Annotated in this window: 104 protein-coding genes (1 of these 104 running past the window's edge); 53 read left to right on the forward strand and 51 right to left on the reverse strand. The window is 69.3% G+C overall.

Features of this window, described 5'->3' with window-relative positions; translation table 11 throughout:
* Positions 1-93: 93 nt before the first annotated feature.
* Positions 94-708 carry a DUF1707 SHOCT-like domain-containing protein gene (locus tag ACYVF6_RS26665; protein ID WP_460525284.1) on the reverse strand — a complete coding sequence of 205 codons (615 nt, stop codon included), beginning with the start codon at positions 706-708 and terminating at the stop codon, positions 94-96.
* Positions 709-793: 85 nt separating this feature from the next.
* On the opposite strand from ACYVF6_RS26665, the gene ACYVF6_RS26670 reads away from it, so the two are divergent.
* From ACYVF6_RS26670 to ACYVF6_RS26685, 4 genes are all read left to right on the forward strand, one after another.
* On the forward strand, positions 794-1714 hold the full coding sequence (locus ACYVF6_RS26670; protein ID WP_460525285.1) for a hypothetical protein: 921 nt from the start codon (positions 794-796) through the stop codon (positions 1712-1714).
* On the forward strand, positions 1711-2637 hold the full coding sequence (locus ACYVF6_RS26675; protein ID WP_460525287.1) for a hypothetical protein: 927 nt from the start codon (positions 1711-1713) through the stop codon (positions 2635-2637). Before ACYVF6_RS26670 ends, ACYVF6_RS26675 begins: the two co-directional genes overlap by 4 nt.
* A 15-nt stretch (positions 2638-2652) precedes the next feature.
* A complete protein-coding gene (locus tag ACYVF6_RS26680) occupies positions 2653-3327 on the forward strand; it encodes a spermidine synthase (protein WP_460525289.1) in 675 nt (224 codons plus the stop codon).
* A 122-nt stretch (positions 3328-3449) separates the two neighbouring features.
* The gene (locus ACYVF6_RS26685) at positions 3450-4604 is read left to right on the forward strand and encodes a citrate synthase (RefSeq protein ID WP_460525291.1); all 1155 of its coding nucleotides are present in this window, start codon (positions 3450-3452) and stop codon (positions 4602-4604) included.
* Here the strand turns inward: ACYVF6_RS26685 and ACYVF6_RS26690 are convergent.
* Positions 4562-5398: an ion transporter gene (locus tag ACYVF6_RS26690; protein WP_460525292.1), complete on the reverse strand. Its 837-nt coding sequence runs from the start codon at positions 5396-5398 to the stop codon at positions 4562-4564. The two genes, ACYVF6_RS26685 and ACYVF6_RS26690, sit on opposite strands and share 43 nt — an antisense overlap.
* 12 nt (positions 5399-5410) lie before the next feature.
* Complete coding sequence (locus tag ACYVF6_RS26695; RefSeq protein WP_460525293.1) at positions 5411-6814, reverse strand: citrate synthase; 1404 nt, start codon at positions 6812-6814, stop codon at positions 5411-5413.
* Between the two features lie 17 nt (positions 6815-6831).
* Between ACYVF6_RS26695 and ACYVF6_RS26700 the strand changes: the two genes are divergently transcribed.
* The 10 genes from ACYVF6_RS26700 (at position 6832) to ACYVF6_RS26745 (ending at position 19438) form a co-directional block, all read left to right on the forward strand.
* Positions 6832-8226 (forward strand): class II fumarate hydratase, encoded by a 1395-nt coding sequence (locus tag ACYVF6_RS26700; RefSeq protein ID WP_460525294.1) that lies wholly within the window; start codon positions 6832-6834, stop codon positions 8224-8226.
* Positions 8223-8624, forward strand: a complete 402-nt coding sequence (locus ACYVF6_RS26705; RefSeq protein ID WP_460525295.1) for a pyrophosphohydrolase domain-containing protein — start codon at positions 8223-8225, stop codon at positions 8622-8624. Before ACYVF6_RS26700 ends, ACYVF6_RS26705 begins: the two co-directional genes overlap by 4 nt.
* 111 nt (positions 8625-8735) lie before the next feature.
* Entirely contained in the window at positions 8736-10310 is a 1575-nt protein-coding gene (locus tag ACYVF6_RS26710) for a vWA domain-containing protein (RefSeq protein ID WP_460525296.1), read from the forward strand.
* A 42-nt stretch (positions 10311-10352) separates the two neighbouring features.
* The gene (locus ACYVF6_RS26715) at positions 10353-11033 is read left to right on the forward strand and encodes a DUF402 domain-containing protein (RefSeq protein WP_460525297.1); all 681 of its coding nucleotides are present in this window, start codon (positions 10353-10355) and stop codon (positions 11031-11033) included.
* A gap of 541 nt (positions 11034-11574) precedes the next feature.
* The gene (locus tag ACYVF6_RS26720) at positions 11575-13440 is read left to right on the forward strand and encodes an ABC transporter ATP-binding protein (RefSeq protein ID WP_460525298.1); all 1866 of its coding nucleotides are present in this window, start codon (positions 11575-11577) and stop codon (positions 13438-13440) included.
* 123 nt (positions 13441-13563) lie between these two features.
* A complete protein-coding gene (locus ACYVF6_RS26725) occupies positions 13564-15366 on the forward strand; it encodes an ABC transporter ATP-binding protein (RefSeq protein ID WP_460525299.1) in 1803 nt (600 codons plus the stop codon).
* A gap of 115 nt (positions 15367-15481) precedes the next feature.
* Positions 15482-15943 carry a hypothetical protein gene (locus ACYVF6_RS26730; RefSeq protein WP_460525300.1) on the forward strand — a complete coding sequence of 154 codons (462 nt, stop codon included), beginning with the start codon at positions 15482-15484 and terminating at the stop codon, positions 15941-15943.
* Positions 15940-17427, forward strand: a complete 1488-nt coding sequence (locus ACYVF6_RS26735; RefSeq protein ID WP_460525301.1) for a multicopper oxidase family protein — start codon at positions 15940-15942, stop codon at positions 17425-17427. Before ACYVF6_RS26730 ends, ACYVF6_RS26735 begins: the two co-directional genes overlap by 4 nt.
* A gap of 11 nt (positions 17428-17438) precedes the next feature.
* Entirely contained in the window at positions 17439-18350 is a 912-nt protein-coding gene (locus tag ACYVF6_RS26740; RefSeq protein WP_460525302.1) for a phosphotransferase enzyme family protein, read from the forward strand.
* Between the two features lie 257 nt (positions 18351-18607).
* The gene (locus ACYVF6_RS26745; protein ID WP_460525303.1) at positions 18608-19438 is read left to right on the forward strand and encodes a phosphotransferase enzyme family protein; all 831 of its coding nucleotides are present in this window, start codon (positions 18608-18610) and stop codon (positions 19436-19438) included.
* A 108-nt stretch (positions 19439-19546) separates the two neighbouring features.
* Here ACYVF6_RS26745 and ACYVF6_RS26750 read toward each other — a convergent pair whose 3' ends face one another.
* The 8 genes from ACYVF6_RS26750 to ACYVF6_RS26785 all read right to left on the reverse strand — a co-directional run bounded on the left by ACYVF6_RS26750 (position 19547) and on the right by ACYVF6_RS26785 (position 28891).
* Entirely contained in the window at positions 19547-20302 is a 756-nt protein-coding gene (locus ACYVF6_RS26750) for a class I SAM-dependent methyltransferase (protein ID WP_460525304.1), read from the reverse strand.
* 82 nt (positions 20303-20384) lie between these two features.
* Positions 20385-21584 carry an ABC transporter ATP-binding protein gene (locus ACYVF6_RS26755; protein WP_460525305.1) on the reverse strand — a complete coding sequence of 400 codons (1200 nt, stop codon included), beginning with the start codon at positions 21582-21584 and terminating at the stop codon, positions 20385-20387.
* Positions 21585-21591: 7 nt separating this feature from the next.
* On the reverse strand, positions 21592-22410 hold the full coding sequence (locus ACYVF6_RS26760) for a carbohydrate ABC transporter permease (protein WP_460525306.1): 819 nt from the start codon (positions 22408-22410) through the stop codon (positions 21592-21594).
* Entirely contained in the window at positions 22410-23345 is a 936-nt protein-coding gene (locus ACYVF6_RS26765) for a carbohydrate ABC transporter permease (protein WP_460525307.1), read from the reverse strand. Before ACYVF6_RS26765 ends, ACYVF6_RS26760 begins: the two co-directional genes overlap by 1 nt.
* Positions 23346-23370: 25 nt before the next feature.
* On the reverse strand, positions 23371-24690 hold the full coding sequence (locus ACYVF6_RS26770) for a type 2 periplasmic-binding domain-containing protein (protein WP_460525308.1): 1320 nt from the start codon (positions 24688-24690) through the stop codon (positions 23371-23373).
* A 336-nt stretch (positions 24691-25026) separates the two neighbouring features.
* Entirely contained in the window at positions 25027-25671 is a 645-nt protein-coding gene (locus ACYVF6_RS26775; protein WP_460525309.1) for an aggregation-promoting factor C-terminal-like domain-containing protein, read from the reverse strand.
* A 977-nt stretch (positions 25672-26648) separates the two neighbouring features.
* Complete coding sequence (locus ACYVF6_RS26780; protein ID WP_460525556.1) at positions 26649-27983, reverse strand: PhoH family protein; 1335 nt, start codon at positions 27981-27983, stop codon at positions 26649-26651.
* A 146-nt stretch (positions 27984-28129) separates the two neighbouring features.
* On the reverse strand, positions 28130-28891 hold the full coding sequence (locus ACYVF6_RS26785; protein ID WP_460525310.1) for an undecaprenyl diphosphate synthase family protein: 762 nt from the start codon (positions 28889-28891) through the stop codon (positions 28130-28132).
* Positions 28892-29115: 224 nt separating this feature from the next.
* On the opposite strand from ACYVF6_RS26785, the gene ACYVF6_RS26790 reads away from it, so the two are divergent.
* Together ACYVF6_RS26790 and ACYVF6_RS26795 are read left to right on the forward strand one after the other, a co-directional pair.
* Entirely contained in the window at positions 29116-29748 is a 633-nt protein-coding gene (locus ACYVF6_RS26790; protein WP_460525311.1) for an MBL fold metallo-hydrolase, read from the forward strand.
* Positions 29745-30800 (forward strand): TRM11 family SAM-dependent methyltransferase, encoded by a 1056-nt coding sequence (locus ACYVF6_RS26795; protein ID WP_460525312.1) that lies wholly within the window; start codon positions 29745-29747, stop codon positions 30798-30800. The genes ACYVF6_RS26790 and ACYVF6_RS26795 overlap by 4 nt, the downstream gene beginning before the upstream one ends.
* Here ACYVF6_RS26795 and ACYVF6_RS26800 read toward each other — a convergent pair.
* Both ACYVF6_RS26800 and ACYVF6_RS26805 read right to left on the reverse strand, forming a co-directional pair.
* Entirely contained in the window at positions 30705-31754 is a 1050-nt protein-coding gene (locus ACYVF6_RS26800; protein ID WP_460525313.1) for a hypothetical protein, read from the reverse strand. The two genes, ACYVF6_RS26795 and ACYVF6_RS26800, sit on opposite strands and share 96 nt — an antisense overlap.
* A complete protein-coding gene (locus ACYVF6_RS26805; RefSeq protein ID WP_460525314.1) occupies positions 31751-32239 on the reverse strand; it encodes a hypothetical protein in 489 nt (162 codons plus the stop codon). Before ACYVF6_RS26805 ends, ACYVF6_RS26800 begins: the two co-directional genes overlap by 4 nt.
* A 153-nt stretch (positions 32240-32392) precedes the next feature.
* Here ACYVF6_RS26805 and ACYVF6_RS26810 point away from each other — a divergent pair, with 153 nt between their 5' ends.
* On the forward strand, positions 32393-32593 hold the full coding sequence (locus tag ACYVF6_RS26810) for a hypothetical protein (RefSeq protein ID WP_460525315.1): 201 nt from the start codon (positions 32393-32395) through the stop codon (positions 32591-32593).
* 25 nt (positions 32594-32618) lie between these two features.
* Positions 32619-33962, forward strand: coding sequence for a flotillin family protein (locus tag ACYVF6_RS26815; RefSeq protein ID WP_460525316.1), 1344 nt, complete (start codon positions 32619-32621; stop codon positions 33960-33962).
* 208 nt (positions 33963-34170) lie between these two features.
* Here the strand turns inward: ACYVF6_RS26815 and ACYVF6_RS26820 are convergent, their stop codons facing one another.
* The 4 genes from ACYVF6_RS26820 to ACYVF6_RS26835 form a co-directional block, all read right to left on the reverse strand.
* On the reverse strand, positions 34171-35112 hold the full coding sequence (locus tag ACYVF6_RS26820) for an alpha/beta hydrolase (RefSeq protein WP_460525317.1): 942 nt from the start codon (positions 35110-35112) through the stop codon (positions 34171-34173).
* Entirely contained in the window at positions 35109-35660 is a 552-nt protein-coding gene (locus ACYVF6_RS26825; protein ID WP_460525318.1) for a hypothetical protein, read from the reverse strand. Before ACYVF6_RS26825 ends, ACYVF6_RS26820 begins: the two co-directional genes overlap by 4 nt.
* Positions 35661-35881: 221 nt before the next feature.
* A complete protein-coding gene (locus ACYVF6_RS26830; RefSeq protein ID WP_460525319.1) occupies positions 35882-36184 on the reverse strand; it encodes a hypothetical protein in 303 nt (100 codons plus the stop codon).
* Positions 36185-36233: 49 nt separating this feature from the next.
* Positions 36234-38249, reverse strand: coding sequence for a thioredoxin domain-containing protein (locus tag ACYVF6_RS26835; RefSeq protein ID WP_460525320.1), 2016 nt, complete (start codon positions 38247-38249; stop codon positions 36234-36236).
* A 297-nt stretch (positions 38250-38546) separates the two neighbouring features.
* Between ACYVF6_RS26835 and ACYVF6_RS26840 the strand changes: the two genes are divergently transcribed.
* Positions 38547-39665 (forward strand): uroporphyrinogen decarboxylase/cobalamine-independent methonine synthase family protein, encoded by a 1119-nt coding sequence (locus tag ACYVF6_RS26840; RefSeq protein ID WP_460525321.1) that lies wholly within the window; start codon positions 38547-38549, stop codon positions 39663-39665.
* A 5-nt stretch (positions 39666-39670) separates the two neighbouring features.
* On the opposite strand, the gene ACYVF6_RS26845 is transcribed toward ACYVF6_RS26840, so the two are convergent.
* From ACYVF6_RS26845 to ACYVF6_RS26855, 3 genes are all read right to left on the reverse strand, one after another.
* On the reverse strand, positions 39671-40693 hold the full coding sequence (locus ACYVF6_RS26845) for a hypothetical protein (RefSeq protein ID WP_460525322.1): 1023 nt from the start codon (positions 40691-40693) through the stop codon (positions 39671-39673).
* Positions 40694-40863: 170 nt separating this feature from the next.
* Entirely contained in the window at positions 40864-42189 is a 1326-nt protein-coding gene (locus tag ACYVF6_RS26850) for a carotenoid oxygenase family protein (protein WP_460525323.1), read from the reverse strand.
* Complete coding sequence (locus ACYVF6_RS26855; RefSeq protein WP_460525324.1) at positions 42186-42782, reverse strand: hypothetical protein; 597 nt, start codon at positions 42780-42782, stop codon at positions 42186-42188. The genes ACYVF6_RS26850 and ACYVF6_RS26855 overlap by 4 nt, the downstream gene beginning before the upstream one ends.
* Before the next feature lie 93 nt (positions 42783-42875).
* Here ACYVF6_RS26855 and ACYVF6_RS26860 point away from each other — a divergent pair, with 93 nt between their 5' ends.
* Positions 42876-43394, forward strand: a complete 519-nt coding sequence (locus ACYVF6_RS26860; RefSeq protein WP_460525325.1) for a PadR family transcriptional regulator — start codon at positions 42876-42878, stop codon at positions 43392-43394.
* A gap of 52 nt (positions 43395-43446) precedes the next feature.
* Here ACYVF6_RS26860 and ACYVF6_RS26865 read toward each other — a convergent pair whose 3' ends face one another.
* Entirely contained in the window at positions 43447-44214 is a 768-nt protein-coding gene (locus ACYVF6_RS26865) for a Rossmann-fold NAD(P)-binding domain-containing protein (RefSeq protein ID WP_460525326.1), read from the reverse strand.
* 59 nt (positions 44215-44273) lie between these two features.
* On the opposite strand from ACYVF6_RS26865, the gene ACYVF6_RS26870 reads away from it, so the two are divergent.
* Both ACYVF6_RS26870 and ACYVF6_RS26875 read left to right on the forward strand, forming a co-directional pair.
* On the forward strand, positions 44274-44564 hold the full coding sequence (locus ACYVF6_RS26870; protein ID WP_460525327.1) for a hypothetical protein: 291 nt from the start codon (positions 44274-44276) through the stop codon (positions 44562-44564).
* Entirely contained in the window at positions 44561-45217 is a 657-nt protein-coding gene (locus ACYVF6_RS26875; RefSeq protein ID WP_460525328.1) for an AfsR/SARP family transcriptional regulator, read from the forward strand. The genes ACYVF6_RS26870 and ACYVF6_RS26875 overlap by 4 nt, the downstream gene beginning before the upstream one ends.
* Before the next feature lie 194 nt (positions 45218-45411).
* On the opposite strand, the gene ACYVF6_RS26880 is transcribed toward ACYVF6_RS26875, so the two are convergent.
* Entirely contained in the window at positions 45412-45798 is a 387-nt protein-coding gene (locus ACYVF6_RS26880; RefSeq protein ID WP_460525329.1) for a winged helix-turn-helix transcriptional regulator, read from the reverse strand.
* A gap of 41 nt (positions 45799-45839) precedes the next feature.
* Here ACYVF6_RS26880 and ACYVF6_RS26885 point away from each other — a divergent pair, with 41 nt between their 5' ends.
* Positions 45840-46484, forward strand: coding sequence for an NADPH-dependent F420 reductase (locus tag ACYVF6_RS26885; protein ID WP_460525330.1), 645 nt, complete (start codon positions 45840-45842; stop codon positions 46482-46484).
* 10 nt (positions 46485-46494) lie between these two features.
* Here ACYVF6_RS26885 and ACYVF6_RS26890 read toward each other — a convergent pair whose 3' ends face one another.
* The 3 genes from ACYVF6_RS26890 to ACYVF6_RS26900 all read right to left on the reverse strand — a co-directional run bounded on the left by ACYVF6_RS26890 (position 46495) and on the right by ACYVF6_RS26900 (position 49018).
* Positions 46495-47463: a hypothetical protein gene (locus tag ACYVF6_RS26890; protein ID WP_460525331.1), complete on the reverse strand. Its 969-nt coding sequence runs from the start codon at positions 47461-47463 to the stop codon at positions 46495-46497.
* Positions 47460-48566: a DNA methyltransferase gene (locus tag ACYVF6_RS26895; protein ID WP_460525332.1), complete on the reverse strand. Its 1107-nt coding sequence runs from the start codon at positions 48564-48566 to the stop codon at positions 47460-47462. The genes ACYVF6_RS26890 and ACYVF6_RS26895 overlap by 4 nt, the downstream gene beginning before the upstream one ends.
* A gap of 62 nt (positions 48567-48628) precedes the next feature.
* Entirely contained in the window at positions 48629-49018 is a 390-nt protein-coding gene (locus tag ACYVF6_RS26900) for a cupin domain-containing protein (RefSeq protein ID WP_460525333.1), read from the reverse strand.
* A 50-nt stretch (positions 49019-49068) separates the two neighbouring features.
* On the opposite strand from ACYVF6_RS26900, the gene ACYVF6_RS26905 reads away from it, so the two are divergent.
* From ACYVF6_RS26905 to ACYVF6_RS26930, 6 genes are all read left to right on the forward strand, one after another.
* Positions 49069-49917 carry an AraC family transcriptional regulator gene (locus ACYVF6_RS26905; protein WP_460525334.1) on the forward strand — a complete coding sequence of 283 codons (849 nt, stop codon included), beginning with the start codon at positions 49069-49071 and terminating at the stop codon, positions 49915-49917.
* 137 nt (positions 49918-50054) lie between these two features.
* Positions 50055-50372, forward strand: a complete 318-nt coding sequence (locus ACYVF6_RS26910; RefSeq protein ID WP_460525335.1) for a metal-sensitive transcriptional regulator — start codon at positions 50055-50057, stop codon at positions 50370-50372.
* Between the two features lie 57 nt (positions 50373-50429).
* Positions 50430-50654: a heavy-metal-associated domain-containing protein gene (locus tag ACYVF6_RS26915; RefSeq protein WP_460525336.1), complete on the forward strand. Its 225-nt coding sequence runs from the start codon at positions 50430-50432 to the stop codon at positions 50652-50654.
* The gene (locus tag ACYVF6_RS26920; RefSeq protein ID WP_460525337.1) at positions 50651-52930 is read left to right on the forward strand and encodes a heavy metal translocating P-type ATPase; all 2280 of its coding nucleotides are present in this window, start codon (positions 50651-50653) and stop codon (positions 52928-52930) included. The genes ACYVF6_RS26915 and ACYVF6_RS26920 overlap by 4 nt, the downstream gene beginning before the upstream one ends.
* Positions 52927-53484 carry a hypothetical protein gene (locus ACYVF6_RS26925; protein WP_460525338.1) on the forward strand — a complete coding sequence of 186 codons (558 nt, stop codon included), beginning with the start codon at positions 52927-52929 and terminating at the stop codon, positions 53482-53484. The genes ACYVF6_RS26920 and ACYVF6_RS26925 overlap by 4 nt, the downstream gene beginning before the upstream one ends.
* 60 nt (positions 53485-53544) lie before the next feature.
* A complete protein-coding gene (locus tag ACYVF6_RS26930; RefSeq protein ID WP_460525339.1) occupies positions 53545-54090 on the forward strand; it encodes a DUF305 domain-containing protein in 546 nt (181 codons plus the stop codon).
* Positions 54091-54126: 36 nt separating this feature from the next.
* Here ACYVF6_RS26930 and ACYVF6_RS26935 read toward each other — a convergent pair whose 3' ends face one another.
* Positions 54127-55092: a DUF2157 domain-containing protein gene (locus ACYVF6_RS26935; RefSeq protein ID WP_460525340.1), complete on the reverse strand. Its 966-nt coding sequence runs from the start codon at positions 55090-55092 to the stop codon at positions 54127-54129.
* Positions 55093-55141: 49 nt separating this feature from the next.
* Entirely contained in the window at positions 55142-55750 is a 609-nt protein-coding gene (locus ACYVF6_RS26940; RefSeq protein WP_460525341.1) for a TetR family transcriptional regulator, read from the reverse strand.
* A 49-nt stretch (positions 55751-55799) separates the two neighbouring features.
* Here ACYVF6_RS26940 and ACYVF6_RS26945 point away from each other — a divergent pair, with 49 nt between their 5' ends.
* On the forward strand, positions 55800-56117 hold the full coding sequence (locus ACYVF6_RS26945; RefSeq protein WP_460525342.1) for an antibiotic biosynthesis monooxygenase family protein: 318 nt from the start codon (positions 55800-55802) through the stop codon (positions 56115-56117).
* A 126-nt stretch (positions 56118-56243) separates the two neighbouring features.
* Positions 56244-58868: an MXAN_6230/SCO0854 family RING domain-containing protein gene (locus ACYVF6_RS26950; RefSeq protein ID WP_460525343.1), complete on the forward strand. Its 2625-nt coding sequence runs from the start codon at positions 56244-56246 to the stop codon at positions 58866-58868.
* On the opposite strand, the gene rhmD is transcribed toward ACYVF6_RS26950, so the two are convergent.
* On the reverse strand, positions 58797-59975 hold the full coding sequence (gene rhmD / locus ACYVF6_RS26955) for an L-rhamnonate dehydratase (RefSeq protein ID WP_460525344.1): 1179 nt from the start codon (positions 59973-59975) through the stop codon (positions 58797-58799). The two genes, ACYVF6_RS26950 and rhmD, sit on opposite strands and share 72 nt — an antisense overlap.
* Positions 59976-59988: 13 nt before the next feature.
* Complete coding sequence (locus ACYVF6_RS26960; protein WP_460525345.1) at positions 59989-63957, reverse strand: glycosylhydrolase-like jelly roll fold domain-containing protein; 3969 nt, start codon at positions 63955-63957, stop codon at positions 59989-59991.
* Between the two features lie 186 nt (positions 63958-64143).
* On the opposite strand from ACYVF6_RS26960, the gene ACYVF6_RS26965 reads away from it, so the two are divergent.
* From ACYVF6_RS26965 to ACYVF6_RS26975, 3 genes are read left to right on the forward strand one after another with little or no spacing between them, the layout of a single operon-like run.
* Positions 64144-64971 carry an IclR family transcriptional regulator gene (locus ACYVF6_RS26965; RefSeq protein ID WP_460525346.1) on the forward strand — a complete coding sequence of 276 codons (828 nt, stop codon included), beginning with the start codon at positions 64144-64146 and terminating at the stop codon, positions 64969-64971.
* A complete protein-coding gene (locus ACYVF6_RS26970) occupies positions 64968-65741 on the forward strand; it encodes an MBL fold metallo-hydrolase (RefSeq protein WP_460525348.1) in 774 nt (257 codons plus the stop codon). The genes ACYVF6_RS26965 and ACYVF6_RS26970 overlap by 4 nt, the downstream gene beginning before the upstream one ends.
* Positions 65738-66496: an SDR family NAD(P)-dependent oxidoreductase gene (locus ACYVF6_RS26975; RefSeq protein ID WP_460525349.1), complete on the forward strand. Its 759-nt coding sequence runs from the start codon at positions 65738-65740 to the stop codon at positions 66494-66496. Before ACYVF6_RS26970 ends, ACYVF6_RS26975 begins: the two co-directional genes overlap by 4 nt.
* Before the next feature lie 10 nt (positions 66497-66506).
* Here the strand turns inward: ACYVF6_RS26975 and ACYVF6_RS26980 are convergent, their stop codons facing one another.
* From ACYVF6_RS26980 to ACYVF6_RS26995, 4 genes are all read right to left on the reverse strand, one after another.
* Positions 66507-68009: an ABC transporter substrate-binding protein gene (locus ACYVF6_RS26980; RefSeq protein WP_460525350.1), complete on the reverse strand. Its 1503-nt coding sequence runs from the start codon at positions 68007-68009 to the stop codon at positions 66507-66509.
* Positions 68006-70093, reverse strand: a complete 2088-nt coding sequence (locus ACYVF6_RS26985; RefSeq protein WP_460525351.1) for a hypothetical protein — start codon at positions 70091-70093, stop codon at positions 68006-68008. The genes ACYVF6_RS26980 and ACYVF6_RS26985 overlap by 4 nt, the downstream gene beginning before the upstream one ends.
* Before the next feature lie 67 nt (positions 70094-70160).
* The gene (locus tag ACYVF6_RS26990; RefSeq protein ID WP_460525352.1) at positions 70161-70595 is read right to left on the reverse strand and encodes an ABA4-like family protein; all 435 of its coding nucleotides are present in this window, start codon (positions 70593-70595) and stop codon (positions 70161-70163) included.
* Positions 70596-70606: 11 nt separating this feature from the next.
* The gene (locus ACYVF6_RS26995) at positions 70607-71572 is read right to left on the reverse strand and encodes a hypothetical protein (RefSeq protein WP_460525353.1); all 966 of its coding nucleotides are present in this window, start codon (positions 71570-71572) and stop codon (positions 70607-70609) included.
* Between the two features lie 98 nt (positions 71573-71670).
* On the opposite strand from ACYVF6_RS26995, the gene ACYVF6_RS27000 reads away from it, so the two are divergent.
* Positions 71671-72318, forward strand: a complete 648-nt coding sequence (locus ACYVF6_RS27000) for a MerR family transcriptional regulator (RefSeq protein ID WP_460525354.1) — start codon at positions 71671-71673, stop codon at positions 72316-72318.
* Between the two features lie 19 nt (positions 72319-72337).
* Positions 72338-73285 (forward strand): GNAT family N-acetyltransferase, encoded by a 948-nt coding sequence (locus ACYVF6_RS27005; protein ID WP_460525355.1) that lies wholly within the window; start codon positions 72338-72340, stop codon positions 73283-73285.
* A 663-nt stretch (positions 73286-73948) separates the two neighbouring features.
* On the opposite strand, the gene ACYVF6_RS27010 is transcribed toward ACYVF6_RS27005, so the two are convergent.
* The 5 genes from ACYVF6_RS27010 to ACYVF6_RS27030 all read right to left on the reverse strand — a co-directional run bounded on the left by ACYVF6_RS27010 (position 73949) and on the right by ACYVF6_RS27030 (position 82462).
* Entirely contained in the window at positions 73949-76510 is a 2562-nt protein-coding gene (locus ACYVF6_RS27010) for a polynucleotide kinase-phosphatase (protein ID WP_460525356.1), read from the reverse strand.
* Positions 76507-77958, reverse strand: coding sequence for a 3' terminal RNA ribose 2'-O-methyltransferase Hen1 (locus ACYVF6_RS27015; RefSeq protein WP_460525357.1), 1452 nt, complete (start codon positions 77956-77958; stop codon positions 76507-76509). Before ACYVF6_RS27015 ends, ACYVF6_RS27010 begins: the two co-directional genes overlap by 4 nt.
* A gap of 942 nt (positions 77959-78900) precedes the next feature.
* Complete coding sequence (locus ACYVF6_RS27020) at positions 78901-81189, reverse strand: penicillin acylase family protein (RefSeq protein WP_460525358.1); 2289 nt, start codon at positions 81187-81189, stop codon at positions 78901-78903.
* Entirely contained in the window at positions 81186-81866 is a 681-nt protein-coding gene (locus tag ACYVF6_RS27025; RefSeq protein WP_460525359.1) for a maleylpyruvate isomerase mycothiol-dependent enzyme family protein, read from the reverse strand. The genes ACYVF6_RS27020 and ACYVF6_RS27025 overlap by 4 nt, the downstream gene beginning before the upstream one ends.
* Complete coding sequence (locus ACYVF6_RS27030) at positions 81863-82462, reverse strand: ribonuclease FAU-1 family protein (RefSeq protein ID WP_460525360.1); 600 nt, start codon at positions 82460-82462, stop codon at positions 81863-81865. Before ACYVF6_RS27030 ends, ACYVF6_RS27025 begins: the two co-directional genes overlap by 4 nt.
* A gap of 28 nt (positions 82463-82490) precedes the next feature.
* Here ACYVF6_RS27030 and ACYVF6_RS27035 point away from each other — a divergent pair, with 28 nt between their 5' ends.
* From ACYVF6_RS27035 to ACYVF6_RS27045, 3 genes are all read left to right on the forward strand, one after another.
* Positions 82491-82913, forward strand: a complete 423-nt coding sequence (locus ACYVF6_RS27035; RefSeq protein ID WP_460525361.1) for an archease — start codon at positions 82491-82493, stop codon at positions 82911-82913.
* 23 nt (positions 82914-82936) lie between these two features.
* Positions 82937-83179 (forward strand): hypothetical protein, encoded by a 243-nt coding sequence (locus tag ACYVF6_RS27040; protein WP_460525362.1) that lies wholly within the window; start codon positions 82937-82939, stop codon positions 83177-83179.
* 146 nt (positions 83180-83325) lie between these two features.
* Positions 83326-84240 carry an NADP-dependent oxidoreductase gene (locus ACYVF6_RS27045; RefSeq protein WP_460525557.1) on the forward strand — a complete coding sequence of 305 codons (915 nt, stop codon included), beginning with the start codon at positions 83326-83328 and terminating at the stop codon, positions 84238-84240.
* Positions 84241-84265: 25 nt separating this feature from the next.
* Here ACYVF6_RS27045 and ACYVF6_RS27050 read toward each other — a convergent pair whose 3' ends face one another.
* From ACYVF6_RS27050 to ACYVF6_RS27065, 4 genes are read right to left on the reverse strand one after another with little or no spacing between them, the layout of a single operon-like run.
* Positions 84266-85690 (reverse strand): RtcB family protein, encoded by a 1425-nt coding sequence (locus ACYVF6_RS27050; RefSeq protein WP_460525363.1) that lies wholly within the window; start codon positions 85688-85690, stop codon positions 84266-84268.
* A 2-nt stretch (positions 85691-85692) separates the two neighbouring features.
* Positions 85693-86655, reverse strand: a complete 963-nt coding sequence (locus tag ACYVF6_RS27055; RefSeq protein ID WP_460525364.1) for a CapA family protein — start codon at positions 86653-86655, stop codon at positions 85693-85695.
* Between the two features lie 53 nt (positions 86656-86708).
* Positions 86709-88607 (reverse strand): penicillin-binding transpeptidase domain-containing protein, encoded by a 1899-nt coding sequence (locus ACYVF6_RS27060; RefSeq protein ID WP_460525365.1) that lies wholly within the window; start codon positions 88605-88607, stop codon positions 86709-86711.
* Between the two features lie 60 nt (positions 88608-88667).
* Complete coding sequence (locus tag ACYVF6_RS27065; protein ID WP_460525366.1) at positions 88668-89360, reverse strand: uracil-DNA glycosylase; 693 nt, start codon at positions 89358-89360, stop codon at positions 88668-88670.
* A gap of 44 nt (positions 89361-89404) precedes the next feature.
* Here ACYVF6_RS27065 and ACYVF6_RS27070 point away from each other — a divergent pair, with 44 nt between their 5' ends.
* Positions 89405-90211: a maleylpyruvate isomerase family mycothiol-dependent enzyme gene (locus tag ACYVF6_RS27070; protein WP_460525367.1), complete on the forward strand. Its 807-nt coding sequence runs from the start codon at positions 89405-89407 to the stop codon at positions 90209-90211.
* A 148-nt stretch (positions 90212-90359) separates the two neighbouring features.
* Here ACYVF6_RS27070 and ACYVF6_RS27075 read toward each other — a convergent pair whose 3' ends face one another.
* On the reverse strand, positions 90360-91667 hold the full coding sequence (locus ACYVF6_RS27075) for an MFS transporter (RefSeq protein WP_460525368.1): 1308 nt from the start codon (positions 91665-91667) through the stop codon (positions 90360-90362).
* 85 nt (positions 91668-91752) lie between these two features.
* Here ACYVF6_RS27075 and ACYVF6_RS27080 point away from each other — a divergent pair, with 85 nt between their 5' ends.
* Genes ACYVF6_RS27080 through ACYVF6_RS27090 form a run of 3 tightly spaced genes read left to right on the forward strand, consistent with a single transcriptional unit; the run spans position 91753 to position 94653 of the window.
* Positions 91753-92676 (forward strand): MarR family winged helix-turn-helix transcriptional regulator, encoded by a 924-nt coding sequence (locus ACYVF6_RS27080; protein WP_460525369.1) that lies wholly within the window; start codon positions 91753-91755, stop codon positions 92674-92676.
* On the forward strand, positions 92673-94103 hold the full coding sequence (locus ACYVF6_RS27085; RefSeq protein WP_460525371.1) for an MFS transporter: 1431 nt from the start codon (positions 92673-92675) through the stop codon (positions 94101-94103). Before ACYVF6_RS27080 ends, ACYVF6_RS27085 begins: the two co-directional genes overlap by 4 nt.
* Positions 94084-94653 carry a cysteine hydrolase family protein gene (locus ACYVF6_RS27090; protein ID WP_460525373.1) on the forward strand — a complete coding sequence of 190 codons (570 nt, stop codon included), beginning with the start codon at positions 94084-94086 and terminating at the stop codon, positions 94651-94653. Before ACYVF6_RS27085 ends, ACYVF6_RS27090 begins: the two co-directional genes overlap by 20 nt.
* Here ACYVF6_RS27090 and ACYVF6_RS27095 read toward each other — a convergent pair.
* Positions 94650-94913: a hypothetical protein gene (locus ACYVF6_RS27095; protein ID WP_460525374.1), complete on the reverse strand. Its 264-nt coding sequence runs from the start codon at positions 94911-94913 to the stop codon at positions 94650-94652. The genes ACYVF6_RS27090 and ACYVF6_RS27095 overlap by 4 nt on opposite strands.
* Positions 94914-94925: 12 nt before the next feature.
* Complete coding sequence (mca, locus tag ACYVF6_RS27100; RefSeq protein WP_460525375.1) at positions 94926-95810, reverse strand: mycothiol conjugate amidase Mca; 885 nt, start codon at positions 95808-95810, stop codon at positions 94926-94928.
* 292 nt (positions 95811-96102) lie between these two features.
* On the opposite strand from mca, the gene greA reads away from it, so the two are divergent.
* Complete coding sequence (gene greA, locus ACYVF6_RS27105; RefSeq protein ID WP_460525376.1) at positions 96103-96612, forward strand: transcription elongation factor GreA; 510 nt, start codon at positions 96103-96105, stop codon at positions 96610-96612.
* 77 nt (positions 96613-96689) lie between these two features.
* Here the strand turns inward: greA and ACYVF6_RS27110 are convergent, their stop codons facing one another.
* The 3 genes from ACYVF6_RS27110 to ilvA all read right to left on the reverse strand — a co-directional run bounded on the left by ACYVF6_RS27110 (position 96690) and on the right by ilvA (position 99433).
* A complete protein-coding gene (locus tag ACYVF6_RS27110; protein ID WP_460525377.1) occupies positions 96690-97136 on the reverse strand; it encodes a DUF2089 domain-containing protein in 447 nt (148 codons plus the stop codon).
* Positions 97133-98155, reverse strand: coding sequence for a DUF4097 family beta strand repeat-containing protein (locus tag ACYVF6_RS27115; RefSeq protein ID WP_460525378.1), 1023 nt, complete (start codon positions 98153-98155; stop codon positions 97133-97135). The genes ACYVF6_RS27110 and ACYVF6_RS27115 overlap by 4 nt, the downstream gene beginning before the upstream one ends.
* 66 nt (positions 98156-98221) lie before the next feature.
* The gene (ilvA, locus tag ACYVF6_RS27120) at positions 98222-99433 is read right to left on the reverse strand and encodes a threonine ammonia-lyase (RefSeq protein WP_460525379.1); all 1212 of its coding nucleotides are present in this window, start codon (positions 99431-99433) and stop codon (positions 98222-98224) included.
* A 37-nt stretch (positions 99434-99470) separates the two neighbouring features.
* On the opposite strand from ilvA, the gene ACYVF6_RS27125 reads away from it, so the two are divergent.
* Together ACYVF6_RS27125 and ACYVF6_RS27130 are read left to right on the forward strand one after the other, a co-directional pair.
* Positions 99471-100775, forward strand: coding sequence for a cytochrome P450 family protein (locus ACYVF6_RS27125; RefSeq protein WP_460525380.1), 1305 nt, complete (start codon positions 99471-99473; stop codon positions 100773-100775).
* Positions 100776-100788: 13 nt separating this feature from the next.
* Entirely contained in the window at positions 100789-101244 is a 456-nt protein-coding gene (locus ACYVF6_RS27130) for a cupin domain-containing protein (protein WP_460525381.1), read from the forward strand.
* Positions 101245-101257: 13 nt separating this feature from the next.
* On the opposite strand, the gene ACYVF6_RS27135 is transcribed toward ACYVF6_RS27130, so the two are convergent.
* A complete protein-coding gene (locus tag ACYVF6_RS27135; protein ID WP_460525382.1) occupies positions 101258-101908 on the reverse strand; it encodes a LuxR C-terminal-related transcriptional regulator in 651 nt (216 codons plus the stop codon).
* A 128-nt stretch (positions 101909-102036) separates the two neighbouring features.
* On the opposite strand from ACYVF6_RS27135, the gene ACYVF6_RS27140 reads away from it, so the two are divergent.
* Genes ACYVF6_RS27140 through ACYVF6_RS27170 form a run of 7 tightly spaced genes read left to right on the forward strand, consistent with a single transcriptional unit; the run spans position 102037 to position 111751 of the window.
* Positions 102037-102924: a hypothetical protein gene (locus tag ACYVF6_RS27140; protein ID WP_460525383.1), complete on the forward strand. Its 888-nt coding sequence runs from the start codon at positions 102037-102039 to the stop codon at positions 102922-102924.
* Between the two features lie 4 nt (positions 102925-102928).
* The gene (locus ACYVF6_RS27145) at positions 102929-103441 is read left to right on the forward strand and encodes a hypothetical protein (RefSeq protein ID WP_460525384.1); all 513 of its coding nucleotides are present in this window, start codon (positions 102929-102931) and stop codon (positions 103439-103441) included.
* The gene (locus ACYVF6_RS27150; protein WP_460525385.1) at positions 103438-104025 is read left to right on the forward strand and encodes a hypothetical protein; all 588 of its coding nucleotides are present in this window, start codon (positions 103438-103440) and stop codon (positions 104023-104025) included. Before ACYVF6_RS27145 ends, ACYVF6_RS27150 begins: the two co-directional genes overlap by 4 nt.
* A 12-nt stretch (positions 104026-104037) precedes the next feature.
* The gene (locus tag ACYVF6_RS27155) at positions 104038-104748 is read left to right on the forward strand and encodes a PASTA domain-containing protein (protein WP_460525386.1); all 711 of its coding nucleotides are present in this window, start codon (positions 104038-104040) and stop codon (positions 104746-104748) included.
* Positions 104748-109592: a DUF4056 domain-containing protein gene (locus tag ACYVF6_RS27160; protein ID WP_460525387.1), complete on the forward strand. Its 4845-nt coding sequence runs from the start codon at positions 104748-104750 to the stop codon at positions 109590-109592. The genes ACYVF6_RS27155 and ACYVF6_RS27160 overlap by 1 nt, the downstream gene beginning before the upstream one ends.
* A 57-nt stretch (positions 109593-109649) precedes the next feature.
* The gene (locus ACYVF6_RS27165) at positions 109650-110126 is read left to right on the forward strand and encodes a MarR family winged helix-turn-helix transcriptional regulator (protein WP_460525388.1); all 477 of its coding nucleotides are present in this window, start codon (positions 109650-109652) and stop codon (positions 110124-110126) included.
* Positions 110126-111751, forward strand: coding sequence for an MDR family MFS transporter (locus tag ACYVF6_RS27170; protein WP_460525389.1), 1626 nt, complete (start codon positions 110126-110128; stop codon positions 111749-111751). Before ACYVF6_RS27165 ends, ACYVF6_RS27170 begins: the two co-directional genes overlap by 1 nt.
* Before the next feature lie 96 nt (positions 111752-111847).
* Here the strand turns inward: ACYVF6_RS27170 and ACYVF6_RS27175 are convergent, their stop codons facing one another.
* Together ACYVF6_RS27175 and ACYVF6_RS27180 are read right to left on the reverse strand one after the other, a co-directional pair.
* The gene (locus tag ACYVF6_RS27175; protein WP_460525390.1) at positions 111848-112948 is read right to left on the reverse strand and encodes an NAD(P)/FAD-dependent oxidoreductase; all 1101 of its coding nucleotides are present in this window, start codon (positions 112946-112948) and stop codon (positions 111848-111850) included.
* Between the two features lie 59 nt (positions 112949-113007).
* Positions 113008-113802, reverse strand: partial view of an AI-2E family transporter gene (locus ACYVF6_RS27180; RefSeq protein ID WP_460525391.1) — the 3' portion only. 426 nt of this gene lie beyond the right edge of the window; 795 of the gene's 1221 nt are visible here — the last part of the coding sequence; its start codon lies beyond the right edge, outside the window — the gene reads right to left on this strand; it ends in the stop codon at positions 113008-113010.

Raw genomic sequence — 113802 nt, forward strand, 5'->3', positions numbered from 1 at the left:
CAGCCGCACGCCTCGCCCGACACCGCACTTCAACCACACCCACCGCCACGCCGCCCGGCGAAGGTAGCCGCGGGTCGGTGGGTCGGGCGGTGGCTAGGCCTTACCCCGCCGCAGCCATTTCTTGAAGCTCTTCGGCGGTGGCTTGGCCTGTACCTCGCCGAGAAAGACGGTGCCTCGGATCTTGATCACCGGTGTGCCGGGCGTGCGCGCGGTGTAGACCTTGCTGTTGCGCTCTCCCAGGATCGTCGTGCCGGGCTCGAGTTCGACGGCGACGTCCTCTGGTACGACGATCTGCAGCTCGCCGAGCACGATCTGGCTGTCGATCACGACCTCTTGCGGCATCGACGCTTCGGTGAAGTCGAGTTTCACCGAGCCGAGGATCGCCCGCACCGTCAGGTGGCGCGGCGCCATCCACTGGCCCTTGATCTTCTGCTCCGAGAAGAACGCGCTCACCTCGCGCACGCCGGCCGGCACCACACCGCCGCCCGCGGTGCTCGACGCGTGCCGCGCGATCTCGCCGCCGGGCAGGTCGCGGGTGACGACGGCGAGCTCGGCGTACGTCTTCGCGGAGTACACCTGCTCCAGCCGCTCATCCAGCTCGGTCAGGGTCAGCCGTCCCTCGGACGCGGCCTGCCGGATGATCTCGGCCTGCCGTTCCCGATCGTCGTCGGACGCCCGAAGGTCGCCCGCGCCCGCGTACGCATCCACGACACCGAGCGTAACGCCTGCGAGCGACGTCCTATCATCTGTTCGGCCCTGGGGAGGGCCGGTTTTCGCCTGGGGAGGGTTCACGATGTCCAAGCGCAGGATCGCTGTGCTCGTTGCCGCCGTTGCCGTACTGCTTCCGTTGCTCGCCGTAGCCGGCTACACAGCCACCACCAAGTGGCTCCTCGCCGGCCCACCGAACGAATGCGACCTGATCCCGCGCCAGGACCTCGAGCAGATCCTGAGGTCCGACGCCGAAGTGACCCTTCGCAGCGCCACTCCGACCAGGGCCGGCGGCTGGGAGTACTACTGCTCCTACCAGCAGCTGACCGACGAAGAAGACCCCGGCTTCCTGTCCGTCACGGTGTCGACGGCCGGCATACCCGTGCCCGACGTCGCTCGCGACGACAGCTCCGAGCGCAGACGATTGAGCGGGCTCGGCGACGAGGCTTGGGTGGGCGAGAGGGCCGCCGGGATGCGCGCCGGCGACATCGACGTCCGGCTGGCCGGGTCCATCGATGGCGGATTCACGCCCGGCGGATTCGAGCAGGCACTGCGCGCCATCTCCGGCCGGCTCGAGACCGTGCCCGAGTTCCCGCGATCCGACCCGGCCGGCGTCTGTGCCCGGCTGGACGCCGCGCTCGTCGAGCGCCTCGCCGGAACGGAACTACCTGGCCGGAGGGGCGTGGTCCGCGAGAACGGCGACGTGAAATGTTCGTTCGAGACCTCGAACGCGATGTTCCGCGTCGAGTCGACCACCGACCTGGAGGGCTTCGACTCGCGCTTCGCACCTGCGAACACCCCCATCACCGGTCTGTCAGCCAAGGGAGCCAGGAAGGTCTCGGAGCTCTCGGGAACCGGGATCACATTCGTCGTCGACGGGCGGCGGTACGACGTGACCCTCAGCCTCGACGGTGAGGAACCGTCGATGGAGAGCACGAATCTCCCGAAGATGGTCGTCGACGCGTTCGCCGCCTGCGGAGACGACCTCGCCGGGTGCAGACGATGACCACGCGCGAGCACAGCCTCCTGATCGCGGCCGGCGCGTTGCTGCTCGGCCTGGCGGCGTGCACCACCAGCCCCGAAGCCGAACCGCCGCGGCCGGAGCCCACCGCCGCAGCCACTCGACAGACCGCCGAGCAGACACCCGACGAGTGCGATCTCCTCTCGGCCGCCGACGTACGCGAGTTCGCCGGAGCCAACGCCGAGATCGCCGATCGGGCGGCCGAGCCCCGCCACGGTGGCGGGTGGATGTACCACTGCACCTACCTGACCCGCACGAACGGCACCTACACCGCGCGCCTGCGCGTCTCCGTGCTGGAGAACACCATCAGCCCCTACCTGAAAGAGCCCGACCTGAAGCAGGTGACCGGTCTCCAGGGCGAAGCGCGGGCAAGCGACACGATGGCCGTGCTGCAGTGGGGCGAGACCTCGGCGCAGATCGATCTCGAGACCGAATCCAGCCGGCCCAGCGCAGCCGAACAGGCGCTACGCAGGGTCGCCGCCCGCTTGGAAACCGTGGAGGCGTTTCCTGCCGTGGACCTGTCCGGTGTCTGCGCGCACCTAGACGTACGAGCCGTTGAGCGCGCCGTCGGTTCCGAGCTGCCAGGCCGCCGGTCAGCGATCGCCGCCAGTGGGGAGGTGAGCTGCGTGTTCGGCGGGACCGAGGCCCGGTTCGTCGTCCGCTCGACCACGAACCCGAAGGACGTGTCGGACAGCCGCGGCGACGCGCACGACATCCGTGTGCCCGGTATCCCGGTCAAGGCCACCGGTTACGCCGAAGGGGTCAGCTTCGTGCTCGGCAACCGCTTGTTCGCGATCGAGGCGCGGCGGGCCGAAGGCGTACTGGTCGAGAAGACCGAGCTCCCGAAGATGGTCGTCGAGACGTTCGCCGCCTGCGGAGACGACCTCGCCCGGTGCCGACCACGCTGACATAGGGTTTCGGCTGTGTCAGAGATCGTGGCCTACGACGAGAGCCCGCGCGGGTCGGCCGCGCTGCGGCGGCGTACCGACGGTGACGGCGGCGAGCCGATCTTCGAGCTGATCGTGAACGGCACGTTCGTCATGGACACCGTCGACAGCTCCACCGAACGCCTGCTCGCCGAGGCCGCCCTCGAGCGCACCGATAGCCCGGGCACAGTCGTCGTCGGTGGGCTGGGGCTCGGCTTCACCGTCCAGGCTCTGCTCGACGACGAGCGCGTACGGCACGTCGACGTCATCGAGCTCGAGCCGGCGGTCATCGAGTGGGTACGCGCCGGCCGGATCCCGCACACCGCCGGCCTGCTCGCCGACCCCAGGGTGCGCACCCACGAGAGCGACATCCGCCGCTGGCTGCCCGAGCAGCCGGACGCCAGCGCCGACGTGGTCCTGCTGGACGTCGACAACGGCCCGGGCTTCCTGGTTCACCTGGCCAACGCCGAGATCTACGAACGGCCGTTCCTCGACGAGCTCGCCCGTGTCCTGCGTCCGCAGGGTGTCGTGGTGTTCTGGGCGGCTGCGCCCGCTCGCCGGCTCGCCAAGCTGCTGCAACGACGCTTCGGCGGCTGCGAAGAACTCCACCGCGTCGTTCAGCGCGACGCCCGCGAGCTCGACTACCACCTCTATCTCGCTCGCAGGTCATAGCCGGCGCGCAGCCAAGCCCCAGTGAGGTTGGTCACGGCACCGGCCACGACCAGGCGCTATGCCAATTACATTGATGCGATCAACATTGACAACATGTTGATCGCGGAGCAACAGTCCTGTGCATGACGACGAACGCGACCAACGGCCTGATCGAGGTACCGCCGGGCCTCGCCGGAGTGGCCGTCACCGACACGACGCTCGGCGACGTCCGCGGGCTGGAGGGCTTCTACCACTACCGGCAGTACTCCGCCGTCGACCTGGCCAGAACCCGTTCTCTGGAAGACGTTTGGCACCTCCTCCACGAAGGCGTCCTGCCCGACGCGAGCCGGCGCGCGGCGTTCGCGGCCAGAGTCGCGCCGTTGCGGCACGTCGACCCGTCCGTCCTCGCCCTGCTGCCCGCCGTCGCGCACAGCACCGACGCGCCGATGACCGCCCTCCGCAGCGCGATCTCCCTCGCCGGAGCGGCCGCCGGCCTGCGGCCGCTGTGGGATCTCGACGATGAGACCCGCCGGAACGACGCGTTGCGCATCTCCGCGCAGGTGCCGGCGTTGCTGACGGCCCTGCACCGGCTGCGCCACGGCCAGGAGCCGATCCCGCCCCGCGAGGACCTGCCGTACGCCGCGAACTACCTCTACATGATGACCGGCGAGGAGCCGGATCCCTTGTACGCAAGGGCTGTCGAGCGATACCTCTGCCTCACCGTCGAGCACGGCTTCAACGCCTCGGCGTTCACCGCCCGCGTGATCGCGTCCACCGGCGCCGACCTGGCCGCGTGCGTCGTCGGCGCGATCGGCGCGCTGTCGGGGCCGCTGCACGGTGGCGCGCCGAGCCGGGCACTGGACTCACTCGACGCGATCGGGACACCCGACAACATCGACCCGTGGGTACGCGAGCGCATCCTCGCCGGCGACCGGATCATGGGCTTCGGCCACCCGATCTATCGTACGGAGGACCCGCGGTCGCGCCTGCTGCGCGAGACCGCCGAAGAGCTCGGCGGGCCACTGGTCGACTTCGCGGTGCAGGTCGAGAGCCGTGTACTGGCACTGCTCGCCGAGCTCAAGCCGGAGCGCCAGATCCACACCAACGTGGAGTTCTACGCCGGCGTCGTGATGGAGTTGTGCGGCCTGCCGCGCGACATGTTCACGCCGACGTTCGCCTCCAGCCGCGTGATCGGCTGGTGCGCGCACATCCTCGAGCAGGCCCACGGCCGTAAGATCATCCGGCCGTCGGCGCGTTACGTCGGACCGCCACCGCCCGAGCGCGTACCCTCGGCCTGAGTTTCCTCTCGCAGGGCACGGATCTCCGCGCGCAAGGCGGCCAGCTCGTCGAGGACGACGGCGTCGGTCGCCTTGTCCTGTTGGCGTTCCTGCTGGTGCGCCGCCTCCTCGTCGTGGCGGGTGCCTTCCATCGCGCTGACCATGACGGCCAGGAAGAGGTTCAGGACCACGAACGTCGACACCAGGATGTAGAGGAGGAAGAACAGCCACGCCGTCGGGTGCTCCGCCATCACCTGCTGCGCGATCTCCGGCCACGCCTCGCCCGTCATCACCTGGAACAGCGTCCACAGCGACGTGCCGAGGTCGCCGAAGTACTCCGGCGCCGTTCCGCCGAACAGCTTCGTCGACATCACCGCGGCGACGTACATCACCATCGACAACAGCCCGACGATCGACGCCATCCCCGGAATCGCCGACAGCAGGGCGTTGACGACCCTGCGCATGCTCGGCACCACCGAGATCAGTCGCAGGACGCGAAGCACGCGGAACGCCCGGAGCACCGACAGCCCGCCGGTCGACGGCAGGAGGGAGATGCCGATGATCAGGAAGTCGAACCAGTTCCAGGCGTCCCGGAAGAACGACAGCCGGTACGCGTAGAGCTTGAGCAACAGCTCGACCACGAAGATCGTCAGGGCGACCTTGTCGATGACGTGGAGCGCGCCGCCCGCCCGCGCCATCACCGAGTGGGACGTCTCGGCGCCGAGGGTAACGGCGTTCAGCAAGATCACGACCGTGATGGCGTGCTGAAAGCGCGGTGCCTCTACCAGGCGGCGGGCGCGTTCGCGTGACGTCACGACTACTTCCTTTTACGAATCCTTTGCGGGCGAGGCTCCCGTATACAGGGCTCGCGGCCGAAATCGCAAACGATGTGGGTACTCCTCGGTCGCGTGCGCGATCAGCCCGGCCATCCGTGCCAGCAGGAAGACCACCTCGCCCGAGCCCGGCGTCAAGCCGAATTTGACGACGAGCGCGCCGAGGGCGAGGTCGACGTTCGGAGCGGGCATGCCGCGCTGCTCCATCTGCTGGAGTACGTGTTCGATCACGGCGTCGAGTGGGCTGGGGCCCGCCTGCCGGACGAGGTCGAGCAGGAGGTCGGCACGCGGGTCGCGGTACTCGTACACCTTGTGCCCGAAGCCCGGCACCCGCTCGCCCGCACGTAGCCGCTCGCCGACGACATCATGCCCGTCGGCGGCCGAGCGCAGCATCGTCTCGACGGCGGTGGAGACCGCGGCGTGCAGGGCGCCACCGCCGGCGGCGAGGCCGGTGGAGAGGACGAGGTACGGATCCGCCCACGCCGACGCCGCGACTCGGGCGGCCAGGGTGGAGGCCGCCAGCTCATGGTCGGCGAGGAGGGCGAGGGCGGCGTTCAGGGCGTCGAGCTGAGGTACGGTCGGGGCGGCCGGGCTCAGCCTCGACCACAGGCGGTGCGCGATGGACGTACCGGCGGACGGGCTTCGCTCCGGCAGACAGTCCACGACGGCGGCGACCGCATGGCGCCCGGCCCGAGCCACCGAAGCCGCCCGCCGATCGTCTCGATGCGGGTCGACAGCAGGAATCGCCGCGACGACCACCCGCATCCGGTCGACGGCACGAGCGGAATCGGGCAGTGCGGCAGCCACCCCCCGACCGACCCGCACCATCGCGTCCGGCGCCCGCCACGGCTCTGGGCCAACCGCACCGCCCGCACTGCTACCCGCACCACCGGCACCGCTCGGGCTGCCAGTGCCTTCAGGCTCCCCGGCGGCAGCCGAGCCACTCGCGCCGGCTAAGCCACCAGTCGCCTCGGCACGGCCCGAGTCATCCGAGCTGCTCAGGTTGCCGAGCGCGTCCAAACCGCGTGGGCCGTCCGGGCCCTCGGAGCTACCGGGGTTGTCTGATGTTCCCCACAGGAGCTCGGCCACCTGCTCGAACGACCACGTAAGCGCCAGGCGCGTCGCGTCCTCGCCTCTGTAATACAGCCCGCCGGCCGGGTCGAGCAGGGTCAGCTCGGTGTCGATCACGACCTCCAGCGCACCCGCCCGCCCACCTCGTCGCTGGCGGGCGGCCAGTCGTTCGACCTCCGCCCGCGCGAAGCGCGACGAACGCCGGTCCGGGCCCTGGTGCCGCTGCAGTACGCCGCGGCTCACGTACGCGTACACGGTTTCCGGCTTCACCCCCAGCAGGTCGGCGGTCTGCTGGGTGGAGAGCCAACGCGGTGTGTCGGTCGTCACGGTCATAGAGTCTGCCCATGGCCGAGGAGACTGACTACCGCATCGAGCACGACACGATGGGCGAGGTACGCGTACCCGCCAGCGCGAAGTGGCGGGCGCAGACCCAGCGCGCTGTCGAGAACTTCCCGATCTCGGGTACGCCGCTGGAGTCGCAGCACATCCGGGCGCTCGCGCAGATCAAGCGTGCCGCCGCCCGCGTCAACGCCGAGCTCGGCGTGCTCGACACCGGCCTGGCCAAGGCGATCGAAGAGGCCGCGACGCACGTCGCCGAGGGCCGTTACGACGACCACTTCCCGATCGACGTCTTCCAGACCGGCTCCGGCACCTCCAGCAACATGAACACCAACGAGGTCATCGCGACGCTGGCGACCGAGGCTTCCGGCCAGGCCGTCCACCCGAACGACCACGTCAACGCCTCCCAGTCGTCCAACGACGTCTTCCCCTCCTCCATCCACATCGCCGCGACGAACGCCGTCCTCACCGACCTGCAGCCCGCCCTCGCGCACCTGGCCGAGGCGCTGGAGAGCAAAGCGACGGAGTTCGGCGACATCGTGAAGTCCGGCCGTACCCACCTGATGGACGCGACGCCGGTGACGCTCGGCCAGGAGTTCGGCGGGTACGCCGCCCAGGTGCGCTACGGCATCGAACGCCTGGAGGCCGTACTCCCCCGCGTCGCCGAACTGCCGCTCGGCGGCACCGCGGTCGGCACCGGCATCAACACGCCGCCCGGGTTCGCGCAGAAGGTGATCTCCGAGCTCGTCGCATCGACCGGCCTGCCGCTCAGCGAAGCGCGCAACCATTTCGAGGCGCAGGGCGCCCAGGACGCGCTGGTCGAGCTGTCCGGCCAGCTGCGCACGATCGCCGCCGGGCTCTACAAGATCGCCAACGACATCCGCTGGATGGGCTCCGGCCCGCGGACGGGCCTGGCCGAGCTCGCGCTGCCCGACCTGCAGCCCGGCTCGTCGATCATGCCGGGCAAGGTCAACCCCGTCCTCTGTGAGGCGATGCGCCAGGTCGTCGCGCAGGTCGTCGGCAACGACGCGGCCGTCGCGTTCAGCGGCTCGCAGGGCGACTTCGAGCTGAACGTCATGCTGCCTGTGATGGCGCGCAACCTGCTGGAGTCGATCCGCCTGCTGTCGAACGTCTCGCGCCTGTTCGCCGACCGGCTCGTGGCCGGGCTGGTGGCCAACTCCGAGCGCTGCCTGGAGTACGCCGAGTCGTCGCCGTCGGTGGTGACACCGCTGAACAAGTACATCGGATACGAGAACGCCGCGAAGGTCGCCAAGACGGCATTGGCCGAGCGCAAGACGATCCGGCAGGTCGTACTCGAGCAGGGCTACGTCGCGCGCGGCGACCTGACCGAGGAGCAGCTCGACAAGGCGCTCGACGTCTTGTCGATGACCCATCCGTGACCGAACCCATGAGCGCAGCCGGCAAGGTACGCGAGTTCCACGAGGCGTTCGGGCTCGGTGTCGCCGCCGAGCCCACGCCGCGGCCGGAGACCTGGAAGCTCCGGATCGCCTTGCTGCGTGAGGAGTTCGAGGAGTACGTCGCGGCGGCGGAGGCCGGCGATCTCGTGGAGGTCGCCGACGCGCTGGCCGACATGATGTACGTCATCTACGGAACGGCCGTCGAGTACGGCATTCCGCTGGACGCCGTACTCGACGAGGTGCACCGGTCGAACATGAGCAAGCTCGGCGCGGACGGGCGGCCGGTGTATCGCGAGGACGGCAAGGTGATGAAGGGCCCGGCCTTCCGCCCGCCGGATGTCGCTGGTGTGCTCGAGAAGACAACGAAGCGGTTTCGTTAACCCGCTGAGATCCTCCCCGGCAACCATGCCGCCCATGGTGAGCGTCGTACCAGCTGTACCTCGTTTTCAGCCTGACCGCATTCAGGCAACGACCGAGCTGGGAGGGGACCCATGCGTGCCCTACGTACGTGTGCCATCGCTGCCATCGTCGCCCTGGTGGCGCTGACCGGGTGTTCGGAGCGAGGCACTGCCCGCAACGTTGACACCGCATCGCGTCAGGACGCGGCGCAGAAACCCGCGCCGAAGCAGGCGAATCCGCAACAGGGGAACGGATCTCAGCGCGAGTCCGACGACGCCCTGGCCCAACAGCCCGATGCCAGGGTGAACAAGGGCGAACCACTCGAGAGCAAGGCGCAGAGCACGCCGCTGTCGACGTTCGCGATGGACATCGACACGGCATCCTACGACTACGCACGCCGTACGATCCAGGACGGCCGCCTGCCGTCAGGTGAGACGGTACGGCCGGAGGAGTTCGCCAACGCGTTCCGCCAGGACTACCCCCAGCCGGCCGGCGACGGCTTCTCGGTGACAGCCGACGGCAGCCGGATGCCTGCCTGGGGAGGCGAGGACGCCGCCGAATCCGTACGCCTGTTGAGGATCGGGCTGCAGACGCGCGACGAGACGACTGCCGCCCGGCCCGATGCCGCGCTGACGTTCGTGATCGACCGATCCGGGTCGATGAACGAGCCCGGGCGGCTCGACCTCGTACAGAACTCCCTGCACACGTTGGTCGATGCGCTTCGTCCGACCGACTCGGTGGCGATCGTCGGGTACAACGACGAGGCCAGTGTCGTGCAACGCATGACCCGCGCGGCCGAGCGATCCGAGCTGCACAAGGCGATCGACGCGCTGAGCGCCGACGGCAGCACGAATCTCGAAGCGGGCTTGACCACCGGCTACACCATCGCACGGGAGGGCTTCCGCAAGGGCGCCACCAACCGCGTCATCCTGCTGTCCGACGGGCTCGCCAACACCGGCAACACCGAGGCCGACCCGATTCTCGGACAGGTCCGCGAGCAGGCCGGCAAGGGAATCGCGTTGCTGTGCGTGGGAGTCGGCAGCGAGTACGGCGACGCGCTGATGGAACGCCTTGCCGACAAGGGCGACGGGTTCGCGGTCTACGTCAGTGAGCGGCGGCAGGCGGAGAAGCTCTTCGTCAGCAGACTTCCCGCGACGCTGACTGTGCGGGCGCTCGACGCCAAGGTGCAGGTCTCGTTCGACGAGCAGGCGGTCGACACGTACCGGCTGATCGGATACGACAACCGGGCGTTGGCAGCCGACGACTTCCGTAACGATCAGGTCGACGGCGGCGAGGTCGGTCCCGGACACAGCGTGACGGCGCTGTACGTCGTCCGGCTGCGTTCCGGCGTGAACTTCGAGTCCGATCCGCGGGTCGCCGAAGCGCGCGTTCGCTGGCTGGATCCGACGACCCGTAAGGCAACCGAGATGTCGACGACGGTCACCGCCGGGCAGCTAGGCGGCACCTACACCGCGGCCGACGAGCAGGCGCGGGTGGCCTACACCGCGGCGGCGTTCGCGGAGGTGCTGCGGGCGGGCGCGGGGGCGACCGGCGTGCGGTACGCCGACCTGTCGAGAGAAGCCGATCAACTCGCCGGCCGTTCCGAGGACCGCGACATCTCCGACCTGGCCTCGATGATCCGGCAGGCGTCGAAGCTGTCGAGCTAAGCCGTCCGGTGGGTGTGGCGCCCGCCGGTATGGTCGGAGTTGATGCTCGACACGAACCCCAGCACGCTCCGACCATCCGGCGAGCCGCCGTATTGGGAGCCCGGCACGCAGATCTGGTGGCGCTATCGCCGGCCCGGCTGGCAGCCCGGCCAGGTCGAAGGCATCCGGCCGATGCGCGTCATCCAGGACGACGCGACGGCGCTCGTGGCGTGGCTGCCGTCGGACACACCGATCGTGAAGTCGGTACGCGCGGACGGCTCCGACAACCGGTCGGCCGGCCTGGAAGAGATGTTCGTAGGCGAACGAAGGTCACGCCGGGCTCGGTGGCTGGGCAACGGAACCCTCAAAGTCGCCCCGACGGGAGTGCCGTGGTCGGTCTGGCTCTTCTGGGCGGCGGACGGAACCTTCAGTGACTGGTACGTCAACCTGGAAGACCCGCACCAGCGCGACGACCGCAACCTCGTCACCAGCGACCACGTACTCGACGTCGTGGTCAAACCGGACCGGCGGATCCGCCTGAAGGACGAGGACGAATTGGCGGCGGCAGTGGTCGCAGGCCGCTATACGGCCGAGGAAGCGGCCCGCATCCACGCCGACGCGCAGAGGGTGGAGGCGCTGGCCCGGCAATGGGCCTCCCCCTTCTGCGACGGCTGGGAGCATTGGCGGCCGGAGGCCGGATGGCCGCTGCCGCAACTCCCGGACGGCCTCGCCACCGACTTCTGAACCGGCCGACGTGGCCAGCCGCCGTTGACGCCGCCGGCCGGCGCCGGCCGCTGGGTGACCGCCGCCACTCCCCGACGGCACCGCCACCGCCATCCGAGCCGGCCGACGCGACACCCGGAGCTCACGCCACTTGCCGCGAGCCAGCCGGCCGCCGCCGCAACTCCCCGACGACATCGCCACCGACTTCCGAGCCGGCCGGGTGCGGCCAGCCGGGCTTGACGTCGGCAGTCACGCGCACATGTCGGTGCCGCAGCCTAAGCTCCTGTCCATGGGCTTCCGTTGGCGAACGTAGCCGCCATCCGTCCCCGCCACCCGCGCAGGCACGACACCGCCGCCACAAGTCACTCGCGGATGTCGGTGCCGCAGGCTAGGGTTTCGCTCATGGGTTTCCGTTAGCGAACGTAACCGCCATCCGTACCCCATCGCCCGCTCAGGCATAGCGCCGCCGCCGCGAGGTCCCCCAGTGGTGCCCGCGTTCACCCGACCGGTTCATCACGTCGCGGCGTTGCTTGGCGCCGCCCGTCCCGCGAGGCGATGTCTCTTGACCACAGTCGAATCCGCGCGCCCTGGTGGCGTGTTCGCCGCGATCCGGGCGCGCCGCGCCGCCCGGCGAGCGGCGCTGTCGTTGTTGTTCCGCGCGTTCCCCGGCAGCACCCTCCTCCTGGCCGCGTTAGCCCTGCTGGCCGGCATCGCACCGGCGGCGTTCGCGGCTCTCGTCGGCCGCGTCGTCGACCAGGTGCCGGCGGCCCTCACCGGCGGCCTCGGCAGCGCACCAGGCCGCCTGCTCCTCGGCACCCTCGCCGCGGTCGCTGTCGTGCTGGTCGCCCAAGAGCTGGTCGGCGCCGGCGCCGAGCTGGTCTCCACAGCGCTCTACCGCCGCTACGACGGCTACCTCCTCGGCCGCGTCCTGCACTCCACCACCGCCGGTACCGGGTTGGAGCTCTACGAAGATCCCGCCCTGTCCGCCCAACGCGACCGCGCCGCGCAGATCGCACGCTACGGCCCGGGCGAGCTGGTCGGCGGCATCACCGCGCAGTGGACCGCCCGCGCCCAGGGCCTCGCGGCCACCGTCCTGGTGGCGACGATCGAGCCGTACGCCGCCGTCCTGCTCGCCGTCGTCTGGATCGGCGTCGCTGTCGGGCTGCAGACCAGCTACTACCGCGCCGATCCGTTCTGGACCGACCCGATGCGGCGCGCCGCCTACCTCAAGGACACCGGCCTCCGCTCGGAATGGGCCAAGGAGCTGCGCATCTTCGGCCTCGGCGACTGGATCGTCGGTCGCTTCACCGCCGAGTGGACACGCGTGATGCGCGAGCTGTGGCGGGCCCGGCGCACCGACTACCGTGCGCTGGCGGTCATCGCCGCCGTCCTCGTGACCGCGCACGCGCTGACACTCGCCTGGGTCGCCCACGCCGCGACTGCCCACACCCTGACCCTCGGCACGGCCGCCGTACTCGTCCAGGGCCTGCTCGGCATGGCCGCGATCGCGAGCATGGAGGGCGACGTCTGGATCGAGAACGGCGCGGTGCCCATCCCCGACGTCGTGCGGTTCGAGTCCGGCGTACGCGAGCTCGCGAAGCGGCACCCGGCGGCAACGGCCAACGCGCCCGAGGTGGAGCAGGACATCCGCTTCGAGAACATCGGCTTCGCCTACCCCGGCCGCGAACCGGTCTTCGACGGGCTCGACCTCACCGTGCCCGCCGGCAGCTCGCTGGCCGTCGTCGGGCTGAACGGCGCCGGCAAGACCACGCTGGTGAAGCTGCTCACCGGACTGAGCCACCCCCAGCGCGGCCGGATCCTGATCGACGGCATCGACCTCGCCGAGATCGACCCCGACCGCTGGCGGCAACGCATCGCCGCCATCTTCGCCGACTTCGTTCGCTACGAGCTCCCGGCCAGCGACAACATCGGCCTCGGCGCCGTCGAGCACCTACGCGCCCCCGACCTCGACGAGCGCGTCCACCGTGCGGCCACCAGAGTCGGCGTGGCCGACCTGCTCACCGAGCTCCCCGACGGCCTCGGCACCACGCTGTCCCGCCGCTACGAAGGCGGAGTCGACCTGTCCGGCGGCCAGTGGCAGCGCGTCGCGCTCGCCCGGGCGATGCTCGCCGTCGAGGCCGGTGCCCGGGTGCTCGTGCTCGACGAGCCCACAGCCCACCTCGACGTACGCGCAGAGGCCGATATCTACGACCGGTTCCTCGACCTCACCGCCGGCCTGACGACGCTGGTGATCTCGCACCGCTTCTCGACCGTACGACGGGCCGACCGCATCGTCCTGCTCGACGGCGGCCGGATCACCGAGCAGGGCTCCCACGACGAACTGCTGGCAGCCGACGGTCGCTACGCCCACCTGTTCCGCCTGCAGGCAATGCGCTACCACGCGAACGGAGACTCCGACGATGACTGAAGCCCCGCACCGCGCGGGCCTTGCTCAGCATCGCCCGCCAGACCGACCAGCGCCACATCACCCCCGCCTTCAGCCGCAAGCCCGGCCACACCAAGCCACACCGCGCGGACGGAGGCTCCAACCATGACTAACGCCTCCGCCGCCGGACGACTCCGCACCGCGCGGGTTCTGCTCCGGATCGCCTGGGAGACCGACCGGCGCGGCACCGCGCTCGCGTTCGGGTGCGTGCTCGGCGAGGCGATCGTCACCGGCCTGTTCGCGTACTGGCTGAAGCTGCTGCTCGACGGCGTGCAGCACGACAACCCGACAAGCATCGCCTGGGCCGCAGCCGGAATCGCGGTCTCGATCACCGGCGGGCTCGCGCTCGGCTACGCCGGCGAGCGGGCCCGTGCGTCGCTGAACGAACGCGCTCACCATCAGGTCGAGCAGCGCCTGCTGCGCACGATCGCGCGCGTGCCGACGCTGGAGATCCACGAGACGCCCGGCCACCTCACCGAGCTCGAGCTGCTCGACGGCGAGTCCTGGGAGTTCGGCAACACCATCCCCGCGCTGGTGCGGTTCTGCCACGTGCTGCTCCAGGTCCTGATCACCGCGGTCCTGCTGGCCGCCGTCGACCCGCTCCTGCTCGCGCTGCCGGCGTTCGGGATCCCGCTGCTCCTGTTCAGCCGCTACACCAACGGGCTGTTCCACCGCGGCCAGGTGCTGGCGGCCGACCCGAGCCGTCGCGCCGACGACATCTACCAGCTGTGCACCCAGTCCGGCCCGGCCAAGGAGCTGCGGCTGTTCCGGCTGCGCGACGAGCTGCTGGCCCGGTTCACAGCCGCACACCGCGAGATCGCGAGCATCCATGTGCGGTTGCAGTTACGCGGCCAGGCCGTCCGCCTGCTGACCCGGCTGGTGTTCGTCGCCGGCTACTTCGGCGCGATCGCCTACGTCGTCGTGCGCGCGGTCGACGGCCGGGTCAGCGTCGGTGACGTCGGGCTGACCGCCGTACTCGCCGGGCAGGTCCTCGGCCTGGTCGCCGGTTCGGCCGAGACGGTCCAGTGGGCGCTGCGTTCGCTGACGACCGCCAGCCGCTACGTCCACCTGGTCGACGTGGCCGAACGGATCCGTTCCTCGACCGACGCGTCCGTGGCGGCGCCACCCAGGCTGACCACGGGCATTCAGGTACGCGGGCTGACCTACCGGTACCCCTCGGCGGCGGCACCGACGTTGCGCGACGTCGACCTCGACCTGCCGGCCGGCTCCACGGTCGCGGTGGTCGGAGACAACGGCGCCGGAAAGACCACGCTGGTGAAGCTGCTCGCGGGCCTCTACCGGCCCGACGCCGGTTCGATCACCGTCGACGGCGTCGACCTGGCCCGGCTGGATCCCGACCGCTGGCGCGAACGCGTCTCGGCCGGGTTCCAGGACCACGCGCGCTGGGAGTTCTCGGTACGCGAGGCGGTCGGGCTCGGCGACCTGTCCGCGATCGACGATCCAGCCGCCGCGACCGCCGCGCTGGCCCGTGCCGGCGCCGGTGACCTGCCCGGCCTGCTGCCGCAGGGCGTGGAGACCCAGCTCGGGCCGCGCTGGCCGGCCGGCGTCGACCTGTCCAGCGGGCAGTGGCAGAAGGTCGCCCTCGGCCGCGCGATGATCCGCACGGCACCGCTCCTGCTGCTGTTGGACGAGCCGACCGCGGCGCTCGACGCCGACACCGAGCACCAGCTGTTCGAACGCTGGACGCACGCGGCGGAGGAGCTGCGGCATGCCTCGGGAGCGATCACCGTGCTGGTCTCGCACCGGTTCTCCACCGTACGGATGGCCGACCTGATCGTCGTCGTCGCCGACGGAGGGGTTGCCGAGCTCGGCACGCACGACGAGCTGATGGAGCTGGGCGGGCGATACGCCCGGCTGTTCAGCCTGCAGGCAGCCGCCTATCGATAAGCCCCTACTGCGCCTGACCTCGTAGGTCCCGCCGTCGTCTACTACAGCGGGCGTAGACGCGAAGACGCCCGTCAGGCGATGTGCCAGCACCCGCACCGCCGCGACGCTAGGTGGCATGTCGAATCGTTCAGCTCAAGCCGTAACAAGGCGGGCCGGCAGCAGCGCTCCGGCGGGCCGTGGGTCCGGTCTGTTCAACACGTTCCGGGTGTTCGTGACGCTGCAGGCCGTTGCCATCCTCGGGCAGGCGATCTTCGCCGGGATCCTGCTCGAAGGGGACGGCCGCACGCTGCATGCCGCCAACTCCTTCTCCGTCCATCTGTTCGCGCTGCTCCAGGTGATCTTCGCGATCCTGGTCTGGCGTCCGGGCCGCCAGACCGCGCGGTACATCCTGCCGAGCGTTCTGCTGCTGCTCTTCGGCTTCCTGCAGAGCGCGATGGGCGGCTCCCACAACCGCTACATCCACATCCCGCTCGGCGCGCTGTTGCTGGCCGGCGCCGTCGTCCTCACCGTGCAGGTCTGGTCGGAGCGTCGCTCCAGCGCCAAGGCCAAGGCCGAAGCGGCCAGCGCGGCAGCATGAGCGTCAGCCGACGCGGCGCGCTGAAGCTGTTCGGTGCGGGCATGCTCGCGGCCACCGCCTCCACCGCGGCCGCGAGCTGCTCGTTGCTCGGCAGCAGCACCCCCGAACCACGGCTGCTGCCGAGCACCGCCAAGCTGCCGAAGCCGTACGGCGTTCCGCTGCCCATCCCGCCGGTCGCTCGACCGGTCAGCACGACCGGCCCGTCAGACGTTTACGAGCTCGAGGTCAAGCCGGCGAAGGCCGAGATCATCCCCGGCCTGCGAACCACGATCTGGGGGTACGGCGGCACGTTCCCCGGGCCGACCTTCGAGACCCGCGCCGGCCGGCCGATCGTCGTCGACCAGCGCAACCGCCTGGCCACTCCCATCTCCACCCACCTGCACGGCGGCCGCGTTCCGGCGAGCAGCGACGGCTACCCCACCGACGTCATCAAGACCGGCGAGGAACGCCGCTACGAATACCCGATCGACCAGCGCGCCGCCACGCTCTGGTACCACGACCACCGGATGGACTTCACCGGCGCTCAGGTCTGGCGCGGCCTCGCCGGCATGTTCGTCGTACGCGACGACGAGGACGACAAGCTTCCGCTCCCCAAGGGCGACCGCGAGATCCCGCTGGTGATCTGCGACCGCTCGTTCGACACCGGCGGCAGCCTGCTCTACCCCTCCCTCGACCACACGCTGACCAAGACCCACGGCGTGAAGGAGGCCTACGCCGGCGGCGTACTCGGCGACGTGATCCTCGTGAACGGTGCGCCCTGGCCCCAGCTCGAGGTCGACCGCGCCCGATACCGCTTCCGCATCCTCAACGCGTCGAACGCCCGCACGTACCAACTCCAGCTCGACAAGGGCGACCTCGTCCAGATCGGTACGGACGGTGGCCTGCTGCCCGAGCCGCAGAAGACGCGCACGCTGACGCTGGCGGCCGGCGAGCGGGCCGACGTCGTCATCGACTTCGCGCAGTACCCGGTCGGAGGCGCGGTCACGCTCACGAACGCGGCGGCCGAGGGTACGGCGGGCCGCGTGATGCGCTTCCGCGTCGCTCGTAACGCCAAGGACGACTCCCGGATCCCGGCCAAGCTGTCCACGATCGAACAGCTCGACCCCGCCAAGGCGAAGACCACGCGCGAGTTCGAGCTCGCCAGCGCGGATCTCGACGGCCACACCGGCTGGACGATCAACGGCGAACCGTTCGACCCGAAGCGAGTCGACGCCGACCCCAAGCTCGGCACCACCGAGATCTGGAAGGTCACCAGCGACATCGCTCACCCGATCCACCTGCACCTGGTGCACTTCCAGGTCCTGTCGATCGACGGCGAGAAGCCCGGCAAGGAGCTGGGCTGGAAGGACACTCTCGACGTTCAGGCCGAGCAGACCGTCGAGCTCATCATGCGCTTCGACGGCTACCGAGGCCGCTATGTCTTCCACTGCCACAACCTCGAGCACGAAGATATGGAGATGATGTCGAACTTCGAAGTGGTCTAGCGTCTGATGCCATGACCCTCGACCTGTCGGCATGGGATCTGCCGGTCCCCCTGGACGCACGGCAACCGGACCGCGGCTCCAACAACCTGGTCTGGCTGATCGACGACACCTACGTCCTGCGTATCTACCAGAACCTCGAGGTCTCGCGGATCGAGGCGGAGCTTCGGCTGCTGGAGGCGCTGCGCGCGGTCGACGGTCTGCCGTTCGCCGTACCCGTGCCAATCGCGAGCTCGAGCGGCCGCGCCGTCGTCGGCACGGTACAAGGGCCGGCGGTGCTGTTCCCGCTACTGCCGGGACGGACGGCCGAGCGGACCGATCCGCACGAGATCGAGCTGACCGGCGAGGCACTCGGCCACCTCGACCTGGCGCTGGCCAAGCTGCCGCCCGACCTGGCCCCGATCGACTGGCGCGGCACGCTCGACGCCGTACACCCGGCAGTGCCTTCGGTCGCCGACCTGTGCACGGAGCTGGAACGCCTGCTCCCGGCCGAGGACGGCGTACGGCGGCTGCGCGACCAGGCCGAGGAACTGGACGAGGACTACCTCCGGCTGCTCGACAAGCTGCCGGTGCAGATCATCCACGGCGACCTGGCGACCTCGAACGTCCTCATCAACACCGACGGACAGGTGTCGGCCGTCCTCGACTTCGAGATCGCGGGCCTGGACCTGCGCGTGACGGACCTGGTCGCCGGCCTCTCGATGGCCGTCGACTGGGAGGACCCCGCCCGAGCCGCCGAGCAGGAGTCGGCCTTCCGCGGCGGCTACCAGCGCGTGGTCACCCTCGACGCCGCCGAAGAAGCGGCGATACCGGCGTTGCTACGCCGCCGCCTGCTCGGCAGCGCCATCTGGCGCGCCGGCCGCTGGCGACTCGGTCTCTCCGACCTCGACGACGTACGCGAACGGCTGGCCGCCATTCCCGCCTAGGTCGTGTTTCAGAAATAGGGCCGGTGAAGCTCGCGGCTCCGGCGGCGTAGCCGCCAAATGAGCACAGCCGCGCCGCGCTGCCACAACCCCGCAGCATGTCGGGAGTGTCAGGCTGAGGGCGCCGCGGGCCGAAGATCGTGCCGGGCATACTCCGCTTAGGGTAGGCACAGCGGCGCCGTCAGCGTGGATGCGGGCCACGCGCCGGAGGCGCAAATCCAATAGAGCGCCCGCCTCGAGGTGGTCTAGCGTCTGATGCCATGGCGCTCGACCTGTCGGCCTGGGATCTGCCCACACCGGTGAACGCGCGGCATCCGGACGGCGGCACCAACAACCTGGTCTGGCTGGTCGACGACACGTACGTGCTGCGCGTCTACCAGAACCTCGAGGTCTCAGGGATCGAGGCGGAGCTTCGGCTGCTGGAGGCGCTGCGTGCGGTCGACGGCCCGCCGTTCGCCGTACCCGTGCCGATCGCGAGCTCGAGCGGCCGCACGATCGTCGGCACGGTGCAGGGGCCGGCGGTGCTGTTCCCGCAGCTGCCGGGACGGCCAGCCGATCGCGCGAACCTCCACGAGGTCGAGCTAGCCGGCGAGGCGCTGCATCCGGCGGTGCCTTCGGTCCCTGACCTGTGCGCGGAGCTGGAACGCCTGCTCCCGCACGAGGACGGCGTACGGCGACTGCGCGAACAAGCCGAGCAGGTGAACGAGGACTACCTCCGGCTCCTCGGCGAGCTGCCGGTACAGATCGTGCACCGCGACTTCGCGATGTCGAACGTGCTCGTCAATGCCGACGGACAGGTGTCGGCCGTCCTCGACTTCGAGATCGCGGCCCTGGACCTGCGCCTGATGGACCTGGCCGCCGGCCTCTCGATGGCCGTCGACTGGTCCGCGGACGGCGCGGAGGCGCGGGAGACGGCATTCCGCCGGGGCTACCAGCGCGTGGTCACCCTCGACGCGGCCGAAGAAGCGGCGATCCCGGCGTTGCTACGCCGCCGCCTGCTCGGCAGCGCCATCTGGCGCGCCGGCCGCTGGCGGCTCGGCCTCTCCACCCTCGACGAGGTACGCGACCGGCTGGCCGCGATCCCCGCCTAGCAGACGTCCGCGACCCGGCCAGGCAGGCGCGCATCGGCCGACCCACGACACCTCACCCACGACACCCGACCCACGACACCCGACCCACGACACCCGACCGGTCGGAAGCTAGGCCGGATCGCGCACTGCGCGGACCGAGAAGAACGCCGGCAACGTCGGATCGTCCAACGCCGGCAGCGGGAACCGCTCCGCCTCCGCGCCCGGAAACTCGTGCAGGAACTCCAGCCGCAGGCCGGCCTGTGCCAACGCCGTCACCACATCCCCCAGTGAGTGCGGCCACTCCCGCGACTCCTGATGCGAGAGCCCGGCATCCGACACGGCGTACGAACCGTCGGCGACCACCACCAGCGGCTCCGGCGCCGCGAAGTAGCTGCTGCCGGCAGCCGCGTTGGCCAGCGGATGGCTGTCGAGCAGGTACAACACGCCACCCGGCTCGAGCAACCGTGCGCACACACGCGCCAACGCCGGCAGGTCCCGGATCCACATCAGCACGCCCTTGGACAGGAACACGACGTCGTACCTCGACGCCAGCCGATCCGGCGCCGCCAGCACATCGCTCTCGACGAACTCGGCGGCCAGGCCGGTCCGCTCAGCCAGCTCGCGCCCGATCCGCACCGCCTCGCCGGAGAAGTCGACGCCGGTCACGTGGGCGCCGAGCCGTGCCCACGAAAGCGTGTCGAGCCCGAAGTGACACATCAGGTGGACGAGCCGCTTGCCTTCGACCGGGCCCACCTCGTCGATCTCCAGCCGGCCGAGCGTGTTCGCGCCGGCGAGGAACGAACCGACGTCGTAGTGCGCCGACGCCGCGTGCAAGGGCGCCAGCTCGTCCCACAACTTCCGGTTGACGGCGGTGTGCTCATCCATGCCCGTGACGGTGCCACAAACGCACGAGGCCTGGCGACCGGTTTTGAAACCGGCCGCCAGGCCTCGAGACGTAGAAGAGCCGCTACTCCGCCGACGCCGGCTCGGCCTCGGTCTCGGTCTTCGCGCCGTTCGTCAGGTTCGCGCCCGTCGCGGGGTCGAACAGGTGCATCTTCGAGGTGTTGACCCAGAACGTGTCCTGCTCGTTCTCCTTGACCGAGCTCGCCGGATCCAGCGAGATGATCAGCTGCGGCCGCATCGCCTCCATGTCGAGGTCCTGGACCAGAGCGTCGACCTCCTTGCGAATCTCCTCCGGAGAGTCGTACGGCACGTAGGCGTACTGCTCGTTGCCCAGCCACTCCGTCACGTCGACCGTGGCCTCGAACGTCTGCCCGCTTGCCTTCTTCGTGTCGTCGACGAAGCGCGCGTCGTTGAAGTACTCCGGCCGGATGCCCGCGATCAGCAGCTTGCCCTCCAGCTCGGCCGCCGCGAGCCCGGCGGGCAGCGGCACGTCGCAGAACGGCAACTCCACCCTGCCGTCCTTGACCGACGCGGGCAGGAAGTTCATCGGCGGCGCGCCGATGAAGCCCGCGACGAAGAGGTTGACCGGGTGTTCGTACAGCTCCCGGGGCGTCGCGCACTGCTGGAGTACGCCACGCCGCAGTACGGCCACCCGGTCGCCGAGGGTCATGGCCTCGGTCTGGTCGTGGGTGACGTAGACGGTCGTCGTGCCGAGCCGGCGCTGCAGCCGCGAGATCTCCGTGCGCATCTGCCCACGCAGCTTGGCGTCGAGGTTCGACAACGGCTCGTCGAACAGGAACGCCTGCGCGTCGCGGACGATCGCCCGGCCCATCGCGACCCGCTGGCGCTGGCCACCGGACAGCTGGGACGGCTTGCGCTGCAGGTGTTCGTTCAACTCCAGCAGCTCGGACGCGCGCTCGACCTTCTCCTTCACTTCCGATTCCGGCAGCTTCGCCAGCCGCAACGGGAACGCGATGTTCTCGTAGACGGTGAGGTGGGGGTAGAGCGCGTAGTTCTGGAAGACCATCGCGAGGTTGCGGTCGCGCGGCGCTTTCTCGTTGACGCGGTCCCCGCCGATCATCATGTCGCCGGACGTGATGTCCTCCAGCCCGACGATCATTCGAAGCAGGGTCGACTTCCCGCAACCCGACGGTCCGACCAGGATCATGAACTCGCCGTCAGCGATGTCGAGGCTGACATCGTTGACGGCCTGGAACCCGTCACCGTACTGCTTGACGATGTTTTTCAGCTCGATGGCTGCCATGGGCCAATCAACCCTTCACCGCGCCGGACGTCAGGCCGGCGACAATCTTGCGTTGGAAGAACAGAACGAGCGCGATCACTGGAATCGTTACCACAACCGCCGCCGCCGCGATCGCCGCGATCGGCTGGGTGAAGAACGACTCACCAGTGAAGAACGCCAGCGCTGCCGGCACCGGCCGCGCGCTGTCGGACGCGGTCAGCGAGATGCCGAAGACGAAGTCGTTCCAGGCGAAGAAGAACGTCAGGATCGCGGCGGTGAACACACCAGGCGCCGCGAGCGGGACGATCACCTTACGGAACGCCTGCCACGGTGTGGCTCCGTCGACCTGGGCCGCCTGTTCCATCTCCCACGGAATCTCACGAAAGAACGCCGACAGCGTCCACAGCGACAGCGGCAGCGTGAACGACATGTACGGAATGATCAGGCCGGCCCACGTGTCGTAGAGGCCGATCGAACGCCACATGTCGAACAGCGGCGGCACCAGCGAGATCGTCGGGAACATCGCGATCGCCAGCGCCATCGACAACACGAGCTTCTTGCCCTTGAACTCCAGCCGCGCGATCGCGTACGCCGCGAGCGTCGCCAGCACCACCGACAGCACGGTGGAGATCAGCGAGATGCCGATGGAATTGCGCAGCGCGCTGGTGAACAGACCGCTGTCGAACACCGTCTTGTAGTTGTCCCAGGTGAACTGCTGCGGCCAGAAATGCTTGTCGGTCGCGTCGGCCTTGAACGACAGCGAGAGAATCCACACGACGGGGAACAGCGTGTAGACGAGAATCAGCGCGCCGCCGATCGCCCACCAGACTTTGGCTTTCGTACGCATCAGCGGTCCCCCCTCACCTGCGAGAGATCGGTTCTGAACACCTTGATGAAGACGAACGCGATGACCAGTACGCAGAGGAACAACAGCACCGAGACCGCCGAGCCGAGCCCGACCGCCGTCCGGGTGATCATCTGCCGGTACGCCAGGAACGACACGGTCTCCGTGCCCTGTGCACCGCTGGTCATCACGAACACGTTGTCGAAGATGCGGAAGGCGTCGAGCGTACGGAACAGCAGCGCGACCATGATGGCCGCCTTCATGTTCGGGATCGTGACCTTCCACAGCCGCTGCCAGGGCGTCGCCCCGTCGACCTTCGCGGCCTCCTGCAGCTCCTCCGGAACCTGCGCGAGGCCGGCGAGCAGCAGCAACGACATGAACGGTGTGGTCTTCCAGATCTCCGACATGCAGATCGCCGCGAGCGACGACCAGAACTGCCCGAAGAAGTCGTAGTTCTCCAGGCCGAACCAGGTGTTGATGAAGCCGGAGTCGGGCGCCAGGGCGTACCGCCACGCGAACGCCGAGACGACGGTGATGATGCCGTACGGAATCAGGATCGACGTGCGGACGCCGCCGCGCCCGAAGATGATCCGGTGCATCACCATCGCGAACGCGAACCCGATCACCAGCTCCACCGCGACGGTGATGATCGTGATCAGGACGGTGACGCCGACGTCGTGCCACCACAGCCCGTCGGTCAGGATCGTGGCGTAGTTGTCGAACCAGATGAACCGCCGGCTGTCGGGGTCGGTCAGGCGATAGCTCTGCAGGGAGAGCCAGACCGCCTGCAGCATCGGGTAGGCCGTGACGAGCAGCATGAGGCCGAACGCAGGGGCGCAGAGATACCAGCCGAGCCGTTGTTCGTGCCTGGCTCGTTCGGTGGCGCGCACACGCACCTTCTGGACGGGTGCGGATGTTGGCGCTTCCACGGTTGCCATGGGGTGATCCTCCTCTCTTCCGGTCTCAGATCAGCCGCTTGTCGTGCAGGACGTCGACGATGAGCTGGGCACTGACGCCAGGCGTCTGCTGTGTCACCGCGCCCGGCGGGTGCCAGGTGTTCTGGATCGCGGCGGTCACGTCGGCGTAGTACGGCGTGATCGGCCGCGGCGCCGCGGAGTCGACCGAGTCGCGGAGCAACCCGGCCATCGGGAAAGCATCCCTGATCGCCTGCTGGTTGTAGACGTCCGGCCAGGTGGCGAGCAGGCCCTCACCGAGCATGTACGTCTGCTGGCTCTTCTCCGACGTGATGCACTTGACCGCGTCGACCGCGAGCGCGGGGTTCTTGGTGAACGCACCGATCGCGAGGTTGACACCGCCAAGCGGTGGGGCGCTCTTCGCCCCCTCCTTGACCGTGGGCCACCGGGTGTAGCCGAAGTCGTCGACGACGGCCTGCTGCTTGTCGATCTGGCCTTGCAGGGAGCTCTTCTCCTTGTCGGACTTCGCCGAAGAGAGCTGCTTCTTCAGATCGTCGAGCTTGGTGGTCTCGGCGGTGTAGACGAACGGCCAGTTCGTCATGAAGCCACCGCTCTTGTCGTTGAACCCGGTCTGGGTCGTGCCCTCGTCGGAGTTGCTGAGGTCGGCCGGCGCCGCCTTCGAGTGCGCCAGAGTGCGGATCACTTCCGCGGCCGCCTTGCCGGCGTCGGAGCCGATGCTCGGCGTGACGTCCTTGCCGGCCTCGGGGTTCTTCAGGATCTGACCACCCGCCGACGCGACCAGTCCGTTGATCAGGACGGTGTAGCCCTCGTACTTCTTCGCCTGCACCTGGACTGTCGTACCGGTCTTCGTCGCCGCGTCGATGACCTGCTGCCAGCTGAGCTGCGAGCTCGAGTCGATGGTCAGCCCCGCCTTCTGGGCGACCGACTTGTGGTACCAGAGCAGTTGTGTGTTGGTGTTGAACGGCACGGCGTAGAGCTTGTCGTCCCACTTCGCGCTCTCGAGTGGGCCGGACAGCATGCCGTCAGTCAGATCCTTCGTCTCCTGCCCCGAGAACGGCCGGACGAAGTCGGCGTTCGCGAACTCGGCGAGATACGGCAGGTCGAGGCTCATCAGGTCGATGCCGGAGTCCTTGGCCGCGAGTCGCCGGACGAGTTGCTCGCGCTGGCCGGTGGAGTCCCGCGGCAGCAACGCGGTCTGGATCTTGTAGCGGCCGCCGGCCGCGGTCGTGCATTCCTTCGCAAGCTTGGCCTGCGTACCGTTGTCTGGATTGATGTACCAGGTCAGGACTGGCGTGCCGGATCCCCCACTACACCCGGCCAGTCCAGTGGCCCCGATTAACGCGGCCACGCCGAGCACTGCGGTTCTGGCTCGCCTGGTTTTCAGGTTCGTGCCAAACACCCTTGGTCAGCCTTCCCATTTCGGGTGCCCGCAGGCTCGCGCCCGCGGGGGCTTCACTGTTCGTACAGGTTCCGTACGGAATCATCCTGTCGTTCCTCAGCGATTCCGCAAGACCTATGCCCGTTCAAAGTGGATCAAGAACCCGAAATTTTCGCTGCGCGGGACTGATGACCGGAAGGTGCCAGCCTGTCCGGAATGCGATGCGGGCCTGGCGTGGTAATGCGAAAGGTCCCCACGAGGGGGACCTTTCAGCATGCGAGCCGTAAGGGGCTCGGGTGGCTCAGCTCAGTAGTGGTTGTTGTTCTGCCAGAAGTACCAGGCGCCGCACGGAGTGTCGTAGCGGTCGGCGATGTAGTTGAGGCCCCAGGTGATCTGGGTGCGGGCGTTGGTGCGCCAGTCGTCGCCAGCCGCGGCCATCTTGTCGCCGGGGAGGGACTGGGGGATGCCGTACGCGCCGGACGAGGGGTTTTCCGCGCTGACGCGCCAGCCGCTCTCGTGGTCCCAGAGAGTGTCGAGGCACTGCATCTGGGCCGAGCTCCAGCCGCGCGCCTGCACCATCTCGGCGGCGATCCGCTTGGCGGTGCCGGGGCTGTAGCGCTCGAGGTCACGGGATGCGCGCTCCTCGGCCCGGCGGCGCTCGGCGGCCGTACGGTCGAGGACACCACCGCCGCTGGCATCGACGAGCTGCTCGATCGGCGTCGCCGTGGGCTTGGGGGTGACCGTGCGCTGGGTGTAGCGAGGCGTGCCTCGGCCGGACTTGGCGTCGGACCTGCCTGCTAACTGGTCGGCCTTCTTGGTCGTGAGCGGGCCGGGCAGATTGAGGTCGGCGAGGACGAGCTTGGAGTCGTCCGGGTCGCCGGACCCGAGGCTGAGACCGCTGAAACCGCCGGCCAGGAACGTGCCACCGGCGACAACGCCGGTGACGCTCACACTTGCTGCCGTAACCGCCGCGAACGCTGGGGTAGCGCCGGGAGCAAACCGGCGCCTGGCTTTATGCCGGCCGGGCGCCTTGTGCTTGGGCGAGTACTGCGACTGCGACACGCAGAACCTCCGGACAACGTCTCCCTACTTCAGCCGAACTCCGGGATGGAGTTCAGCCGTAAACAGGGAGTATAGGACCGACTACTCACTGTTTAGGAACTGCCGGCCTCGTCGCGCCCCAACGCTTTGGCCTCGGATACTTTCCCATAACGATCATGACTTCCGCCAGAGGTTCGGCAAAAGACTTGTGATCATCACCGGGCGTTATCGGCCGCATGCGGCTTGACATCATCAGCAGGTCGCTGACCTGCGATTATGTAGTCTATCGCGGGGCAAAACGGACGAATTACGCGTACGCTCCCGTGGCCACTTGAGGGCAGAAACGAGGGTGCCGAAAGCCGCCTGCCAGCTCGGAGCGCGTTCTGCGGTGGTTTAGGGATCTTGTAACCGTGACCTCGCCGAAGATGAACGGGTGTCCACGCCAGAGGGGATCTCCGCGCGCGAGTCCGAAGGGCTCGCTCTCGTCGGTGAGGGGTGCGGCAACGCCGAGATCGCGGGGCGGCTGTTCATCTCCGTACGCACGTCTCGTCGCTCCTGCACAAGTGCGGTGTCCCGGATCGCTGGGGCTGGCCAGGCACGCGGCCCAGGAGGGTGCCCGGCTGGACGGAGTCCCGCTGGCGATCGAGCTCGCCGCCGCACGCAGCCGGTCGCCGGGTACGACCGGCCTGCAGGCCGCGCACGCCGACCAGCTGCGGCTGGTGTCCGGCGGCCGGGGCGTGGACGAGCGGCACCGCTCGCTGCGTGCCGTACTCAGCCGTGGCGCCCGCGGTACGTGCCGTGCTCTGAGGCTGCCGGCGCCCAACGCAAGGGAGGCCGCACCGGGCCAGAGCCCGGCGCGGCCTCCCAACCGGGAAAGCCCGCGCGCCCTAGAGCGACACGTCCTCCAGCATCTCCGTGACCAGCGCCGCGATCGGCGACCGCTCGGAGCGGGTCAGCGTCACGTGCGCGAACAACGGATGCCCCTTGAGCTTCTCCACCACCGCGACCACACCGTCGTGCCGGCCGACCCGGAGGTTGTCGCGCTGCCCGACGTCGTGTGTCAGCACGACCCGGGACCCTGCGCCGATCCGCGAGAGTACGGTCAACAGGACGTTGCGCTCCAGCGACTGCGCCTCGTCGACTACGACGAACGCGTCGTGCAGCGAACGGCCACGGATGTGGGTCAGCGGCAGCACCTCGAGCATGCCGCGATCGACGACCTCCTCGACCACATCGGAGGTGGTCACCGCGCCGAGAGTGTCGAAGACCGCCTGAGCCCACGGCTGCATCTTCTCGGCTTCGGTGCCCGGCAGGTAGCCGAGATCCTGACCACCAACGGCGTACAGCGGCCGGAAGACCACGACCTTCCGGTGCTGCCGGCGTTCCATCACCGCTTCCAGCCCGGCACACAGCGCCAGCGCGGACTTGCCCGTGCCGGCCCGGCCGCCGAGACTCACGATCCCGATCTCCTGGTCGAGCAGGAGATCCAGCGCGACCCGCTGCTCCGCGGAGCGCCCGTGGATCCCGAACGCTTCCCGGTCACCGCGGACGAGCCGGATCCGCTTGCCCGGCGTGACCCGGCCGAGGCCGCTGCCGCGTTCGGACATCAGGACGAGCCCGGTGTGGCAGGGCAGGTCGGCGCCCGCGGGCAGGTCGATCTCGCCCTCGGAGTAGAGCGTGCCCAGCTCGTCGCTGGTCACGTCCAGCTCGACCATGCCGGTCCAGCCGGTCTCGACCGGCAGCTCGGCGCGGTACTCCTCGGCGGTCAGGCCGACGGCCGACGCCTTCACCCGCAGCGGCAGGTCCTTGGAGACCAGCACGACGTCCAGACCGTCCGCGGAGAGGTTACGCGCGACGGCGAGGATGCGGGTGTCGTTGTCGCCCAGCCTGAAGCCAGGTGGGAGCACCTCGGGATCGGTGTGGTTGAGCTCGACCCGGATCGTTCCGCCGGTTTCGCCGATCGGGATCGGTGCGTCCAAGCGCCCGTGCTTGATCCGCAGTTCGTCCATCGATCGCAGAGCCGTGCGAGCGAAGTAGCCGAGTTCGGGGTGATGCCGCTTGCCCTCCAGTTCCGTCACGACGACCACAGGAATGACGACTTCATGTTCGTCAAATCTGTAAATCGCGTGGGGGTCGGCCAGCAGAACGCTGGTGTCGATCACGTACGTGCGGCGCTCTGAGCCTGATGCCCCTCGCCGCCTGCTGTGCGATGCAGCCACTATGCGCCCCTTTCGGGTCGGCACGGGGTCCGAAATCCCCGACCGCATGGATCGACGGTACGTCCGTTACCCACTTTTCAAAAGGGGGACGCGCCTGTCCGAATGATGACGCGCAAGTAAAAAATCCCGCTGTAACCGAAGGCGGGGTTCTAACGACCGTAACGGCGGCTGCGGGCGGCGTAGGCCCGGATCGCACGGAGAAAGTCCACCTTGCGGAAATCCGGCCACAGCGCTTCGCAGAAAAAGAACTCACTGTAAGCGCTCTGCCACAGAAGGAAGTCGGACAGCCGCTGGACGCCGGAAGCTCGGATGATCAGATCCGGGTCGGGCTGGCCCTTGGTGTACAGGTGCTCGGCGATGTGCTCGACGTCGATGACCTCGGCGAGCTCCTCGATCGTCGTGCCCTTGCTGGCGTGCTCGTGAAGTAGTGAACGCACAGCATCGGCCACCTCGCGGCGGCCGCCGTAGCCGACCGCGACATTGACGAGCATTCCCCGAACGTCGGAAGTCTGCTCCTCGGCTTGTTTCAGCGCGTGGGCGACGTTTTCAGGAACGAGATCGAGCGCACCGACCGGATGGATCCGCCAACGTCTGGTTTCGGCCATCCTGCCGACGATTTCGGAGATGATCTCGAGCAGCGGCTCGACCTCGTCGGCGGGACGCGAGAGGTTGTCGGTGGACAACATGTAGATCGTCGCGACGTCGACGCTCAGCTCGTCGCACCAGCCCAGGAACTCGGGGATCTTGTCGGCGCCGGCCTGGTGCCCACGGGACGGATGCTCGCCGAACGCGCGCGCCCACCGCCGGTTGCCGTCGATCATGACGGCGACATGCTTCGGCAGCCGGTCCGACGGCAGGGATGCCATCAACCGGCGCTGGTAAACGCGGTAGACGAGGTTCCGTAGACCCATCCGCCTGGTCGCCTCCTCATACGTACGACTGACGTGCACCTGGCCTGGTTACGCAGCACCAACCGAGTGGGCCGGCCGAGCCAGCCGTGACGCCGATCACCCGAAAAGCCGAACCGAGGTTACTCCGTTTCGATCCAACGGTGGGTGTCGCCGCCATGAAGGGTGACTCCTTACTAGGCTGATTGGTTGCCTGGTACGCCAGTTCGGAGAGAAGGTTTTCCACGATGCGGGTCGTGAAGTACACGCACTCCTGCGTACGCCTGGAGAAGGATGACCACGCGCTGGTCATCGATCCCGGCTCGTTCAGCGAAGAGGAGCCGCTCGACGGCGCCACCGCCGTGCTCATCACCCACGAGCACTTCGACCACCTCGATGTCGAGAAGCTCAAGCGCCACCCCTCACTGGAGGTGTGGACGAACGCCGCCGTCTCCGAGCTGCTGGCCGACGCCGGTCCCGAGCGCGTCCACGTCGTGGCCGACGGTTCGGCGTTCACGGCGGCGGGGTTCGACGTCACGGTGCACGGCGAGCGACACGAGGTGATTCATCCCGATCTGCCCCCGGTGCCCAACATCGGCTTCTTCGTCGACGATCAGGTGTTCCATCCTGGCGACGCGTTCACCCAGCCGGGGCGGCCGGTGACGACGCTGTTCGTACCCGTCGGCGCTCCGTGGGTGCTGGGCGCCAACGCTGTCGACTACGTACGCGCCGTCAAGCCGGCGTTGGCGTTGGGCATGCACGAAGGGTTGCTCAACGACATCGGCATCAGCGTTCACAGCGGCCTGATCGAGCGCATGTCGGAAGCGGTCGGCGTCGACTACCGCCTGCTCACGCCCGGCACGGCAGTCGGTGTCGAGTGACCGACTACGCCTTCCTCGTCCTGCCGGCGGCCAACCGCGTCTACGCCGAATCGGCTGTGGGGTTGACGATCGCGGAGCTGGAGGTGTTCGGCTCGACGGTGCTGAACGCTCCGCTGACCGACCTCGCGGCGACGCGGATCGGCGGCGTGCCGTACGTGACGTTCTCTGCAGACCCTGGGCTGACTCCACGAGACGTCTCCTACCTCGCGAACCTGTCGTCCGGCTATGCGTTGTTCGTGCGTTCCGCGGACGGAACGGGCGAAACGTTGCTGCGGCCGGTCGAGCTCACGCCGCTCGACGTCTTCGACGACGACCTGATCACGATCCAGAAGTACGCCGGGAAGACCAACGAGCACTTCACGAAGCTGCTGCTCAACGTCACCGTGCTGGCCAGCTCGTTCGGCTCGTCGATGCTCGACCGGCGCCTGCACGTGTTCGACCCGCTGTGCGGCCGCGGCACGACGCTCAACCAGGCGCTGATGTACGGCTACGACGCGACCGGCATGGACGTCGACGGCAAGGACTTCGAGGCCTACTCCGGGTTCGTGCGGACCTGGCTGAAGCGCAAGCGCATCAAGCACAAGGCGGAGACCACGCCGGTACGCCGCGAGCGGCGCGTCCTCGGCCGGCGGCTGCACGTCGACATCGGTGCGGACAAGCAGGCTTACAAGTCCGGCGACAAGCTTTCGTTGACGATGGTCAACGCCGACACGTTGCAGGGGCGGGAAGTCTTCAAGGCCTCGTCCTTCGACGTGCTGGTGGCCGACCTGCCGTACGGCGTACAGCACGGAAGCCGTTCGCCGGCGGCCGCCTTGTCGCGGAAGCCGCTGGAGCTGCTGAAGGCCGCCCTGCCGGTATGGGTCGAGCTGCTGCGGCCCGGAGGCGCGGTCGGGCTGGCGTGGAACACGCACGTGGCCGCGCGGGAGGAAGCCGCCGGGCTGCTGACCGCCGCCGGGCTAGAGGTGTGCGATGGGCCGGCCTACCTCGGCTTCCGCCACCGCGTCGACAGCTCCATCGACCGCGACGTGCTGGTCGCGCGTAAGCACAGCTGACACCGCGTCCAACGTACGATCCAGCTGACCGCGGCCATCGGCGAAGCGCGGCACCGGGCTCAGATAGCCCCGCCTGCCGAAGTGCCGCGCCTCGTCCAGCCGATGGACGCTGATCCGCCCCGCGCGGCGCGCGCTGTTCCACCCGCTGCGACGCGCGATCAACCAGTGCGCCGGGAACACCATCCGTCCCAGCCGCTCGACCCAGTCGTGGCGGCTGACGAAGTGGTAGAGGTGCTCGACGCCCGGCAGGTGGCTGCGCGCGTCGACCACGCCGCCGATGCTGACGATCGTGACCGGCGGAGTCTGCAGCGCGACCTGCAGCAGCGGCGCGATGCTGACGGCGGCCTCGGCACCGCCGCTGTAGCCCACGAGGACCAGCGGCGCGCCGGAGCCGCGCACGTAGCCGGACGCGGTCAGGTGCTCGAGCACGGTCTGGGCGACCGCCGAGCGGTACGTGTCGTGGTAGCGCCGGTCGGACGCCACGAGGAACTGCGCGATGTTGCGCAGGAAGATCAGGATCCGGAACCGCTTCGCGGCCAGCCGCCACCACCGGCCGAGGCGAGGGTGGGCGGCCAGCGCGCGGTTGAGCGGGGAGTACGGCGTGACGTGCCCGACGAAGCGGGTGCCCGGCAACACGCGGCCGAGCCGCTTGATCACCTCGCGCGCGACCCGGGTGTCGCGGGGCGCGGACTTGCCCACGCCGTCGAGGTAGACGAGATAGCGCTCAGGAGCGCGCGGCTGGTCGGGAATGCCGGCCTTGCCGGGCATCGCCAGGCCGTCCAGGTCGACGTAGTACGGCAGCGACGCCGGCAGCTTGGCGTCCCGGCGGCTCCAGCCCGCGCGCAGGCCGATCACCTCGCCGGGTGCGAGCACCAGCAGCACGACCACCAGCACGAAGATCGCGCCGACGATCACCGTGCTCGCGGTGTACAGGATCGACCCGAGGAGGCTCAAGACAGTCCCTCCGCGATAGCGGGGGCGCGCACGCCGTGGTGGCGGTGGAGGAACGCCGGCAGCGTACGCACCAGCCAGTAGCCCACGGCCCCGCCGAGCACGGCGAACGTGCTGTCGACCGCGGGCAGGCCGGACACGTCCTGCAGCCGGTTGATCAGCCGGACGATCACCCACGCATGCAGTCCGAGGTAGAGCAACGGCCCGACGTGCGGCGCCAGCTCGATCCCCGACAGCAGCAGCGGCGACAGGCCGGCCACCAGCAACGGGATGAGCCTCTCCAGCCGCAGGTCGTTGCCGGCGCGCAGCTCGGCCAGGACCGCGGTCATCGCGAGCCACGCGGTGACCGCGAGCGCGCGAAAGCAGGTCTGGCCCAGCAGCCGGCCGATCAGCCTGCGAAAACCGACAGGGCCGCCACGTAGCAAGCGCCACAGGTCGCCGACGGCGTCGGACAACGCCACGGTGACGACCATCAGGACGGCGTTCATCTCACCTCACCCGGCCGAGTCTCGGCACTTCGGATCATCTCACCAACCCAGTGTTCCCATAAACAGAAGGCCGAAGGTAAGGATCTTCTTCCCCAGTCTTACGGGCATGTGGTCCGATACGCTCTCAGGCACGGGTGAGAGGGAGGGACGCACGTGGTCGGCAAGTCTGGCCGGGTGACGGGCAGGATCGGCCCAGGGCTGGTCGGCGAGGTGATGCTCGCCGTCCGCGGCGGAGTGGAGGCGTTCTACGCCCACCCGACGATCCCAAGCGACGAGATCGAGGTCGGCTCGATCGTGGTCGTCGTCGAGTACTACCCGCCACGAACCGTTTACGTCGCTCCCGCATCGACCTGAGTAACAGCCGTCAGAGGAGGGGGACATGCCTACATCAGTCGCAATCGTCATCGCCGTGGTGACCGCCATCGTCGTACTGATCGTCTTGTTCAAACTGGTTTGGCGGGTCGCCGAGCCGAACGAGGCGCTCATCATCTCCGGGCTCGGCGCGAGGAGCCACAACCGCGAGACCGCCGACAGCCTCGGCTTCAAGATCGTCACGGGCAAGGGCACCGCCGTGCTGCCCGCGTTCCAGACCGCACGCCGGCTGCGACTCGACAGCAGGGCAGCCCAGCTCGCCGTCCACTGCGTGACGCAGCAGGGCATCCCCGTCCAGGTACGCGGCGTCGCCATCTACAAGGTCGGCGACGACTTCTCCTCGATCGCCAACGCCGCCAGGCGTTTCCTGGAGCAGCAGCAGACGATGGACGGCGCCATCCACGAGCTCTTCACGGGTCATCTGCGCTCCATCATCGGCAACCTCACGGTCGAGGACCTGATCGTCAACCGCGACCGCCTCGCCAGCGAGACCCGCAGCTCGGCAGCCGACGAGATGAGCAAGCTGGGGCTGGTCGTCGACTCGTTGCAGGTCCAGGAGATCGACGACGAGACCGGCTACATCATCAACCTCGGCAAGCCGCACGCGGCCAAGGTCGCCTCCACCGCCCGGATCGCCCAGGCCGAACGCAACCGGGAGGCCACGCTGAAGGAGCAGGAGTCCGAGGCAGCGAACGCCTCGGCGATCCGCGACACCGAGATCAAGAAGGCGGAGTTCAAGGCGCAGGTCCAGCAGGCGGCTGTCATCGCGCAGCAGCAGGTCATCGAGCAGGAGACCAAGAACGCCGAGCTGGAGGCCTACCGCGCGGAGAAGCGCCTGGAGGCCGAGGTCCGCAAGCCGGCCGACGCCAAGGCGTACGAGGAGGTCACGCTCGCCGAGGCGGACCGGCAGGCCCGGATCGCCCGGGCGCGGGCTGACTCCGAGACCACCCGGATGAAGGGCGAAGCCGAAGCCGACGCGACCAAGATGATCGGGCTCGCCGAGGCAGAGGCGATCCAGGCACGGGCCCGCGCCCTGTCGGAGAACCAGGAGGCCGTCATCGCCCAGCAGCTCGCGGAGAACTGGCCGGAGATCGTCGAAGCCAGCTCGAAGGCGCTCAGCAACGCGGACAACCTGATCGTGCTGAACGGCGCCCAGGGTATCGAGGAGCTCCTCGCCAAGACGCTCACGCTGGGTGGCACCGGCCTGGGCCTGGCTCGGCAGCTGCTCGCGAACCTCGGCGAGAACAGTACGGAGAAGCCACAGCTGCCCGCTCCCACCGAAAACGGAGCCACCGATGACGGGGCCGCGCTGAAGGCCGTTCCGACGAGTCCGGAGCAGCAGCCCGGCTGATCGCACCGCCTCGTCGTGCGCCTGTAATGACCACGGGTGCTCGGTCATTTCGCAGCTGCCAGGTGAATTCGCCTGGCAAAGTGCTGGCTGTGCGGCTCCGCCGCGTGGCCAAATGACCGAGCACCCGTGGTCATCGTGGCCGCGGAGGGGCACAGAGGGGCGCAGAGCTCGAGTGTGGCCGCGGCGCTTCGAGGCCGCCAGGTAGGCGTTACGAGCCGGTCAGACCGTGTCCGGCGAGGTGGCGCCCGAAGTGGTCGGCGAGCTCCGCCACCGCCCGATCGACGTACTCCGGCTGGTCGTACAGGTCGATGTGGCAGGTCGTGTCGAGCCAGACCAGGCGCTTCGGCTCGCCGCAGGCGTCGAACGCGGCCTGGGCCACGCCCGGCGGGCAGTACTCATCGACCCGGCCGTGCACCAGCAGTACCGGCCGCGGCGCCACCAGCTCGGCCACGCCCACGGCGTCCAGCGTGAGCAGGGAGTAAGCCGAGAACGCGGTCATCTCGTTGTGCCACCACGCGCTCGCGCCGCGCTCGGTGGCGTAGTAGTCGTGCGGTTCCTGGCCGCCCATCGCCACCTCGCCGGACAAGCCGACGGCCGGGATCATGCGCTCGGGTGCGACGGCATAGCCCGCGAGCAGCTCCTCCAGCGTCTTGGTGTACGCCGCGACGCCCATCTGCGACCGGAACCAGCCCGGAGAGTTGTAGCCGCCCGCCACGCCGGCCATCGCGGCGATCCGCGGGTCCAGGGCGGCCGCCCGCAGCGCGTATCCGCCGCCGAGGCAGACCCCGACCACGCCGACGCTCGAGACGTCGGGGCGGGCCAGCAGGAACGACACCGCGTCGCGCAGGTCGGCGAGCTTGCCCTGGGCATCTTCGTGCTGCCGCGGCAGCCCGTCGCTCTCGCCGAAGTTGCGGTGGTCGAAGGCCAGCGTCACAAAGCCGCAGTCCGCGAGCTTCTCGGCGTACGTGCCGACCACTTGATCCTTCACGCCGGTGTACGGGCCGGTGAACACCAGTCCCGGCACAGCGGCCGGTGAGCCCGAAGGAGTCCGCAGGTCACCGGCCAGTCGCAGGCCTTCGGAAGGGAATGTCACCCGTTCGTGTCGCACGGAGATCACCTGGCCATCGAAGTCGAGGCGCACCGGGTTCACCCCAGATTGTCCTCCGGCGCTTCGGCTTTGTCAGGCCCCTCGCCGCGTACGCGCTCCAGGTGGACCATCGCCTCGCGCAGCTCGTCCAGCCATTCCTCGGCGTGCTTGCCGACCAGCTTGACGCACCACGACAGCGCCTCCGAACGGGTACGTGCCACGCCGGCCTCGACCAGCGTGTCGAGCACCTGCCGCTCGGACTGCCGCAGCCTGGTCATCACCGGCACGGACAGAGTCGTGAACATCTCGTCGGCCTCGCCGCAGCGCGCACCCCAGGCGACCTTGCGCCCGGTGGCGTGCTCCAACTCGCGTGCGATCCGGATCCGCTGGTCGCGTGTGCGCTCGCGGAACTCCTTGATCTTGCCGGACTCCGCGGCCGAACGTTCGACCTCGGACGTGTCTTCCTCGAGAGCGGGCGGGGTGAGCCGTCCGACCACGGTGATCTCCTCACGATCAGTGATCACCTCGATCGGCTCGACGAACCACCCCTCCGGCAGGCGTCCGGCCAGCCAGCCCCGGACCCGCTCGACGTGCTCCTGCTTGGTCGTCATGTAATGATGATTACACCGTTACGTCCATCCGGCAAGAGTCCGCCGTGGCCGACTGCGGCAGCAGCCAGCATGCGACGGCGCCACGCCGGCCGGACCGTGCAGGCCGGCAGCGTGGCGCCGTACAGCGAACGTGGCTGTCTTGTCGGGAACACCTGTCTTCTCGGAACACCTGGGCCCCGGCAGAGCCAGCCACCGGCTCGCCAGGGACAGCAAGCCAGGCTCTAGCTCAGTTGTTCGGCCATCGCGTCCTGGGCCAACCGGGCGACCCTGCCGACGTTGAGGTCCCAGCCCATGCCGAACGCCGCCGGGTGGACGAGCTTGTCGTCCTCCGGCGCCCACCAGGTCGCCTTCAGCCGCTCGACGGTCGGCGGCCGCCAGTCGTAGGGAACGCCCGCGACGTTCCCCTGCCAGGTGCGCTCCTCGGCCGGCCGGCGCAGCTCGCGCGCGATCGAGACGGCGACGAGTGTGGCGCCCGCCCCGATCACCAGCATGTCGAGCGGTCCTAGCTTCCGCTTCTTGCCCATGACTTCCTTCCCTGCCTGCTTCCCTGCATACAGTCGTTGCCACGCGTTGTCAGGTCGACACCGAACGTGGCATGTCGATCCTCGCAGCAAGCTCCGACACCGTGCCCACCGGCCGATCGCACACGAAGCCGCGGCAGACGTACGCCGCCGCCCCACCGTCGACGAGTGGCCGGTCGGCGAGCAGTGGTACGTCAGGTGTACCCACGTCTCCCGCGACAACCACAGCTCCCGGCGACAACGTACGCAACGCCGCGCGGAACAACTCCGCCCGCCGCGGGTCGCCCGCGTCGCCGACGATCGCGATCTCGAGCGGCCCGGCGAGCAGTGCCTCCGCGACCGCGAGGCCGTAGCCACACGCTCGCGGCGCCCGCTCGGCCAGCAGCCCGGCAATACCCACCGCCTGTTCGGCCGCGGCTCGATGCCGACCGGATCCGGTGTAGGCAGCGTAGGTCAGCAGCGCACCGGCGGCTGCGAATTGCCCAGAAGGAGTGGCGTTGTCGGTCGGATCTTGTGGCCGTTGGATCAGATCCTCTGCATCGTCTGAGGTATCGAAGAACTGTCCGTCCGCGCCGGCGAACCGCGTCAGGATCGTGTCCAGCAGCGGCTCGGCCCGCCGCAGCCAGATCGCATCGCCGGTCGCGGCGAGCAGCGCGAGATAGCCGGTGGCGACGCAGGCGTAGTCCTCGAGTACGCCCGCGCTGCGTCCGGCCTGCCCGCCCAGCGACGTGCGCAGCAGGCGGCCGTCGTTGGTCGTGTGCACGCCCACAAGCAGCTCGGCCGCGGTCCGGGCGGCGTCGACGTAACGCGGCTCGGAAAGCAACCCACCGGCCTCGGCGAGCGCGGCGATCGTCAGGCCGTTCCAGGCGGCGACCACCTTGTCGTCGCGACCCGGGCGTACGCGCTCGCCCCGCGCGCGCAGCAACCGCTCGCGGATCGACGCGAGAGCACCTTCGTCGGTTGGGTCCTCGAGCAGCCGCAGCGTCGACGAGCCGTGCTCGAAGGTGCCCTCAGCCGTTACGTCGAACAGTTTCGCGGCCGTCGCGGCATCCTCGTCGCCGAGCACCTCGCGCAGCTGGTCGGGCGTCCAGACGTAGAACTTGCCCTCGACGCCCTCGCTGTCGGCGTCGAGCGCGGCGGCGAAACCGCCTTCTGGCGTGAGCAGCTCGCGCAGCAGGAACTCCGCGGTCTCGCGTACGATCCGCTCGGCCAGCGGCGAGCCGGTCAGCCGCCACCAGTGCAGGTAGACCGGGAGCAGCAGCGCGTTGTCGTACAGCATCTTCTCGAAGTGGGGCACGACCCACTGGTGGTCGACGCTGTAGCGGGCGAAGCCGCCACCGATCTGGTCGTACATGCCGCCGCGCGCCATCGCGTCGCAGGTCTTCTCCACCATCCGCAACGTCGCGGCATCCCCGGTGCGGACGTGGGACCGCAACAGGAACTCGAGCACCATCGACGGCGGGAACTTCGGCGCACCACCGAAACCACCGTGGGCGGAGTCGAACTGCTGGCCCAGCGTGCGAACGGCAGCGTCCAGGGCGTCGGCCGTCGGCGTCGAACCTGCGGGGAAAGCCTGCTGCGCAAGGGACTCGACGACCTTCGCGCCCGCTTCGAGGACGTCGGCCCGGCGCTCGTCCCACGTACGTACGATCGCGGCCAGCACGTCGCCGAACGCCGGCATGCCGTGCCGCGGCTCTGGCGGGAAGTACGTACCGCAGTAGAACGGCTCGCCGTCAGGGGTGAGGAAGCACGTCATCGGCCAGCCGCCCTGGCCGGTCATCGCCTGCGTCGCCGTCATGTAAACCGCGTCGACATCGGGGCGTTCTTCGCGGTCGACCTTGATGTTGACGAAATGCTCGTTCATGTAGGCGGCGGTACGCTCGTCCTCGAACGACTCGTGTGCCATCACATGGCACCAGTGGCACGCGGAGTACCCAACAGACAGCAGAATCGGCACGTCCCGGCGGCGGGCCTCGGCGAAAGCCTCGTCGCTCCAGGGCCACCAGTGCACCGGGTTGTCGGCGTGTTGCAGGAGGTACGGGCTGGTCTCGGCGCCGAGTCGGTTCATTCGACCACCGTAGCCCGGGCTCCGAGATCGACGTTACGACGGAGGGGACGTCGATCGCGGAGCCCGCTTCCCTCATCGAGCAGCCCGGCGCCGCTCCTTGCACCAGCCCGCTCCATCTCTTGTTCGTACGAGCGACGCGGCCGGATCACGTCGGATCTCGCCGGATCTCGTTGTCTTCTCGGCGATTCCTGTTCGCATATCGCACGAAACTCGACTTCCGCGCACAGTCGGACTTGAATGAGCCGTCGAGGGCACCTACGTACCGAAAGAACCGGCGACCTTGTCGAGAGGTGAACGATGGCGCTTCGCGATACTCCTCCGTTCCGTGCCGACCACGTGGGCAGCCTGCTGCGACCCCCGGCGCTGCTGCAGGCCCGGGCGGATCGCGCCAAGCAACGCATCACGGCCGAGCAGCTCCGCGAGATCGAGGACGCGGCGATCCCCGAAGTCGTGCACCTGCAGGAGGACGTCGGCCTGCGGTCGGCGACCGACGGCGAGTTCCGGCGCGCGACCTGGCACATGGACTTCATCTACCAGCTGGGCGGTATCACGCCTGCCGATGAGCAGATCAAGGTCGAGTTCCGGAACGCCGAAGGCACCATCGAGTTCATGACGGCGGCGTTGCACGTCGGCGAGAAGGTGCGGCTCGACGAGACGATCTTCGCCGACCACTTCGCGTTCCTGAAGAACGTCACGACGTCCGCCGTGCCGAAGCTCACGATCCCGTCGCCGAACATGGTGCACTACCGCGGCGGCCCGGCCTCGATCGATCCGTCGGTCTATCCGGACGTCGAGGAGTTCTGGAGCGACCTGTCGGCGGCGTACGCCGAGCAGGTCCGGCGGCTCGGCGAGCTCGGCTGCCGCTACCTGCAGTTCGACGACACCAGCCTGGCCTACCTCAACGACCCCGCCCAGCGCGCCATGCTCACCGAACGCGGCGACGACGCCGAGCACCTGCATCTGCGTTACATCCGGCAGATCAACGACGCGCTGGTGACCAAGCCCGAAGGCATGGCGGTGACCACGCACATGTGCCGCGGCAACTTCCGTTCCTCGTGGACGGCCGAAGGCGGCTACGACTTCGTGGCGGAGGCGTTGTTCTCCGAGCTGAACGTCGACGGGTTCTTCCTGGAGTACGACGACGCCCGCTCCGGAACGTTCGAGCCGCTGCGGTTCGTACCGCCCGGCAAGCAGGTCGTGCTCGGACTGGTCACGACCAAGCGCGGCGAGCTGGAGTCGAAGGACGACCTCAAGCGCCGGATCGACGAGGCGGCGAAGTACGTCTCGCTGGACCAGATCTGCCTGTCGCCGCAGTGCGGCTTTTCGTCAACGATGGAAGGGAACGCGCTGACCTACGAGCAGCAGGTGGCCAAGCTGCGGCTGATCGTCGAGACCGCCGAGGAGGTCTGGGGCTAGACGATCTATGGAGTGAGCGGCTGGGCCGGGCGGCGCGCCAGCCGGCCGTCCAGCCAGGCCAGCAGCCCGACGGTGACCACCGCGATGCCGGCCAGCCCGATCCGGTCGAACGTCGTGTCCGCCGCGGCGAGGATCCCGAACAGCGTGTGGCCGACCAGCGCCCCGCCGGCCAGCGCGAGCGCGTGCCGATCGGTCCAGTGCGCGGACCTCCCCCAGCGGCGCACCAGCACGTTCGCCAGCCCGGCGAGCGCGGCGCCCACGGCCATGGGCAGGAACACCCACAGGCCGTGCGTGAACGCCGGCTGGCGAGCGCCGCCGAACGGGAACAGCAGGCCGAGCACCACGCCGACGCCGAGGCATCCGAACGCGGCCAGCGCACCACGCGAGGGCACCGGCGCCCGGCTGTCCGGGGCGAGAACGCTCCGCGGCAGCACCCGGAGTGCGACCACGGCCAGCACAGCGATCGCCACGACGCAGCCCAGCAGCACCGGTAGAGGCGCGACGTACCCCGGATCCTGCGAAGGCGGCACCGACACGCGCAGCAGCCCAAGCCCGAGCAGCGCGACCACTCCGGTGATCACCAGGCCGCCCCGCTTGAGGTACGGCACGGTCCGGTGCGCCGGGAACAGCAGATCGGTCAGCAGGATCGGGATCACCGCACTGAAGACGACGTGGTAGATCGCGTTGACCTCCCAGTACGCCACGTTCAGCCCGAACAGGCGGGGCGCCCAGCCGGCCGCGCCGTAGAGGTGCGGGCTGGACAGGGCCTGGATGCCGATCCCGTCCTCGGCCAGCTCGTAGGCCAGGCCGAGGAGCACGATGCTCGGCCAGCCCCGGCCGGTGCGGCGGACGGCCTCGCGGACCAGCAGGATCCCCGCGCCGTAGACCGGCAGCCACAGGAGCACCAGCCAGGCCATCCGGAGCGGCGTGCTGCCGAACGCCAGCTCCGCGATCAACGGCGTCAGCACAACGAGGGTCAGCGCGGCCCGCCGGTTCCCCGGGCTCGTTCCGGTCGTTTTCGTGGACATGGCGACAGCCTGGTGCACTGTCGCCGCCACCACCTATGACATGTCGTTCGGACCGCCCATGACAAATGGCCGAACACCCCTCAGGCACCCTCGACGTCGCGTTCGAACGTCGCTTCCATGCTCTGGCCGTACGCCGTCGATGTCGTCCGGGGTCGCTTGGCGAAGCTCGATCACGTCGGATCCTCGTCCGCGATCCAGGAGCCGTGGAAGCCGGCCGGCACCCTGCGCGGCAGGCGGACCGAGGCGACCCTGGCGAGGTCGTGGGCGTCCAGGACCAGGAGCTCCGACTCGTCGGCCGTACGCGAGGTGACGATCGACAGCAGCCAGCCGGTGTCCTCCGCCTGGCTGCCGGCGGCCGGCACGAACACGGCCTCGCCTGGCGCCTGGTCGGCGCGCAGGTCGTACGTGGTGGCGGATCCGACTGTCGTGTCGTACTTGACGACGGCGTTCTCCGAGACGGTGAAGAGGAAACGGCTCGGGAGGCCGGTCAGCCCGTCGTTGATGGTCGGGAACTCCACGTCGCGGTCGTCGAGCTGCTCCTCTTTCACAACACCGGTCGATGGGTCGAAGACCCAGCGGTGCAGGTGCGCACCGCCCAGCTCCGCGGCCGCGGCGGCGGGGTTGGCCGTGCCCCCGATCGAGGCCCAGATCGCGTTGAACGCGCCGGGCGTGTAGCGGGCGGCCTCCAGGACGACCCGGCCCGCGGCGTCGTCGCGGGCGTTGCCGACGTGGAAGACGTAGCAGGGGTCGACGTCGAACCACGCCACTTTTCCGCTCCCGTCGCGCGGCATGACGCCGATCCGCGCGCCGTACGTGTCGTCCCAGCCGACCGGCATGCCCTTGCCCACAAGGGAGACGTCGAACACCAGCGGAAGGTCGAGCCAGACGATGTGGTTCGCGGTGATCGCGAAGTCGTGCATCATCGTCGGACCGGGGACGGCGATCTCGCGGCTCTCGACCAGCTCGCCACTCGCCGACAGCCGGTGGTAGGTGAGGTACGGCGGGCGGAAGCCGTAGCCGAAGAAGTGCAGCTCGCCCGTGGCCGGATCCTGCTTCGGGTGGGCGGTCATCGCCGTCGTCAGCCTGCCGTGGAAGTCGCACGGGCCTACGGTGTCGAGCTCGGGCGTCACTTCGTACGGGAAGCCGTTCTCCACCAGCGCCAGGATCTTGTCGTTGTGGTGGATGACGTGGGTGTTGGCGGTGACCGCCGTACGGTCGACGCCGGCCCCGGTGAAGTGCTCGGCGCCCTCGAGCCTGCGGGTGCGCACCCAGCGGTTGCGGTACCACTCCGCGCGGCCGGCCCGTAGGCGTACACCGTGGAGCATGCCGTGGCCGGCGAACCAGTGGCCGGGATCCTGTCCGGGCAGCGGGTTCGGGCCGTTGCGGAAGTAGCGGCCGTTGAGCTCGTCGGGCAGCACGCCCGTGACGGGGAGGTCGACCGCGTCGATCTCGTCGGCCACGGGGGCCAGATGTCCTTGCAGGTAAGCCGATGTCATCGTGCGGTCCCCAGGTCGATGGAGGCGTCTGCTGCCTGGCGGCGGGCCCGGGCGCGGACGACGTTCGGGTAGTAGACGGTGAACGCGGCGGGCAACACGAAGCCGAGCACCTTCACCGCGATCACGGCGACGGTCGCGTGCGGCGCGAAGTGCAGGAGTGCGACCAGCGCGACGGAGGTCGCGGTGAAGCCGGTTGCCCAGACGGCCGTCAGGACGGCGTTGAGGCGGTAGAACACCGGGCTCTGCCAGACCTCCGGCGGCGCCATCGTGCGGGCGATGCCAAATGTGAACGGCTTACTGATGGCCAGCGAGCCCCAAGCGGTCAGCGCGAGCCAGCCGAGCGACGCGGCCGGGCCGTAGTCGCCGAGCGGTGCCGGCGAGATCGTGAACGACGCGACCGCGAGACACGCGAAGAACAGCGCCGAACTGGTCTCGATCACCACCTGGTCCCAGCCGCGGCCACGGCGGCGCTCAACGATCAGGAGGACGGTCGCCAGGACGAAACCGGCCAGCGCGCCCCATCGCGACTCCCCTCGCGTACTCAAGATCGCGAACACGATCCACGGCGCGAAGCTCTTGAGATACCCCAGCACTGGTGCCCCTCTGCATCGATATTCCAATGTTGACAGGTCGAATCTAGAAGCTCCAGTTGCGACCTGTCAACATTGGAAGGTAAAGTCTTCGCCATGAGCCTTCGACACGCGATGCTCGGGCTGCTCAGCGAGGGTCCGGCCAGCGGATACGACCTGATGGGCCGGTTCGAGGCGTCGCTGTCCTACGTCTGGCCCGCGACGCAGAGCCAGATCTACACCGAGCTCGGCAAGCTCGCCGACGCCGGCCTGATCGAGGTCAACGCGGAAGGTCCGCGGGGGCGCAAGGAGTACGCCCTGACCGACGCCGGGCTCGCCGAGCTCAGGCACTGGATGACCGAGGTCGAGCCGGTCCCCAACCGTCGCACCGACCGGATGCTGCGCGTGTTCTTCCTCGGCGCGGTGTCGGCCGAGGAGGCGCAGGCCTACCTCAGGCGACAGGCGGAAAGTGCCCGGCAGGAGCATCAGGAGCTGAAGCAGGTCCTCGCCCTCGTGGAAGAGCACGCCGACGATCCGCTGTCGACCTATGGCCGGCTGCCTCTGGAGTGGGGGTTGAGAGCGACCGCACTGCTGGAGGAATGGAGCGAGTGGGCGGCGAACGAGCTGAGAAAGTAGCGAGCTGTTGGAGGTTTCTCGGTCTAGACCAAGGAACCTCCAACCAGCCGAGCTAGCGTTCCTGTTCGGTCGGACGGACCAGGATCTCGTTGACCGCGACGTGCCGGCGCCTGGTCACGACGTACGCGATCAGGTCGGCGATGTCGTCGGCCTGCAGCGGCTCGATGCCCTCCTGCCTCGCCCGGACCACCTCGCGTACTTCCGGCCGCAGATGTGTCGTGAGCTCCGTCGCCACCGCGCCCGGCTCGATCAGCGACACCCGGACGTGCCGCCCGGTCACCTCCTGCCGCAGGCCCTCGCTGAACGCGACCACTCCGGCCTTGGTCAGGTTGTAGACCGCCGATCCGTTGCTCGACCGCCGGCCCGCCACGGAGCTGACGTTGACCAGGTCGGCCACCCGCCGCGGCTCCGACTCGGCGGCCCGCAGCAGATGTGGCAAGGCCGCATGCGAGACGTAGAGCAGGCCCTGGACGTTCAGGGCGACCATCCGATCCCACTCCTCGGTCGGCGCGTCGACCGCGGGGCCGAGCAGCATCACCCCCGCGTTGTTGACCACGGTGTCGAGCCGGCCGAACTCCGCCACCGTACTTTCGACGACCTCGGCCGCCTGGCTCTGCTCGGTCACGTCGGCCACCAGGACCAGCGGCTGCGCACCGTCGTCCGTACGCAGCGCGGCCGCCAACTCCTCCAGCCGATCTTTCCGCCGCGCCACCAGCGCGACCGACGCGCCCAGGCCGGACAGTGCCCGCGCCGTCGCCTCACCGATCCCGCTGCTCGCACCCGTGATCAGCGCAACCGTCCCTCGCAACATTTCTGTCATGCCAGCTTCTCTACCCTTTGCAGGACAGCGGCGCCAAGCGCGAGGGGCGGGAGGACGGCGTGGAGTACCGGCTGCTCGGACCCGTCGAGGTCTACGACGGCACTCGTTCCATCCGGCTCGGTGGGCCGCGCCGGCTCACCGTACAAGGCTCGCCACCGGCCACCGCGCGCCAGCAGATCCTGATCGCGATCCCGGCCTTACGCCGTGAACTGGGCGACGCGATCGTCACCGCGATCGCCGGTTATCGGCTGCGCGCCGAACCCGACGCGATCGACCTCTGTCGCTTCGAACAAGCCGCCGGACTCCGGGACGCGCTCCTGCTGTGGCGCGCCCGGCGCTCGGTGGCGTGAGCGGGCTGGAGTCGGAGGCAGCGCGGCTGGAGGAGCAGCGCATCAGCGTGCTCGAAGAGTGCCTGCACATCGAGCTCGACCTCGGCGCCCACGCCGAACGCGTCTCCGAGCTGTCCGGACTGGTCACCGCGCATCCACTGCACGAGCGGCTACGCGGGCTCCAGATGCTCGCGCTGTACCGTTCGGGCCGGCAGGCCGACGCCCTGGAGTGCTACCGGATCGCGCGAACGCCTGGTCGGCGAGCTCGGCATCGAGCCGGCGCAGCCGTTGCGGCAGCTGCACCAGCTCATCCTCAGCGGCGATCCCGCGCTCGACCTGCCCGCCGAGGATCCTGGCCCGGCGCGGGCCGGACACGCCGCCACGCGACTTCACCGACTGGGAGACCTACGTCCGCGCGGTCACCGAGCGCTACCGCGGCCGGATCGAGGCGTACGAGCTGTGGGACAACGCGAACTCGCCGTTCCGCTACAACGGCAGCGTCTCGAGCCTGGCCGAGCTCGTCCGGCGGGCGGCCACCGTTCTCCGCAGCGCCGATCCCGCGGCGAAGGTCGTGGCGCCGTCGTTCTGCGACCTGTGGGAGTCCCGCGCGCGGGATGTGCTGTACGACTTCGCGCTCGTGGGCGGCTACGACGCCTGCGATGTGGTCGCTGTGAAGCTCAGCCCTCGGGAGACTTCGGGTGCACCCGAGGAGGCGGTCGTGCTCGCCGGTCTGATCGACCAGACGCTCCATCGGGCCGGCGTGAGCTTGCCGATCTGGTCGATGGGCGCCTCGCCGTACGTCGTACCAGCGCCACTGTACGGCTGTGGGCGCGGAGCTGCGGATCACCGAGCTGCCTGTGCTGATCCGCTACGGCTGAGGCGTTGCGCGATCCTGGGCGTCGAGTACGTCGTCGGCGTGCTGGTGGGACCAGGCCGCGAGCGGCTCGAACGCGTCGAGCAGGCTCCTGCCGAGCTCGGTCAGGTCGTACTCCACTCGTGGCGGAGCTTCGCGATAGCTCCGGCGGCGGACCAATCCGTTGTCCTGCAGGCGATGCAGGGTCTGCGTGAGCACCTTCTGCCGGATGCCGCCGATCGTGCGCTGCAGCTCGCTGGGGCGGCGCGGGCCCCTGCTCAGTGCCTGCAGGACGACGAGGTTCCACGTGTGGGACAGCAGGTCGACGGCCACGCGCGCTGGGCAGTCGGCGAGGAACCCGTCACGCACCGGATGGTATGCATCGGGCGTTCTAGCGTTCACGACTGATGACGTTAGCGCGATTCCTCTGTGGGAGGCGAACGATGCGGATCGGGATTCTGGGTGCGGGCTCGATGGCCGAGGCGCTCGGTGGGCACTGGCGGCGGGCGGGGCACGAGCTGATGGTGAGCGGCCGGGACAGGGGCAAAGCGGCCCTGGTGGCCGAGCGTCTCGGCGGACTCGCCGGTTCGTTCCACGAGGCGGCCGGCTTCGGCGAGGTGACGCTGCTCGCGGTGCGCGCCGAGGGGGTGTTCGACGTGCTGGCCGCTGCCGGGGCGGGATCGGGCACGCTGGCCGGGCGGGCGCTGATCGACTGCACGAACCCGGTCGTCCCGGGGAGGTTCACGTTGTCGACCGACGGCGGGCCGTCGATGGCGCAGCGTGTGGCTGAGTACGCGACCGGATCCCTTGTGGTGAAGGGCTTCAACCTCGCGCATGACGGCGTCTGGCGGATGCGGCCGCCCGCGTTCGACGGCGTTCCGCTGTCGGTGCCGTTGTGTGGCGACGACGCTGATGCGCTCGAGCTGGCTGCCGGGCTGGTGTCGGACGTCGGCTGTGTACCCGTCGTCACGGGCGGGCTCGAGCGGGCAGCTCTGCTGGAGGCGACGGCGGCGTTCGTGATCGGGTTGCTGTTCGCCGGAGAGGATCCGCGGGCGGCGCTTCCGCCGTTCGAGTTCGCCGTGCGGTGAGCCGCTGAAACTAGCCGCCGAGGGCTCGGCCCAGGCGCTGGACGGCCTGCAGCGCTTCGGTGACGTCGTGCTCGGCACGGCCGCTCAGGTGCAGTCGCAGGGTGCGGTCGAGCTTGTCGGACACCTCGTCGGGGTCGGCCTGGTCGCTGTGCGTACGCAGGAACTTGTACCAGTCGCCGATCCGGATGCCGAGCACCTCGAGCTCGTTGGAGGCCTGCACGAAGTCGTTCATCAGCCCGGGTACGCGGGCGACCCGGCCGAAGTTCTTGCCGCCGTCGTAGGCGGGCTGGTCGGCGATCTGCGCCTCCCGGCCGGGGTAGGGGTGCGCCTTCGGCGGCGCGTTGATCGTGCGGTCCGCCCCGATCGCGGCGTCCCGGGTGTGCTGCCAGTAGTGGTTGCGGTAGGTGGCTGCCCACTTGGCGGACGCGACGTAGGGCTCGGCGGCGACGGGTGCGCCGGACAGCACGTTGTCGAGGTACCACGGCACGACGACCAGCAGGTCGTGGTCGGCGCAGGCGGCGGGGGTCGTGGTGAAGCGGAAGCTCGGCTCGCCCTCCTTGGCCAGCAGGAACCAGCCCTTGAGCTCGATCCCCAGTGCGACGTCGACGCCGTTGGGGCCGCCCTTGCGGACCAGGCGTACGTCGGGGAAGCGCTGCGCCTGGCGTTCGAAGGTGTAGCCGAGCCAGTCGTTGTCGGGATCCCAGAGCGGGCGGGCCTGGTTGAGCGTCTTGACGACCTGGCCCTCGATCGACGTGCCGAGCAGGGTGTTGAGGCTGTGCAGGTCGGTCGCGTTGACGCCGGCGATCTGGTTGTGGAACTCGAAGTGCGCCGGCAGGCCGGCGAGCACCGTGCGCAGTCGCACCTGCAGCTTGGTGAGCGGAGCGTCCGGATCGAGAACAGGTTCGGCCGGTGGCTCGGGTGCGCCGGAAACCGCCGGCAGGACCGGGGCCTCGAACAGGCCGTCAGCGGTGTTGGTCACGGCGTCGCCGCCTTCACATCAGGCGGTACGGCGGCTTCCTCGGCGGCGGGGTTCGCCGCCTCGGCCGCGGCGCGTAAGCGTTCGGCCGCCAGCTTCGCGAAGCCCTTGTCGAGCTCGGCGGCATAGGGCTGCCGGCCCAGCGCGACCGCTGCCACGGAGGCGGAGGCCAGGCCGCCGAACGGCTCCCACACCACGTCGCCAGGGTTGGTGACCGCTTTGACCAGGCGTTCCATGAACTCCAGCGGCTTCTGGTTGAGGTGCGCGGACGACCCCGCCGTCGGCTTGTAGACCCGCGGCGCGGCCCGGCGCAGCGTGCCCTTCAACCGCTCGTCGTCGTGCAGCGGGCCGCGGTGCCAAACGTTGGTGATGCCGTGCTGGTGGTTCCAGCGGTAGCGCAGCGCGTCCCACTCCTTGGCCGTCACGCTCGCGCGGCCGTCGAGGCTGAAGTAGGGCCAGCCGGTCTCGACGCCGTGCTCGTTGGCGTAGGTCGCGAGCTTCTCGAACATCTCGCCGGGCGGCCAGTACCACAACCAGTCCTGGGTGAGGTATTTGCGCGTGGCCGCATTGCGTACGCCACAGGCCTCGTTGGCGCGATAGAGCGGCAGCCCGGAACGCACCCACTCGTGTCGCAGCCACTGCTGAACGGGCAGCGCGCCGCCGGGCGTGTCGATGGCGAAGCGGCGCTGGTAGAGCACGCAGACCTCCGACACCACCGGAAAACGTCGGATCGTCTTGCCGTTGACGTTGCCCGCGACATGCCCGACGCCCTTGTCCCAGGTGATCGTCTGCACATAGTCCCAGCCCTGCTCGACCAGCAGCGGGTGGACGGTGGCCCAGCCGACCTCGGTGTTCCAGAACCAGAGCGTCGTCGCCGGGTGCGCGGCCCTGGACCAGGCCTCGACATGCGGGCGATACCACTCGACCAGCCCGTCGGGGCCGGTCGTGTCGCCGTGGAAGCCGCGCACACCGTAGGCCCCATCGCTGACGATCGTGACCGGCGTGGGCCAGCCGGCGTAAGCCTTGCTGACATCACCCTTGTGCAGCACGAACGGAGGCGCCGGCTCGCCCGCGGCACCTGACTTCGTCCTGACCTGACCACCCACGAGAGCGAGGCTATCCGCCCCCACCGACAGCCGCCCTCCGGCTCGCCGGACGCGCGCTCAGCTCAGCTCAGCGCCTCGCCCGTTGTCGTCGGGATGCCGGCCGGGATGTCGCCGTCGTGGCGGTCGCCGGTGTTGACGGTGCCACTCGGCTCGAACATCAGGATCGCGCCGCCAGGGGAGGACGGCTTGTGCTCGACGCCCTTCGGGACGACGTAGATGTCGCCCTTGGTAAGCGTCACGGTCTGTTCCGCGCCGCTGTCGTCACGGATCGCGATGTCGAAGCGGCCGTCGAGGATGAGGAAGAACTCGTCGGTGGTTTCGTGGACGTGCCAGACGTGCTCACCCTCGGTGTGCGCGATCTTCACGTCGTAGTCGTTCATCCGCGCCACGATCCGCGGGCTGTAGATCTCGTCGAACGAGGCCAGCGCGTCGGTCAGGTTGACAGGTTCCATGCCGTCAAGACTGCGCCGCCGGCCCGGCGGCCGTCTTGTACGTTGTTGATATGCGCGAGGAGTTGCCGGCCTCCTGCCGGATCCGCGCCTGGCGACCACCGGTGGCCGGGATCGCCGAGGTCTTCCACGCGCACATGGTCGACTTCCGCTACCCCCTGCACAGCCACGACACGTGGGCAGTCCTGATCGTCGATGACGGGGCGATCCAGTACGACCTCGACACCCGCCGGCACGGCGCTCACGGAACGCGATCGGTGACGGTGTTACCGCCCGGAGTCGTTCACAACGGCTATCCCGCCGAGTATCACGGACAGTTCCGGAAGCGCGAGCTCTACCTCGACAGTGACTTTCTGCCATCGACGCTGGTCGGCCCGGCCGTCGACTCCTCGACGTTCTCCGACCCGGCGTTGCGGGACACGCTCAGCCGGCTGCACGAGCGCCTCGCCGCACACGCGGATCCCATGGAAGTCGAGACCGGGCTGGCCCTGGTCGCCGAGCGGATCAGGACCAACCTGCGACCTGGACAGGCCCGGCCTGCCCAGGCCCTCGAGCCGGGCCTCGCCGAACGCCTGCACGACTTCCTCGACGGCCACCTCGCCACGAAGATCACCCTCGCCGACGCCGCCCGTCGCTTCGACCGGACCGTCCCGCACCTCGTACGCAGCTTCAAGCGGCGTTACGGCGTCTCGCCGCACGCGTACGTGATCGGCGCGCGGATCGACCTGGCGCGGAGACGGCTGCTCGAGGGCATGCCGCCCGCGCAGGTCGCCGTGGAGGTGGGCTTCCACGACCAGGCGCACCTCACGCGCCACTTCAAGCGCTACCTGTCGGTCCCGCCCGCCCGCTACGCCATGCGATCGATGCAGCCCGGCCAGAACGGCATGGGCGCCGCCGGGTAGGCGACGGCGTCCCGCTCCTCAGCGGGTGTGCGGACCTGCCCGGCGAGCTCGCTGGCGTGGGTAGCCCCAGGGGGTATGCTGAATCACATTCCCACGGGTACCCCCAGGGGGTAGCATGAACGCAGGAGGTCGACCCCATGCAAACCGAAGAGCACCACGAGCACCAGACCGTTCCGGGCTACCTCGACAGCAAGCAGGCCCACCTGAAGAGGCTACGCCGGGTCGAAGGCCAGATTCGAGGCCTGCAGCGCCTCGTCGAGAACGACACCTACTGCATCGACGTACTGACCCAGGTTTCCGCGGCCACCCGCGCGCTCGAGTCGTTCGCGCTGGGACTGCTGGACGAGCACCTGTCGCACTGCGTCAAGGAGGCGTTGGCGAACGGCGGCCCGGAGGAGGCCGACGCCAAGGTGAAGGAAGCCTCGGCCGCGATCGCCCGCCTGGTTCGGTCCTGAGCCGGCCCCGAGCGGGGCCTTGAGCCGCAAACCCACAAGCACACAAGGAGTTTCCACGTGTCCGTCACCACGACCTACATCGTCAGCGGTATGACCTGCGACCACTGCGCCCACGCCGTGAGCTCGGAGCTCAAGGGCGTCGCCGGCGTCAGCGATGTCACGGTCGACCTCACGTCCGGCGGCGAGTCCAAGGTCACCGTCGTCAGCGCCGACCCGATCGCCGACGACCAGGTGAGCACCGCACTCGAGGAGGCGGGCGACTACCGCCTCGTACGACCATGAGCAACACAGCGACCAAGGCAGCGACGGCAGCGGAGCCCGACCGTCAGTTCATCGAGCTGACGATCGGCGGGATGACCTGCGCCTCCTGCGCCGTACGCGTCGAGAAGAAGCTCAACAAGCTCGACGGCGTGGAGGCCACGGTCAACTTCGCGACCGAGAAGGCCACGGTGCGTTACCCCGCCGAGGTCGCGCCGGAGAAGCTGGTCGCGACCGTCGAGGCCACCGGCTACACCGCGCAACTGCCCCAGCCGCCGGCCGCCGACGACACCGAGGGTGACGGCGAGACCGGCGAGGATGCCGAGTCTCGAACGCTGCGTCATCGGCTGATCGGCGCAGCTGTGCTGAGCCTCCCCGTCGTCCTGCTGTCGATGATCCCGGCTCTGCAGTTCGACTACTGGCAGTGGCTCGCGTTCGCGCTGATCTCGCCGGTCGTCACCTGGGCGGCGTGGCCTTTCCACCGCGCCACCGCCATCAACCTGCGCCACGGCACCGCCACGATGGACACGCTGATCTCGCTGGGCGTGATCGCGGCGTACGTCTGGTCGGTCTACGCCCTGTTCGTCGGCGACGCCGGTACGCCCGGCATGCGCATGGAGTTCACGCTGCTGCCCGCGCAGGGCGCCGGCGAGGAGATCTACCTCGAGGTCGCGTCCGGCGTCACGGTGCTGATCCTCGCGGGCCGGTACGCCGAGACCAGGGCCAAACGCCGTTCCGGCGCCGCGCTGCGGGCGTTGCTCAAGCTCGGCGCGAAGGACGTCGCGGTCCTGCGTAACGGTGTGGAGACCCGCATCCCGATCGACCAGCTGAAGACAGGCGACGAGTTCGTCGTACGGCCGGGTGAGAAGCTCGCCACCGACGGCGAAGTGCTCGAGGGCAGGTCCGCGATCGACGCCTCGCTGCTCACCGGCGAGCCGGTGCCCGTCGAGGTCGGCCCCGGCGACGCGGTCGTCGGCGCCACGGTCAACACGTCCGGCCGGCTGGTCGTACGCGCGACGCGGGTCGGATCCGACACCCAGCTCGCGCAGCTCTCCCGGCTGGTGGAAGCGGCCCAGGCGGGCAAGGCGCCCGTGCAGCGGCTGGCCGACCGCATCTCGGCGGTGTTCGTACCGATCGTGATCGCGCTCGCGGTGCTGACGTTCGGCATCTGGTACGGCATCGACGGCTCGGCGGCGGGCGCGTTCACGGCGGCTGTCGCGGTGCTGATCATCGCGTGCCCGTGTGCGCTCGGACTCGCGACGCCGACCGCGGTGATGGTCGGTACGGGACGTGGCGCGCAGCTCGGCATCGTCATCAAGGGACCGGAGATTCTCGAGTCCACCAGGGCGGTCGACACGATCGTGCTCGACAAGACCGGCACGGTGACGGCAGGCAAGATGAGCCTGCGCAAGACCGTCGCGGCAGCGGGCGTGGCCGAGGCCGACGTGCTCCGCTACGCCGGCGCGGTCGAGGACGCCTCCGAACACCCGATCGCGAAGGCCATCGCCGAGGCGGCGCGAGCGGCTTCGGAGCCGCTGCCGCGGGTCGAGGAGTTCGTGAACGCCGAAGGGCAAGGCGTCCGGGGCGTCGTCGAGGGACGTACGATCAGCGTCGGCCGGTCCGGCTGGACCGCCTCGGAACTGCCGGACGAGCTGGCGTCAGCGGCCGAGAAGGCCGAATCCGACGGCCACACAGTGGTTTGGGTCGCGTGGGAGGATCGGCCGCAGGGCCTGCTCGTGGTGTCCGACACCGTGAAACCCACGTCGGCTTCGGCGATCGAGGCATTTCGGTCGCTCGGCCTCACGCCCCGGCTGCTGACCGGTGACAACCGGCGGGCCGCGCGTACGGTCGCGGCGCAGGTCGGCATCGCCTCCGAAGACGTGATCGCCGAGGTGCTGCCACAGGACAAGGTCGACGCTGTGAAGGCCCTGCAGGACAAGGGGCTCTCGGTCGCGATGGTGGGCGACGGTGTCAACGACGCGGCCGCGCTCGCCCAGGCCGACCTGGGAATCGCGATGGGCACCGGCACCGACGTGGCGATCGAGGCCTCCGACCTCACGCTGGTGCGCGGCGACCTCCGCGCCGCCGCCGACGCGATCCGGCTGTCTCGGGCGACGTTGCGTACGATCAAGGGCAACCTGTTCTGGGCGTTCGCCTACAATGTGGCGGCGATTCCGCTGGCCGCGTTCGGCCTGCTGAACCCGCTGATCGCAGGCGCGGCGATGGCGTTCAGCTCGGTTTTCGTGGTGACCAACAGCCTGCGACTACGGCGCTTCCGGGCGCTGGCGGGAGGCGCGTGAGCAGAAGATTCGCCGTCGCGGTGGCATTGATCGCGGGGTTGCTGGGGATGCACGGCTTCACCAGCAACCACGGATCAATGCCGCCCCCGGCGAACGGCATGGGCTCCCACAGCGCCGCCCCTGATGCCACGATGGCAATGCCGGGCAGCGCCCACGCCCCGCCCGGCGGCGCAGCGGCAGCCGAACCGGCGGCCGACGCCGCGGCCAGCAGCGGCGGCTCGATGGCGAAGCCGGTCAACAGCCACGACCTCGCCGGTGCCGCGGCTGCCGAACCAGCGGCCGGCGAGCCCGCGGGCGGGAGCGGTGGCCCGATGGCGAATCCGGGCAGCGCAGCCACCGCCACTTCCGTCGCTTCGGTCACGGACGGGGCGGGGCATGCCATGGGCGCGCTCTGCCTTGCGATCCTCACCGGGCTCGGCTGGCTCCTGCTCACCCTGCTCCTCGGCCGCCGGGAGCGAGCGACCACGGGCGCAGCCGGCCGGCTTCACCCGCACGCCCGCGCGGCCGAGCCCGCGCCACCGTCACTGTCGGAACTCTGCGTGCTGCGGACCTGAGCGCTGTCGAACGCCCTCACTTCGCACGCAATCCGACTTTGACGAAAGGAACCACATCCCATGAAGCGCGCGCTGGCGCTTTGTGCTGCCCTGCTCGCGATCACCTTCGCGGCAGCCTGCGGAGGCAGCTCAGGCAGCGACCACAACCAGGCCGACGTCGACTTCGCGACCGGCATGATTCCGCACCATGCGCAGGCGGTCGAGATGGCCGATCTCGCGCTCGAGAAGGCCACCAACGCCCAGGTCAAGCAACTCGCGACCGGCATCAAGCAGGCGCAGCAGCCGGAGATCGACCAGATGTCCGGCTGGCTCGAGGACTGGGGCGAGGAGGTTCCGGCCACCGGCGGCGAGCACCAAGGCGGCCACACCATGGCCGACGGCATGATGAGCGCGGACGACATGGCCACGCTCGAGAACGCCACCGGCAAGACGTTCGACCAGCAGTGGACGAAGCTGATGATCGAGCATCACCAAGGCGCGATCACCATGGCGAAAGCCGAGCTGAGCAAGGGCGGCAGCGACGACGCCAAGCAGCTCGCCCAGGCCGTCATCGACGGTCAGAGCAAGGAGATCGCCACGATGCAGGCCCTGCAGCCCAAGCTGTAGCCGGACCGGCCAGGGAGACGCCGGCGAGCCAGAAACTCAGTCGTTCGCCGGCGTTCTCCCTTGCCTGACAGCGAAAATCGACCCGATCACCAGGCACACACCGACGATCAGCAGCACCACGCCGCCCACCAGGGCGTTCTCCCAGATCCGCCCGAGCGCCGTGGACGGCACGATCAGCGCCGCCAGTACGCCGAGCGCGGCGTACGTCCAGTCGCGGCCGTACCAGAACAGTCCGAACAGCGACAGGATCACCACCGCACCCACCGCGAGCCCGATCGCCGGGTAGCGCTCGTCGAACGCCCCGACCTCCGCGCCCAGCACGGCCAGCGCCCCGCCGAGCACGCCCGCCATCGGACTGGAGCCGGCCAGCCCACCCCGGCGGATCCGGTCGAGCACGATCCACAGCGCGCCGTAGAGCACGAAGCCGATGCCGTGCGTCCTGAGCTCACCCCACGACTCCGGCACGTTGTCGAGTATGTCGAGCAGGATGAGCAGCCCACCGGCGAAAACCGCTACAACCAAAGGCGATCCGCGCCACAACGCGTACGCCGCCGCGCTCACCAGCAGCAACACAAGCCCAGGCGGCCACGACCGGTCGACCTCGAGCGCGACCCACGTGGTGATCGCCGCTGCCACGGCGCCCAGGGCGGCCACCGTCGAGATCGCGGCCGGCCGGCGGGTCGCACCCGACCGCGCGGCCAGCCCGAACGCCGCCCCCAGCAACAGCACCGTCGCGGTCGCGCAGATCGCGATCCGGCCGGGCTTGCTGAGCTCGTCCCAGGTCAGCGACACCAGCAGGAGGAGCGCACCGATCACCAGCGCGCCGCCGACGTACGACAGGACTTCCCCGGCCCGTTCGCGCCGGGTCGTCGTGGGCTCGGATCGCATGTGAGGCGCGACTCCCCGCTCGCGCAGCACGTGCTCGACACGTTCGGCCTGCTCGGCGGAGAGCGTGCCGTCCTCGACGAGACCGGACAGGGACTCCCGCAGCGGATCGGCCATCGCTGCCTCCCTCCTACGTCACGAAACCTACCCACCCCAAAGCCGATTGTCAGCTCACGAACCGGCCGGTCGCGGCACCGTTGAGCACGAGGTCGGCCACCTCGGCGCCCAGCTCCTCCCCCGGCGAGCCGGTGCTACGCGAGAACCGCGACGCGAGCCGCAACGTGCCGACCACCGCCTGCGCCAGCAATTCCGGACGTACGCCGGCCCGCAGCGAGCCCTCCGCCTGCCCCCGCCGGATCAGCTCCACGAACGCCCGCCGCATCGCCCGGCTCGACGGCGGTACCGGCGGCCGGCGGACCTCGCCGGGCAACGGCTGCAGGTCGGTGCCGACCGACAGCAGCGGATAGCGCCGTACGATCCCGGCCATCGCGACGATCAGCTCCCGCAACGCCGCGAGCGCGTCGAGCTCCCGTGCGGAAGCAGCCTGGATCGCCTGCGAAGCCTCCTCCGCGGCCGCCTCGTAGATGGCCCGGCGCAGCGCGTCGCGGTTGGCGTAACGCCGGTAGACCGTGAGCCGCACCACCCCCGCCTCGTCCGCGATCCGCTGGATGGTCGCGCGCGGGTCGTCGGCGAGGACCCGCGCCGCCGCCTCGAGGATCCGCTGGTCGTTGCGCAGCGCGTCGCTGCGCGGGCCGCGTCGCCGGGAAGCCACCATGAGCCTAAGTGTTACAGATCCGCCACACTTTCTTATCTACGCTGGCTCCATGAACCTCCTCACCACAGCCGGGCAAGGCCTGGTTGCCGTCAACGTCTTCACCGTTCCTCCGGAAAGCCAGCAGGAGGTGATCGACTGCATCAGGGACGCCGGCGATCCGGCCACGATTCCTGGCCTCCTGTCGATGCACCTGCTGCGCAGCCTGGACGGCACACAGGTCATCAACCACATGCTCTGGGAGAGCCGGGAGGCGTTCGACGCCGCCACAAAGGACAATCCCGTCATAGCAGCCACCAGAGACCAGGTGCGCCGCCTGCGACACGGGACGAAACCCAACCGCTACGAGGTTATCGACGTGCTGACCTGATCCCGATGGCGTACGGTTGCCTCGGCAGGGGCGGCTCCTGGGCGTGCTTCCTTCTTCTCAGCAGTTAACTGATCAGCGCGTCCGCTCTCCGCCCCTGCCGCGCGACGACACCTGCGGGAGGGAACGATGGACGAACTGGCGGACGTGCTGCTGCGCCGCCGAACGGTCGTTCCCGAGCTGGCCGTGCACGCCACGAAGCGCTGGCTGGCCGACCGGATGCTGCGCGTCGCCGTCGACGTCGAAACCGGTGTGCGAGCACTCGAAGCCGAAGCCCTGCAACGCGGCTTCCTGTTCTCCGCCGGGCTGCGGCATGCCCTCCGAGCGCTTCCCGCCGAGGATCTCATGCGCCTCGGCCATGGACTCCTCAACGGGCTCGACCAGATCGTCGGCACCAACGTCAAGCACGTACCGCTGTTCCGGCGTTTCCCCCACAGCGTCCCGGCCGACACCGGCGAGCTCTACGTCCGCCGGATGTTCGCCTACCTCGTGCAGGAGCCCAACCAGCCCTGCGTGTTGTGCGGAACGGTCGGCTCCGTGCGACCCGTCTCGCCGTGTGCGCACCTGGTCTGCCGCTATTGCTGGGATGGCTCCGACCTCAGCGGCTGCCCGATCTGCCATCGGCGCATCCCGCAGGACGATCCGTTCCTGCAGCCGTCAGAGCCCTCCGGCCGGGATGCCGGCGGCGTCCGGCGGGAGGGCAGCCTCGTCCTGCTGTCGTACGAAGCCGACGCGAACGCGATGGCCCGCGACCTCACGACGAAGCTGCTCGCCCGCGAGACACCGCTGTCTCCGCAGGACCGCCTCGACCTGGCGGTGTTCGCCAAGGCACTGCCCGGCCACGAGTGGCTGCCCGACCGGATCCCCGTACGCGAGGCCCGCGCCATCGCGCTGGCCGGCGTTCTCCCAAGCCTGCAAGCCGATCCGGCGATACAGCAGGCGCTGGTCGACCAGCACGTCGACACCGCCACCGACGTCCTGCGTCTCCTCTACGCCTTGATGGACGGCGATCCCGGCCTGCGCCGGCCACCGGCCACGCGCACATCGGTACGCCGGAGCCTGCGCCGTGCGCTGCTGGCCAGGATGGAACGGATGCCGGTCGACCGGCTGGCCGAAGACCTGTTCCGCCACGCCGAGCCCTGGAAGCACCTCACCGAGGTCCTCCACCCGTTCGAGTACCACCGGCGTTTCCCTCGCGTGGCACTGGCTTTCGCGGCCGTCCGCGGTACGAAGCTCGACGGCGATACGGCGTTCGCGCACGCGCTGGCCGCCACGGCCGGGCAGCACACCGAGACGTTCGAGATCCGGCGCGGACAGCCGAGGCTGAAGACGTTCAACGGCCTGGTCGAGAACGCCCTGCGCGCGGGCGACGGCCGGCAGGCCGTCGAGCTGCTCCGCCGGCGTCCCGGTGAGCTCGTCCGCCGGCTCTGCCAACTGCTCCGTGCCGCACCACTGCAGCCGGTCCTCGACGCGCTCCGTGACGTCGCACCCGACGTGGCGCCGGGTGTCCTCATCGCCACGCTCGGGCAGCTTCGCACGCCGCCGGGCGTGACCCGGCTGTTCTTCCCTTCCGGAGGATCGGCGAAGGCCTGGACGCAGCCCGGCACGCAGCCACCGCTGCCCGCCGAGGCAGTCCGCAAGACCTCCGAGCTGCTCACCGGTGAGCTGCTCCGGCGAGCGGAATCCCTGCCACCGCTCGGCAGAGTGCTGCTCGACGACGGTCTCGCCAGCCTGCTGGCGCCCACTGCGGAACGATCCGCCTCGTCGGCCAAGGTACGGCTGCCGCGCGGCAGCACCCAGCAGCTCCCGTTCGGCGAGCGCCTCCGCTTCTTCCTGCACTGGGCGGAGCCACGCACCATCGAGGTGGATCTCGACCTCTCGGTCGCGCTGTTCGACGAGAGCTGGACGTTCATCGGACTGTGCTCCTACACCAACCTGCGGTACGCCGGCACGGCCGCGGTGCACTCCGGCGACCTCACCTCGGCCCCACAGCCGTTGGGCGCTTCGGAGTTCATCGACCTCGACCTGCCGGCGCTGCGAAAGCTCAACGCCCGTTACGTTCTGCCGACCGTCTTCAGCTTCAACGACGTACCGTTCGAGAAGCTGGAGCGTGGCTTCGCCGGCTTCATGACCAACCCCGACGGGCTGTTCGATCCGCTGGCCGTCGAGCAACGCTTCGAGCTGTCCGGCCCGGCGAAGATCCTGCTCCTGCTCGTCGCCGACCTGTGGACGCGGACGTTCCGCTGGGTCGACCTCAACCTCGGCGGCCGCGCACCGGCCCACAGCGTGGAGGTCCACGAGTCCAGGCTGGGCGGTCTCGGCGCCGCCGTCGAGGACGTCTTCGGACTCGGCGACCGCGTGACGCTGTGGGAGCTGGCCTGCTGGAACGCCGCCGCGCGCGGCCAGGAGGTCATCGTCCGGCGTACGAACGGCGACCTCGGCATGTACATCCGCCGGCCGGACGAGAGCACCGCCGGCTTCGCCACCCGGCTGATCGCGCTCACGCCACCCGACGCCGAACTGTCCGGCGACGCCCTGCCCGCCGGAATCGACTACGCCGCACTGGTCCACGGCAACGCCGACCTACCCGACGGCGTGTCGGTCTACGCCCTGTATCCCTGGCGGCTCGATCCCACCAGACTGCGCATCCTCGACGCCGCCGACCTCGCCGCGGAGTTCGCCTCAGTGCGTGTACGGCCGGTGCAGGTCGACCTCGGTGTTGAGCCGGACACCGAATCCCGGAGTCTCGGGTAGCTTCAACCGCCCGTTCTCGGGCACCGGCTCGTCAAGCAGCAAAGGCGAAAACATCGGCACGACCTCGCTCGCCTCCGGATGCATCATCAGGAACTCCGAGAACGGGCTGTTGTGCCGGGTCACGACGAAGTGGTAGGAGTAGACGCTCGACCCGTGCGGAATCACCAGCACACCACGCGCGTCGGCCAGCGCCGTGATCTTGAGCAACTCGGTGATTCCCCCACACCAGTTGACATCCGGCTGGATGACGTCGGCACACTCCATCTCCAACAGCAGCCGGAAACCCCACCTCGTCCACTCGTGCTCGCCGGTGTTCTGCCACATTCCCGTCGGCAGCCGGCGGCGCAGCTCGGCGTAGCCCCAGTAGTCGTCGGGCGGCAGCGCCTCCTCGATCCACCGCAGGCCGTACTCATTCGACGCGTGCGCCAGCCGGGTGGCGTAGTCGAGGTCGAGCGACATCCAGCAATCCCAGGCCAGGAAGAAGTCGTCGCTCACCCGCGACCGCATGGTCGCCAGCTTCTCGAGGTTGGCGCGCAGGCCTTCCGGCCCTTCGGCCGGCCCGTGCTGCAAGGGCAGCTTGCCACCGATGAAGCCCATGCCCTCGGCCAGATCCGGTCGCGCGCCGGTGGCATAGAAGATCAGCTCGTCGCGGACCGCGCCACCCAGCAGCGCGTAGACGGGCAGTCCGCGCAGCTTGCCGAGCAGGTCGTACAGCGCGAGGTCGATCGCGCTGATCACGTTGACCACCAGGCCTTTCCGCCCGTAGAACAGGCTGGAGGAGTACATCTGGTCCCAGATCTTCTCCAGCTCGTGTGCGGGCGCGCCCTCGACGAACCGGGCCAGGTGCTTCTCGACGAGGTACGCGCCAGGCTCGCCGGCCGTCGTGGTCGCGAAGCCGACCGTGCCGTCGTCGGCCTCGATCTCGACGACCAGCGTGCCGAGCACGTTGATGCCGAACGACTGCCGGCTGTCGCGGTAGTCGGGATAGCGCGCCATCGGACTGGAGATGTGGTCGTCGATCCAGTGCTTGACCTGCTGGTCGTGGTAGTCGGCGCCACCGCCGCGGACGACGTAGGCCCGGACCTCGCGAACCCTCGGGAAAGCCATGCGCCTTTGTCTCCTAGGTGTCCTGGGCGAGTAGGCGAACCGGTCCCAGCATGCCCGAGAGCTGCTGTCCGGCGAAGACGTATCGCGTCGGCGAGGCGTCGTTGAGGTAGGGCCCGAGTGTGTTGAAGACCGTCACCTCGATGGTGTTCGCCCCCGGCTGGGCCGCGGAGGTGATGTCGAAGCGGTACGGCGACCAGATCCGCACGCCGATCGGCCGGCCGTTGACGCTCACCTCGGCCGTGCCGCGTACCGTGCCGAGGTCCAGGGCCACCTGGCCGACGGACCCTGCCGAATCTGGGAGCAGGACCTCCTTGCGGTAGGTCACGCCGCCGGAGTACGACGCGAGCCCGGCCTGGTCCCACGGCCCGGGCGACAGCCGGCCCTCGCCGCACTCGAACGTCGCCGGGCCGTCCCACAGCGCACCCTCCGTACGCCCGTCGGACGGCTGCACGCGTACGGTCAGCACGCGGCCCTCGCCGTGAGGGTCGGCCAGCTCGACCGTGCGTTCACCTTCTGGCACCGCGATCTCGGCGTCACCGAGCCAGGCCTGGAACGAGTCGACCGCGACCGGCAACGTCGCCGACACCGCACCCGGCGGCACCGCGACCTGGAACCACTCGGCTGCCTTCTCGGCGCCCGGCCGGGCTTCCGGCACCAGCTCGACGACACCGCCCTCCACCGCCTCGGGATCGATCCACCGGCTGGCCGGCAGCGCGTGCGGCCGCGCGACCAGTTGCGACCAGCGCGCGTCGTACTGCTGCGACCGCCTCACGACGGTAGGGATTGGAACGCCGTTGCGCTCGAACGTCCATGACGCGTCGGTCACCACCGAGGTCGACGTGCCGTCGGCGTTGGTGAACCGCGCGTCGACGAACGCCGCCAGCGCACGGCCGACATCGGTGAGCCGCACCTCGATCGTGTTCGTGCCCTGCCGCAGAACTCCGGTGATGTCGTACGGCAGCACGCGGTTCTGGCTGCCGTACGGCTCGAACGCGCCCTGCGTGCCGATCTCCTCGCCGTTGACCAGCAGCGTGGCCGGGCCGTCGGTGCCGAGCTGCAGAACGCCCTGCTGTGGAAGCGCTTCGAGCTCGAAGCTGCTGCCGATGCTCAGCGCCGACCCGACCGACGATTTGTCGCCCGGCTCCAGCCAGACCGGCCGGGCGAACGCCTCCGGGTCGGTCGTCAGCGCCCAGTAACCACGCAGGATGCCGTTCTTCTCCGCGGTCACCTCGAGCTCGAGCTGGTTCGGCCCGGACGGGTCCGGGGTGACGTCGTAGAGCCGGAGGTAGCCGCCCGGATCGGCCGGGAGGTCGCTGCCGTTCCAGCGGCCGGTCAGCCCGCCGTTGGTGGCGATCGCCAGCGTCACAGGACTTTCGCCGTCGTACGGAAGTGCCGTGCGCAGTGAGACGGTCTGCCCCTTCTTGACCGACTGCACGTGCCAGAACTCGTCCGGAACGCGACCCTTCGGCCCGAGCCAGCTCGCCTGGAACGGGTCGTCCTGGATGCCGCGCGAGAGGGAGTAGCGCAACGGCTGCCAGTCGGCGTCGCCGGGCTCGCGGATCCAGCCGAACGTGCCGTAGCCCGCCACCACCTCCGACCAGTCGTCCGTGCCGTCGATCCGGTGTCGCATCCGCCACTGCTGAACGGGAAGCGGCCCTTCGTGTGCGGGCAGCGCGAGGTCGCCGTAGCGGTTGTCCGTGGTCGGCACGATCCCGCTCGACCAGCCGGCGTCCAGCGGAATCTCCTTCCAGGTAACGGCCTTGCGACGCTCCACGCCCGCGGGCGCCGCCTCCGCCGAGCCGTCGCCGCCGGCCTCGCCGTCCGTCCAGACCAGCACGGCTGCGGGCACCGAGTCGAAGTCGACCTCGACCTCGGTGCCGCCGTCGACCGGACGGGTGACGGCCGGTTTCGTCAAGCCGGTCAGGGGATCCCACTGCTCGACGTCGGCCGCCACACCGGTCAGCCGGATCGTCGTCTTCGGGCGGTAGCGAGCTGGATCGAAGTCGTAACCGTTCTGGTAGACGTCGTAGTGCCAGTGCCCGGTGTCGGAGATGATGGGGTTCTTGGTCGCCGTCCCGAGCGGCGACGCCGGCACCAGCGCGACCTGCCGGTCGCCGACCCTGCGGTGGAGCAGCGGCCCCTCGAGCTGGGCCGGCCGGCCGAGCCGTTCCAGCGCTGCCGGCACCGCCTCCGGATCGGTCACGTGCACCGCCGATCCGCTGTCCAGCAGGGCCTTCAGGCGCTGGATCGCCTGCACGCCGGCTTCGTCGGTCGGGTCGGTGACCTGCTCCGGCAGGTCGCCGACGACCACCAGCAGCCCGCCGGCCTCGCCGAACTCCGCGAGCTTCCGCGCGGTCTCCGGCTCCAGGTAGCTTGCCGACGGCAGCACGACCGCGCGATAGGTCTCGCCCGCGGTCCGCAGCGCCGAGCCGGCCACGGTGGCACCGGCCGTCGTGTCGTCGTCGAGGATGTCGAAGTCGAGGTCGGCCCGGTTGAACACGCCCGGCTTGGCGTTGTACCAGACCATCCGCCCGACCAGCGCGTTGTAGGCGTCGTTGGCCCGTTTGGCCGCGGGCAAGTGTCCCTTGACGAACGTGCACGCCTGGATCGTGGCCGACGGGAAGAGGATGCCGACGTCGCACACGTGGTCGCCCCTGGTGAGCAGCCAGGAGAGGCGGCTCACGGTGTCGGCGAAGTGCTTGTAGTGCCGCCAGTACGGCTGCCGCCAGCAGGTGCTCGGCGGCGCCCACTCCCACCAGCCGCCGTGCGTGGAGTAGTAGACGGCGTGCGGGTCGTACAGCGTGGCGCCGGCCAGCAGCCACGGCACGAGCCAGTCGAACGTCTCCTCCAGCGTGCCACCCCAGCCGCTGCTGTGGAACGACTCGATCCAGGTCCGCGGCCGGCCGTAGTGGTGGGCCAGCGAGCTGTGGATCTTCGCCTCGCCGTGGTGGTCGCTGCCGGGTGCGCTGAACCAGCGGTGCGTACGCATGTAGTCGGCGTACTGCCAGGTGCCGGCCAGCGGTTCGCCTGTCCTGGAAGGGCTCTGCTGGTCGACACCGAACGTCAGGCCGTGCTTCTCGTGCCACTCGTACAGCGGCTGGAAGAACGCCTCCTCGGCCAGCGATCCGCGCACCCGCTGGAAGTCGGCGCGTACCCGAACCGACTCCGGACCCCAGTCCTCCCACAGCGCGGCGATCGCCGGCTCGATGCGGTAGCCGCGGCGCTGTTCGAACTCCTCCGGGAACGCCGGGCTCCACATCGGCAGCGACGGCAGCTCGTCCTGGAACGAGCCGACGATGACGTCGCCGAAGTAGCTCGCGAGGTGCCGCTCGAAGGCGACGTGAACGATGTCGAACAGCTGTGCGCAGGCGTCCCGCGACATGTAGTCGAAGCCCTGCCGGAGGCTGTAGGCCAGCATGATGCGGTGCCTGCCGCTCTCGGCGCCACCCGTCCACTCGGCCTTGCCGTCGTTGACCGGAATCGGCACCGGCGGGCCGGTCACGGCGCCGGACTCGTCGATCGGCAGCGCGCAGGCGCCGATCGGTGTGCCCGCGACCGGACAGGTCAGCTCGGCCGGGCCGTCGACGTCGGCCGTCACGCGTTCCAGCGAGGCACCGGCGAACTCCGGCTCGGCCAGCACGATCCGGCCCTGCAGGCTGGCGCCGGAGAACCCGATCTGGTCGTAGAACCACAGCCGGAACCCGCGCGTGCGAGCGTGCGCGCACAGGCCCTCCCACAGCTGCCACCAGGCGTCGCTGAACAGCGGCGGGTCGTCGGCGAGCGCGCCGTAGAGCGGGCCGGTCGGGGCGAGGTTGAGCACCACGGCGTTGTAGACGCCCTGCTCCGCAAGGCGATCCAGCTGCCAGCACAGCCGCTCCAGCTCGACCTTGCCGCCGCTCCACCACCAGATGGGCACGGGTGAGAACTCTGGGTTGGGTTGGGCGAAGCCGGCGAAGAGCTCGCCGTGCGCGGACTGGCTCACGCGTCCTCCCTCTGGCACGGGCGGTGATGTAGCGACCCGAAGGGCCGATATCAGGGTGGTTGGGCGGTTGGGCGGGGGCTGTGGGACGGCGTGACCATCTCTTGCCTTTGGTCTGCCCAATGCTCGCAAACTCGTGACAATCGCGGTCTTATCGGCGTACGGTACCGGGTACTTCAGTGTGGTGAAGTGGCGTTCACATATGAGAACTGGAGCTCGACCGTGACCATGCCCGTGAAATCCGCCGACCGCGCGCTGGCGATCCTCGAACTTATGACGAAGTGCGAGAAGCCGTTGACATTTTCCGAAATCGCGCAGGCGTTGCACTACCCCCGTTCCAGCTTGCATGGCCTGTTGCAGACACTGGTCGAGCGCGGCTGGGCGGATTTCGACGAAACCGGCCACACGTTCACCGTGGGCATCCGGGCGCTGGAGGCGGGCAACGTCTACACCCGGTGCCTCGGACTGGTCGATCGGGCGCTGCCGCTGATGGAGGGCGTACGCGACACCGTTGACGAGACCGTTCAGCTCGCGGTGCTCGACGGGCTGTCCAACGTCTACATCGCGAAGGTCGACGGACGGCAGACGCTGACGCTCGCGTCCGAGGTGGGCCGTCGGCTGCCGGCGTACGCCACCGGTGTCGGCAAGGTGCTGCTGGCCGGACTTGGCCAACCAGAGTTGGAGATTCGGCTGGGCGCCGCCAAGCTCTCGGCCGTCACCTCGAACACGATCACGGACAAGCAGCGGCTGCTGTCCCACCTGGCCGAGGTGCGGCGCAGAGGATTCGGCGTGGACAACGAGGAATACACCATCGGCATCCGCTGTATCGCGGTGCCGGTCTTCGACTACGGCCGCCGGACGATCGCGGCCATGAGCGTTTCGGTGCCGGCGATCCGGTTCACGCCCACGCACCGCCAGCAGGCACACGGGTTGCTCGCCGAGGCGGCGGCGCGGCTGTCGGCCGCGCTGGGTTACCGGCCCGCCAACCAGCAGATCCAAACCGCGGAGGTCAGATGAGCATGTACAACGTCCAGATTCTTCCGGTCGGGCGAGGCGACGTCCCTGGTCCCGAGCTGTTCTGGATGGGCGGCTGGGACGAGTGGCACACCCTGCTGTTCCAGTCCGTGCTCATCCGTGGCGACGGCGTGGCCGCGCTGGTCAACACCGGCCCGGCCGCCGACCTCGGGCCGATGAACGCGCACTGGTCGACCGTGCTCGGCGAGCGAGCGGCGATGCGGCGCGAGCCCGGCGAGTTCATCGTCGACCAGCTGGCCGCGCACGGGCTCACGCCCGAGGAGATCACGCACGTCATCCTGACGCCGCTGCAGCTCTACACCGTGAGCAACGTGGCGCTCTTCTCCAACGCTCGGATTTGTCTGTCCAAACGCGGCTGGGTGCACTTCCACACCACGCACACGCATCCGCACGACAACCGCGCGACGTCGCTGCCCGACGACATTCTCGTGCACCTGGTGACCGACGCGTGGCCGCGCGTACGCCTGCTGGAGGACGAGGACGAGCTGGCACCCGGCCTGCGTACCTGGCAGAGCGGCGTGCACCACCGGGCGTCGGTCGTGGTGGAGGTCGACACCGAGCGCGGGATCGCGGCGATCTCCGACAGCTTCTTCGTACTCGACAACGTGGAGAAGAACATCCCGATCGGCATCAACGAGAACATGTACGAAGCGATCGACACGTACCGGCGCGTGCGTGAGACGGCCGACCTGATCGTGCCGCTGTACGACGAGGGCAACCTCACACGCTTCAAGGACGGGAGAGTGGCATGAACGAGCGCACCGTTCTGGTCACGGGGTCGGCGCGCGGCATCGGGCGCGCGACGGCCGCGCGGTTCGGAGCCGAGGGCGCGCGGGTCGTCGTCAACTATCCGCCTGGGGAGCTTTCGTTCGCGGAGGAGACGGCTGCCCTGGTGCGCTCGGGCGGCGGCACGGCCCTGCTCGTCGAAGCCGACGTCGGAGACCCGGCGGCTGTCGCGCGGATGGCCGAGGTCGTACACGCCGAGTGGGGCGCTCTGGATGTGCTGGTCAACAACGCGGGAATCTGCCCGTTCGCGGACTTCTTCGACATCGACCTCGAACTGTGGGATCGAGTCCAGCACGTCAACCTGCGTGGGGTTTTCCTGGTGACACAGGCCTTCACGCGGCGGATGGTCTCGGCCGGCCGCGGCGGGCGGGTGATCTCGGTGTCGTCGATCTCCGCCTGGGTGGGTGGATCGCAGCAGGTCCACTACTGCACGACCAAGGCCGGCATCTCGTCGTTGATGAAGAGCCTCGCGATCGTGCTCGGCCCGCACGGGATCACCTGCAACGCCGTCCTCCCCGGCGCGATCGCGACCGACATCAACCGCGACGACTGGACCAACCAGGAGAAGCTCGACTATCTGAGCAAGCGGATACCAGTCGGGCGAATAGGTGAGCCGAAGGACGTCGGCGAGGTGATCTGGTTGCTGTCCCAACCCGGAAGCGCCTACATGAACGGCTCCGAAGTCCTGGTCGACGGCGGCCTGTTCGTCAACCTGCAATAGGTGTGCGGAGTCAGTCGCAGGCCGAGCGCCCGCCAGTCTGGACGCCCGTCTTCGGCCGGCCCGTCCGTGAGCTCAAACTGATGAAGCCGATCCCGGGCTTCTGCACATCACTGCTCCAAGGAAGGAACTCCAGGATCGGAATCGCCTTGTTCTCCGGATCACCGTCCGGACAAATCGAGATCCAGCCGCTGGCCCCGCCTACGCTCGCGTTGCCGTGCAGGCTGCCGAGATACCCGAACACCGTGTCCGCCCGCACCTCGCGGGTGTCGTCCCTCGCGGCGATCCGTACAGCCGCAGCCGCTGTCATCACGGCGTCGTGGCCCATGATGGCCTGGCCGTCGCTGAGCGGAACCTCGGCGAACTGCGTCTCGTAGAACCCACCCGGCTGGAACCGCCGCACGGTGTCCGGCGAGAACGCTGCGGGATGTCCGTCCCACGCCGACGGATGCGCCTGGCCGGTGAACTGGACGGTGAGGTCGGCGCCGAGCTTCTTGCGGAACTCCTCGTCACCACTGAGCACGTTCGCGTCGTCCCCGGTCAGCACGGTGAGGTGCTTCCCCTGGCAGGTACGCGCCGCCAGCGCGTTCGCGAAGTACTTCAGGTGCGTGCCACGGCCCGCGAAGTAGACGATCTGGGGTTGCTGGTTGCAGATGTTGCCGGCCATCAACGTGAACAGGTTCTCGTACCCGTCCCGGGACGAGTCGTACCGCTCCGGCTGCCCGACCAGCTCGATGCCCGAACCGCGCAACGCGAGCTGGAACTGCTCCGCAAGCGTGTTGGAATAGGGATCGTCAGTGGTGTCCCGGACGAGCATCACCTTCTTCCACGCCGGATGGAGTTCGGCGTGGGCCACCATCGCCCGAGCCTCGTCGCGGTTGGTCGGGGCGACCCGCACCAGCCCTTCCATCCCGGAGAGGTTCTCGCCGGACAGCGTCGACCCGAAGACCGCTATGTCGTCCCGGGTCAGTGCCTGGATCGCCTTGACCGTGCCGGGCAGGGTCTTCGACACACCGGCGACGGCGACCAGGTTGTCCGAGGCTCGCATCTCCTTCAGCTGCTGGACAACCGGCTCCCACTGCGCGCCGTCATCACCGGGATTGGCCAGCAGCAGCCGGATCGGTGGCCGGCCGGTACGGTTCCCCTCGTGCTGGGCGACATAGGCACCGACCAGCTCACGGCGGTTGGTCTCGGTCGTGGCGGCGGCGTCGCGACCACCGATCGTCATCGGCAACAGATAGGCCACGCTGACGTACGGCTTGGACCGGTCGATGCTCTTGTTCTCCATATAGATCTTGTCCGAGACCCCCTTCAGCTCCGTGGCGAACGCGAACCGGCCATCACTGACGCCCACGCACTCGTCCCTGGGTCCGTGCCTCCACACGCCTTCGGAACAACGGTTGCCCCGGTTCACGCCCCAGGCCAGCGCGCCGGAACCCGCGGTCACGAGCACCACGACGAACACGTACAGAAGGACGCGCTTGATCCGTCCGGTCGGACGAGTAGATGTGATCACAGCAAGCTCCAGGCGCTTCCGGGCAGGTCCCAGGGGAGTGGGTTCTCGTGGTAGATCCGTTCCAGCTCGTGCAGCAGATCCTTGGCGTCCTGGCCGTCGGCGAACCTGACGAGCTCCTGGTATCGGTTCCCGACGCATACGTGCAGCTCCTCGGCGCTCGCTCCGAATCGGGCCGGCCCACCGAACCGATCAGCGAGCTGCCACAGCGCGGTGACCAGCCCATGGATCGCGTCGGCTCGTTCAGGGTCGGGCGGCAGGTCGGCCGGCTGCTGGGCGGGCTGGTCGCCCGGCCGCTTGGGCGCCGAGGTGACCAGGGCCACTTCGACCAGCCAGCTCACGAGGTCGGTCTGGCAGAATCGGCTGTCGAGGTACTCGACGGCTGCCGCCACCTCGCCGAGCGCAAGCCGATGGTGGGCCCGTTGCGGCTGTTCTCCGCGACGATCGTGGTACGTCACGAGCCGTTCGTGCTCGTCGTCGTAGCCGCCCTCCCGTACGACCGCCTGCTGCAGAAGGCGGCGCAGGAAGGGGTGCATGAGCGGCGGCCGCCTGTCCGACCCGCCGAATCGTTCGAGCAGACATGCCTCGGCACGGGCTCGCAGCGCCGGCACGGGCAGCACGAGCGCCGACCGCAGCGCGTAGGTCGCGTCGACATCCCACAGTTGTCCGGTCATGGCCCGCCTCAGGTCCTCGACCTGTGGCTCCTCGAGGTCCAGCACGTCGGCGGCGGGTGGCGTCGAAATGTCGAGTGCGGCAGCCCTGCGCAGCGCGTGGCGAAGGTCGGCGCCGGCGTCTGCCAGCCATCGTTCGAGGAGCCGTTCGGCCGCCGATGACCGCTGTTCCCCCTCGGCCGGCGCCGGCCGGGTCAGCAGCACTTCGCGTACGGTCTTGCGAGTGTCCGCGGCGATGATCGTCTGGAGTACGTCGACTGCCGAACCGGAATGCCCCGTGGTCAGCCAGTGCGTGATCTCGGCCAGCTGTCGTGGATCGTCGAAGTCCTCTCGTTCGGCCAGCTGCCGCACGTCGTCAGGGCTGATGTCGCCGAGCCGGACGGGATACGACCAGGAGCGCTCGCCGCGATGGGTCACGTCACGCTCGCTGTCCCAGTCCTCGTAACCGAGTTGCGCCAACGTGCGGGGCGTCCCACCGGGCCGGGCCGGATCGACCGCGGACGACGGCAACGTGCGGCTACTGGCCACCAGCACCAGCGGAGCCGGCGGCTTGTCGTCGCGGTGCCTGCTGTGAGTCGCGCGTACGTAGGCGTCGCAGAACCGCCGGCCACCTTTGGAGTCGGCATCGTCCAGCACCGCGAGATATTTCAGCGGACGGTCGAACGACGTCAGCACACCGTTGAACGAACGGTGGAGGTCTTCGAGGAACGCGTCGAACAGCAGATCGTCGACGGCCCGGACGTCGGCCATGGTGTTCAGCTTCAGCTGCTGGTTGATGTGGATCGCCACGTCGATCCAGTCACCTGCGCGCGCCCAGCGCCGGACCGTGCCGAGCCACTTCCCCCACCCGGTCAGCAATCGTCGTTCGCCGGCCCAGCCGAGCCCGGAGATCAACACGTGGGCGGCGCCTTCGAACCAATCCGGCAGCCCCGCGACCCGCTGGATGATTCTCGCCGCCTGCGCGACGTTCGGCCTGCTGGTGAAGAGCCGGTTGAACCACCTGAGCCTGCGATGGACGTGCGCTCGCATCTGCTGTCTCCTGGCCGCCGGCGCCGCCGCCAGCGCGATCGGGGCGCCCGCGACGATCAGGCACAGCGTCAGCAACGGAAACCGTACGTTGAACGTCTGCTTGCTCCGGCGGCTCAACTCGTAGGAGACCTCGACAAGAACCTTGCGAGCTTCGTTCATCGACGGGGCGCCGAGTCCGATTCCGCTGAACGGAACGACGCCGTTGTACAGCTCCTCCAGATATTGAGCGATATGCGTCTTCCCGCTGGCCCGCGGACCGAACAGCAGGACAACCGGGAGATCACGACTACGGCTTCCTTTGGTGCAGCGAAGCAGTTCGGCGACGAGATCGAAAATCCGCTCGTAGCCCACCGGAGAGTCGAGACCGACCCTTTTCTTGCTGTTCATCTCCCCCACCCAACAGCCGGCCGGATTGCCTCGTTAGATAGCAGAGTGACTATAGCCCTACACGAAGTTACTCGCCAGAATTCTTCGAGGTTTTGGCGAACATGCGAATGAGGAGATAGGCGACCAGGCCGAATGGCGACAACAAGATCGTCAGAACGAGCACGGGTGCCATCAACAGGCCGTGCAGGCCTTTCTCCCTGCTGTCGAAGTACATCCAACGGCCGACGAAGAGGTCGAACGCGATCAGGTGAGCCCAGATTGCGGCTGAGCCGTCGACGCTGCCGAGGATGTCGTGCACGCCGTCCAGTGAGGGACGCAGCATCGCGAGGGCGAACTGGCCCAGAATCGGCGCGATCTGGACGAAGTAGATCGCCAGCGGTGGCAGCACGATCAACGGCGATCCGATGATGCGCCGCGTCCACGACCACCGAGGGGCGAGAATCATCAGGGCCCAGAACGGCGCTGCCACGTAGAACGTCAGGTCGAACAACAGCTGTGTCATCGGGATCCCTTTCAGCTCGCGGTGGCGACGGCGGCGTTCGTCCGGCCACGCAGCAGCGTCACGGCCACGCCGGCTCCCGTTGCCAGCAAGAGGATTCCGGCCGCCAGCAGCGTTGCCGCGTCCGGGTGGATCAGCGACTGGCCGCGAGCTGCCTGCCAGGCCGTGAGCAGGACCAGGCCGAGGTAGGCGAGCGCGACCGTACGTACCAGGTTGACCCGGACCGCGTCCGAGCGCAGCTTGGCGAACCGTCCGGACAGCGTGACCAGCGCCAGCAGGAACAGCGGAATCGCCTGCAGGGCGTGGATTCCGATGAAGTGGGAGACGCGGAGGTCGCCGCCGACCGTGCTCCAGCCGACGACCGGCAGGCCCGGTCCACCGTCGGCCACACCGACGCTGTGGGCGCCGACGATGCCGCTCTCGTCGTCCGGCAACGGCACCACCCCGATGCTCGGCGTGGTCATCAGGAACGCGACCGCCATGCCGATCAGCGCGATCCCGAGCCCCCCGCGCAGAGCCGAGGCCATCGGCCGGTCGCTGATCCGTTCGCGCAGCAGCACCACGGCCAGGATCAGGTTGGACACCCAGGCGACCACGATCATGACCGCCATCGACGTCCAGATCCCACCGTCCAGCGCCGTGGCGTAGTTGAAGTGGCTCGTCGTACCGCGGACGACCTGCGTCGTGATCGCGGCCAGCTCGCCGAGCAGCATGACGGAGAAGATCGTGCCGACCCACCAGGCCAGGCGCCGGCTGCGCTGGACGTACGAGATCAGCCAGGCGAGCGTGGCGGCGTAGATCGCGATCGACACGCCGAACTTGAACGGCTTGAGCCAGATCGGCGCACCGGTGAGCACGCGGTCGTCGAACAGCAACCCCCCGATCGTGAGGAGCGTGACTGTCAGTGAGGCGGTCGTGCCGACCAGCAACGGTCTGTGACCAAAGACCGCGCGGACTACAGCGTTGTTGCGGAGTGTCATCTTCGCTTCCTCCCAATTACAGATAGCGTGCTATCCACTTGACGGATAGTACGCTATCTACTAGTCGAGGTTCTGGCAAGGGAAGAGGAGGCGAACGAGTGCGGATCGCGGAGCTGAGCCGGCTGACAGGCGTACCGGTGCCGAGGATCAAGTACTACATCCGCGAAGGCCTGGTGGATCACGGCGAACGCACGCAGTTCAACCAGGCCACCTACGACGAGAGCCACGTGAAGCGGGTCAAGCTGCTGCGGGCGCTGGTCAGCATCGGTGGGCTCTCGATCGCGCACACGCGGGAGGTGCTCGAGACGCTCGACGAGCCGAACCCGTCGATCGACTACGTACTCGGCCACGCCATGCCTCGTACCGACCTGGAGAAGCCGCCGCGTACCGACGAGAACGGACAGAAGGCAGCGGCGGCGCTCGCGGCGCTGATGGAGCGGCGGGGCTGGCGGCAGCCGGAGCGCGAGTCGGCGGGGGCGCGGTCGTTCGTCGAGGCGGCCGCGTCGTTGTACGACCTGGGACTGGAGCACCTGCTGGACGAGCTCGACGCCTACGCGTCCGCGGCCGAGTCGGTGGCGGCCGCGGATCTGGCGATGGTCGCCCGGATGCGGGAGCCGGCGGCCATCCTGGAGAGCGCGGTCGTCGGCACGGTGCTGTGCGAGATCCTGCTCACCGGGCTGCGGCGGATGGCGCACTCGAACGCGTCGCTGCGGCAGTTCCCCGATCCGGCCGCGGAGCCGGGCTGATCGCTTGCAGAATGTCGGGGTGACGTTGGGGATCGAGCTGCGGCCGGCGGCTGCCTCCGAGGCAGCGGCGTGGCTGGGGCTGTGGGAAGAGCGGCAGCGCTCGGCGTTGACGGCGCGAGGGTTGGGCCCGGCCGACGTGTCCGAACGTCTGGCACAGATGCGCCGGATGCGGGAGGAGGCCGTCGACTTCTCGGTGTCGGTGGTGGTTTCCGGTGGCGCGCCCGGGCCGGTGGGCTTCGCCGCCGGCGGGCTGTTCGGGCCTTCGTCCGGGCGGTATGGCGTGGTGGTCGACCTGTGGATCTCTTCGGCGCTGCGGCGGCGGGGGTACGGGCGGGCGGCGCTGTCGTCGATGCTTTCGTGGCTGCGTTCGGCGGGGGCCGATCGGGCGCTGGTGACTTTGGACCCGGCGGATGCCGCGCAGGCGGCCTTGTTCCGGGGTGGCGAGGTGAACAGCCAGCGGATGGAGCTGCGGCTTGGGTCGTTCGAGGGGCTCGCCGCGTTGCCGGACGGTCTGTCGTGGCGCCCGATGACCGAGGCGGAGTATCCGGGCTGGCTGGCCTCGGAGATCGCGGGCTTCGCGCAGGAGAACGTCGAGAGCGGAACACTGCCGGAGCCGGCGGCGCAGGCGCGGGCCGAGGAGGTCTACGCCTCCCTGCTGCCCGACGGCCTGGCGACCCCGGACAACAGCCTCACCGTCCTCGAAGCCGCCGGCGAGCCCGTCGCCCAGCTGTGGCTTCGGCACCACCACCGGCACGACCGGTCGTTCGTCTACTCCGTCGTCGTCGACGAAGGCCAGCGCGGCAAAGGCTACGGCCGGACCATCATGCGCCTGGGCGAACGCTTGTCCCTGTCCGCAGGCGACCACGTTCTGGGGCTGAACGTCTTCGGCCACAACACGGCCGCGGTCGGCCTCTACACAAGCCTGGGCTACAAGGCCACCGACCAGTCCCGCACCATCCTGCTGTGACGGCTTGTTGCCCGGCGCGCTCGCGAAACCGGTTTCTCGAGCCAGGAACCGGTTTCTGAACGAGCCCAGGTCGGTCGAGCCGCGCGGCCGGGCGGGCGACGGCAAGCTGCGGCAAGCAACAGACCCGGATGCCCGCCCTGCTTCGAGAAACCGGTTCCTCGCCCTCCAGAAACCGGTTTCTGTGGTGGCCATCCCGCGCGACAAGAACTGTGCTCCCCTAGCCGACGGCGCCAGCGCCGAGCCGCACCGACCAGCTGCCGCGAACGGCAAGCCTTGCCACCAGCACCCGCGCAGCCACGCGCCCAGCAGCCCGTCGCCAGCCCCGATCCGCCAGTCGGTGCGCGGGCCAAGGCGCTCATCTCCCGGCCAGAAACCGGTTCCTCGCACTCAGGAACCGGTTTCTACAGCCACCACTCGCGACACGAACTGCTCCCCTTGCTGACGGCGGCAGGGCCGAGCCGCACCGACCGGCTGCCGCGAACGGCAGGCCTTGGCACCAGCCACCGCGCAGCCATCCGCTCAACAACCCGCCGCCACCCCCGATCCGCCAGCCGGCGCGCAGCCACACGCTCAGCACACTCCCCGTCAGAAACCGGTTCCTCGTCCCAGAAACCGGTTTCTCGCAAGGGAGGCCACGTGGGCCGCCTGGCCATCGGGCTTCGGCTACAGGCGCGGGTCCACTGGTTCCGATTCCAGGGCGAGTACGGCGAACACGCATTCGTGGATCCGCCAGAGCGGTTCGCGCTTGGCCACGCGGTCCAGCGCTTCCAGGCCGAGCGCGTACTCCCGCAGCGCCAGCGAGCGCTTCCGGCCGAGACCGCGGTCCCGGAGGCGCTCGAGGTTCGCGGGCTCGGTGTAGTCCGGGCCGTAGATGATGCGGAGGTACTCCCGGCCGCGGCATTTCACGCCCGGCTGCACGAGCCCCTTCGCGCCTCGCGACAGGTTGGCGTACGGCTTGACCACCATGCCCTCGCCACCAGCGGCGGTGAGGTCTTCCCACCAGCGGACCGCCTCCGCCACGGACGACTTGTCGTGAACGTCGACGACGCGGTGGCGGGTCGTCGTCACCAGGTCGGGATCGGCGGCGGCGAGCCGCTGGATCTGGCCGAGATGCCAGCCGTGGTCGCGCGTCGCGTAGGTCGTGCCCTCGGTGGCGAGGATCTGGAACGGCGCCAGCCGGACGCCTTCCAAACCGGCCGTCGGCCAGCAGTAGTGGCGGTAGGCGTCGGTGAAGTTGTCGATGTTCTCCGCCCGCGACACCGTCCGCGCCAGCAGGTCCGACACCTCCACGCCGGACTCCGAAGCCTGGCGCAGCGAAGCCACGGCCGCCGGCAACGCCGCCCGTCCCGCCGCGCCCACCGCGGCGTACTGATGCTTCAACAGGTCGACCGCCTTCACCGACCACGGCATCAGCTCCGCGTCGAGCAGCAGCCAGTCGGTGCCGAGCTCGTCCCACAGACCCGCGGTGCCGATCGCGGATCGCAAGCGGGCAAGGAGTTCTTCGGTACGTTCGTCGTTGAAGAACGAACGGCCCGTACGCGTGTAGACCACGCCGGTACGCCCGTCCTGCCCGCCAAACCTCGCACGAGCCACGCCGGCGTCCCTGCACACCAGCACGACAGCGCGCGAGCCCATGTGCTTCTCTTCGCAGATCACCTGGCCGATGCCATCGCTCGCGTACGCGTTGAACGCCTCGGCCGGGTGCTCCAGCAGGTCCGCCTGCCGCGACGTCGCGCACGGCGCCATCGTCGGCGGCAGGTAGAGCAGCCAGCGCGGGTCCAGCGCGAACCGGCTCATCAGCTCCAGCGCACCCGCGGCATTGTCCTCGCGTACGGAGACCCGCCCGTGCTGCGATGTCTCGATCACCCGGCGCCCGCTGACGTCGGTGATGTCGAGGATGCCCGGTTCCCGCCCCGCCGTCGCGTCCTCGAGCACCGAATCCTCAACCAGGAAAGGCTTCACCGGCTCGTACCACACCTGCTCGGCCGGTACCGAGACCAACTCGCGTTCCGGATAACGGAGAGCCGTGAGCCGCCCACCGAACACGCATCCGGTGTCGAGGCACATGGTGTTGTTGATCCATTCGGGCTCGAGCGTCGGCGTGTGGCCGTACAGCACCATCGCCTTGCCGCGGTACTCGTTCGCCCACGGATAACGCACCGGCAGGCCGTACTCGTCGGTCTCGCCGGTCGTGTCGCCGTACAACGCGAACGAACGCACCCGCCCCGACGACCGGTTGTGGTAAGCCTCCTTCAGCCCGGCGTGCGCGACCACGAGTCGCCCGTCGTCGAGGATCAGGTGCGAGACCAGGCCGTCGCAGAACTCCAGCACAGTCTGGCGAAACTCCGGTGTCTCCCGGTCGAGCTGCTCGAGCGTCTCCGCGAGCCCGTGTGTGACTTGGACGTTGCTGCCCTTCAGCGCGCGGATCAGCTTGTTTTCATGGTTTCCTGGTACGAGCAGCGCGTCGCCGTCGCCGGCCATGCCCATCGCGAGCCGGAGCACGCCAGGGCTGTCCGGGCCCCGGTCGACCAGGTCGCCGAGGAAGACGGCCTTACGTCCTTCGGGATGCCGGGCACCAACCGGCTGGCCGAGCTCGTCCCGCGTCAGCGCATAGCCGAGCTCGGTCAGCAACGACTCCAGCTCGCTGCGGCAGCCGTGCACGTCGCCGATCACGTCGAACGGGCCGGTTTCAGTGCGCCGGTCGGTGAACAACGGCTCGCGTACGATCGTGGCCTCGTCGACCTCCTCGACCGAACGCAGCGTGTGGACGCGCCGGAACCCTTCTTTCGCAAGGCGTTTCGCCGACCGGCGCAGCATTGCGTGCTGCCGGAGTACGACCTGCTTGCCGAAGTCGCGGTCGGGCCGCGACTCGTTGCGGTCGATGCAGACCTGCACGGGTACGTCGAGCACGATGGTCACCGGCAGAACGTCGTGGCTGCGGGCGAGGTCGACGAGCTTCTTGCGGTCGTTCGGCGAAACGCTCGTCGCGTCGACGACGGTGAGGCGGCCGGCGGTCAGCCGTTTGGCGGCGATGTAGTTGAGCACGTCGAACGCGTCACTCGTTGCCGCCTGGTTGTTGTCGTCGTCGGAGACCATGCCGCGGCAGGCGTCGCTGGACAGGATTTCGGTTGCCAGGAAGTGTTTCCGGGCGAACGTCGACTTGCCGGAACCGCTGACGCCGACGAGCACCACGAGGCAGAGGTCGGGGATGTTGAGCGTGGTCATGCCGCCCTCCCTGCTGTCTCGTCGGTACGGGTGAAGACCGCCATCTGCGTGGGCGGGCCGTGCTCGGGGTCCTCGTCGCCGATCGGAACGAACCGTACGGAATAGCCGTAGCGGTCGGCGGTCCTGGTGGCCCACTCGCCGAACTGCGCGCGGCTCCACTCGAACCGGTGGTCGTGGTGGCGGTGCTCGCCGGCTGCCAGGGCGCCGTAGTTGACGTTGTACTCCTCGTTCGGCGTCGTCACGATGACCGTCGTCGGCCTGGCCGTGCCGAAGACGTTGTGCTCCAGCGCGGGCAGGCGTTCGGGATCGAGGTGCTCGATGACCTCCATGAGTACGGCGGCGTCGTAGCCGGTCAGCCGTTCGTCGCGATATGTCAACGACGACTGGAACAGCGTGACGCGCTCGCGCTGCCGGTCGCTCAGCTGGCGCAACTTCAGCCGCCGGGCGGCGATCTCGAGCGCGCGGGCCGAGACGTCGACGGCGGTGATCCGGGTGAACGTCTGGTCGCTCTGCAGCTGGCGCAGGAGAGCGCCTTCGCCGCAGCCGAGGTCGAGTACGCTGCCGGCCATGGCGTTGCGCAACTCCAGCTTGACGGCCGCGTGCCGGCGTTCGACCAACGGCACCTGCGTGATCGTCGCGGAGTCGACGGCGTTGTCGACCTGCTCCGGCTCGGTGTCGTCGATCTCGGCGAGCCGGCCGATCGCGGTCTGCACGAGACGGCGCTTGTTGGAGAGGTAGCGGCGCAGGATCAGCTCGCGTTCGGGATGGTCGGCGAGCCACTCACCGCCGGCGCGGATCAGCTTGTCGACCTCCTCCGGGCCGACCCAGTAGTGCTTGGCCTTGTCGAGGACGGGGAGGAGGACGTAAAGCTGCTTGAGCGCGTCGGCGAGGCGATGCGTGCCTGTCAGCTCGACGGTTGCGTACGGCGCGTGCCCCCAGTCGGCGAACTCCGGATCCGCGAGAATCGGGATCGCGGTGACCTGCCAGCCGAGCGGCTCGAACAGGCGGCCGACGAGCTCGGCGCCGCCGCCGGAGCACGGAAGCGCGGGAATCCCGACCTCGAGCGGGAGCTGGCGGGCCGCCAGCTCGGGGCGGGCGTTGCAGGTGCCACTCATGGCGGTACGGAACACCTTCGCCATCGCGACCGCGAACATCGAGGACGCCGAGTAGGGTCGGTCGTTGACGTACTGGTCGAGGCCGAAGCCGCTGTCCGCGTTCTCGCCGTAACCCTTGCGGCGCCTCACCAAACCCACCGGATCCACCTCGAACAACAGCGCGGCGGTGCATCGTTGCGCGGTGGCCTGCGGGTAGTAGACGAAGGCGGTGCCGCCGGTCGCCTCGAACCCCTGCAGCTTGCCGGGGTGCTTGTGCAGCAGGTACCCGAGATCGGTGGCTGGGGTCTGATCATCTGGTGCGGTCAGGGTCAAGGTGAGAAGCACGTCCAGCATTCTGCCCTGGAACCAGTTGACCCAGCGAACGACTTCCGCGCCGTCCAGCTGACGGCTTTGCGGAGCGGAGGCGTGGCCGTGCGCCAGATGGGAGCACCCAGAATCCGGCTCCCCGCACCCAGTAACCGGTTTCTCGCCCATTACCGCCGAAACCTGGCCCGTGGGAGCTGGAGAAACCGGTTTCTGCAGAGCAGCCCCCGCAGTGAGTGAGCCGGCGCAGGCACCACAGCCGCACGCCCATGGCGCCATGCCGTCGGCCGCCGCCGCTGCCTCCTCGCCTCAGCAGCACGCGCAGGGCCGCATGCGCCGATCGAGAAACCGGTTTCTGCGGAAGGCGCCCTCCCAGCGGTGACGCGAATGCGCAGATGCCAGGTGAGAAACCGGTTCCCGAGGAGCGTATAGACGCCGCGCGAAGCAGCCGCTGGCGACACGAAGGGCAGGCGCACCAACGGAGAAACCAGTTCCCGAATCGCCCACGGAAAACCGGTTTCGCGCGGGCCAGAGCCTCCCGGCGGCGGCCCGAAGACGCAGGCGCTGATGGAGAAACCGGTTCCTGGCCCACCCGAAGAAACCGGTTTCTGTACGGATCAGGACTCTCCGGCGGCGGCTAGAAGGCGCGAATGTCGATCGGGAACCGGTTGCTGGGGGGCGCACGCGCCCGCTTCCGCGCCGAGCAGGCTCCCAGCGGAGCGCGGGGGAGACGGGCAGCGACTGAGAAACCGGTTACTCACCTGCGGGAACCGGTTTCTGCGCGACGACGGCCCTCTAGCGGTCGCACAAAGGCGGAGGCGCACCGATGGAGAGAAACCGGTTCCTGAGCTGCCCACGGGAACCGGTTTCTGCGCGGATCGGAAACCCCTCCAGGCGACGACACGAAGGCGCAGACGCCGATGGAGAAACCGGTTCCTGAGCTGCCCACGGGAACCGGTTTCTCTCCCAGAGTCAGCCTTCGACCGGCGGCTCGAGGAGGATGCGTTGGGTGGCTGCGGCCTCTACGGCTTCCCGCGTGTAGAGCATCGGCACGTATTCGCCCTGGTGCCAGTGATCGTGGAGGTCACGGTAGTGCGGGCTGCGCGGGTCACCGGATTGGCCGGGGGTGTTGATGCAGACCGAGTTGTCCCAACCGCCGACGTCGATGACCATGCGGAACGAGGCGCCGATGGTCTGGCGGAAGTCCTCGGCGAAGGAGTGGGTCGCGTTGACGGTTTGGCCGGAGCCGCCGATCGGAACGGGGCCGACGTTCCAGCTGGGTTCGAGGGAGCCGAGGAGGTGGGGCTGCAGGTTGGTGTGGAGCGAACCCCACGCCCATCCCGACGGATCAGGGCCGAGCAGATCCTCAGCCTCCACATACGCCGACGATAACGTGGCGCGCAACAGCTCGTCCAATACCTCCCCGCCACCCACCCCGAACCAGGCCTCCGGATCGGCCAGGACGGAGCGCATGGCCTCGGGTTCGACGGCGGTGAGAAGTTTCGCCGCCTGGGCAGGCAGCAGCGCCTGCGCAAGCGCCGGCGCGAGGTGGCGGCCGGTCCACAGGTGGTACAAGGCCGCCGCAGCGGAGTCGGCGGTCTCCACGAAGTCCCACGACGTCAGCAGTCGCAGCGCCGACGCCACACCCGCATCGCCGTCCCCGCCGGGCAGATCACGCAAGGCCGGCACGACCTCCCGGGCAGACACCGACAAGACGTCGACCTGCAGACGTTGGGAGTCCTCCAGCGAGAACAGCTTGTCCTTCGACAGCTCCTCCACGATCCGCCGATAGCGCGACGGATCCGCCCACTCGTACGACAACCGCACATCACGCGGAAAATCGGGCGGCAGGTTGTACTCGTTCGCCGTCGCCCAGAAGCCCTCCGGCGGATTCACCACCTCCGGCAGCTCGGAGGCGGCGTAGTAGCCGTCCCAGTCGTAGCGCCCGTCGCCGGGTACGGGGAGCAGTCCGTCATACCCCACCCTGCGCGGCGTGCGCCCCGCGGCCTTCCACGCGATCGTCCCCGCGGTGTCGGCGTACAGGAGGTTCTCGCCCGGCGACCCCCAGTTGTCCAACGCCGCCCGGAACGACTCCCACGACGTCGCGCCCTGGTAGTCGATGCTGCCGAAGTACGCCGACGTGCCCGGCTCGGTCCACATCGTGCGGATGGCGTACGCCTTGCCGGCCTTCGCGTCGACGTAGATCACCGGACCGTGCCGGGTGAACGCCAGCTCGACAACACGGTCACTTTCCCCTTTGACAGCAAGGGATTCGCACTCCATGCGGAATGACTCGAACCCGTCGCCGAAGCGATAACGCCCGGCGTCAGCGGGATCGAGGTCGTAGACGTAGATGTCCTGGCAGTCGATCGGAAAGATCGTGAAGCCGAACGCCGCCGTCCCGTTGTGCCCCAGCGTGACGCCCGGCAGCGCCGGCTCCCCCGCCCCGATCACGTCCAGCCCGGGCGCCGACAGGTGCGCGATATACCGCAACGACGGCGTGGAGTACGCCCGATGCGGATCGCTCGCGAGGATCGGCCGTCCGGTGGTGGTGCGGTGCGCCGCCAGCGCCCAGTTGTTGCTGCCGTCCTGGTCCGCGCCGACGCCCGACCCGATCCCCGGCGTCGACGTCGGTGCGTTGGCGACGATCGCGCCGAGATGGTACGTGCGCAGCAGGTCGTCCGGCAGGTCGAGGTCGACGTCATCGGGTACGAACGGCGCGTGCGAAGGCTTCAGCGGCTGCCGGAGCCGATCGGCATCCACGCCGCCGACCGCGGCGAGCTTGGCGCGGACGAACTCCGTCAGTACGTTGAGCTGCGGCCCGTGACTACGTATCCGCACGACATCGGCGGGCGCCCACCTGGCAGGCAGATAACCGAGCCTCGTGAACTCCGGCGGCAGCTCATCCGGATGCTCCGAAAGCCAGTCGACGTAGGCGTTGATTCCTGCCGTGAAACAGGAAGCGACCCGCTCGGCGTCGAAGCTGTACGACGCCCATTCCTCGGCTAGCGACCCACGGTACAAGAACAATCGCGCGGCGCGGTCCGCCTCGGCGCAGGAAGGCCCGAGTACCGAAGCCAGCTCCCCGAGGCCTCGCCGCCGCCACATGTCGATCTGGAACAGCCGGTCGCGGGCAGCGTTGAATCCCTGCGCGACATAGAGATCATCGGTGTTCTCGGCATAGATGTGCGGGATCCCCCAGCGGTCGACGATGATCTCGACCGGCCGCCGCAGCCCGGGCACACTCACAGGCGCCGTCATGACAGCAACGGAAACGCGTCGGCGCGGTCGCCCAGGATCGTGCGTTCGCCATCGGCAAGCGAGCGACGCCCAGTGGCGCAAGCGAAAAACGCCGGCTCGTCCCAGCCGAGCTCGACAGGCGGCTCGCCGCCGAACAGCGACACGAAGACCGGACGCATCACGTCAAGCGCGGCTTGCGTCGTCCACGGCGTGGTCTCGAGCGACAAGGCGAGGTCGAGCCCGTGCGCAGCATGCGCGATCACCCGCGTCGTCAACATGTCCGTACGGCTGGACACACCGGACGCCGACTCCACCGCCTCCGAACCATCGGCGGAAGCGCAGGCCCACAGGGCCTCCCGCCATCGCTCGGCGAGCAACCGCGCCGCCGCGGCTCCATCGGGCAGCGAGGCGGCCTCCGCCTGGGCCCGGTCGGCGATGTCCTGGTGGTACGCGGACGTCTTGCGAACCGCGCGCCGGTAGTAGTCGGCGGCCTCGTTCAGCGTCACAGGCTTGGTCGTCGCCGTCAGCTTGCCGACCCACGACAGGCCTTGCGCGATGTGGACCACGAGGTCCTTGACGCTCCAGGGCGGACAGTTGGTCGGACGCGCGTAGTCGGCTTCGGTCAGCTTGCCGAGTGCGGACTCGAGTGCCAGAGCCTCGGTCTCGAACGCGTGCAGCGTTTGGGCGGAGGTGGTCACGATGTCGATTCTGCCGTCCAGGTCAACCGCTTTCCAAGCTGAAGCTGCGGAACGTCCGACAACGGAACCGTGCGTTGCGGTCGTGCCAACGGCGCCGGCGCGGCTCCCCAGGGGAACGCGTGGTCGCAGAACTTCAGCAGCCCGCCACCCTCGATCAGGTCGGTCAGCTCGTCGAGCCCCGTGCGTACGCCCCTGGTCTCGGGGCCCGAGATCCACCCGCGCCGGATCGAGTCGCGGAAGTCGTCGATGTCCGTGACGACGTACGTCGAGCCGTCCGCGCGCACCAGCACGTCGACCTCGAGGTCGACGGCGTACACGGCGTCACCGTCGCGCAGCATCGGCGTCGCGAGGTCGATGGTGTAGGCGTACGCGGGCACGCCCGGCGACGACGCGGTCTCGATCAGCTCGCCGGACAGGTCGGTGGTCACGTTGATCTTGAACCAGTGATCTCGGAACGCGAAGTGCCGCAACACCACGTCGTCGTACCGCACCTGGGCGACGAACACCTCGTCGTCGAGCCGCAGCACGCCCCCGGGCGGCAGGTCGAAGACCCGCACGTGGTCCTCGCGCGGGTGGAAGTCGTGGTCGAGGGGCACGTGGTCATCTTGTCGTACGGTTTCGAATGTGACGAACAAGCAGGTCGGACACCGTACGTTGCCGCACACCGCCGACGTTCGCATCGAGGCCTGGGGTCCGACCCTGGAGGCGTGCCTGGAGCAGGCAGTCGCCGGCTTGGTCGATACGTTCGCCGACCTGTCGAACGCCTCGGGCTCGGGCTCGGTGACGGTCGAGCTCGCTGCCGCGCCTGCCGAGGACCTGCTGGTCGCGCTGCTGGACGAGGTGATCTACCGCCTGGACACGGACTCGGTGTTGCCGCTGAAGTCCGATGTTCAGCGCACCGCGGCTGGCCTGTCCGTCCGGTTCGAGGTCGCCGCCGCGGCCGAGGCCGAGCTCACGGGCGCCGTGCCGAAGGCAGCCTCCCTGCACGGCCTGCTGGCCGAGCGGGGAACGACCGGCTGGCGGTGCGAGGTCACCGTCGATATCTGAGCGTCATGTGCCACGCTATGTGCATGGCCGATTACAAACTGGAGTTCTCTCTCGACGAGCGGCTGTACTTCGACGCCGTCCAACTCGCCGACCGCCGGCAGACCGCGGTGACGACAGTGCTCGAGGAGGCAGTACGCCGGGGCCTCCGGGCCGTGCCCCGCAGCCGGATCGGCGTAGGCAAACGCATCCTCAACCCCGGCCCCCAGCGCCGCCCGATCGACGACCTGCCCTGGCCGGACTTCTCCCCTGCCGAGTCCGACGTATAGGTCTGCTGCTGAACGTCTGATCGGTGACCGGCCGAGAAAACAACAGGCCGGCAAGCGCACGGCCGGCAAGTGGCTCGCGGGTCCGATGGCAGACTGTCGCGCGGTGCGGCGGGGTGCTGCGCTCTGAGCAGAGATCGGTGCGGACGATGCAGGCAGTGCGGTTCAGCCAGTTCGGTGGCCCTGAGGTGCTCGAGATCGTGGACCTCCCCGATCCGCATCCGGAGGCCGGCCAGGTCCGGATCGCGGTACGGGCGGCCGGCGTCAACCCCAGCGACTGGAAGAAACGCAGCGGCCTGATGGACGACCAGCTTCCGCAGACTCTGGGCCACGAAGCCGCCGGCGTCGTCGACGAGGTCGGCGAGGGTGTCACCGATGTGGCCGTGGGCGAGAGGGTGTTCGGCTTCTCCAGCAAAGGTGCGGCCCAGGCCGAGCTGGCGGTACTGGACTACTACGCGCCCATCCCGCCGTCCCTCGACTTCGCCGGCGCCGCCGCGTTGCCGGCCGCCATCGAGACGGCCACCCGCGCGCTCAACCAACTCGGCGTCGGAGGCGGCAGCGTACTGCTGGTCAACGGCGCCTCCGGGAGCGTTGGCAGCGCCGCGGTACAGCTCGCCGCAGCGCGCGGCGCACGGGTGATCGGCACCGCCAGTCCCGCGAACCACGAGTACCTCCGGCCGCTGGGCGCCGAACCCGTCGCCTACGGCGAAGGTCTCCTCGAGCGGATTCGCACGCTCGCACCCGATGGCGTCGACCTCGCCCTCGACGTCGCGGGCAGTGGCGTACTAGCCGAGCTGATCGACCTCACCGGCGGTCCGGAGCACGTCCTGACGGTCGCCGACTTCGCCGGCGCGCAAGCCTACGGAGTGCGGTTCAGCCGCGGAGACACCGGCCGCGCCCTCCACGCGCTCACCGAGATCGGCGACCTGATCGAGTCCGGACGCTTCTCGCTCCCCGCCGTACGTACGTTCCCGCTCACCGACGTCGCCGAAGCCCACCGCGCCGGCGAACGGGGCCACGTACGCGGAAAGCTCGTGTTGACGAACCAACCGCGCACCACGTAAACCCGCGCGATCGAAGAAGCCCGCCTCAGCCCTTGACCACGCCGACCGGCACGAGGCGCGCCACCTTCCGCGCCAGCCCCGCGCCTTCCGCTGCCTCTATGACGGCGTCGACGTCCTTGTAGACCTCGGGCATCTCTTCGGCCAGGCCACGCCAGCCCGCGCCGCGCACTGCGACGCCCAGGCCGGCCAGCACCCCCTCGACGTCCTTGCCCTTCAGTGCCTTCACCGCCTGGTTCCGGCCCAGTACGCGCCCGGCGCCGTGGCACGTCGACGCGAACGCGGGCCCGCCCGAGACGCCGGCCAGCACGTACGATGCCGTCCCCATCGAGCCCGGGATCAGCACCGGCTGCCCCACCGGCGCGAGGTCCGGCGGCAGGTCGCCGTGTCCCGGCGGCAGCGCCCGCGTCGCGCCCTTCCGGTGTACGCACAGCGTTCGCGAAACGCCGCCGGAGACGACATGCGACTCGAGCTTCGCCAGGTTGTGCGCGATGTCGTAGACCAGATCCAGCGAACGTCCAAACACCTCCGCGAACACGCCACGCGCCGCCTCCCCCAGCACCTGCCGGTTCGCCCGCGCGAAGTTCGACGCCGCCGCCATCGCGCCCAGATAGCTCTCGCCTTCCGGGGAACGCACCGGCGCGCACGCCAGCTGCCGGTCCGGCACCGAGATCCCGTGCCGCCCCATCGCCGACTCGAACGTACGCACGTGATCGGTGCAGATCTGGTGCCCGAGCCCACGCGACCCGCAGTGAATCATCACGCAGAGCTGTCCCTCGCGCAGCCCGAACACCCGCCCCGCTTCGGCGTCGAACACGCGGGAGACCGCCTGTAACTCGAGGAAGTGGTTCCCCGAGCCCAGCGATCCCAGCTGCGCCAGCCCTCGCTTGACGGCCCGGTCGCTGATCCCGCTCGGGTCGGCGGACGACACCGCGCCGTAGTCCTCACACCGCTGCAAGTCGCGCTCGACACCGCGTCCGTTCTCAACGGCATAACGCGATCCTCCGTGCAGCACCGCCTCCAGCTCGTCCCGCGAGGACAACTGCCAGACCGCGCCCGCACCCATCCCACGCGGCACCGCGCGCCCGAGGCCGTCCATCAGGCGCGCCAGATCCTCCGGCGAGAGCTCGGACCGCGAGAGGTCGGCCGCGTAGAGACGAACCCCGCAACAGATATCGAACCCGACCCCACCCGGCGACACCACCCCGCCGGCGTCCACATCCGTCGCCGCGACGCCACCGATCGGGAATCCGTAACCCCAGTGCATGTCCTGCATGGCGTACGACGCCTCGACGATGCCCGGCAGCGTCGCGACGTTGGCGACCTGCTGCAGCGCCTGCTCCTCGCCACCCGCCGGCAGCAGCCGCCGGGACGCGAACACCACGCCCGGCACGCGCATCTCGCCGTGCGGTTCGATCCTGAAGCGGAACGGGGTTTCTTCGATGAGTTCCATGGTCACCAGCTGATCAGCAAGTGGTCGCCCTCGTCGCGGATGTCGGTGCCGAGGTCGGCGCAAGCGGCAGCGAAGTGCTCCCGCACCCAGGCGTACTCCTCCCGGTTCGCCAACCGGGTAAAGCAGAAGTCGAGCGCGATCGGTATCGCCTTCAGCCGGACCGGGCCCGTGGGGCCGAGCGTGAGCAACCACAGCATGCCGAGGTCGTTGTGTAACCGGGTCTCGACGCGATAGTCGTCGATGAAGTCGCCGAGGTCGTACAGCACGTTGCCGTGCACGCCCTGAAAGACGTGCGCCGAGTGCCCGACGATCACACCGGCACCGGCGTCGAGCAGCAGCTCAGCCGCCGCGCGTACGTACGGACGCGGCGCCGAGACCATGTTCGGCCCCCAGTGCGCGGTGAGCAGCACGACGTCGGCCTCGGACCCCATCGCCTGCAGCCGCGACGTCAGCCACGGCGGTACGTCGACCCGGAGGTCGGCGTACGCGACGCCGGCCCGCCGCAAGCGCGCCGCGAAGTCGGCCGGATGGTCCGTGACGCCGAGGATGCCGAGCTTGACGCCGTTGACCTCGACCAGCTCACCCTGCCGCGCCAGGTCGACGTTCGCGCCGGCGCCGACCGCACGAATGCCCGCCGCGGCCAGCAGCTCAACGGTGTCGGCCAGCGCGTCGACGCCGTAGTCGAGCGTGTGGTTGTTGGCCAGCGTCACGTCGGTGACGCCCAACCAGGCAAGGGTTTCGACGGCCTTCGGCGGCGCGCGGAAGAAGAACGGCTTGCTGAGCGACGGCCACTTCTCGCCGCGTTCGGAGACACAGCACTCGAGATTCAGCAGGAACAGGTCGGCCTCGGAGACGGCCGCCCGGACGTCAGCTGCGAACAGCGACGTCGGGCCCACCTTGGCGAGCTTCTGCCCGACCTTGCGACCCAGCATCGTGTCGCCTGCGAGCGCGACGGTGACCTCCATGCACCATCACTACCCCGTTCGAGGCCCTCGCGTCCATCGATTCCGGAAGAGATCTAGTAGTCGGAGAACCGCGTCTCCTGCAGGAACTGCCTCGCCACCGGCCCGGCGTCCTTCCCGCCGCCTCCACCGTCGTCGATGATGACGGCGAACGCGAGGTCTCCCCGGAAGCCGATCATCCAGGCGTGGGTACGCAGCGGCGTCGCCGAGCCGTACTCCGCCGTCCCGGTCTTGGCGAACACCTGCACGCCCGGTTGCTTCAGCAGCTTCGCCGAACCGGAGTTGACCACCGCGGCCATCAGCGCCCGCAACTGCTTGTGCAGCCCGTCCGGGAGCGGCTTGCCGGCCTCCTGCCCGGGCTTCTCGTCCGGTAGCAGCACGGGAGTGCGCGGCTGCCCGGAGTCGACCGTCGCCGCGAGCATCGCCATGCCCAGCGCGCTCATCTCCACCCGGCTCTGGCCGATCATGGTCGCCGCCCGGTCGGTGAGGTCGCGCGGCTTCGGCACCGATCCGCTGAACGCCGGGAGACCGACGTCCCACTTCTCGCCGATGCCGAACCGCGCCGCCATCTCCGGCACGGAGTCGTTCAACAGCCGTTCGGCCTGCCCGACGACCGCGGTGTTGCAGGAGTGCGCGAACGCCGTGATGAACGGGCCGTCCGGCAGCTGGGTGTTGTAGGCGTTCTTGAACCGCTTGCCGCCGACGAACATCTCCTTCGGGCAGCGCACCCGGTCGTTCAGCTGCAGCCCACCCTCGAGCAGCGCGGCCGACGTCACCACCTTGAACGTCGAGCCCGGCGCGTACTTGCCGATGAAGGCGCGGTTGTAGTCGGTGATTCCCGGGCCGTTGGCGGTCGCGAGGATCTCGCCGGTGCTCGCCTTGACGGCGACGATCGCCGTCGGCTTGGCCTGCGACATCACCGCGTTCTCGGCGGCTTCCTGGATCGCGGGGTCGAGCGTGGTCTTCAACGGTTTTCCGGCCGCCGGCGAGACCTTGAGCAGATCCTCGACCACATCTCCGGTCGCCCGGTCGACGACGCTGATCGTGCCGCCGGGCTTGCCGGCCAGCTGCTGCTGGTACGCCTCCTGCAGGCCGGCCTTGCCCAGCTCGTCGGTCTCGGCGGCCAGCGGGCCGGCGTTCTTCAGCGTCTCCGGAGTCGCCGGCAGTACGGCGCCCAGGACGGCCCGTGCGTAGCTCGACGTCGGCGCGAGCGACAGCTTGTCCTTCTTGATCACGACGCCGGGCACGTTGTCGAACAGCGTCCAGATGTCGTCGTAGGCTTCCTCGCGCATCGTGATGCTGTGGACGTAACTCGTGCCCTTCGGAGCGGCCTCGACCTCCTTGCGCAGCTCGCCGGCGTTGATGCCGACCAGCTTGGCGAGCTCGGAGTACGTCTTGGCCGGGTCGGCCTTGGCGGGGTCGACGCCCACGCGTACGACCGTACGGTCTTCGGTGATCGCCTCGTCGTTGCGATCGAGGATCGACGCCCGGGTGCCGAGCTCACGGCTCTTGGCCAGCTTGGTGTCGGCGGTCAGGCCGGGGTGGTAGATCGTCGGCTGCCAGGCAACCAGCCACTGGTCGCCCTGCTTGCGTACGGTCAGCGCGGTCGTGTATTTCCAGGCGCCGAGGCCCGCGACCTCCTGGGTGACGGCGAGCTGCTGTTTGCAGCCGTCGTCGTTACAGCTCGGCGAGCCCTGCGGCACGACCTTGGTGCCGGCCTTCCCGGCTTCGATGCCGAGCACGCGGTTGGCCTCGACGAACGTCTTGCGCGCCTGATCCGGCTTGTCGGTGAGCTGGCTCAACTCGGTGAGCTGCCCGGCCGACCAGGCCTTGCCGAACGCCGCGGCGACCTTCGACGACTCCGCGCGCGGGTCGTCGCCACTGCAGGAGGCGGTGAGTAACAGGCCGGTCGCCACAACCACACAACCGCCCCGAAACCATGCCTGTCGGCTCATGCGAGCCCCCAATAACGAAACCGGATAGAAGGAACGCTCAGATTACGGCACTTCGTAGCGTTAGCTGAGCTTCCATTCGACCGGCTGCGCGCCGAGCTGCTGGAGCAGGGCGTTCGCACGGCTGAACGGCTTCGACCCGAAGAAGCCGCGGTCGGCCGACATCGGGCTCGGGTGCACCGACTCGACCCGCGGCGTCTCGCCCAGCAGCGGCCGCAGGCTCTGCGCGTCGCGGCCCCAGAGGATCGCGACGAACGGCTGGTCGCGCTCGACCAGCGCCTTGATCGCCTGGTCGGTCACGGCCTCCCAGCCCTTGCCGCGATGCGAGCCGGGCTTGCCGGGCTGCACGGTGAGGACGCGGTTGAGCAGCATGATGCCCTGGTTCGACCACGGCGACAGGTCGCCTGACGTCGGACGCCCGAGGCCGAGGTCGCTGACGTACTCCTTGAAGATGTTGACCAGGCTGCCCGGCAAGCGGCGGACCTCCGGAGCGACCGAGAAGCTCAGCCCGATCGGATGGCCTGGTGTGGGATAGGGGTCCTGGCCGACGATCAGCACGCGGACCTGGTCGAACGGCTGCTGGAACGCGCGCAGGACGTTCTGGCCCTCGGGGAGGTACGGGCGGCCGGCGGCGATCTCGGCGCGCAGGAAGTCGCCGAGCCTGGTGATCTGGTCGGCGACCGGCTCCAGCGCTTTCGCCCAGCCTGGGTCGATCACGTCGGTCAGGGACTTACGCGTCGTTGCCGCTTCCGTCATTCGCGTCATGCTAACGGTTCTGTCGCTCGGATACCTTTGGCCGCATGACCGACCAACCGTTCGGCGCGTACACCCCGGCCGAGTACCAGGCGATGATCCGGCGCGAGGCCGACCTCCTGCTTGGGATGTTGGCGGCGCTGGCCGAAGGGGACGAGGCGGCGCGGGTGCCGGCGTGCCCGGACTGGTGCGTACGCGATCTGGTCGCTCACCTTGGTGGGGTACACAACTGGGCCGGGCTGAACGCCTCGACCGGGCTCGACGGGGTGAGCCCTCGGCATCCGTGGCTGGAGCTGCCTTCGGGTGCGCCGCTGGGTGAGTGGTACGCGGCGCGGGCGGATCGGTTGCTGGAGCTGCTCGCGGCGACGGACCCCGACGAACCCTGCTGGACGTTGCAGAAGGGGTTCCGGACGGCTGCCTTCTGGTCGCGGCGGCAGAGCCACGAGACCGCGATGCACCGCAACGACGTGGCGGGGGCGCTGGGTGGGGCGTACTCCTACGAGGCTGGGCACGCGGCGGACGGTCTCGGCGAGATTTTCGACGTGTTTCTGTGCCGGCGGAAGGCCTACGGCGTGCCTCGCGTGGACGTCGACGTGCCGGTGCTGATCGAGTGCACCGATGCGCCGGCGCGGTGGCTGCTGGCGCCGCAGGCGTCCGATCCGGAACTGCATGAGGCGCGGGGGCCTGTGCTGTCTGATGATCAGGCTTCAGAGGCGGCCGCCGTCTTGCGCGGACCGGCGGCGGGGTTGCTGTTCACCTTCTGGCGGCGTCAGTCGGCCGCCGAGGCGGGGTTGACGGCGGAGGGAGACACGTCGCTGACCGATCGGTTGCTGGCCTGCACGCTCACACCGTGACCGCGTGGCTGGAAGCCCCATCGCCACGCCGGCCAGGACATTGTCTAGGCCCTCGTCAGCACGCCGAAGTGTTCGCCGAACACACCCACCACGGTCGCCGGCCTGCGCGGACCTGCGGCCGGAGGGCTCCCTTCACGTTCAGGCGAGGTCAGTCCGCCGCCACAGGGGACGGGCTGACCGCTGAGGGAGACACCTCGCTGACCGATCGGTTGCTGGCGTGCACGTTCACGGCGTGACCGCGTAGCAGGATGCCCATCGCCACGCCGGCAAGGACGTAGCCCAGACCCTGGCCGACCAGGATCGTCAGTACGCCGAAGCGTTCGCCGAACGCGCCCGCCAGAACCGCGCCCAGCGTCGCGGCGAGGCCTTGGGTCGTACCCAGGACGGCGAAGACTCGTCCGCAGAACGCCGGTGTCGCTGCCAGCTGGAGCTGGGACATCGCGGCCGAGCCCATGATGACGGCCGGGATGCCGACGAGTACGAGGAGGAGCAGGGCCGGCCAGAGGATCGGCCAGACCGCGGGGTAGAGGAACAGCACGATGTCGAGCGCGCCGAAGACGATCGCGCTGACGCAGAGCAGGCGTACGGCTGAGAAGCGCACGGCGACGAAGCCGCCGAGTACGCCGCCCAGCACGCCGCCGACGGCCTGCGCCGACATCAGCCAGCCGACCTCGCGGACGCCGCCGTGCAGGGCGTCGTAGACATAGGCCGCGAACAGCGTTCCCATGATGCCTTCGCCGATGGAGGTCACACTGAACGTGACGACCAGCACCAGCAGTACCCGGCTGCGGCGGATGACGCGCAGGCCGCCCGCGAGCTCCTCCTTGAACGCGGCGATCGGGTGCGCATCCGTCCTGGGAGCCGCCACTCGATGCTGCCCGCGGACGAGGAACAGCAGGCCGGCCGAGACGAGGAACGTCGTCGCGTCGACGGCGACGACGCCGGGCAGACCCGCGGCCGCCGCGACCAAGCCGCCGGCCGCCGGGCCGGCGAGGCGGGCCAGGCTGTTGTTGACGGCGCCGAGCGAGTTCGCCGCCAGCAGCTTGTCGGGCGTGACGAGCATGGGTACGAGCGCGGCCTCGGCCGGCTTGAAGAACTGGTTGATCGCGGTGGCGACGACCGTGACCACGTACACGATCCAGACCGAATCGGTGTCGCGGACGGCGAGCAGGGGCAGTAGCGCGGCGGCCTGGAGTACGTTCGCCACGATCATGACGCGACGCCGGTCCCGGCGGTCGACGAACACGCCGGCCAGCGGGCCGATGACGAGCGCCGGCAGCATTTCGGCGATCACGACACCGCTCGTGGCGGCTATCGAGCCGGTGAGCTGCAGCATCAGGATCGGCAGCGCGATCTTCAGCGCCCAGTCGCCGGCCAGGGAGATCAGGCCGGCGGTCCAGGCGAGGGCGAAGCTCGGCTGCCGGAACAATGCGATGCCGGATGCGTGCGTCGTCATGACGTCACTGTGATGTCATTTCACCGTCGCTGTCAAGTGGTGCGGGCATAATCAGCGTGGCTGTTTATCAGCTACGCTGAGAAATATGGGCACGAACGACGGCGATGCGACGGCCGCCGCGAGCGAGCTGCGGTTGCAGCTCTCCCGGGTCACCCGCCGGCTGCGGCAGCAGACCGACCGGAGCGACCTGACGATGTCGCAGCTGTCCGTACTGTCTCGCCTCTACCAGGCCGAACGGGCGACGCCGAGCGAGCTGGCGGCGTCGGAGGGGATCCGGCCGCAGACGATGTCGAAGACGTTGGACCTACTGGAGCTCGCCGGCTATATCGGCCGCACGCCCGACCCCCGGGACCGCCGCCGGGTACTGATCGAACTCACCGACCAAGCCCGCACCGCGATCGCGGAGGACCGGCAACGCAAGGCGAACTGGCTCGCCTCGGCAATGTCGACCGTGCTGACTGCCGACGAGCGCGACCTGCTGATCCGCGCCACCCCTCTACTCGCCAAACTCGCCGATGCGGAGCTATCCGCCGCACCTGCCGCGGAGACGGCGGTGGGTCCGGCCGCAGCCCGAGAAACCGGTTCCTCACCCGCTACGGGCGCCAGCCGCCGCACGATGGCAGAAACCGGTTCCCCAGACGCCGCCACCGGCCACGTCAGCTCGCCGCCAGAAACCGGTTCCCCAGCCGGAGCCACGACCGGCACCGCCGCAGGCATCACCACTGGCCGGGCACGAGAAACCGGTTCCTCAGGTTCCCCCGCCGGCGCACCCGGCGGGACTGCCGCCCCGGGCTCGGCAGAAACCGGTTCCCCAGACGTGGCCGCCGGCCACGTCAGCTCGATGCCAGAAACCGGTTCCTCGGCCGGAGCCACGACGGGCGCCGCCGCGGGCATCACCGCCGGTCGGGCACGAGAAACCGGTTCCCCAGGCGCTTCCACCGGCGCACCCGCCGCTGCGGGCTCGGCAGAAACCGGTTTCTCAGCGGGGAAGCGGCCAGCCGGGCGATGACCACGCGTACTCCACCGTTCGACGGCAGGTTTGTCGCGCCGCTGCTTCTTGGCAGCTTGCTCAACCCGCTCAACTCCACGATGATCGCGACCGCGTTGGTGTCGATCGGGCGGGAGCTTGGGGTTGGGGCGGCCAGTACCGCCTGGTTGGTCGCGGCGCTCTATCTCACTGCCTCGGTCGCGCAGCCGCTGATGGGGCGCCTCGCCGATCTGTACGGGCCGCGGCGGATCATGTTGACCGGACTCGGCATCGTCGCTGTGGGAGGGTTGGTCGGCGGGTTGTCCGACGGCATGGGTGGCCTGTTGCTCTCCCGGCTACTGCTCGGCATCGGCACCTCCTCCGCCTATCCCGCGGCCCTCGCCATGATCCGGGCTCGCGCGGACGAGCGGGGCGTCGACACTCCCGCGCGCGTACTCGCCTCGCTGTCGATCGCGGCTCAGTCCAGCGCCGCGGTCGGCCCCGCGCTGGGCGGGCTGCTCACCGCGCTGGCCGGCTGGCGCTGGATCTTCTTCGTCAACGTGCCGATCGCCCTACTCGGCATCGTGCTCGCCCTCAGCTGGCTCCCCCGCGACACCCGCCACGCCCGCGACGCCACAACCGGCGTACGAGAGACGCTGAAGGGCCTCGACCTCACCGGCGTCGCCCTGTTCTCGGCGGCGATCACCGCGCTGCTGCTGTTCCTCATGCGCCTCCGCCCCGACCCGCCGTACCTCCTGCTCGGCCTCGCCGCCGCGCTCACGATCGTCCTGGTGATGTGGGAGCTGCGGCACCGCTCGCCGTTCATCGACGTCCGCATGCTGCGTACACACGGCGCGCTCACCGCCACCTACCTCCGCCACGCCGTGACGTTCTTCGCGATCTACTGCATGCTCTACGGCTTCACCCAGTGGCTGGAGGAAGCGCGCGGCCTCAGCTCGACGGTCGCCGGCCTGCTCACGATGCCGATGCCCGTGGTGGCCGCGCTGTCGTCGACGCTGATCTCGCGCGGCGGCCGCGTGCGTACCCGCCAAGCGCTCCTCATCGGCACCGTCGGCATGGTCGCCGGAGCCCTCGCCCTGCTCACCGCGAGCTCCACGACGCCCGTCGTCGCGTTGGTCGTGATCGCGATGCTGTTCGGGCTGCCGAACGGGCTGAACGTGTTCGGCAACCAGGCCGCGCTCTACCAGCAGGCACCCGCCGACCGGATCGGCGTCGCCTCCGGGCTGTTCCGCACGTTCCAGTACATCGGCGCGATCCTGTCGGCGAGCCTGATCGGCCTGACATACGGCGCACGGGCGACCGACGGCGCCCTGCACGAGGTCGCGTTCGCGCTGGCGGGCCTCGGCGTGCTGCTCCTGCTCAGCGTTCTCCTCGGGCGCGGCCTGCGCCCGAGACCCAACCCGACCGCGGACGAGGAAGAGGAAACCCATGCCGATCACCGCCCTTGACGACCGCAGCGCGCTCGTCGTCATCGACCTGCAGCGCGGCGTGCTCGGCCTGCCGGTGGTGCACCCGGCGAGTGACGTACTGGCCAACGCGGTGCGGCTCGCGGAGGCGTTCCGGGCACGACGGCTCCCGGTGGTACTGGTCCGCGTCGACTTCTCAGCCGACGGCGGCGAGGTACTCCGCACGCGTACCGACGCACCCGCGCGCTCGGCGGAGCGACCGGAAGGCTGGAACGTGATCGCCGACGAGCTCGGCCCGCGGCCCGGCGACATCGTGGTGACCAAGCACAACTGGAGCGCGTTCCACGGCACCGACCTCGAGGTGCAGCTGCGCCGCCGCGGCGTCACCGGCATCGTGCTCACCGGAGTCGCCACCAGCATCGGCGTCGAGTCGACCGCGCGCGACGCGCACCATCACGCGTACAACGTCACCTGCGTCAGCGACGCCATGACCGACATGAGCGCCGAAGCCCACGACAACAGCCTGCGGCGGATCTTTCCGCTGCTCGCCGAGACGGGTACGACGGCGGACGTGCTGAGCCGGCTCGGCTAGCGCTGCTTCGGTGAACCCGTCGGCTGGTCGCCGTTCTCCTTGACCTCCGCGGCGCCGGGGGCGTCCGCAGCCTCCGCGGCTTCCGGCTTGGAGCCGTCGTCGAAGTCGACCTTCTTGATCTGCTTGTTCATGTTGCGCCACAGGAGGTACGTACCGGCGCACAAGGCCACGATGACGACGAACCCGAGCAGCCCGGGACCGACCCACTGGCTCGAGTCACGGTCAGCGATCAGAACCGTCGCTGCCAGCGCTGGCGGCATGGTTACTCACTCCTACGCACAGTCCGCGGTCTCGCATTCGTCAGCAACGAGCTCGCGCACGCCCGCGAACAGATCGTCCTCTGGAACTTCGGTGTCCACGAGACTACGCGCCAGCTCGAAGTCCTCGGTCGGCCAGGCCTCCTGCTGTACTGACAGCGGCGTCTGGAACCAGCGGCCGCCCGGGTCGATCTGGGTCTCGTGGGCCAGCAGGGCCTTGTCGCGGATGCCGAAGTAGTCACCGCACGGCACGCGCGTCGTGACCCGCTTCGAGTGGTCCTCGCGATCGTCTGACCAATTTTCGAGCCACTCGGCGTACGGAGACTCCAGGCCGTTGCGCAGCATCGCGGCGTGCAGCGCCTCGATCCGGGCGCGGTGGAAGGTCTGCTGGTAGTAGAGCTTGAACGGCTGCCACGGCTCGCCGGCCTCGGGGTAGGCGTCCGGGTCGCCCGTTTTGTCCCACGCGGCGATCGTGATCTCGTGGCAGCGCACGTGGTCGGGGTGGGGGTATCCGCCGTTCTCGTCGTACGTCGTGACGACGTGAGGGCGGAACTCGCGGATCACCTTGACCAGCCGCTCGGCGGCCTCGTCGACCGGCACCAGGCCGAAGCAACCTTCCGGCAACGGAGGCGGCGGGTCGCCCTCCGGGAAGCCCGAGTCGACGAAGCCCAGCCAGCTTTGCTTGATGCCGAGGATCTCGCGCGCCCGGTCCATCTCGTCACGGCGGATCTGGGCCATGTTGGCCAGCACGTCGGGCCGGTCCATGTTGGGGTTGAGGATCGAGCCGCGCTCGCCACCGGTGCAGGTCACCACCAGCACCTCGACGCCGTCGGCGACGTACTTCGCGGTGCTGGCCGCACCCTTGCTGGACTCATCGTCGGGATGAGCGTGGACGTGCATGAGTCGAAGCGGAGCCACCGTGGTCGTTCTCCCTCGCAACATCGCCGCGCGTCCACATGGGAGGCGCGGCGGCCGATATCAACTGCTGAACCGGATTACATGTAAGTACGACTCCAATGGTGGCCGACCGTGCCAAACCTGGCTTGGGCGGGTGGCGGGCACCGGCTAAGCTCGTAGGCTTATCCGTACGCCCCCGGACACTGTCCGATGCATGTGGACGGTGTCCTATACGTGTTTTCGGGCACCGGGAACGTACGGTGCCACACCCGTTTACCCCAAGGAGCGACCCACCGTGACGCAGCCGACCGACGAGAACGTCATCTGGCTCACCCAGGAGGCCCACGACCGCCTGAAGGCGGAGCTGGAGCACCTCACTGGCACCGTGCGCACGGAGCTTTCGAAACGCATCGGCGAAGCCCGCGACGAGGGCGACCTGCGCGAGAACGGCGGCTACCACGCTGCCAAGGACGAGCAGGGACGCGTCGAGCTCAGGATCCGCCAGCTCGAAGAGATGATGCGGAAGGTGCAGGTCGGCGAGCTGCCGGCGACGGCTGACGTCGTACGCCCGGGCACCAAGGTCACGATCCGGTTCGTCGGCGACGACGACACCGAGACGTTCCTGCTGGGCTCGCGAGAGCTGCTGGCGCTCGACAACTCGGTCGACATCGAGGTCTACTCGCCGCAGTCGCCGCTCGGAGCCGCGATCAACGGCAAGAGTGCGGGCGACAAGGCCAGCTACGCCGCGCCGAACGGCCGCGACGTCTCCGTCGAGATCGTCGAGGTCGAGGCGTTCGGCGGATAACACCGCCCAAGCCCTCAAGAGCACGTCCGCCCCGTGCGACCCACGGCGGCGGACGTGCTCTTTCGTACGGCGAGGGCTCAGTCAGAGCCGCGCAGCAAGGTGGCGGCGGCCTCGACGTCCAACTCGCCCTTGGCCAGGCGGGCGAGGATGTCGACGCGGCTGGCTTTGGGGCGAGGTTCAGCGGCGGTCGACGGGCCGGGATCGCCGGCTTCGCTCGGGGCTGGTTCCAGGCCGAGCTTGGCCAGGAGGTCGGCGTAGCGCTGCCTCGCCGTCGGGTAGCTGACGCCGAGGTGCCGTTCGAGCTCGCGCATGTTGCCTCGCGACACCAGGAACACTCGCAGCAGCTCCCGCTCCCCGTCGGTCAGGGCGCAGTAGTCGCAGGACTCGAACACGCCCGACAGTTCGCTGCCGCACGAGCCGCAGGACAGCCGGGTGACCGCCAGCCCGGCGCCGCAGACCGGGCAGTCGCGCGGCGGCCGGTACTCGTGGTTGTGGCTGTCATAGCTGGACAGCCCTCCGGTCACGGAGCCTCTTTCACAGTCGCCGCGCCCATGACGATCTCGAGGTCGAGGCGGGCGTCACCGCCGCCGACGACCTGTTCGTCGTTTTCCTTGCCCGGGCGGGCCGGCGGCTCCCACTGCACCCGGCCGAGCTGCGCGTCGGGGCGGATACGCACTGACGAGCCCTGCAGGAGCCGGAGCTGCAACGAGCCGGACTCCACCCGCAGCCGCGAGCGGCCGTTCACGATCTTGCCTTCGACCTGAGCCGACCCGGCCTGGACGAGGACATCGATCGGGCCCTCGACGTCACGGACGCGCGCCGACCCCGCCGTCACGCGTACCTGCGCGAGCAGCGGCGCCCGCTCGGCGTTGATGCTGCCCGCGGTGATCTCCGCCTCGATCTCGAGGCCGGGGTTGACGCGGATCGACAGCTCCCGGCCGAGATCCATCAGCTTCTGCTGTACGTCACGTAGCGAACGCGGCGGCGTCAGCGTGAACCCGTCGAGCGACGCGCCGAACTCGCCCTCGCTGGAGATCAGCAGCGTGTCGCCCTCCTGGCGTACGACGTGCGGCCCGTCGACCGCGATCGTCTTCACGAACGGCTCGCCGACGATCTTGACCCGGCGGCCCACCGCGCGGATCCGGACCCGCTTCGGCTTGGCCGCGGTCACCGGCACCTCGGCCTTGGTCTCGCCGGCGCCGGCCTGCTCCGAGCCCTTGAGCTTGTCGAGCAGCTCGGCGGCCTCGTCGGGCGTGATCTTGCCGGCGGCGACGGCGGCCAGCACCTCCTTGGCGTCGGTGTATTCAGCCTTCGCCTCGTCGGTCCTCGCCTGCTCTTCGTCGGCCCTGGCCTGCTCTTCATCGGCCCTGGCCTGTTCCTCGTCGGCCCTGGCCTGTTCCTCGTCGGCTCTCGCCTGCTCTTCGTCAGCCTTGGCCTCGGAGGCCTTCTCATACGCCGACTTCTGCTCAGACGACTCCGCAACGTCGTCGGTCGCTGCCGCCCAGGCGTCGCCGGGCGGGTTGGTGCCTGTGTCTCCGGACATGACTCGATTACACCTCTCGCATCTACAAATGGCAAGCCGATCTTTATAGATAACGAGGAACCGTTTCTAAAAGTTCACGGCGTACCCAGCAGCCTCGAGCCGCGACAGGATGTCCGAGCGATGCTGCGGCCCCCGCGTCTCCACCCGCAGCCCCACCTCCACCTCGTCCAGGTGCAGCGACGCCGACGTCCGTTCGTGTACGACCTCCAGTACGTTCGCGTCCGCCGCGGCCAGCTCCCCGAGCATCGCCGCCAGCCCGCCGGGCCGGTCCGGGATCGTGACGCGGAACGAGAGGTACCTCCCCGCCGCCACCATGCCCTGCTGGATCACCCGCATCAGCAGGATCGGGTCGACGTTCCCGCCGGACAGCACGGCGACGATCGGCGGCTCGAACGCCTCCGGGTTCTCCAGCAACGCGGCCACCGCCGCCGCGCCCGCCGGCTCGACGACCAGCTTCGCCCGCTCCAGCAGCGCCAGCAGCGCGCGCGACAGCGCGTCCTCGGTGACGGTCACCACTCCGGCCACGTACGACCGCACCAACGAGAACGGCACGTCACCCGGGCACCCGACCGCGATTCCGTCGGCCATCGTCGCCATCGAGGAGAGCGGCACCGGCTGCCCGGCCTCCAGTGAGGCGGGGTACGACGCCGCCCCGGCCGCCTGCACTCCCACCACGCGCGCCGACGATCCCCGGGCCGCCAGCACCGAGGCGATCCCCGCCACCAGCCCGCCCCCGCCCACCGAGACCAGCACGGTCCGTACGTCCGGGCACTTCTCCAGGATCTCCAGCCCCACCGTGCCCTGCCCCGCGACCACATCGGCATGGTCGAACGGATGGATCAGCACCGCTCCGGTCGAAGCGGAGTAGTCCCGCGCCGCCACCAGCGCCTCGTCGATCGTGGTCCCGGCGAACCGCACGTCGGCTCCGTACGCACGCGTCGCCTGCTCCTTCGGCAGCGGCGCACCGTGCGGCATGAACACCGTCGCCTTGATGTGCAGCAGGTTGGCGGCCAGCGCCACGCCCTGCGCGTGGTTGCCGGCCGAAGCGGCCACCACACCGCGAGCGCGCTCGGCCGCCGACATGCGGGCGATCCTGGTGTAGGCGCCGCGGATCTTGAACGAACCGGCGCGCTGCAGGTTCTCGCACTTGAGGAAAACGGGCCCGCCGGCCTTGGCAGACAGCCACCGCGAGCTCTCCATCGGCGTGACCCGGGCCACGCCGTCGAGCAACGCGCCGGCCGCCTCGATGTCGGCGAGCAGTGCTGAGAGGTCGGTCATGCTCGCAGTCTGGCACCGACGCGCGTACAACCGAGGTATGGCCCATCCGACAGCGCTCCCGCCCGGTCCGTCCGGCCCGCTGCTCTATCTCGGCTGGCTGTCGCGCCGCAGCCCGACGTCGGCGCTGGAACGGTTCGCGCGCGACTACCCCCGGCTGGCGGCCACCAGGATCGGCCGCCACTCCGTCTACCTGCTCAACCATCCCGACCTGATCACGGAGCTGTTCGTGACGAACGGCCGGGCGCTTCGCAAGGGCCGGTCGATGGAGAAGATCAAGCTGCTGCTCGGCGACGGCCTGCTCACGAGCGAGGGCGAGCTGCACGCCAGGCAGCGCCGGCTGATCCAGCCCGCCATGCACGGCGACCAGCTCGACGCGTACCGCGACCTGATGACCAGCGCCGCGGGCGAGGTGTCCGCGGGCTGGGAGGAAGACACCCGGGTAGACATCCACCGCGAGATGTCGGCGCTGACGCTGACCGTCGTCGGGCACGCCTTGTTCGGCCGGCAGCTGGTACGTGAGACCGCAGAGGTCGCCGCCTGCCTGGACGTCCTGCTCAGCGGGTTCGCCCGCCATCTGCTGCCAGGCGCCGACTTCCTGCTGGGGTTGCCGACGCCGACGAACCGCCGCCGGTTCGCGGCCGTCGACCGGCTGGACGCCCTCGTACGCAGGCTGGTCGAGGAGAAGCAGGCGAACCCTGGCAACGACCTGCTGTCGGTGCTCGCGTCGAGAATGGACGAGAAGCAGGCCCGCGACGAGGCGATGACGCTCCTGCTCGCCGGCCACGAGACGACGGCCAACGCGCTCGCCTGGACCTGGCTGCTGCTCGACCAGAACCCCGAGGTCGCGACCTGGTGGCATGCGGAGATCGACGAGAAGCCGTTGGTGTACGAGGGTCTGCCCCGCACCCGGGCGGTGCTCGCCGAGGCGATGCGGCTCTACCCGCCGGCGTGGATCCTGGGCCGCAGGCTGCTGCGCCCCATCGAGCTCGACGGCTGGACGCTGCCGGCCGGAGCGTTGTGCGTCGCCAGCCAGTGGGCGATGCACCACGATCCGCGGTTCTGGGCGAAGCCGGGATCGTTCTGGCCCGAACGCTGGCTGACCGGCGGCGGCGAGTTCGACGAGTCGGCACCCGGCCAGCCGCGCGGTGCGTACCTCCCGTTCGGCATCGGCTCGCGGTTGTGCGTCGGGCGCGGATTCGCCTGGCTGGAAGGCGTTCTGCTGCTGGCGACGCTCGGCCGCGCGTGGGCGCCGCGACTCGTGGCGGGTCATCGGATCGACGTCGTGCCGGCCATTACGCTGCGACCGAAGAACGGCCTGCCGATGACCCTGAGCTCTCGCTGAAGGAGACCCACCCGTGGGAAGAGTCCGTAAGTTCCTCGTGGCCGGCGCTTGCGCCGCGACGCTGGCCGCAGTACCGGGAGCCGCCCTCGCCACACCGCCGTCCGGCGTGACCGCCGAAGTTCTGGCCGCGGGCAACGCTCCACACGGCATCAAGCTGAAGAGCCGCGGCGACACCGACGTCACCGTGCGCATGATCACGATCCAGCCGGGCGGCACCACCGGCTGGCATTACCACGACGGCCCGCTGATCGCTGTCGTGCAGTCCGGAACGCTCACCCGCACGCTCAGCGACTGCTCGACGGAGGTCTCGCACGCGGGCGACTCGTTCGTCGAGCCCGACGGGCACCGTGCCGTGCACGTGGGCCGCAACCTCGGCACGGAACCGGTCGTGCTGTACGTGACGTACGTACTGCCGAAGGGAAGCCCGTTCTCCGAGGACGCCGAAGCCCTCGACTGCGATTCACACTAGGATCACACGCGAATCAACCTGGAATGAATTGTTCGCGCGCCCGGGCGGCTGCTTCCGAGCGGCGCCGGGCGCCGAGCTTCTCCAAGATATTGTGTACGTGGTTTTTGACCGTACTGACCTCGATGTAGAGCTTGGCCGCAATTTCCTTGTTCGACATGCCGTGGTCGATCAAGATGAGAATTTCGCGCTCTCTGCCGGTCAGCCGGTTCGAGTCGACCCGCTGCCGGGCGATGGTCGTGACCCGGCGCATCAGCGTGGCCACGACCTTCGACGCGCAGGCCACCTCGCCACGTGCGACCGCGTCGACGGCGGACACGACATCATCGAGCGTGCCGTCGTTGGCGACGAATCCCGAAACGCCCGCTTCGGCGCAGTCCACGATGGATTGACTGTCGTCCAGGCTGGCGAGGGCGACCAACTTCGCGTGTGGCTCCGACTCCGCGAACGTGCGTACGGCACGCACGCCTGCCGACGTCGAGGCGTCGGCGAGCACCACGTCCACACAGCGATCGCGAAACCGGAAGGTGGCCTCCTCGGCCGAGCCGGCAACGCCTACGACATCGACTTTTCTGTGCTGCTCCAGTGCGGCAGCCAGTCCCTCCCGGTGAATACGCACCGGCCCCAAAACCAAAATACAAATCATCCGCCCCGTGTCCCTCCCCAAGCGCAAACAGCGTAGACCACAAATGCCCACAGCCAAAGGGGTCCTCGGGTCTAGATCTTTTGGTTCAGCGCCAAATAGACAATTCGCTTCAGGTTTCCGGGCATCGGCTATTCCTAGACTCACCGCTTATGACAGAGAGCTTCGCCGGTACGTACTATCCCCGGCTGCGTGAGGTCCTCGACCCCAGGTTCGCCTCGCTGACCGACGCCGAACTGGAGGCCGCGTTCGAGTCGGCGTTCGGCGAGGGCGTCACGCCGGCAGAGTACGAGGAACTGTTCGGTGGCCTGGGCAACGCGCTCAGCGGTGTCGCCAAGGACGTGGGCAAGTTCGCCCAGCAGGCCGCGCCGTTCGTGGCCACCGGTGCGCAGGGCGCCCTTCGGGGCGCCTCGGCCGGCAGCGCGCTCGGCCCGTACGGCGCGCTGATCGGAGGTCTCACCGGCGCGACCGGTGCCGTACTGCAGCGCACGGGCAGCGGCACGGCCCGCGATGTCGGCAACGTGCTGTCCGGTGTGGTGAACACCGCGGGCGCGCTCACGGGACGTGGCGTCCCCGGCAGTGCGGGCGGAGCAGCCGGTCCGGCCGCTCCCCCTCGACTGCTAGCCGGCCAGAGCACCGCGCCCTCGGGCATCGCCAACCTGCTCGGCTTCCTGCAACGCCAGGAGACACCGAACGCCATGCAGACACTCGCACGCGGCAGCAACGTGCCTGTGCCCGTCGGCCCGCAGGCAACCCCCGTGCCCGCCAGCGCGTTCGCCAACCTGCTGGCCGCGCTGGCCCAGGCAGCCGCGGCCGAGGCGATCGACGACGAGGCGGCCGAAGCGATCCCCGGCTACCTGCTGGACTCCACCGGTACGCCGGTCGTCGACCCGTCGGACCCCGAGCAGCGGGCGGCCCGCCTGCTGCAGCTGATGTCCGCCGACGCCGACGACCCCTACGGCCCTTACGAAACAGACGACTTCGAGGCCTACTACGACGAGGCCGACGAGCTCGCGCTGTACGAGACGCCCGGCTGGTGAACCGATGACCGACCAGCAGCAGATGCTCGCGCTCCTGCAGCAGCAGCTCACCGGTGGAGCGAGCATGCAGGACACCATCGCCAAGCTGGCCGAGGGAAACCCCCAGCTGCAGCAGATGACACAGCTGCTCGCCCAGCGCGAGGAGCAGCTCCAGAACGACCTCGACGAGCAGGAACAGCTGGACCTGCAGACCGAGGCCGAGGTGCAGCGCGACGAGCAGCGCCGCCAGCGCTCCGAAGCAGTACGGCGGCACTTCGACGACCTGACGGCAGAACTGGAAGGCCTGCGCGGCCTGCTCGACGAGGTAGGCGCCGCGCTCGGCGCCTGCCCGGCCTGCTTCGGCACCGCGACCGGCTGCCGGTGGTGCCGGGGCCGCGGCCAACCGGGCTTCATGCCGCCGGACCCAGCGGGCTTCGAACGGCTCGTGATGCCCGCTGTAAGGGTGCACGTCCGCCTCCGCGGGCTGGACAGCATCGACCGAACCAACCAAAGAACCCGCGAAGGGACCCGCTCATGAACGGAATCGACGAGGACCTCGACCTCGAGGGCCTGCTCGAGAACTACGGACTGGACGAGGACGACTTCGGCGAGGCGGCCAGGCGAAGGCCGGCCTCGCTGCGTACGCCTGCCCGGCAGAGCAGCTTCGTTCCACGGCAGGCGCCGACCGCTGCCAGCCAGGGCCAGGTGCAGCAAGCCGCGCGCAGCCTGGACAGCAAGATCGAGACGTTGAGCAACGCGGTCAAGGCACTGGAGTCGCGTACCAACACGATCGCCGTCGAGCAGGACAAGATCGGCACGACCGTACGCAAGGAGATGCTGACCCGCAAGAAGGGCACCGACGGAATCCGTGCCGAGTTGCAGCAGACCAAGATGCTGCTCATCCTGCTGCCGCTGCTGACCCAGCAGACCGTGGAGGCGACGGACGACTCGGGCAAGACCGTCAACGTCGTCACCCAGTCCAGCAACCAGCTCAGCCTGCTGCTGCCGTTGCTGCTGCTGATGCCCGGCGGGTACGGAGGCAGCAGCGGTTCCGGCCAGGCCGGCGGGATGGACACGACCATGTTGCTGCTGCTGGTTCTCCTGCTCGGGCAGAACAAGTAGGGGGTGGACGCGATGGCGTTGACAGGCATCACCATCGGCGGCGCGGGTACCGCGACGCCGGTCGCCGTACCCGATGTCGTCGGGCAGGACCAGGCCGACGCCGAGCAGGCGCTGAAGGACCGTGGCTTCAAGGTCCTCGCGAGGCAGGTCGAGGCCGACGGCACCGAAGGCACGGTGTTCAGCCAGGACCCGGCGGGAAACACCGCCGCCAACCGCGGCTCGACGGTCCAGCTGTTCATCGTCGAGAACCCCGACATCCCGCTCAACATCGGCCAGGAGCTCGCCGAGATCAAGGCCGCGCTCGCACTGGTCGAGACCGACACGACCGCGGCCCAGCGCAACCAGGCCGTGCTGGACAAGCTCGACACCGTCGAGACCGACACGACCGCGGCCGAACGCAACCAGGCCGTACTCGACAAGCTCGACACCGTCGAGACCGACGCCGATGCCGAGGCGCGCAAGCAGGAGATCCTCGACCAGGTGGCGCTCGCCGAGACCGACGTGAGTGCCGAGACCCGTAACCAGGCCGTGCTCGACAAGCTCGACACCGTCGAGACGGACTACACCGCCGAGCAGCGCAAGCAGGAAGTGGTCGGCAAGCTCGAGACACTCGAGTCCGACGACAGCGCCGAGGCCCGCAAGCAGGAGATCCTGGACGCGCTCTCGGAGCACGACAAGGACCACCCAGCTCGCAAGTCGAGCTCCACGCAGCGCAGGTCCTGATGGACCCGGCGCTGCATCGCCTGGCGGCAAGCGGTGCGCCCCGGGACGAGGTCGCGGTACTCCTGCGGCTTCGTGACCCGGCGGCGCACCCGCGAGCCGCGCGGATCGTGTGCCGCTTCGGCGACATCGCGACCGCCCGGGTACGCCGGGAGGCGATCCGCGAGCTCTGGTCCGACCCGGCCACGCTCAGCGTGAAGGCGCCGCGCTCATACCGCCCGGACGTCGAGCCCGTCGGGTTCGACGTCGGGTCCGTCCCGGGTCCGCTGCAAGCCCCCACCCAAGCCTCCGCCTCGGTCGAGCCCGCCCAATCGGCCGAGGCGGAGCCCCGGCGTACCACCGATCGGATCCGGCCGCCGGGACTGACGGCGGCTGGACGCGGCGTCGTGATCGGCTCGGTCGACTGGGGCTGCGACATCGCCCATCCCGACCTCCGCCGGCGGGACGGCCGGACCCGGCTGCTCGCGCTGTGGGACCAGCGGCCCGCCGCGTTCGGACTGGCGGAGCCGTATGGCTACGGGCGGATCCTCGACGCGTCTGCGATCAACGCGGCGCTGCGTACTCCCGATCCGTACACCTCGCTCGGCTACGACCCGCTCGACTTCGACGCGGGCTTCGGAGCGCACGGCACGCACACGCTCGGGATCGCGTGCGGTAACGGCCGGGGCGGCGGTCCGGCCGGCATGGCACCGGCGGCCGACATCGTCGTCGTCAGCCTGGCCAAGCAGGGCAGCTCAGGCGCCGCGCCGCTCGGCGACTCGGTCGAGCTCCTGGAGGCGATCGACTTCATCCTCCGGACCGCCGGCGACCGGCCCTGCGTCATCAACCTCAGCCTCGGCCGGATGGCCGGCGAGCACACCGGGCACACGCTGGTCGAGCTCGCCATGGACCACCTGCTCACGGCCGCGCCGGGCCGGGCGATCGTGCAGAGCTGCGGCAACTACTTCCAGCGCCAGGGCCACCTGTCGTGGCAGCTTCGGGCTGGTGACGTTCACGAGTTCGAGGTCGAGGTCGACGCGGGCGACCGGACGCCCAACGAGGTGGACCTGTGGTACTCCGGCCGCGATCGTCTGCTCGTCGAGCTCGCGACACCTGACGGGCGGCACCGTACGGTCGTACCGCTCGGCGAGCAGGGAAAGATCGAGCGGGACGGTCGCGTGCTCGCTCACGTCTTCCACCGCGCCGAGGACCCGAACAACCACGACCGCGAGGTCGTCGCCTACCTCGAGCCGGTGCCCGGCATCGAGCGCTGGCGCTTCACGCTGACCGCGCAGGACGTGCCGGACGGCCGGGTCCACGCGTGGATCGAACGCGACAACGCCTGCCGCAGCTGCCAGTCGCGCTTTCCCAGGGATGCGGCCGACGCGCGTACGACGATCGGCACGATCGCCAACGGGCACAGGACTTTGACGGTCGGCGCGTACGACGCGCACGATCCCGGCCGCGCGATCGCGGCGTTCAGCAGCTCCGGCCCGACCAGGGACGGCCGGGCGAAGCCCGACCTGGTGGCACCGGGAGTGATGGTGCTGGCCACACGGTCGCGGCAGTCCGGGCCGAGCCGGGGGCCGTTGTACGGGCGGATGTCCGGCACCAGCATGGCGGCACCGGCCGTCACCGGGACGATCGCGTTGCTGTTCGAGGCCGCGCGGCGCAAGCTCACGATCGAGGAGACCCGGCGCCTGCTGCTGGCCGGCTGCGATCCCTTCGGCGACGGCAGCGACGCGCTGCGGGCCGGGCACGGCTATCTCGACCCGGCTCGTGTACTGGAGAGCTTGACGGGGAGCACACAGATGAACCAACCATGCGGATGCTCCGGCCACGCGGCGATCGGCGCCCGGACGGCCGAGGCCGGCGAGGAGACCGTCGCCGAGCAGGGCGGCCTGCGTTGTCCGAGCTTCTCCGGCGACGCAGACCTCGCCGCGGTGTTGGCGGGCCGGCTGCGGCTGGGCGCACCCGGCACCAGCCCTTACCCGGCTCCCGTACGCAGCAAGGGTTCCGCGGTGCGCAAGGTGCAGGAGCAGCTGGTCGCGGCCGGCTTTCCGATGCCGAAGTACGGCGCGGACGGCTCGTTCGGGCGGGAGACGGGTGCGGCCGTCGTCCAGTTCAAGACCGAGCACCGGATCGAGCCGAACGATCCCGTGGTAGGCCCGCAGACCTTGCGAAAGCTCGACTCGCTCTGCGCCACGCACGGTGGCGGCAAGCCGGGATGCTCACCGTCCGACTTCCGGGTCGCGGTGATCGGCGGCGGGTTCGCCGGGCTGATGGCCGCGTGGAGCCTGCACGACGGCGGCTTTCGCGTCACGGTCTTCGAGGCGAGCGGGATGCTGAACGGACGGGTGCGTACCGACACCTCGATGATTCCCGGCAAGGTGCTCGAAGCCGGCGCCGAGCTGATCGGTGAGAACCATCCCACGTGGAACCTGCTGGCGAAGAAGTTCAAGCTGACGCTCGACGAGGTCACCGAGGACTACAAACCCCTGAAGAAAAGGGTGATCCTCGGCGGTGCGGTGCTCACCGACAAGCAGCTGGCCGATGCCCGCCGCGAGATCGTACGTGTGCAGAAGGCGATCGGCTCGGAGGCGGCGAAGGTGAGCGCGGTCGCGCCGTGGAACGCCACGGACGCCGCCGCGCTGGACGCGAAGACCGTCGCGCAGCGCATCAGTGAGGCGGACATGTTCGGGCCGAAGCCGAGCATCGCGCGGAGCCTGTTCGAGTTCGTGCTGGAGAACGACCAGTGCGCGCCACTGGACCGGCAGAGCTACCTCGGACTGCTCGCGGCGGTGAGCGCGCACGCGTTCAAGGGCGACTACCTCGGCTACTGGAACAGCACCGAGACGCATCGCTGCCGGGGCGGCAACGAGCAGCTCGGAACCCTGCTGGCGAAGGGCCTTCCGGACGTACGGCTGAACAGCCCCGTCATAGCGATCGGCGTCGACTCGGACAAGGTCCGGGTCGGCTACGACAACGGCACCGCCTCGGTGATCGAGACGTTCGACTATGTCGTGCTGACCACCGCACCGCAGGTCTGGCCGCGGATCGACTCGACGCCTGCGTTCCGGCCCGCCGACTTCACGATGGCGCACGGGCCGGCGGTGAAGCACCTGAACGCGTTCGACACGGAGTTCTGGAAGAAGCTGGGGCTCGCGCCGAGCGTCCTGTCCGACGCGATCGGCAGCGTCTGGGAGGGCACCGACAACCAGCACAAGCCGGCGAAGGGCGCTGGACTGTCGGTCTACTCCGGGAGCAAGTACGTCCTGACGGCGAGTCGTTACGAGGACGAGCTCGAGGTGCTCTACAAGGGCTACAAGACACAGCCTGGGCGTAAAAGCCTGCTGGTGGACTGGCCGAACGAGCCGTGGGTCAGGACCGGCTACTCGATTCCGGCGCCGGGGCAGGTCACGACGATCGCGAAGGCCTTGAGCAAGCCGTTCCGGGGGCGGCTGTTCTTCGCGGGCGAGCAGGCGTCGCCGGGGTTCTACGGCTACATGGAGGGCGCCCTCGCTTCCGGGCTACGGGCGGCCGGGCAGATCGCACTCACGGCACGTGACGCGTGCGGCGCACGGGGTGTGGCGGAAGTTGCGGAATGGGAGGAAGCCATGCGGGGAACGACGTTTTCGTTCGCGGAGGATGTGGAGCCGGCTGGGCTGGCCGAAGCGGTGGGGCCGTGCCCAGATGTCGAGGTCGCGCCGGCGGCCCGGCCGAAGCTGCTGGTCCGTGGTTCGGTGGACTCGGCGGTACGCAACGCGCAGGCCAGGCTCAACGCCTACCACGCGGCCGAGGTCTCGGCCGGCCGTTCCGGACTGCCGGGGGCGCCGCTGCGGGAGGACTGCCAGTTCGGCAACGGCACGTTCGGCGCCGTCCTGGCGTTCCAGAAGCAGGTGTTCCCCGGTGTACCCGCCGAGCACGACGGCCGGATCGGGTCGCACACGTGGGCGAAACTCGACCTGTTCGCGCCGGCCGCACCGCCGCCGGTGGCTCCTCCGGTGGCGGTCGCGCCACCGAGCCCGCCCAGCCCGGCTCTCGCCGGCCCGCCGACGGCCGGATTGGGCGGGCGGCCCTGCTGCTTGCTGGAGTCCGGATCGCTGCGCGGCGCGACGACCGTCGGTGGATACACCGCCAGCGTGGCGGGCACGGTCTACACCGGCAAGGCCGGGTTCGTCGACTTCGGCCACCTGTGGGACGCCGCCGACCTGACCGGGTGGGTCTACCAGGAGATCCACAAGGCGGGCGGCGCGTCCGGCACCAAGATCCGCTGCACCGAAGGCGAGGCCGAACTGACGGGCGCGGCACCGGCGAGTGAGTGGCTGACGCTGGCCCGCTCGATCGCGTTCGACGACACGTTCTGCCACGAGATCAGCTCCTATTGGCAGGATCAGTGCGGGAGCGCGTTGGTCGCCTTCGGCACGCACAACTCGTCGTTCTCGCCGGAGGACCTGTGCTCCAACTACCTCGGCACGCTGGTGGCCGAGCGCGCTCTGGTCGCGGGTGGCTCGTGGGTGGCGGCGCTGACCAGCGAGGTCACTGCGCTGCTCGCCTCGCTCGACGCGCAGACCGCTACCGAGACCGGTAAGGCGTTCGACCTGATCAAGCACCGTTGGGTCGACGTCAGCATGAGGGCCCTCGATCCTTGCTATCTCAGGCGGCGCAACTTCACGTCGGTGCCGTGGAAGACCGGTCACTCCAGCGACACGCCGACGCCGGCGTTCGTCACCGCGCCGTTCTCACTGACGGCGACCTACGAGTACCGCCACTCGTCGGGCTTCAAGCGGGCCGACTTCACCGCCCAGGTCACCGCGATCAAGACCGACGCGGCGACCAAGTACGGCCCCGACTTCGACAAGCGCTGAAGCCTGCGCTCTCCGTAATTTATTTGCTTGATACAAGCAAGTGCGTATGCTTGCGTGGTGCAACCAACCGATCTGGACCCGAACGCGCCCGCGGCCGACGACGCCGTACGCGACACCTCCGAGGCCCTCCTGATCGCGCTGATGCGTACGTTGCGCCTGGTCAAACGCGTCGAGGACCAGTCGGTCGAGCCGAGTCAGATGTGGCTGCTGCACACCCTCCAGTGCGCGGGATCCGTACGACTGTCGGAGCTCGCTGGCAGACTTCATCTCGATGCTTCGACGGTGAGCCGCCAGGTTCGCGCGCTCGAAGAGGCCGGCCTGGTCACCCGCACCACCGACCCCGACGACCGACGCGCCACTCAGCTGGCGGCGACCGCCAGCGGGCACCGCGTGCTGCAGGAGTCCTTCGAACGCCGCCGGGCTCGGCTGGCCGAAGTCCTCCAGGGCTGGGCTTGCGACGACGTGGTCGCGTTCGAGCGCATGCTCACCCGACTTGCCAACACTTTGGAAGAACACGAAACAGAGAGCTGTTGATGAGCGAACCTCAGTCACAACCACAGGCGGCCGGGGCACCGGCCCAGGTCGCCGGTGACGGCCCCAACTACCTTTCCCACCGGCAGATCCTGGTCGTCCTCGGCGGCCTGATGGCGGGCATGCTGCTCGCCGCGCTCGACCAGAGCATCGTCGGCACCGCGCTGCCGCGGATCACCAGCGAGCTCGGCGGCATCGACAAGCTGGCGTGGGTGGTCACGGCCTACCTCCTGACGTCCACCGCGGCCACGCCGCTGTGGGGCAAGATCTCCGACCTCTACGGCCGGCGCCCGATCTTCCAGGCCGCGATCGTGATCTTCCTGGTCGGCTCGCTCGCGGCCGGCTTCTCGCAGGACATGACCCAGCTCGTGGCGTTCCGGGCGTTGCAGGGCATCGGTGGCGGTGGCCTGTTCGCGCTCGCGATGGCCGTCATCGGCGACGTCATCCCGCCGCGCGAACGCGGCCGCTACATGGGCTTCTTCGGTGCCGTCTTCGGCGTCTCGTCGGTGGCCGGTCCGCTGCTCGGTGGCTGGTTCACCGACGGCCCGGGCTGGCGCTGGATCTTCTGGATCAACGTCCCGATCGGCGCGGCCGCGCTGGTCGTCACGTCGGTCGCGTTGAAGCTGCCGCGGGTCAAGCGGGAACACAAGATCGACTACCTCGGCGCGGCGGCCATCGTCGCGGCGGTGTCGAGCCTGGTGCTCTATCTCTCCTGGCGCGGCACGCAGTACGGCTGGACCGAGACCTGGGCACTCGTGCTGGTCGGCGCCGGCGTCGTGCTCGCGGCCCTGTTCGTCCTCATCGAGTCGCGGGCGACGGAGCCGATCATCCCGCTGCGGCTGTTCCGCAACCCCGTCTTCAGCACCGGCAACCTCTTCGGCTTCCTGGCCGGCGTGGCGATGTTCGGCTCGATGCTCTACATCCCGCTCTACCTTCAGGTCGTGAAGGGTCAGTCGCCGACGATCTCCGGCCTCGCGATGCTGCCGGCGGTGGCCGGCATCTTCTCGTCGTCGATCTCGTCGGGCCAGCTGATGACGCGCAACGGCCGCTACAAGATCTACCCCATCCTCGGTGCCGCGGTCCTGACGCTCGCGCAATACCTCATGTCGACGCTGCACAGCGACACCTCGATGTGGCAGATCGGGCTCTACGAATACCTCTTCGGGCTCGGCCTCGGCTTCACGATGCAAACGATCACGACGGCCGTGCAGAACTCCGTCAACTTCCGTGACATGGGCACCGCGACCTCGGCGACCACGTTCTTCCGTCAGATGGGCGGCGTCCTCGGTGCAGCCATCTTCGGCGCGATCCTGGCCGACCGGCTGACCCACTACGTCGCGCAGGCGCTGCCGGCCGAGGTGATGTCGCGCATCCCACCAGGCGCGATCGAGAACGTCGAGTTCATCAAGACGCTGCCGCCCACCCTCAAGGGCCCGATCATCGAGTCCTACGTCCAGTCCCTGCAGGACGTCTTCCTGGCCGGCGTCCCGGTGACGATCGTCGCGCTGGTGGTGGCCTTCTTCATCAAGGAGCTCCCGCTGGCCTCCCGCAAGGACGCAACACCCACCACCCAGCCCGGCGCCGCCGACGGCGACGCCGAGCCCGTGTTGAGCACTCCCGTTCACTAGACAGCTGTTGGAGGTTTCTCGGTCTCTCTCATATCGGGGGACGACCCCCCAGGCCCCGATGTGAAAGGCCGAGAAACCTCCAACGACTCGACGGCTTCAGCGCGTCAACGCGTACGGCGAGAGGTCGAGCTCCGGCGAGCCCACCAACGCGGCAGCCAGCACGCGACCCGCGTACGGCGCCATCGTCAGCCCGGTCGGGCCGAAGCCGGTCACCACGTGCAGCCCCGCCACACCGGCCACCGGACCGATCAGCGGCCGCCCACCCGGCCGGTACGGCCGGAAGCCGATCCGCGTCTCCAGGTGGGTCGCCACACCCAGGCCGGGCGCCACCGCGAGCGCCTCGTTCAGCACCTCCGCCAAGCCCACGGCCGTCACGCGGTAGTCGAATCCGCTCCCCACCTCCCGCGTCGCACCCACGACGACGCGCGAGTCGTCGAAGGCCAGGAGGTAGTGGTCGGTGCCCGGCAGCACCACCGGCCAGCGCGACGTGTCCGTTCCGGCGAGTCCTAGGTGCACGATCTGCCCACGCTGCGGCTCCACGTCCACCGAGATCCCGGCCGGCTCCAGCAGCGCCGGCGTCCACGCGCCGGCCGCCACCACGATCGCGTCGGCATCGAGGCGCACGCCGTCGACCAGGACGCCGGTCACCCGGTCGCCGTCGACCTCGAGCCGCGCCGATCCCGGTACGAACGTCGCACCGTGCAGCGCCGCCGAACGCTGCAACGCATCCCGCATCGCCCGGCCGTCGACCCGCGCGGCACCGCTGATGTGCAGCGCGGCACCACCCGGCCGCAACGGCGGGAACAGGGCCTGCGCCTCCGCGCCAGTAAGTACAGACACCTCGCCGAGCTCCGGCGTCGAAGCCTGCCGCTCCACCAGCCGCTGCCGCAACGGCTCGAGCTCCTCAGCCGACGACCCCAGCCGAAGCGCGCCCACCCGCCGGTAGCTCAGCGCCTGCTCGCCGTCGGCCTCCAGCCGTTCGATCAGCGACGGGTAGTAACGTGCGCCGCCGGCCGCGATCTCGTACCAGTCGGCGTCCGTACCCTCCGACGTCCACGGCCCGACGATCCCGGCACCGGCCGCGGTCGCCTCCCCCGGCAGCGGCTCGCCGATGAGCGTCACCTCGGCTCCCGCGACCACCGCGTGGTACGCGACGCTTGCTCCGGCGATCCCAGATCCGACGACGACAATGCGCATGAACGGGCTCCTCACTTCCACTCAGAGGTTCTCGAAGCCCATCATTACGTCATCAAAGCTCAGGTCTTGCCGCCCGTTCCGGGTATGGCCGGTTCGACTTCCTCGACCGGCGCGGAACGCCCGCTGAGGTAGCTCGTGATGCCCTTCAGCACCGCGACCAGCGGAACGGCCAGCAACGTACCGACGATCCCGCCGATGTAACTGCCGGCCGCGATCGCCAGCACGATCGCCAACGGATGCAGCCGGACCAGCCGGCCCATCAGGAACGGCTGCAGGACGTGCGACTCCAGCTGCTGCACGAGCACCACACCGCCGAGCATCACCAGCGCGACCAGCGGCCCGTGCACGACGAGCGCGACCAGCACGGCGACCACGCCCGACACCACCGCACCCACGACCGGGATGAACGACGCGATGAACACCAGCACGCCGATCGGGATCGCGAGCGGCAGCCGCAGGATCAGCGCGATACCAGCGATCCCCACCGCGTCGACGAACGCCACCAGCACGGTCGCCCGTACGAACGCGGTCAGCGAGACCCAGGCGCTACGGCCCGCGCCGTCGGCCGCTTCCCGGGCGTTCCGTGGGAACAGCCGGACGACGAACGTCCAGATCTGCTCGCCTTGGTACAGCAGGAAGATCGTCGAGAACAGCACGATGAAGAACCCGGCGACCACGTGCCCGAGCGTCGAACCGACGTGCAGCGCGCTCTGCGTGAGCTGGTCCGAACTGCCACTGATCGCCTCGCGCGCCTGGTCGAACCAGGAGTTGAACTGAGCATCGGAGATGTGTAGCGGCCCGGTCTGCAGCCACTTGTGGATCTGGTCGATGCCCTTGGTCACCTGCGCGGTCAG

The organism is Flindersiella endophytica, assembly GCF_054779015.1.

Excerpts from the sequence above, each read along its gene's own strand:
- ACYVF6_RS27055 (WP_460525364.1), bottom strand. The coding sequence starts at position 86,655 with ATGGAGGTCACCGTCGCGCTCGCAGGCGACACGATGCTGGGTCGCAAG.
- ACYVF6_RS26735 (WP_460525301.1), top strand. The coding sequence starts at position 15,940 with ATGAGCGTCAGCCGACGCGGCGCGCTGAAGCTGTTCGGTGCGGGCATG.
- ACYVF6_RS26750 (WP_460525304.1), bottom strand. The coding sequence starts at position 20,302 with ATGGATGAGCACACCGCCGTCAACCGGAAGTTGTGGGACGAGCTGGCG.
- ACYVF6_RS27175 (WP_460525390.1), bottom strand. The coding sequence starts at position 112,948 with ATGCGCATTGTCGTCGTCGGATCTGGGATCGCCGGAGCAAGCGTCGCG.
- ACYVF6_RS27060 (WP_460525365.1), bottom strand. The coding sequence starts at position 88,607 with ATGAGCCGACAGGCATGGTTTCGGGGCGGTTGTGTGGTTGTGGCGACC.
- ACYVF6_RS26675 (WP_460525287.1), top strand. The coding sequence starts at position 1,711 with ATGACCACGCGCGAGCACAGCCTCCTGATCGCGGCCGGCGCGTTGCTG.
- ACYVF6_RS26865 (WP_460525326.1), bottom strand. The coding sequence starts at position 44,214 with ATGACAGAAATGTTGCGAGGGACGGTTGCGCTGATCACGGGTGCGAGC.
- ACYVF6_RS26745 (WP_460525303.1), top strand. The coding sequence starts at position 18,608 with ATGGCGCTCGACCTGTCGGCCTGGGATCTGCCCACACCGGTGAACGCG.
- ACYVF6_RS26730 (WP_460525300.1), top strand. The coding sequence starts at position 15,482 with ATGTCGAATCGTTCAGCTCAAGCCGTAACAAGGCGGGCCGGCAGCAGC.
- ACYVF6_RS27090 (WP_460525373.1), top strand. The coding sequence starts at position 94,084 with ATGCCGATCACCGCCCTTGACGACCGCAGCGCGCTCGTCGTCATCGAC.
- ACYVF6_RS27145 (WP_460525384.1), top strand. The coding sequence starts at position 102,929 with ATGACCGACCAGCAGCAGATGCTCGCGCTCCTGCAGCAGCAGCTCACC.
- ACYVF6_RS26755 (WP_460525305.1), bottom strand. The coding sequence starts at position 21,584 with ATGGCAGCCATCGAGCTGAAAAACATCGTCAAGCAGTACGGTGACGGG.
- ACYVF6_RS26990 (WP_460525352.1), bottom strand. The coding sequence starts at position 70,595 with ATGACACAGCTGTTGTTCGACCTGACGTTCTACGTGGCAGCGCCGTTC.
- ACYVF6_RS27080 (WP_460525369.1), top strand. The coding sequence starts at position 91,753 with ATGGGCACGAACGACGGCGATGCGACGGCCGCCGCGAGCGAGCTGCGG.
- ACYVF6_RS27125 (WP_460525380.1), top strand. The coding sequence starts at position 99,471 with ATGGCCCATCCGACAGCGCTCCCGCCCGGTCCGTCCGGCCCGCTGCTC.
- ACYVF6_RS26805 (WP_460525314.1), bottom strand. The coding sequence starts at position 32,239 with ATGAACGCCGTCCTGATGGTCGTCACCGTGGCGTTGTCCGACGCCGTC.
- ACYVF6_RS26920 (WP_460525337.1), top strand. The coding sequence starts at position 50,651 with ATGAGCAACACAGCGACCAAGGCAGCGACGGCAGCGGAGCCCGACCGT.
- ACYVF6_RS26985 (WP_460525351.1), bottom strand. The coding sequence starts at position 70,093 with ATGAACAGCAAGAAAAGGGTCGGTCTCGACTCTCCGGTGGGCTACGAG.
- rhmD (WP_460525344.1), bottom strand. The coding sequence starts at position 59,975 with ATGGCTTTCCCGAGGGTTCGCGAGGTCCGGGCCTACGTCGTCCGCGGC.
- ACYVF6_RS26860 (WP_460525325.1), top strand. The coding sequence starts at position 42,876 with ATGAGCCTTCGACACGCGATGCTCGGGCTGCTCAGCGAGGGTCCGGCC.
- ACYVF6_RS26715 (WP_460525297.1), top strand. The coding sequence starts at position 10,353 with ATGCTCGACACGAACCCCAGCACGCTCCGACCATCCGGCGAGCCGCCG.
- ACYVF6_RS26835 (WP_460525320.1), bottom strand. The coding sequence starts at position 38,249 with ATGAACCGACTCGGCGCCGAGACCAGCCCGTACCTCCTGCAACACGCC.
- ACYVF6_RS27170 (WP_460525389.1), top strand. The coding sequence starts at position 110,126 with ATGAGCGAACCTCAGTCACAACCACAGGCGGCCGGGGCACCGGCCCAG.
- ACYVF6_RS27065 (WP_460525366.1), bottom strand. The coding sequence starts at position 89,360 with ATGACGGAAGCGGCAACGACGCGTAAGTCCCTGACCGACGTGATCGAC.
- ACYVF6_RS27160 (WP_460525387.1), top strand. The coding sequence starts at position 104,748 with ATGGACCCGGCGCTGCATCGCCTGGCGGCAAGCGGTGCGCCCCGGGAC.
- ACYVF6_RS27140 (WP_460525383.1), top strand. The coding sequence starts at position 102,037 with ATGACAGAGAGCTTCGCCGGTACGTACTATCCCCGGCTGCGTGAGGTC.
- ACYVF6_RS26910 (WP_460525335.1), top strand. The coding sequence starts at position 50,055 with ATGCAAACCGAAGAGCACCACGAGCACCAGACCGTTCCGGGCTACCTC.
- ACYVF6_RS26740 (WP_460525302.1), top strand. The coding sequence starts at position 17,439 with ATGACCCTCGACCTGTCGGCATGGGATCTGCCGGTCCCCCTGGACGCA.
- ACYVF6_RS26905 (WP_460525334.1), top strand. The coding sequence starts at position 49,069 with ATGCGCGAGGAGTTGCCGGCCTCCTGCCGGATCCGCGCCTGGCGACCA.
- ACYVF6_RS26840 (WP_460525321.1), top strand. The coding sequence starts at position 38,547 with ATGGCGCTTCGCGATACTCCTCCGTTCCGTGCCGACCACGTGGGCAGC.
- ACYVF6_RS27095 (WP_460525374.1), bottom strand. The coding sequence starts at position 94,913 with ATGCCGCCAGCGCTGGCAGCGACGGTTCTGATCGCTGACCGTGACTCG.
- ACYVF6_RS26765 (WP_460525307.1), bottom strand. The coding sequence starts at position 23,345 with ATGGCAACCGTGGAAGCGCCAACATCCGCACCCGTCCAGAAGGTGCGT.
- ACYVF6_RS26970 (WP_460525348.1), top strand. The coding sequence starts at position 64,968 with ATGAGCATGTACAACGTCCAGATTCTTCCGGTCGGGCGAGGCGACGTC.
- ACYVF6_RS26725 (WP_460525299.1), top strand. The coding sequence starts at position 13,564 with ATGACTAACGCCTCCGCCGCCGGACGACTCCGCACCGCGCGGGTTCTG.
- ilvA (WP_460525379.1), bottom strand. The coding sequence starts at position 99,433 with ATGACCGACCTCTCAGCACTGCTCGCCGACATCGAGGCGGCCGGCGCG.
- ACYVF6_RS27010 (WP_460525356.1), bottom strand. The coding sequence starts at position 76,510 with ATGACCACGCTCAACATCCCCGACCTCTGCCTCGTGGTGCTCGTCGGC.
- mca (WP_460525375.1), bottom strand. The coding sequence starts at position 95,810 with ATGCACGTCCACGCTCATCCCGACGATGAGTCCAGCAAGGGTGCGGCC.
- ACYVF6_RS27085 (WP_460525371.1), top strand. The coding sequence starts at position 92,673 with ATGACCACGCGTACTCCACCGTTCGACGGCAGGTTTGTCGCGCCGCTG.
- ACYVF6_RS27115 (WP_460525378.1), bottom strand. The coding sequence starts at position 98,155 with ATGTCCGGAGACACAGGCACCAACCCGCCCGGCGACGCCTGGGCGGCA.
- ACYVF6_RS26940 (WP_460525341.1), bottom strand. The coding sequence starts at position 55,750 with ATGGTGGCTTCCCGGCGACGCGGCCCGCGCAGCGACGCGCTGCGCAAC.
- ACYVF6_RS26995 (WP_460525353.1), bottom strand. The coding sequence starts at position 71,572 with ATGACACTCCGCAACAACGCTGTAGTCCGCGCGGTCTTTGGTCACAGA.
- ACYVF6_RS27155 (WP_460525386.1), top strand. The coding sequence starts at position 104,038 with ATGGCGTTGACAGGCATCACCATCGGCGGCGCGGGTACCGCGACGCCG.
- ACYVF6_RS26790 (WP_460525311.1), top strand. The coding sequence starts at position 29,116 with ATGCGGGTCGTGAAGTACACGCACTCCTGCGTACGCCTGGAGAAGGAT.
- ACYVF6_RS26670 (WP_460525285.1), top strand. The coding sequence starts at position 794 with ATGTCCAAGCGCAGGATCGCTGTGCTCGTTGCCGCCGTTGCCGTACTG.
- ACYVF6_RS27150 (WP_460525385.1), top strand. The coding sequence starts at position 103,438 with ATGAACGGAATCGACGAGGACCTCGACCTCGAGGGCCTGCTCGAGAAC.
- ACYVF6_RS27075 (WP_460525368.1), bottom strand. The coding sequence starts at position 91,667 with ATGACGACGCACGCATCCGGCATCGCATTGTTCCGGCAGCCGAGCTTC.
- ACYVF6_RS26900 (WP_460525333.1), bottom strand. The coding sequence starts at position 49,018 with ATGGAACCTGTCAACCTGACCGACGCGCTGGCCTCGTTCGACGAGATC.
- ACYVF6_RS26710 (WP_460525296.1), top strand. The coding sequence starts at position 8,736 with ATGCGTGCCCTACGTACGTGTGCCATCGCTGCCATCGTCGCCCTGGTG.
- ACYVF6_RS27045 (WP_460525557.1), top strand. The coding sequence starts at position 83,326 with ATGCAGGCAGTGCGGTTCAGCCAGTTCGGTGGCCCTGAGGTGCTCGAG.
- ACYVF6_RS26830 (WP_460525319.1), bottom strand. The coding sequence starts at position 36,184 with ATGGGCAAGAAGCGGAAGCTAGGACCGCTCGACATGCTGGTGATCGGG.
- ACYVF6_RS26825 (WP_460525318.1), bottom strand. The coding sequence starts at position 35,660 with ATGACGACCAAGCAGGAGCACGTCGAGCGGGTCCGGGGCTGGCTGGCC.
- ACYVF6_RS26700 (WP_460525294.1), top strand. The coding sequence starts at position 6,832 with ATGGCCGAGGAGACTGACTACCGCATCGAGCACGACACGATGGGCGAG.
- ACYVF6_RS27070 (WP_460525367.1), top strand. The coding sequence starts at position 89,405 with ATGACCGACCAACCGTTCGGCGCGTACACCCCGGCCGAGTACCAGGCG.
- ACYVF6_RS26760 (WP_460525306.1), bottom strand. The coding sequence starts at position 22,410 with ATGCGTACGAAAGCCAAAGTCTGGTGGGCGATCGGCGGCGCGCTGATT.
- ACYVF6_RS26945 (WP_460525342.1), top strand. The coding sequence starts at position 55,800 with ATGAACCTCCTCACCACAGCCGGGCAAGGCCTGGTTGCCGTCAACGTC.
- ACYVF6_RS27050 (WP_460525363.1), bottom strand. The coding sequence starts at position 85,690 with ATGGAACTCATCGAAGAAACCCCGTTCCGCTTCAGGATCGAACCGCAC.
- ACYVF6_RS27020 (WP_460525358.1), bottom strand. The coding sequence starts at position 81,189 with ATGACGGCGCCTGTGAGTGTGCCCGGGCTGCGGCGGCCGGTCGAGATC.
- ACYVF6_RS26685 (WP_460525291.1), top strand. The coding sequence starts at position 3,450 with ATGACGACGAACGCGACCAACGGCCTGATCGAGGTACCGCCGGGCCTC.
- ACYVF6_RS26815 (WP_460525316.1), top strand. The coding sequence starts at position 32,619 with ATGCCTACATCAGTCGCAATCGTCATCGCCGTGGTGACCGCCATCGTC.
- ACYVF6_RS26950 (WP_460525343.1), top strand. The coding sequence starts at position 56,244 with ATGGACGAACTGGCGGACGTGCTGCTGCGCCGCCGAACGGTCGTTCCC.
- ACYVF6_RS26935 (WP_460525340.1), bottom strand. The coding sequence starts at position 55,092 with ATGGCCGATCCGCTGCGGGAGTCCCTGTCCGGTCTCGTCGAGGACGGC.
- ACYVF6_RS26930 (WP_460525339.1), top strand. The coding sequence starts at position 53,545 with ATGAAGCGCGCGCTGGCGCTTTGTGCTGCCCTGCTCGCGATCACCTTC.
- ACYVF6_RS26975 (WP_460525349.1), top strand. The coding sequence starts at position 65,738 with ATGAACGAGCGCACCGTTCTGGTCACGGGGTCGGCGCGCGGCATCGGG.
- ACYVF6_RS27015 (WP_460525357.1), bottom strand. The coding sequence starts at position 77,958 with ATGCTGGACGTGCTTCTCACCTTGACCCTGACCGCACCAGATGATCAG.
- ACYVF6_RS26845 (WP_460525322.1), bottom strand. The coding sequence starts at position 40,693 with ATGTCCACGAAAACGACCGGAACGAGCCCGGGGAACCGGCGGGCCGCG.
- ACYVF6_RS26785 (WP_460525310.1), bottom strand. The coding sequence starts at position 28,891 with ATGGGTCTACGGAACCTCGTCTACCGCGTTTACCAGCGCCGGTTGATG.
- ACYVF6_RS26850 (WP_460525323.1), bottom strand. The coding sequence starts at position 42,189 with ATGACATCGGCTTACCTGCAAGGACATCTGGCCCCCGTGGCCGACGAG.
- ACYVF6_RS27040 (WP_460525362.1), top strand. The coding sequence starts at position 82,937 with ATGGCCGATTACAAACTGGAGTTCTCTCTCGACGAGCGGCTGTACTTC.
- ACYVF6_RS26885 (WP_460525330.1), top strand. The coding sequence starts at position 45,840 with ATGCGGATCGGGATTCTGGGTGCGGGCTCGATGGCCGAGGCGCTCGGT.